Consider the following 97388-nt stretch of genomic DNA (forward strand, 5'->3'; position numbering starts at 1 on the left):
CGTCCACTTGGCGACCACCGCTGCCGTTGATCTTGCTGTTTCTCTGGGTCGACTGAAACTGGCCAATCCGGTGCTCGTCGCGTCTGGGACGTTTGGTTACGCGCGCGAAATGGCCGGCTTGGTGGACCTCTTACGGCTCGGGGCCATCATCCCCAAGACCATCACATTGGCGCCACGCGCAGGCAACAAGCCGGCGCGAACGGTCGAGACGCCGGCGGGGATGTTGAATTCGATTGGACTAGACAACGACGGCATCGAGGCGTTCATCGAGCACCATCTGCCGTACCTGGCGGGGCTAGGGACGCCGATTGTGGTGAGTATCGCTGGCCGCACGCGCGAGGAGTTCATCACACTGGCGGAGCGATTGGATCGGGCGGGGGGCGCGGCGGCAATTGAATTGAACGTTTCCTGCCCCAATGTGTCTGGCGGAGTCGATTTTGGCACCGATCCGGCGATGTGCGAAGCAGTGGTGCGCGGTGTGCGAGAGGCGTGCCAGTTGCCGGTCATCGCCAAATTGACGCCGAACGTGACTCGCATTGCGGAGATTGCTGTCGCCGCGGAGGCCGGGGGCGCCGACGCGATCTCGGTAATCAACACCTGCCTGGGGATGGCGGTCGATTGGCGCCGGCGCCGACCGATCCTAGGGAACATCATGGGGGGATTGAGCGGTCCGGCGATCAAGCCGATCGCGCTGCGGGCGGTATACCAGACCGCGCGCGCGGTGAGCGTGCCGGTGATCGGTGTGGGAGGAATCGCCACCATCGACGACGTGATGGAATTTCTTGTCACTGGCGCCAGCGCAGTTCAGGTGGGCACGGCCAACTTTTATCGTCCAGCGGCTACGATGGAAATCTTGGACCAACTGCCGGGCGCGATTCGCCAACTGGGGGCGACGTCGGCGCGTGAGGTCGTAGGCGTTTTAGCGATCGACGGGAACTAGCTCATGCGCGTGCTATCTGGAATTCAGCCCACGGGGCGCTTTCATTGGGGCAACTATTTTGGCGCCATCCGCCAATACATCGATCTGCAGCGCGAAGACGAAGCGTACTACTTCATCGCCAATCTGCACGCGCTGACCACGGTGCGTGATCCTCAATTGTTGTCGCAGTTGACGCTCAACGCGGCGACCGACTTGCTGGCCCTGGGGCTGAACCCCGAGCACGCGATCTTGTTTGTGCAGTCGGACGTGCCCGAGGTGTCGGAGTTGTGTTGGCTGCTGATGACGATCACGCCAATGGGGCTGTTGGAGCGGTGTCACGCGTACAAGGACAAGAAGGCGAAGGGCTTGGCGGCGGACGCAGGGTTGTTCACCTATCCCGTGCTGATGGCGGCGGACATTCTGGCCTACGACTCGAACGTGGTGCCGGTGGGGGAAGATCAAATTCAGCACATCGAGGTGTGCCGCGACCTGGCGCAGAGCTTCAACCACCGCTTTGGCGAGGTGTTTGTGCTGCCGAAAGCGAAGGTGCTGGACGGATCGGCCAAAGTGCCGGGCGTGGACGGCGAGAAGATGTCGAAGAGCTACAACAACACGATCGAGATCTTTGAGGATGTAAAGCCGCAGCGCAAGAAGATCATGCGGATCACGACCGATTCGCGCCCGATGGAGGAGCCCAAGGCGCCGGAAGGGGATCCTTTGTTTCAATTGCACTCGCTGTTCGCCACGCCGGCGCAGCGCGCCGAGATGGAGGCGTTGTATCGCCGCGGCGGATTCGGGTATGGGGAGGTGAAAAAGGCGCTGGCCGATGTCGCCGAAGCGTATTTTGCCGAGGCGCGGCAGCGCCGAGCGGAGTTGGCCGCGCATCCGGAACGGGTGCGCGAAATACTGGCCGATGGCGCGCGCCGCGCGCGACGGAAGGCGGGGGATGTGCTGCGGCGGGCGCAGGACGCCTGCGGCATTGGCTCCAGTCAATTGCCGGATACATTGGGCGCGAGACGGCCATGAGCGGAGCGCGACACGGCGACATCCTGGGAATTGGCACGGACATTATCGAGTGTCTGCGGATCGCGCAGATGATTGAGCGGCATGGCGAACTGTTTGTGAGCCGCGTGTACACGCCGCACGAAACTCAGTATTGCCAGAGCCGTAAGCAATCGACCCAGCATTTTGCCGGCCGCTGGGCGGCCAAGGAGGCGGTGCTCAAGGCGCTGGGCACCGGTTGGATCAAGGGGATTGGCTGGCGGGATGTCGAGGTGGTGAACGACGGCGGAGGGAAGCCGTCGATCGCGCTGCACGGCGGCGCGCGCCAGCGCGGCGTGGAGATTGGGCTTGGCGAAATGCTGATCAGCATTTCACATTGCCGCAACTATGCGACGGCCTATGCCTTGGCGCTGGCGAACGTCCAGCCAAATGGCGCTAGGCATTCGTAATGCATTCGCGGGCGACCTGGCGGGCCAGCCGGTAGGCATTGCCAATGATCTGAGCGCGGGCCTGCAGTTGGTCGTGGGTGTAGTTGCGATTGCCGTCTGGCGTGGGCAAGCCGGCGATGGCGATGGTGAGGGGGAGCAGGTGCAAGAACTCGCGATAGCGGCTGGACGCGGAATCTTCTTCGGACATTCGGGCAACTCCCGCGAAAGCTTTCTATGGGTTAGTACAGCCGCCGCGATGCAGGGCCGGTTCGAGAATAGCAAGCCGCGGCACGGCGCAGCAAGTGCCGCACAGGGGCAGAACCTACCCAAGGATTGGCAGCGAGCCACAGTTCGCGATCTTGCAGGCCGCTAACGCCGATTGAAGAACTTCTTGAGGGTGTCGGCGGCCGCGGCGCGACTGTCGGCGGTGCGCGGTTTGTGCGGCAATTTGCCGATTTTGCTGTCCGACGTCTTCTTTTCGGGTTCGGCGGGGGGCGGCGCCTGATGTTCTGGCACGTACCGCTCTACGTGGGATGTGGCGACCGGCGCGGTCTTGGGCTTTGCCTCAGGCTCGAAATCAATGTTCAGCATGGTGCTGGCGGTTTGCGCCGGCGTCGGTTCGTCGGCCACGATTGGCGGCGCGGCGGGAGGGGCCTGGGCCACAGGTGGCGCGGGAGCGACGGGCGGGGCCGCCATGGGCGCCGGCGCGCTGGCCACTATCGGGGTAGCCGGCGCTAGTGGAACATGAGGCGCCAAAGGCGCCGGCGTCAGGGTCGTGTGCGTTGGCATTGGGGGCGCCGGGATGTTGATCATCGTCGAGCCCATCTTGATCTCTTCGGTCTCGGCGGCCTCGGTGTCGTGGCCGCCCGAGAATTGGGTGGTCCCCCCGTTGGCGCCGCCGGTTGCCCCGAGCCACTGAGTGACATCGTTCTGCGCGCCGGGATGGCCCGCGGCGGTGCGTACGGCGGCCTCGAGCACGCTGGTGACTTTGGGCCGTTTTTGAGCCGGCGCGAGGGTGCGCGAGATGACAACTTCAAATTCGAGCGGCCCGACTTTGAGCCGATCGCCAGCGAGCAACTCGCGTTCGCCAGCCACCTGCTCGTCGTTGACGAGGGTGCCGTTGCGGCTACCGAGATCGCGCACAATCAGCGCGGAGTCGTCCACCATGAGCACGCAGTGATGACGACTGATGAGATCGCTCTTAGGGCGTAGCTGACAATCCTCCGCGCGGCCAATAAAGAACTTGGGCCCGGCAACCGTCAATTCCTTGCCGGCGCTAGCTCCAACACAAACCTTAAGCTTCACTTCCATGGTGTGTCGCCGTCCACACTTCGATATTCAGTAACGAACGAATGAGGGCGGACATTGTGTCGACGGCGTCCATCGGAACGATCGGGAGCCAAACGCAACCCCGGCGGGAAGGAACCTTCCCAATATTTGGATGATCGGATAGGCGGAGCAGCGTCTGCTTTCAAAGCCTGAAGATAAACGAATGTACCGACAAACGCACGAAGATTCTTGGCAGTATTTCTGTCATTGCCGAAAGGCGGCGCGTTTGACCCCTATAAAGTGGGGGCTCGACTGCGCCCAACTCGTTGGCTGATGAATAGTAGCGGCGACGGGCAGCCAAAGACAAGCAATTCGCGCACCATACGAACTGGCCTCAGCGGCGAGTGATCCAACCGGCCGAGCTGAATTGCCCTATTTCTAGCTGGGCGATGGACTCTTGTTCGCTTGTTGGCGGCGCTTCGACGACCAAGGTGACCGCCAGCGCGGCCGCCAAATGGGGCAGGAAGACGCTCGCTAGCGATGCAGCGGACAGTTGGCCTCCAACCAGGTCGCAGATGCCCGGCAGTTCTGGCGCGAAGGGAGAGGCCGCCAGGAGCACGCTGCCGTGCTGCAGGATGGCGCCGCGATGGCGACGTTGGGCGCTACCGGCGATCTTGAAATCGCCTTGCAGCACGTCGCCAACGGCACGGCGCTGGAAGCATAAGAAGGGTTCTTGATCGCGTGGCAGCGGTGTTGCGACTTCGCAGAGGCGCGCTGGAATCCCCAGTTCGGCGAGCGCTGTGATGAGCGCCCCGTGTGCCAGGCGGTAGAGCGAAAGCGGATCAACGGCCAGTCGATGCCGAGTGGGAATGACCAGCGAATAGGTGAGCTCGCGATCGTGCAGGATGGCGCCGCCGCCGGTAGAGCGGCGGACCAAGGCACAGGCGCGGCTGGCCGAGTGATCTTGCCGTGCCGCCACTGGTTGAAAATATCCTAGCGACAGGGTTGCGGGGGACCACTCATAGAGCCTTAGAACACAGTGGCCGCGCTGTTCGGCGGAACGCAACAGCCACTCGTCGACCGCCATGTTCCAGGCGCCTGGCGCCGTATGGAGAGGCACTAGTCGACAAGGCTCTGTGTGACTCATGCGCTGGTGGGCGTCCACTTGAGCACGGGCTTGCGCGCGGCCTGCACCTCGTCGGGGCGAGCAATGGGGGTGGTGTGGGGCGCGTCGCGCACGAACTCCGGGTCTTCTTCGGTGATTTGCTTGAGCACTTTGGCAAAGGCGTCCAAAGTCTCTCGACTCTCCGTCTCGGTGGGTTCGATCATCATGGCCTCCCGGACGGTGAGCGGAAAATAGACGGTAGGCGCGTGATAGCCATAGTCCAATAGTCGCTTGGCGATATCCATCGCGCTGATGCCGCGCGCGTTCTTGATTTCGTTGGCGGTGGCGACGAACTCGTGCATGCAGCGATCGCCTTGCGGTACCGGCAAGAACGACTTGACTCGGCTGAGCAAATAGTTGGCATTGAGCACCGCGTTGTCGGCCACGCGCCGCAGACCGTCGGGTCCGTGAGTGCGAATATACGCGTAGGCGCGGATCAGCACTCCGGTGTTGCCAAAGAAACTACGTACGCGCCCGATCGACTGGGGCCGATCGTAGTCCAATCGATAGCGCTCGCCGTCGCGAATGACGACTGGAGCCGGCAGAAATGGCTCTAGCATTTTGCGGACGGCGATGGGGCCGGCGCCGGGACCGCCGCCGCCGTGCGGACCGCTAAAGGTCTTGTGCGGGTTGTAGTGCATCATGTCGGCGCCAAAGTCGCCCGGGCGAGCCACGCCGAGAATGGCGTTCATGTTGGCGCCGTCGAGATAGATCAGACCGCCAACAGCATGCACGCGCTGAGCGATTTCGGCGATTTGGCCATCGAACATGCCAAGCGTGTTGGGATTGGTGATCATGAAGACGCCGGTGCGCTGGTCGAGCTTGGAGGTGAGGTCTTCCAGATCGACATAGCCGGCGGGGGTGCTGCGGACCGTGACGGCCTCGAAGCCGGCCATCACGGCGCTGGCTGGGTTGGTGCCGTGAGCGCTATCGGGAATGAGCACGCGAGTGCGCGCCTCTCCGCGCGAGCGGAAGTAGGCGGCGGCCACGAACAACGCGGCCAGTTCGCCCTGGGCGCCCGCGGCGGGCTGAAGCGATACCGCGTCCAATCCGGCGATGTCGGCCAGATATTGCTGCAAGTCGTAGAGTAGTTGAAGCAGTCCTTGCAGGGACTCGTCGGGCTGATAGGGATGCAATTGCGCCAAGCCGGGCAACGAAGCCAAACGCTCGTTGCGTTTGGGATTGTACTTCATGGTGCAGGAGCCGAGCGGGTAGAAATGCGTGTCGACCGACATGTTCAAGGTCGACAGGTTGCTGTAGTGCCGCACAATTTCGGGTTCGGTAGTCTCCGGCAAACGGGGCGGCGCGGCGGCCAGCGCGCTGGCGGGCAGCATCGACTCCAGCGGTTGGTGCGGCACATCGGCCGCTGGCCAGAGAGTGGCGCGCCGGCCGGGCTTGGAGGCCTCGAACAACAGTTGGCTGGTACGGGCATTACGCATGGGCAATTGCCTCCTTCCGTGAGAGCCGGCGAACCACTTGGGCGAGGCGGTCCATTTCGGCGCGGGTACGCTTCTCTGTCACCGTGATCAGCACGCAGTCGGCCAGTTCGGGATACCAGCGGGCCAGCGGCACACCGGCGAAGAAGCCGGCTTCTTGAGCCTCGTCCAGCCAGCGATCGACCGCGCCATCTGGCACGCGCATCACGAACTCTTTGAAGAACGGCTGGTCGAACGCGGGGGCCAGCGCGGTGTCGCCGGCCAGCAGATCGCGCAAGTAATGCGCCTTGCGGAGCGACAACTCGGCCACCTCGCGTAGCCCTTGCGGACCCAGCGAAGCCAGATAGATGGTGGCGCGCAGCGCGAAGAGTCCTTGATTGGTGCAGATGTTGCTGGTCGCTTTTTCGCGGCGGATATGCTGCTCGCGAGTTTGGAGTGTGAGCACGAAGCAGCGCCGGCCGTTGCGATCGACCGTCTGACCACAAAGGCGACCGGGCATGCGGCGGACAAATTCCTCGCGGCAGGCCATGATGCCGAGGTAGGGTCCGCCGAACGACAGGGGACTGCCCAGCGATTGGCCCTCGGCGGTGACGATGTCGGCGCCGTAGTCGGCGGGGCGCTCGAGAAGTCCGAGGCTGATCGGATCGACAGAAACGCAGAAGAGGGCGCCGGCGCGGTGAGTGATGTCGGCCAACTCGCGCATCGATTCGAGATTGCCGAAGAAGTTGGGCTGTTGAATCAGCACGCCGGCGGTCTGATCGGAGAGGCACGCCTGCAGATCGGCTGGCCGGAGAACGCCTTCGGCGACCGGCGCAGTGACCAGTTGGATGCCAAGATCCTTGAGATACGTGGCCAGAATCTGGCGATACTCGGGATGGACGCTGGCCGGCACGACGACGTTGCCGTGGCGCTTGGTGACGGAGATAGCCATGAGCATGGCTTCGGTCGCCGCGCTACCGCCGTCGTAGAGACTGGCGTTGGACACATCCATGCCAGTCAACTGTGTGATCAGCGTTTGATACTCGAAGAAGGCTTGCAGGTTGCCCTGGCTGGCCTCTGGTTGGTAGGGCGTGTAGGAAGTGTAAAACTCGCCGCGGCCGGCCAGACTGTCGACGATCGCGGGAATGAAGTGGTCGTAGCTGCCGGCGCCGAGAAAGCAAACCTTGTCGGCCGCCGATTCGTTGCGAGCGGCCAGTTCGCTCATGTGCTGCGTCAACTCGACTTCGGTCAGCGCCGGCGGCAGTTGGAGCGCGCCGCGGAGCCGCAGGTCGGCGGGCACCAGCTCAAAAAGCTCTTCGATCGAAGCGACGCCGATCGCGGCCAGCATGTCGCGTTCGTCTTCGGGAGTGTTGGCGAAATATGGCATTCGGCCATCCTTGCAGGGACAGAAACACGCGCCAGATCAAGCGGCGCGGGGAATAGTGAAGCCAGCGAAAAGCATAAAGCGCGGCTAGTGCTGCTCCTCGGCGCATTGCCGCTGGTACGTTGCATGATCCATGAGATCGGCGAGGCCGGAGTCGTCGGCGACGCGCAGGCGGATCAGCCAACCGGCGCCGTAGGGATCTGCGCTCAGTTTTTCCAGGTGATCGCGCAAGTCTTCGTTCACTGCCACGATTTCGCCGGCCAACGGGCTGTAGAGATCGCTGACGGCCTTGACCGACTCGACCTCGCCAAACGGTTCGCCATGCGCTAGTTTGCGACCGACTTGCGGCAACTCGATGTAGACCAGATCAGTAAGGGCCGCCACGGCGAACGCCGAGACGCCGATGGTGGCGGTTTGCGCGCCGCTGGGGCCTTCTAAATGGACCCACTCATGCGTCTTGGCGAATCGCAGGTCTTGCGGCGCGTATTGCGATGAGCTGTTCTTCGTCACGCTAGTGATCCTCGGAATCGGTTAACGGGAGCGTCGATAGAAGGGGAGCGCGGCAATGCGGGCAGGTTCCGCGCGGCCGCGAATGTCGATCGCCAACTGGGCGCCGGGCGCGGCGAATTGCGGCGCCACGTAGCCCATGGCCAAGGGGCGATCGAAAGTCGGAGAAAAGGTGCCGCTGGTCACCTGGCCAATCGTGGCGCCTGCCGGATCGAGTATGGCGTATCCTTCGCGCGGGACGCGCTTGCCTACCAGTTCGAGCCCGACACGACGCGGCTGTGACGAGTCGGCCTTGAAGCGGGCAAGCTCGGCGGCGCCTGGAAACTGGGCGTTCGCCAGATCGACCGCGAAGCCGAGACCCGCCTGAAAGGGATTGACGTTTTCGGATAGCTCGTGGCCGTAAAGCGGCATGCCGGCTTCGAGGCGGAGGGTGTCGCGTGATCCCAGCCCGGCGGCGACGGCGCCAAGCTGCTCGGACTGGCTGCGATCGAACAACATTTGCCAAATGCGCGGCGCCATTGCGGCGCCGACGATCAGCTCCACGCCGTCTTCGCCGGTGTAGCCTGTACGACTCACAATGCCGCCATGTCCGGCGATCAGCGTCTCGGTTGCGGTGTAATACTTCATCGCGGCGAGGTCGAATTCGACGAGCGGCGCCACGAGTTGAAGCGCGTGCGGTCCCTGCACGGCGATCATGGCCCAGTCAGTGGTGAGGTCGGCGAATTGCAGGTCGTCGGCGGCGGGGCGCGAGCGAATCCAGGAAACGATTTTCTCGCGATTGCTCGCGTTCACGACCACCAGGAAGTAGTCGCGCTGCGCCGCATCGGCCAAGCGATAGATGAGAATGTCATCGAGAATGCCGCCCGATTCATTGGTGACCAGCGCATAGACCACCTGTCCGATGGCCAACTTCGACGCACGGCGCGTGGCCAATCGATCAAGAAACGGCGCGGCGCTGGGGCCATCGAAGCGGAGACGGCCCATATGTGAGATATCGAACAGTCCGGCAGCAGTGCGCGTGGCCCGATGTTCGGCGACAATTGAGGTGTATTGCACCGGCATCGACCAGCCGGCAAAGTCGACCATGCGACCGCCCTGGGCGACATGCCAATCGTGGAGCGGTGTATTTGCCAGGGTCGCGGTCATCACGGATTGCCAAAAGACAGTACGCGACCCCACCATCCAGGTCGAATTGACCTGGATGTAAAGACGTAGTCGCCGAGTTGCCAATTTGTCGCAGGAGACGGCTTTATTGTAACGCCGCGTTCGTAGGCTGCTAGGGTCTGTCGCAGCAGCTGCGTCGCGCGTGTACGACGCGAATTAGCGGCGTCCCTGCTTCTTGGGGCGCGGCGTTTTGGCGGCCCCCTTGCGCTTGACGGGTGCAGGCGATTTGTCGCCGTCTCGCCTGGGCTTGGCGTCGCGTCGCGGAGGCAGCGCCGCACGCGGCGTGGCGCCTCGCTTGCCACGTCCCACCACGCGCAAATCAAGCTCGCGACGATCGACGTCGACGCGAGCGACGGCAACGCGTATCTTGTCGCCCAGCCGATAGGCGTTGCCTTGCCGATAACCGACCAAGGCGTGACTGGCCCGCTCGAAGCGATAGTAATCATCGGCCAGCGACGTCACATGGATCAGGCCCTCGGCGGGAAGCTCAATTCCTTGCGCGAACATGCCGAATTGCGCGACGCCGGTGACCACGGCGTCCATTTCCATGCCGACGCGTTCTTCGAGGTAGTGCAGCAGCTTGATCTTGGTGAGTTCGCGTTCGGCGGCTTCGGCGCGGCGTTCTCGCTGAGAGCAGTGATCGCCGAGCGCGACAAGCTCCGCCAGGTCCTGGACGGGCTTTTTCTGATCCCAGAGCGCGTCGAGCAGGCGATGGACCAAAAGGTCAGGATAGCGACGAATGGGAGAGGTGAAGTGACAGTAGCAATCGCTGGCCAAGGCATAGTGCCCTTCGTCGGCGGGGGCATAAACGGCCTGCTGCATACTGCGCAAGATGGCGTAATTGACTGCGCGTTCTTCCGGTTTGCCGGCGACTTCCTTCAGTATTTTCTGAATCTCGAAGCGGCTTTCGAGGCTCTCGGTCTGGAAACCGAGTTCCTTGACGAAGTCGGTCAGTTCTTGCAGTTTGCGTGGATCGGGCGCTTCGTGAATGCGGCGAAGAAACAAGAGCGACTGATCGCGTAGATGCTCTGCCACGGCGTCGTTGGCGGCGAGCATGAACTCTTCGATGACCTGATGGCTTTCGGTGTTCACCACCTGATGCGCGCCGGCCACCTTGCCGTCGCGATCGAGGTCGATCTTGATTTCTCCCAAGGTCAGTTCGAGCGCACCGCGCTGGATGCGCCGGCGGCGGAGGGTCATCGCCAATTCGTGCATGCGACCGAGCAAGGTGTGAACCGCCGGTTCGAGCCGGGCCTTCCAGGCTTCTCGGTCGGCAAGGTATTCGTCGACCTCCTCGTAGGTGAAGCGACGGCAACTCTTGATGGCGGTGCGGCGCAAATCGACCGCTACCCGCACTCCTTCGTCGGTGAACTCGATGAACGCCGTTTTGGCGTAGCGAACTCGATCGGGCTGTAGACTGGCCAGGCTGTTGGAAATGATTTCTGGCAGCATCGGGATGACGCGATCGGGCAGATAGACGCTGGTGGCCCGATTGTGAGCTTCGCGATCGAGCGGCGTCTTAGCTGGAACAAAGTGCGCCACATCGGCGATATGCACCCCCAGCCGCCAGTGGCCATTTTCGAGTCGGGTCAATGAGATGGCGTCGTCAAAGTCCCGGGCATCGACCGGGTCGATGGTAATGATCGTGTCACCAGTCAAATCGAGTCGATCCGCGGGGATTGACTCGTCGAACTGGTCCGCCTGTTGCCGCGCCGCCGCCAGGGTGTCTTCGGCGAAATGTTCGGGTAATTCGAATTCGCGAATGATGGTGAGCGTGTCAACGCCGGGATCGCCGCGCGAGCCAAGCACCTCGGTGATGACCCCTTCGCCCGCGTGCCAGGGGGAGGGAAATCGGACCATCTCGAAGACGACTTTATCGTCTGGACGGGCATTCTTGGCGCCGGGATCGCCCACGCGGATCGGTTGGGCGAAGATGGAGCCGTCGACCTGCACCATGGCTTGTCCGGCGGCTTCGAAATAAGTGCCGACGAATTGATGCGTCTCGCGTTCGACGACCTCGACGATTTTGCCCTCGAAACCACCGCGTGGCGCGCGTTTGCGATAGTTGATTTCGACCGCGACCAGGTCTCCGGTCACCGCGTCGCCGGTGCGATTCTCTGGAATGAAGATGTCGTTATCATTGCCTTGAGATTTTGGCGTGCCGACGGGGCGGACGAAGCCGTATCCGGCCTGAGCGCGGCGAAAGCGGCCGGTGATTTGATTTTGCTCGGTCGTCTTGGGCGCTTTGCTGGTTTGCTTGCTGGCAGTTGGCGGGCTGGCCTGACGCGGCGCGCGGACCATGTGATTCGGCGAGAATTGCAACTTGCCCGCTTTAACGAGCCGCTTGACTGTCTTGCGAACGGCGTCCTTCTGATCCTCGGGGAGGCCAAGTTTCTTGGCGATCACACGCGGCTTGACGGGCTGATAGTTGGGGGCGAGGACGAACTCGAGCACTTGGGCTTCGAGCGAACTGGATTCCATGTGTGTTCCTGTGGAGATTGCCCGCGCCGGGTCGCTGTAATCAGCGAAAATCTTGCCGGAGGCGGGTATATGTTCGTTGAAACGACGCTAAGTCGCGTCGAGATTGAATTGCGATTTGCGCTTGCGAATTGGATCCAGCGCAAGAGGCCGATATGTTGTTCGCCGCAGCGAGAAACGGAGCCCGTGTCGAGCGATCGACCACGAGCGGCCGCCGAAAATTGGCGGCCTAGGCTGCAACTTCGGCGAAAGCCATTGGAACGGCGCCGATGCTCCCTGCACAAATTGTAGCAGATATGGCCGGTGGCGGGTCAATTTTGTCCGCTGGGCTGTCCTTTATAGAGTTTTCGGCCTAATTGCTGATTGTAGAGGGTCCAACTACTTTCGGAATTCGGGTCGTCCCGCATTTGCTGCTGAAAGTTGTGAATCTTGGCATCCAGGTTGTCTAGCTGTGCCAGGGCGACCGCTTCAAGGGTCATGGGGAGCTTGGGGCTGCCAAATTCGTAGGCGCCGTGGTGGCTGAGAATCATGTGTTTCAGTCGCATAACCAGTTCAGTGGGAAGCGGTTCGCCTGCCAAGCGTTCGGCCTCGGCCACTTTGGCGTCGAGCATTGAGATGGCGATGGTGAGATGGCCCAGCAATTGGCCGGCATCGGTATAGGCAAATCCCTTGTCGTAGCTGAGTTCTTCGATCTTGCCCATGTCGTGCACAAAGGCGCCCATGAGCAAGAGATCGGCGTCGAGGGCGGGGTAGCGATCGACGATGCGGGTGACGACTTCCATTAGGTTGACGACGTGTTCGAGCAAGCCGCCGCGATAGGCATGATGATTCTTTACGCCGGCAGGGGCGCGACTGAAGCGATCCATGAAGTCGGCGTCGACCAGAAAGCACTCGGCCAGATCGCGCAAATGGGGATTGCGAATCGCGCGGAGCAGCTCGGCCAGTCGGCGGGCCAGGGCGTCGATTTCTGCAGGGGCCAAAGGCATGAAATCGGCGTGGTCGATCTCGTCGCCGCGCACGCGCTCGATGCGGGTGGCAATCAACTGGATCGCGCCCTGGTAAAGCTGGGTCGAACCTTCCACCCGGACAAAGTCTCCATTGTCAAAGCTGCCATACATCGCCTCGGTGGCGTTCCAGACGCGCGCGCCGAGCGAGCCGGTCCGGTCGCGGAGTTCGAGTTGCAGATAAAGATTGCCGTTGCGGTTGGGACGAAGCTGCTTATCGACCGCCAGGAAGATCTCGTTGATCGTCTCTTGATGACCGAGTTGATTGATGAAGCGGCGCGACATGAGGCGTTGGTTTCGTGAAGATGATTTAAGTGAGGGAGAATTCAGGATTCTAGGTTTGTGGCGTGCCCGGCAGCAAGGAGCGCGAGCAGCGATTAGCCTGCGGCGCGCGGCTAGCAGCCGTGATCGCCAATGTTTTGGCGCGGTGGCCGAGTCCGGCGCGGCCTTTCTGCCGGAGTCACACTGGATAGTGAGGCCGCGGTGCGGTTGCCGATCTGGCGGCGGTTCACCTAGAATTCGACGTTCATTCAGGCCCCACTACCCCCTGCAGGACCACATCCGTGCGCTGGACCGAAACGCTGATTCCGACGATGAAGGAAACGCCCGAAGGGGCTGAGATTCCCAGTCATGTGTTGATGCTGCGGGCAGGACTTATCAGCCAGGTGATGGCGGGGGCTTATACCTACTTGCCGCTGGGCCTCAAGGCGCTGCGCAAGGCAGAGGCGATTGTCCGTGAGGAGATGAACCGGGCGGGAGCGGTCGAGGTGTTGATGCCGGCGTTGACGCCGATCAGCCTGTGGGAGCGCACCGGGCGCGTGGACGCGTTTGGCAACGTGCTGATTCAGTTCAAGGTGCGGCGCGCCAACCGGCAGGTGCATATGGCGCTGGGACCGACGCACGAAGAAGTAGTGACCGATCTGGCGGCGCGCTATGTCTCCAGCTATCGCCAACTGCCGATCACGCTGTACCAGATTCAGACGAAGTTTCGCAACGAAGAGCGTCCGCGGTTTGGAGTGCTGCGAACGAGCGAATTTTTGATGAAGGACGCCTACAGTTTTGACACGTCGCTCGAGTCGCTGAACCAAAGCTATCAGCGGATGTACGACGCGTATTGCCGGATCTTCGCGCGGTGCGGGTTGGATTATCTGGCAGTCGAGGCCGAGAGCGGCCCGATTGGGGGCGACGCAAGCCACGAGTTCATGGTGCTGGCGGACAACGGTGAAGACGTGGTGGTGCACTGCGCCGGGTGCGGCTACGCGGCGAATCTGGAACGGGCTGAGATTGGCGCGCGCGAACAGAAGGCTGTTGCCGCCGACGGTGGTGGCGCGCCGCAAAAGGTGGCCACGCCGAACGCGGGGAGCATTGAGCAGGTAAGCAAAATGCTGAAGTGCCAGCCGGCGCAAATGATCAAGACATTGATCTATGTGGCCGACGAGCGGCCCATTGCGGTGCTAGTGCGGGGCGACCATGAGGTGAATGAGAACAAGTTGCGCCGCGCCCTTGGCGCCAAGCAATTGGAATTGGCAGCGGCGGAAGTGATCGAGAAGGTGACGGGCGCCGCAGTGGGTTTCGCGGGCCCGGTGGGATTGACGATCGACCTGTGGGCCGATTGCGACGTGCTGGCGATGACCGAATCGATCACTGGCGCCAATGAGAAAGACCAGCACTTCACCGGCGTGCGATTGGGACGCGATTTTCAAATGTCGCCGGAGCGCACGGCCGATCTGCGCAATGCCGGCGCGAACGATCCTTGCCCTCGCTGTGGTGGGAGACTTGCGCTGCGGCACGCGATTGAGGTAGGGCACGTGTTCAAGCTGGGGACCAAGTACTCGGACGCGCTGCAGGCCCGATTTCTCGACGACCAAGAGAAGCAGCACTCGATCATCATGGGTTGTTACGGGATTGGCGTGAATCGGATATTGGCTTCATTGGTCGAGACCAAACACGACGCCAATGGCGTGGTGTGGCCGATGTCGCTGGCGCCGTATGAGGTAGTGCTGTCGCCGCTCAACGTGGCGGAGCAGGAAGTGATGGAGATCTCGAATCGACTGTACGCCGAACTGCAGACGGCGGGCATCGACGTGCTGCTGGACGATCGCGACCAACGGCCTGGTGTGAAGTTCAAGGACGCCGATTTGATTGGCATTCCGCTGCGCGTGGTGATCGGCGGGCGGAGCCTGAAAGACGGAAAGCTGGAGATCAAATGGCGGCACGAGTCGGAGCCGGCGGCGATTCCGCTGGATGGCGCCGGCGCCGCGCTGGCGCAGTTGGTGGAGACCGCGCGGCAGACGTCGCGGTCGTGATGTGACGCTGGTGGCGCACTGCGCGAGATTCCGGGTAAAGAACGGCGGTTGGCGTGGGAGCCATTCATTCGCATTCGACGGCGTTGATGTTGGTGGCGGCCTTTAGTCGCCACCCGGAGGCGCTCGCCTGGGCCGAAGCTCAAACGGCGTCGCGGTGGGGGAAGATTGCGCTGACAAGCCCGGCCTTCGCATTTGGCGAAACGGACTATTACACGTCCAGCATGGGCGCCGATCTGAAGAAGCAGTTTTGGCTGTTTGACTCGCCATTTGACCCTGGTCGGCTGGCCGAGGTGAAGTTGGCGACAAACGCGCTGGAGGCAGAGTATGCTGGCAGAGGCGATCACGCGGCGCCGCGTCCGCTGAATCTTGATCCTGGCTACATTACGCTCGCCAAGTTGGTGTTGGCTTCGACCAAGGATCACGCGCATCGCGTGTATCTGGATCGCGGGATCTATGCCGAGGTGACATTGCACTTTTCACACGGGGCGTGGCGACCCGCGGAGTGGACCTTTCCCGATTACCGGCGCGCCGACTACCACGAGTTTTTCAATTTGTGCCGGCATCGATTGAAGCGTTAGCGAGGCCGTGAGGAACATCGCTTGATTTGGCTTGTGCTGGGTTCGCTGCTTCCAAGTCTGGCGATTGCCTGGGCCATGGGGCACATGATACGACGCTGGGCTCCGCGAGCGGGGCTAGTGGATCGACCGAACCATCGTAAGGTGCACAGCGTGCCGACGCCGCTGGGAGGCGGGATCGCAATTTGGTTGGCGGTGATCGTCCCTTGCATCGCGTTGTCGCTGATGGTGACGGCGCTTGATCGAGGGCAGGATTCGCTGGGCGCCTTGCCGGCGCCGATCGCCGAATTCGCGGGGCCGCACCTGTCGGGACTAAGGGCCCAATTGCCGAAGCTGTGGACGATGCTGGCCGCCGGCACCCTATTGATGATGCTGGGCCTGGCCGATGATTTTCGCACACTGGATTGGCGACCACGCTTGGCGATGGAGTTCTTGGTCGCGGCGTTAATGGTTTGGCAAGGCTGGAGGTTAACGATCTTTTTGAACACTCCTTGGCTGACCGACGCGCTGTCGGTGTTGTGGATTGTGGGACTCGTGAACTCGTTTAATTTTCTCGACAACATGGATGGCTTGTCGGGAGGGGTGGCGGCGATCGCCTCCGCGGCGCTGGCGGCGGTGATGCTGCTTGCGCCCGACCCGCTGACGCATCAGCCGCAACTGTTCGTGGGGGGGATTTTGCTGGTGTTGGTGGGATCGCTGATTGGATTTTTGTGGCACAATCGGCCGCCGGCGCGATTGTTCATGGGAGACTCAGGGGCATACTTCATTGGCTTTATCATCGCCACGACGACAATGACGGCGACCTATGCCGGCGGCGATATGCCGCGGCACGCGATACTGGCGCCGCTATGCGTGTTGGCGGTGCCTCTTTACGACAGCTTGAGCGTGGTGCTGATTCGCTTGCGCGAGGGGCGCAGCCCTTTTTCGGCGGATAAGAAGCATTTTTCACATCGTCTGGTGGAGCTAGGGCTTTCCAAGACGCAGGCGGTGCTGACGATCTATCTGGCGACGGCGACCACCGCCTTGGGGGCGCTATTGCTCTACCAGGTGGATTGGGTGGGGGCGATCGTCGTGCTGCTCATGGTGGCTTGCGTGCTGTTGCTGGTGAGCATTTTGGAAACGACGGGACGCCGGCGATGAAACGCGAGTCATCGCGCGTCATGAGCGACCGTAGCCCGGCGCGTTTCGAGCGGGCGCGTGGCTGGCTGCTGGCGGTGATGACGGCGCTGCTGGTGGCGCGGCCGCTGTGGCCGAGCGAGTCGGCCGCGCGCTTGGGCGATGGGCTGCCGATCGTCATGCTGTGGCTCTTGCTGGCGCTGGCGTGGCTGGGCGCGGGGCTGTTCGCCGGCAGGTTGAAAGTGAAGCTGGCGCGGTTGGATGGACTTGTGGCTGTCTTGGTGGTGACCAACTGCGTAGCCGCGCTTGCGGCCGCTTGGCGCGACACACCCCGCCCCGCCGTGAACATGCTGTGGGAATGGGTGGCGCTTGGACTGGCGTATTTTTTGGCCCGGCAGTTGATTGCCAACTTAGCCGAAGCGCGCGCGGTGCTCGTGGTGATGATGGGGCTGGCGGCGGGCGTGGCGAGTCATGGACTGTATCAATACTTTGTGACGATGCCGGAGACGCGGGCGGAGTATGCGCAGAATCCGGATGAGACGCTGCGCCGCGAAGGGTTGTGGTATCCGCCGGGGTCGGTGGAACGGGCGTTGTTCGAGCAGCGCCTGGCGAGTCGCGAGCCACTGGCTAGTTTTGCGCTGACCAATTCGTTGGCAGGCTTGCTGACACCGTGGGTGGTGGTGGCCGCCGCCTTGGTGCTCACGTTGCGACCGAAGCAAGATCCCGTCACGAGAACGCTGGTTGCTGGAGCGTTGACGTTGGCGGTCACTGGTTTGTGCCTGGTGCTGACCAAAAGCCGCAGCGCCTATGCGGGCACGGTGCTAGGAGTGTTGGCGTCGGCGGCGATTGTGCTGCGCCACCGTGGGCGACTCGATCGGCGAATCGTTGTCGGCGCGACGGCGATCGTACTGATGGCCATTATCGCTGGGGTTGTCAGCGGCGGATTGGATAGAGAAGTGTTGACCGAGGCGCCAAAGTCGCTCGGCTATCGATGGCAGTACTGGCAGGCAACGCTACGGATGATCGCGGAATACCCCTGGTTGGGAGTGGGACCCGGCGAATTTGGAGATCACTACACGCGTTACAAGTTGGCGACAGCCAGCGAAGAGATCAGCGATCCGCATAATTTTGTACTGGAGATGTGGTCCACAGCGGGGCCGATCGCAGCGCTGGCGATGGTGGGGTTGGTCTGCGCGATTCTGGCGAGCGTGGTTCGCCGCCGGGAGGCCGCTGCGGATGAATTGCCAGAGCAATCCGTTGATGGAAGCCGTGCGCCACTAGTTGTGTTTGGGACTATTGGCGGCGTGCTGTTCGCGGTGGTGTTGCCGATTGTGACTGGCGCGCTGATGGAGGCGCCGTATTCCGCGTACAATCTGCCGGTCGACGGCATGATTGGCGCTTTGGTGATCTGGCTGTGGTGGCCGTGGGTGGGCCGAGGTGGCTTGTCGAATTGGATTCCGGCGGTCGGGGCGCTGGCGCTGTGGGTCAATTTGCTTGCCGCAGGGGGGATTGGTTATTCGGCAGTGGCAGGAAGTTTGTGGCTATTGGTCGCGCTAGCGGTTAGCTGCCGCGGGGGCGGTCAGACACGCGAATGGGGGCCGAAGTCGATTTTCGCGGGCTGGCTGATCGTTTTGGTGGCGACGGTCGCCTGCTATGCGTCTGCATATCGGCCCGTGCTGGTCGCCAGCGGATGGAGCGCGCGAGCGCTGGCGAACCCTGTTAGAGCCGAGGACGCGTTGCTCAGGGCGGCGGAGGCTGATCCACTAGCGTCGCTACCTTGGGCGCGATTGGCTGACCTGCGTTTTCAGCGCTGGCAAGCGCGACCGTCACTCGACGCGTGGCAAACTTATATGGAGGCACAAGAGGCCGCTCTTCACATGCGGCCGCACCAAGGCGCGCTATGGCTGGTGACGGGAGACCGACAAATGACGGGGCATCGCCAGCGGCCAGAGCTTTCGCGATTAGCGGATGCCGTGGCGAGTTACCGACAGGGAGTGGCGTTGTACCCCAATCATGCGGCGGGTCGAGCCAAGTTGGCGCTAGCGCTGGCGGCAACCGGCGACCTGGCAGAAGCGCAGCACGAAGCAAATGAGGCATGGCGCTTGGACCAAGCGACGCCGCACGTTGATCAAAAGTTGCGTCCCGATTTGCGTGCTGCGTTAGAAGCGAGCGGGCTGTTGAAATCGGCAGCGACCCGCGCGACGAGTCCATCGAGAATAGGCGATGTTGCCGAGCCACGTCCCTAGCGCCCACAGGCCGAGTTTGGCCGTAGTCGGTTCGGGGATGGATTGCAGATAGCGCGCGGCCTCAGCGGGAGGCAGGTGGTCGAACCAGATTTGCTTGTCCCAGCCATCGACCTTGCCATCGTGATTGAAGTCGCCATCGGCCCAGCCACGATTCTGCGGGCTGAAGTAGTTTGCCAGCAGCGGCTGCAGATCAAGCATGTTGTTCTCGCCGTCGAGATTCGTATCGCCGGCGTAGGTATCGAGGACGCCATAGAGCACTTCGCTGGCGAGCCATTGGTAGCCCATGCCACCGTTGGCCCATAGGTGGACATAGCCAGGATTCTGGCCGTCGTCGCTGTACCAATCTTGCCAGTTGGGCTGCGCCTGGATGCGTTGGTTCAGGTCGAGTAGATGGAAACCATAGTCCAGCGCGGTTTGGCGAATTGCCGGATTGAACACATCGTCGATGATTTGATTGGCCGCCAAGTAAGCTGGATTGGAGGGGTGTTCGAGAATGGGCAGCAAAGTGGCAATGAAAATTTTTGGTTCCTTGCCCGCGGGTGTTTTCGCGGACTGAAGATATGTGGCGATCGTGGCCAGATTGGACAAGTAGTTAGCCTCGAGCGGAGGATTGGTCGCGGCGCGCATTGCGTCGTTCGTGCCAATCATGACCACGACGGCGTCGGGTTCCGGAGTGAGTACTTGCGGAAGCGGATACGACCCAAAAGCATCGACGGGGCCATTGAGCGCTTCCCAGGCGAAATTGTGGAAGCGCGGGGGATTGCCGTTGGGATCGTTGGCGAGTCCGAGATAGGTGTCGCTGGTGGCGCCTCCGGAAGCAACCGAATAGGCCTGCGCGCTGGTCACCCGCGACAAACCTTGCGTTAGCATTGCCGACTGCAAGCGGTTGGGCGCCAACCCGGTGGTAATCGAATCGCCAGTTGCCACAATGTGGAACGAGCCGTGACTCAAAACGGTCCAACACGATTGACTGAGAATCGCGATGACTGCCACGCCAAACCAATGCGCGGCTCTTTGCGCATGAAGTGCCATGACTCCTGCCCTTTGGCGCCCAGTGGGGCGCGTACGATCATCGATCCGCGGTCATTGCCAGAACGGAATGGCGCGGTGGACGCACTCAGTCGGCATGCGCGCCGGTCGTGAGGAACGCATGGGTGTCTACTTATCTAGACGTAATCCGGCAGGAGAATCGGACAAACCGAGAAAAGAAATTAAATGCCCATTTGCCACTGTTTGATGGCTGGGGATGGCCAAACGAGCATGAGCACATTCAGCGTGAGGTTGTCGCGCACCAAATAGAGCATCAGCAGTTCGACGACGAGGATGACGACAAGCATCCACCGCCAGCCAAGTTGCCAAGCGAGACAGAAGCCGAGTTGGGCGGCGAGGACGTCGCAGGTTGAGTTGAGAATGCTGTCGCCAAAATAATCGAGCGCAGCAGTGGCGGTGCGATAGCGTTCGATGATCGTGGGCGAGTTCTCCAGCAGCTCCCAGCACATTTCGACACAGGTGGCGGCGACGAATCGCCAAGAAAGATTGAGCCAGCGCGCCAGTGGCAATAAGAACCAAAAGAAGAAGATGCCATGCAGCACGTGCGATGTGGTGTAGGGATCGGCAATCCACTGCGACGTGTTCTTGGTCCAGGCGCCCGCCCAGAGGCCGAAGCCCGAGTCGCTTAGCCATTGGCGCCCCATGAGCCACAGTGTTGTTAGGAAGCTGAACCAGATGACCGCCAGTGCGACCGTCGTGCGCCGAGTGAGCAGCGAATCGCTTGTAGCTGAAGAGATTGTCATCGATCAGCGGCGTCTCGTCGGCGCAAAGAATTGGCCGCGAGCAACGCGAACGCGCCAGCGGCCTGATAGTACCGGAGGTGGGACTTGAACCCACACCCTCTTGCGAGGACCGGATTTTGAATCCATTGGCAACCCTTCGCTCCACTATACTCCCCACCGGAAAGCACGCCAAACGCGAGGGCGGCGCAGCCGATATCCGTAGCCGCCGAGCTAGCTTCGACTGCGGAGCCTGCCGGATGAGTGTTATATGAGTGTCAGGGCGACAAGTCGACAAGGCGCCGATGGTCGCAACGTGCGGTGTATGCCGTCGCGGCTTGCACATCGAACGCGATTTGCTATAGGAGTCGCTAGGTAACGGTTCCGGTCCGAAAGGGCCGGGGGTCGATTGGGACGCCGATCGATTGCGAGCTAGGCAGGTGGTCGCTGACTTCTCCAGGCCAGTGACCCCTGCCAGGCTCACCATCTTAAGGCCTGGAGATTCCGCCATGAGTGGTCGTCGACGGCGCGGCACGCCGCTGAATGGTTGCTCGATTCAGCAAGCGTATGAGGCCGCGCTCGAGCTGGTACGCGCGGCCGATCAAGTATCGTGGTTGGCTCGCTGTGGGAGCACCAAATCACGCCTGTTGACGGCTGACGGGCAATCGCTGGGGCGGCGGCGACTGGGCGATGCGCTCTGCGAGACGGTTCCCGTCGTGCGTTCGCGATTCTATCATGCGCTGGACGTTGGCGAGGCGTGCTTCGTCGAATCCGTCTCGGCGGCATTTCGCGCGGCGCACGCAGAGCCGGTCAAGTTTGCCGATCGACTGGCGCCCAGCTATTGCGCCATTGTGCGTGCGATTGCCGCCGAGACCAAAGTCGCGATCTTCCTGGTCGATCAACTGGCGACCCAAAAGAAGCGCTCTTTCGCGGACGTTTTCGAGTGGCACAGTCCGAGCTTGCGTTGGCCGGTATTTGAGCTGGACCAGATCGAAACGCTGCTGGAATTTGAATACCTGGCCGCCGCAAAGACCGCGGCCGAAGCGGACAAGCCCGCCAAAGCGAAGAAGCCCGCCAAAGCAAAGAAGCCGCTCTTGAAGCGCGATGCCAAGATGGAAGCGCGCGACAAGTTGATCTACGAGATGAGATGCCATGGTGATCTGTGGAAGCTCATTCAACGCCAGGTGAACAGCGCTGCCGAATCGGAACAATGGGAACTGATTGGATCGCATACTGGGTTAAGACTTGCCGCGACAGCGTACGCCAAACGGCACAATCGCCCGCCACTCCCCCGCCGATCGTGAGCTGATGCCCCCAAGCAGTGGGCGCCACCATGCGCGCTCCTTGCGCCCGGTGTCGTTTGGTTGGCGCAATTTCGCCATGTCATGATTGAGTTTGCGCGGTTGGTCTATGCGCGCTCTTTCGCGCTCCCGGGTGGGTAGGCAGAGCAATTGGTGTATGGCCGCGGCTGCGTGCGCCTGGCGGCATAAACGCCCGCCAATCCCCTGCCGATTTCGAGCTGATGACCGGAAGCCGTGCGCGCCACCAAGCGCGCCTAGTGCGCTCCATCGCATTCATTGGCGTACTAACGCCATGCCGAGATTGATCTTGCGCGCCGGCGACCAAATCGAGTTCGCATTCGTTCGCTTTTGCTTCGTATGCGCATGAGCACGGCCTGATACTGTTTCTTCGCGAGTGCGCTGCCGCCTGTGGCGCACACCAAGGGAGGAGACCTGGATGAATGCGCTGCTGACGGTGTCTGACGTGGCGAGGCAGCTCTCGAACAAGCTGGGGCGCGTGATCCTGCCGCGCCATATATCGCAGCTCTATTATGATCGGCAACTGCGAGACGATATTTGCCCGATTGTCGGCGGGCGGCGGCTGATCCCGGCCGACTACGTGCCGCAGGTGGAGGCGGCGCTGCGGCGCCATGGCTATCTGCGCCGGGCGCGCAAAGAGGCGGCGAGATGAAGCTCGATCTTGAGGCTGAGGACCTGCGCCCGCTGATCGAGCAGGTGGTGGCGGCGGTGCTCGACCGGCTGCGCGCGGCCGAGACCCAGGCGGGCGGCCGACTCGGTTACCGCGAGGCGGAGGCGGCGGAGCTGCTCGGTCTGCGACCACACCAGTTGCGCGACGCGCGGCGCCGCGGAGAGATTCACGCCACCCGGGTAGGCAAGGTGAACGTTTATCCCAGAGGCGAGCTACTTCGCCTCTTGTCAACAGAGGAGAAGTGAGATGGTCCTCGCGCCGCTACTGGAAACCTGTCGTCGATATTTGGCCACGCACAAAAAGCTGAGCGTCAGTACGCCGGAGCTGTGGGCGGCGTGGCCGCATGCAGCAAAGCTGCTGCCGGCCGAGTTGGAGCTTTTGGCGATCGAGCTTTTTTTGGCGCTGCCCGGCCAGGAGCGCGCGCGCAACCGCGAGCTGTGTGTGCGGGTGAGCCGCGCATGCTGCCACGCTGTCGCCGGCACGGCCGGCCGCATGTGCGGCGCGTGACCCTGGCGACCGCCGCGCAATAGCCGCGGACGCAACAACCGCGAGAGAGAGTACCGCTACCATGGCACGACCTGGACTTGAGAAACACGTCAAATTCAAAAGATTGACGCAAATGCTTGGCATGCCGCGGCCGCATGTGCGAGGGCACCTGGAGACACTGTGGGACGTTGCATACGAGTGCGGCAACGCCGTGCTGGGAGACGCCGCCAGCGTGGAGGCGGCGGCCGAGTGGCATGGCGAAGCCGGGGTCCTGTTCGAGGCGCTGCTGCGCTGTGGCGGCCCTGGTCGAGCCGGATTCATCGCGGAATGCCCCGACCGGCCGGGTGAATATCAGGTGCATGACTTGTTTGACCACGCGCCCGAGTACGTCTTGAAGCGGCGAAAGCGCGAGGGGGAGCGGAAGGCCAGGGGGAGCGCAAGCGCCAGTGACCCGACCACGGACGACGGCGCCAAACGGCGGCGGACAGTGGCGGACAACGGCCGCCAACGGCGGACAGTGGCGGACGGCGGCGGACAACGGCGGACAACGGCAGACAACGGCGCGCCTCACGCACCCGCACCCTCAGCGCTCCCAGCACCCGCACCCACACCCAAAACTATAAAACCAGCACAATCAGCTACCCGAGTGGCTGACCAGGCTGACGAAGCTGGGAAGAAGGAATTCATTCGGAGCGAGCTGGAAGACCTCGTATCAAACATCCTCAAGAGCTGCGGCTTTGCCGGCGGAGGAAACATCTTTTGGCATGCGGCGGCGCTGCTCGAAGCGGGCGCCATCACTGGGAATGACCTGGCCGTGGCGTGCGAAGCCACGCGCCATGGGGCAAAGGAAAACGTCCCGGCCTACTTTCGCACCTGTCTCGACAAGCGATTGAAACAACGGGACGTCAGCTACGCGGAGTTGATGAAGCGGGTTCGCTGTCGAGGCGGCTGGCCGAAGGAGCGACCGAAGACGAACGGCATCGGTGTGTCGCTGGGTTCGATCGGCCGGCTGGATCGCTAGGAGCGCAACGATGAACATCGGTAGTGGTCGATGGGTGGTGTTCACGCCGCATTGGGTGGTTCGATGCGCCACGCTGGTCGCCGCGCTGTCGATGGTCGAGGTGGAATTTGGCGAAGTGCATTGGTTCGGCGGGGAGCGCATTGTCGCCTATCGCGACACGGAAGCCGATTGGTGGCATCCCGCGGCATTTGTTTTCGCGGCGATGGACGATTCGTCGAACGATTCGCCGGACTGCTGAGGGCCGATTTTCCGCGCCGCGGTGGCGTGGGCAGAAGGCAACGGAGCTTTTTGAAGGAGAACCATCATGGTGACGGAAAAGGAATTCCAGCGCGAGAAGTTGCGGCGCGAGTATGCCGAGCTGCGCGAAGCGTACCAAGCGCGAGGCATTAGCGAGGCGGAATACCTGCGGAGCCGCATGGTCGATCTGGGGCTGGAGCCGCTGATTGAAGCGGCGAACGCTGAGATTGGCGCGCTGCAATCGGCAAGAGACGTTACGACTCGGAAGTAGGCCAGGCGCGAAGGGAAGATTCTGGCCGGTCGGACATCGACCTAAGCCCGTCGCGACAGCACAGCAAATTCCAATCCACCCACAAGGGAGAACCAACATGCAGACAGTCCTTGATCGAAAGTCGCTTCAACAAGAACTGGGCGGAATCAGCGCGCTGCAATCGGAGCGCAGCGCGTTGATCCGGAAGAAGGCCAAGCTCGAAGGGGAGATTCTGGCCGGTCGGATGCCGACGAACGCGGTGTGGCCGATCGACAGTGAGCTAGCGGCGCTCAACAATCGCATCGGCCGGCATGATCAGATTGTGTTGGAGCTGGTCAACTCGGCCCCCGAGGCGCTGAAGATGGAGCGGCGCGAGTTGCTGGAAGATCGCGCGGAACACTCGCGCGAGATCGAGCGACTGCGCAAGGAGCTGCAACAGCGCGATGAGGTCATCGCGCGCGACTCCGCGGCGATTGAGAACAACGGCGGATGGCCGCCCGAGCGCATCCATACGGCGGAGAAGTCGCTTGGTCGCGAAAGAGCGGAGCGCGATCGACTGCGCGACAAGCTGCGTGAGAAGGAAGCGCTTGTCGAGCAGGTCAATCACGAATTGGAGGAACAGCGAGCGCGCATGATCAACGCCTAGGGGCGGCCGCCTGTTCGTCGCATGGAGGGTGATTCTCGCGGAGACGTAGCGGTGTGCGGTTGAGCGGCTTGCAAGGCGGCTGTATTTCTGGCCGGCTGCCTTGGGCCGCCAACCGCATTTGATCGCAGGGACGATGCGGATCGATTGCAAAGACTGGCAAGGCAACGCCTGGATATTCGCCGCGACCAATGAAGATCGAGTTCAACATGGATCAAGTAGTCAGCAACGATGTCGGCAGCACGCCGCTTGGCGGCCGAGCCAGGTGGTTGGCGCGAGGGAGGGGCAATGGCCTGCGATGCGATTCGATGCGGAGGCTGAGGGTGAAGACAGCGGCCGTAGTAACCGATTGGGCGCGCCTGCTTGCGAGCGGTTCTACTCTCGGCTGCCGGCTGGCCAACCTGGTCAGCATGGACGGGCGGCGGCGAATGGTCGAGCAACCGCGGCGGTGTGGCGACAGGCAAGGCAGTGCGGCGGCCGGCGCTAGCCGCAGGGGCGCGATTGTCGGCTTGGTGGAACCGGGCAGCGGCGAACCGGGCTCGGCCAACAGCCGCGAGCGCCAGGCGCTACGAGCGGCAGAGGTGAGCATTGCGCGGCAGGGCGAGCTATCCGCGCGACGGCGCCCGCGCGAGGCATTTGGCAACGGCCGGCTGGCCAACCTGGTCAGCCTGGACGGGCGGCGGCGAATGGTCGAGCAACCGCGGCGGTGTGGCGACAGGCAAGGCAGCGCGGCGGCGGGCAGGAGCCGCAGGTGCGCGATTGTCGGCTTGGTGGAACCGGGCAGCGGCGAACCGGGCTCGGCCAAGAGCCGCGAGCGGTTGGCGATTTGGGGGGATGGCAGCGTTTCGGGTTTGGCAGGGGGGGGTATAGGTACTTTGGGCCAGGGGGACCCCCTCGGGGGCGGGAGAATCGCGCATTTTGCACACCCCCCGACGTCGAATGCGCTTCTTCTTCTTCATGCTCGAAAAAAAACAAGTAGGGAGCAAAGGTCATGGCAGACGTAGCGCTCGTTTTCAGCGGCAAAACCGATGACGCCGAAAAGGCGTTCCGCAAGCTGGAACAAGAGAACAACAGACTCCGTGAATCGCTCAAGAAAACGGCAAGCCAGTCGAAGACAGCCGCCGCGGAATCGACGAAAGGGTTTCAGTCGCAGATTTCGATGATCGGTGGCTTGGTTGGCGGCCTTGCCACAGTCGGCACCGCGGTCGCGGTCGTCACAAAAGCGTATGGCGAGTGGAGACGCGAAATTGAGAGCATCGATCAAAAGCATCGTCAATTCGCAAGCGAACTCGGCCGAACGCTGGCGCAGACCGGTGACCTGCCCCACGCGAGCAAGATTCAAGCAGCGTTGGCATCGGTAAAGGGCGCAACTCGCGATGAATCGAAGGCGGCATTTACCAGCATCCGCGGCGCTCTGCCAACCGACGAAATTGGCCGCGTGCTTGGATTGACGGCTCATACCGCTCGCCTGGCTCCGATCTTGGACCCGGCCATGTTGGGCCAGGTGGTTGGCGAGTTTGCGGACCTCGCGCCAGCGAAGCGACCTCAAGACGTTGTTGATCTTGCCGTAACGGCGCTAGAACGCTCGGGCAACGACGCGGCGAGTCTCACGGAAGACGGATTTCTTCGCAGCGTGAAGATCCTAAAAGGCGCCGGCATGAATACAGAGCAAGCGCTCGGAATGGGTCTTGCCTCACTCGACTCCAAAGGAGGACCGAAGCTGCTTGAACAAATTGCCGCAATTGTTGAACATCCGCCCGAATTGGTCCAACCGAAGGCTGGCGAACGGATGTCGGCGGACACAGCGCTTGCAAACAAGCTAGCCAAAATGTCAAAGCCGGAAGCACTGAAAGCGCTCCTCACGGACTCTGCGATGCAGGACGCGTTTCTCGGCAAGGGAGCTGCCACCAAAGCTGGCATTTTCAGCATTGCCAAAGCGATGCAGGAGGAACAAGCGCTGGTGGCCGGCCAGAGGGGCGATCGGGCGAAAGACATGCTTCGGCAATGGGGAGCTACTCCAACTGGCGCTGTCGGCCTCGCAACTCATGAAACTTCGGTTCGCCGAGAACGGGCGCGAATGCGGCGCGAAGGCGCGATTTCCGAACGCGAAATGGCGCTCGACAATGTGGAAACCAGTCTGATCGAAGGGACTGGATCGGAAGCACTTGCTGGGCTAGCGCGCCGCGGTGTCGCCGCCTCTTTGACGGCCAATGACGTCATGCAGTCGCGTCCCGGTCGGATGGTGAGGCAATTAGGCGGGGCGCTCGCAACCGGAGGTTCCAGCATCGCCATTGAGGCCGCCACGCAGAAGATAACAAATCTGCTGATGGAACTGGTTGGCGTGGGTAGGGACCAAACGGCCGTGCTTCGGCACCGCAACAATCGGCCGCTGGGCGTTCACTCCGAATAGGGATTGCGATATACTCACAACGCTTAAACCTGGCAGTCAATTGAGTGCTGACAGGAATCGAAGGTCTATCTCTTATGCCGTCCAAAAGGGCCGCAACCCCGGTTAGCCGTGCGCGTCACCGTAAGGCCGCGCAAGTGCAGTCTTCGATCTGCCTAAGCAGCGACTGACCGGGGCTGCGGCTTTTTTGCTGCGCACATGCGCAGCGGAGGCACGCGCCATGTCGAACGATTCTCGTCCGACCAATCCCAATTCTCTCGATCATGCCATGCGCCAGCTCTTCGACGGTCGCATCGCGCTGGATGGACCTGGCGCCCACTACGCTTATCAAATCCGGCTTCAGGTGAGACGTCTTGAAGAATTCCTGGGACGTCCAGCGACTTGCTGCGATCTGAACGAGAAGGCAATCCATGCGTTTGCAGATTGGCTATCGAAGTTAGGTCGATCAAAACAGACCGTCTCGAATGCTCGGTCCCGTTTGCGCGCGCTGCGTCGGAACCTTGCGGGTCTTGGAATGGTCGACGATGAGCCGGTTGCGCGATTGCGTTTGGCACACATTGCGCAAACCCGCGAACCGTTGAACCATCATGGACTCTTGGCTTACTTCAGGAGCGTCTATTTGCAAGAGAAGCTCCGGGGAGTGGACGGCTTGATCGTTCGCCGGCATGAACTCGCGATCGAAGCGTATCAGCAATATTTGGCAGTTAAGCTAGCCAAGAAACGCGGCGGATATGCCCGCTTAGGGAGCGTTAACGACAGTCGGCTTCGCAGCTTTCGAAACTGGCTGGTGTGCGTCGGATTCTCTGACGACGTCGCCTTGCGCTATCGACAGAGGATTCGCGCAATTGCGAAGCACGCTTGCCCTGCGCGTTTCAAGAGCGAATGGGAGCCGCCGAACAAGTTGCCAGCGCATGTGCCGGTGTCCGGCAGCGTGCTCGACTTTTTGACCACAGTTTACGAGCCGCAAAAGCTACTTGGCGCATCGCAGGTTACGAGAGACGAATATCGCTGTTCTGTGCGTCGGCTCAATCACTTCGCCCAGCGAGATGTCTTAGTCAACGAGCTGACCGATGCCATTGTGGCTGGCTTGCTCGGACATCTCTTGGAGAAGGGCGCTTCTCCTGCGACCGTCAACAAGCACCGCAGAAATTTGTTCGCAGTCTGGAGATTTGCGCATCGTCGAGGGGCGGTCGATCGACTACCTACGCTTGACAAACTTCGAGAGCCAAAGCGCCTGGTCGACGCGTGGACGTTGGAGGAGTTTGCGCAAATCCTCGCCTCGTCGAAGTCGATGGGCGGATGGGTTGGCAATCTGCCCGCTCGCCATTTCTGGCCAGCGCTGTTGCTGACCGCATTCGATACCGGCGCGCGAATTGACGCGCTGATGAAGGCGACCCCGCTTCAGCTCCATTTGGGTCGCGGCATCTTGCGAATTCCCGCAGAGCATCAAAAGCATCGTACGGACCAAGTCTTCTTTTTGCACTCGGATACGACGGCGGCGCTGTCCGTGATTGTCGCACCTGAACAAGAGAAGATTTTTCCTTGGCCATACGAGCAGAATGTTCGGCAGTGGAAAGCTCTCAATCGCGCCTATCGAGGCATCTTGTTGCGAGCTGGTCTCCCGCACGGCCGGCGCGATTTGTTCCACAAGATCAGGCGGACCGTCGCGACGTTGATTGCCGCCCGGTCGAACGAGCACACAGCCAGTCGGTTCTTAGGTCATAGCTCGGTCAATATCACTCGGGCCTACATCGATGCAACGCAGGTCGAGCCGATCAATGCAATTGAGCTGTTGCCGCGGCCGAAGCTGACCAGTGCCACGAGTTCCATCCACAACTAGAAGAAAGGGAGAGTGCGTCAATGAAGGCATGGATATTTCAGGACCATCGACAGAAGCAAAAGCTCGGCGATAAAGCGCCTTGGTCTGTTGGCTGGACCGACCCCGATGGAAAGCGAAGGTCGAAGTCGATCGGTTCGCGATCTATGGCGCAGAAGTTCGCCCGACGAGTCGAAGGGAAAATCGCGGCAGGATGCTATGAAAACGAGAGTCGCAAGACATGGTCAGATTTCATGGTCGAATTCGAATCGCGCGTTTTGGCCATCATGGAACCGCGCACGCGAGAATCCACCCAAGACGGGCTCAATCACTTTGAGAGAGTCATCCGCCCGACAAGGCTGCGCAGTATCACGAGCACAACGATCGCGGATTACATTGCGGTTCGTCGGTTAGAGAAGCGCGGCCGAAAGGTGATCCACTCCGATGGGAAGTCCGAACGATTACCGGTCTCCCCCGCGACGATCAATAAGGAACTGCGAACAATTCGAGCGGCGCTGCGCAAGGCGGAACGGTGGGGGTACTTGCCAAAAATGCCGGTGTTCGAGTTTCTGCGAGTGCCAGCAAAGCTGCCTACCTATGTGACTCCTGAGCATTTTCAGGCGATCTACACGGCCTGTGAATCAGCACGTTGGCCGCAGGGGCCACCATACGCAGCCGCGGATTGGTGGCGGGGGTTGATTGTGGCCGCGTATATGACCGGCTGGCGCATTAGTTCGCTCTTGGCGCTGCGCAGGGAGGACGTTGACCTACAGACGGGCATCGCTCTTTCCAGGGCCCAGGACAACAAGGGACGGCGCGACCAGCAAACTCCCCTGCATCCGCTGGTAATCGAACATCTTCAGCGGCTTCAGTGCTTTTCGCCCCTGGTATTCCCCTGGGCACGCGACCGGCGTCGACTTTTTGAGGAGTTCAAACGAATCCAGTCGACGGCAGGTATCAAGCCACCTGGCGAAAAGTCGAGCTACGGGTTCCACGATCTGCGTCGAGCGTTCGCCACAATGAACGCGGATAGGATGACCGCGGATGCGCTTCAGGCGCTGATGCAACATCGGGACTACCAGACAACCCAACGCTACATCAACATGGCGAGGCAGCTCAATCCTGCGGTGGCGAACCTGTAAGTTCCCAAGCTAGCGAACGTTTCCGCTGGATGAGTGTTGTATGAGTGTTGCCTCAATTGATCGTCTGAAGCGACTGTTCGGCCTAATGACGGAACCCCTTGAGGCCCAACGAGTACCGGAGGTGGGACTTGAACCCACACCCTCTTGCGAGGACCGGATTTTGAATCCGGCGCGTCTGCCATTCCGCCACTCCGGCGAGTGAGAGAGCGTGTGATTCTAGCAAGCGGCATGGCCGTTGCACAGGACGGGTTATTGCCAGTTGAAGCGGCAATTTATGGTGGAATAGCACGGCATGGACGCGCATTCCATACATCCTATTGGACGTGCGCTCCGCCGAGAGTGGCCACGCGGGCAATAAGGTATGCAGCCGCTCACATGGAACTATGTGGGGGCCGGACCAGCGATCAGCGTCCGCAATTGATCGAGGCGCACGGGCTTAAGCAGCACGTCGTCGAAGTGCTCGCCCTCGACCGCAAGTCGATCTGAGCAGAAGCCCGTAAGCGCTACAATACGCAGGCACTTGTCGCCGACGATCTTGCGAATTTGTTTGGCCACTTCGAAGCCGTCCATGTCGGGCATCACGAGATCGAGCAGGATGAGATCGAAATCGAGCTTGGCGATAGCGTCGAGCGCCGCATGGCCGCTTTCCGCGACGCAGACCGAATGGTGGTCGAGCGTGAGCAAAGTGGCCAAGGTCTGATTGCAGTCGTGACTGTCGTCGACCAGCAGGATGCGCGCCATACCGAATACCCCAAGACCGCCGTGGTCTGTGGACGCTAGGGAAAGCGCGTCTCGGCCTTCCCATTGAAGCCATGTTTCAACGTACCGGATTTTTGGATTACGCCAAGCGGAATTCGGCAATACTTTCGCGGCGGCTAGCCTTTAATCACCCCGATGGGCCGCAATCGCGCAACTTTGCTAGCAAGCCCTGCACGATGAACCACTTCGACGACGAGATCGACATCTTTGTAAGCGGCCGGTTGCTCCTCGGCGAGACCCTTCCAACTTTGCGCGCGGGCAACAACGCCTTGGCGCTCGAGTTCTTCATCGATACGCCGTCCTTGAGCGAGTTTGCTGGCGGCGGTGCGGCTGAGCAAGCGGCCCGCGCCGTGACAACAGGTGCCAAAGGTGTGCTCCATACTGCCGGGTTGGCCGACGAGCACCCAGCTCGCGCGCCCCATATCGCCGGGGATGATGACCGGCTGGCCGACACCGCGATATTGCGCCGGCAGTTCAGGGTGACCTGCGGGAAAGCAGCGCGTGGCGCCCTTGCGGTGAACCCAGACTGGCTTGGCGCGGCCATCGACCTGGTGCTCTTCGAGTTTGGCGATGTTGTGCGCAACGTCGTAAACGAGAGTCATCTCCAGTTCCTGCCAGGTTCGACCGAAGACCTTGGCAAAGCATTCGCGTGCCTGCCACATGAGGAGCTGGCGATTGCACCAGGCAAAGTTGGCCGCCGCGCGCATGGCGCCGAGATAGCTTTGGCCTTCAGGCGAATCGATGGGCGCGCACACCAGTTGACGGTCTGGCAGTTCGATGTGGTATTTCTCCGGGGCCTGGCGCAGTTCGCGTAGCGCGTCGTCGCAAACCTGATACCCCAGCCCGCGCGAGCCGGAATGAATGAGCACGCACACCTGATCCTCGCGCAGCCCAAACGCGGCCGCCGCGTCGGGATAGTGGATGGAATCAACCAGTTCGACCTCGAGAAAATGGTTGCCCGCGCCGAGTGTTCCGCATTGGTCCTCGCCGCGCTGGAGCGCCCGCTCGCTGACGCGATCGGGCTCGGCGCCGGCCAGCAGGCCGCGGGCCTCCGTGCATTCGATGTCGGCTTCGTCGGCAAACCCCCATTCGCCAAGCAGACGTGGGCCGGCTGCCATGAGGCGTCGTAGATCGCTGGGGCTGAAGCGATGCTGTCCGCCGCGCCCCACGCCCGTTGGCACGTGACGAAAGAGTTCGTCGATCAAAGTCTTGATGCGCGGCCGCACATCGGCGGCCGTCAAATTAGTGCGCACCAAGCGCACGCCGCAATTAATATCGTAGCCCACGCCGCCGGGTGAGATGACGCCCCCTTCGGCCGGGTCGGTGGCAGCCACGCCGCCAATGGGGAAACCGTAGCCCCAGTGGATGTCGGGCATGGCGAGGCTCGCCTTTTGAATGCCCGGCAAAAAGGCGACGTTCGCCACTTGTTCGGCGGCCTGATCGGACTTGACTGATTCAATGAGCTGGTCGTCGGCGTAGATCAGTCCATCGACGCGCATGCCGGAGCGGTACGATTTGGGGATCTTCCAAAGGCAATCGCCGACGCGTTCGAGCGGACCTGTGTATGCGGCCTGCGGCATGAGGGGCATCCTGTAACGGCGGCAAGTATGCGAACTAGATGTCCAGGATCACTTCGGCAAGATAGCCATACGGTGAATGTTCGAGCTTGAGTCCGTGATAAGTGACGGCCTTGACCTCGTGTTCCAGAGCGTGGCGCGCAACGGCGACTGGCTCGCCGAGCGCAATTGCGTTCAATCCATGGCCGCCGACTTGTATCTCGAAGTCGGAGAATAGCAATCGGCGACACTCGAACAAATGGAGCAGTTCATTGAGCCAATCGAACAATAGATATTCCAATTGCTGGCCGGCAATCTCAATGACGACGCTCTCTCGCGTTCGAACGCTGTTCAGGTCAGCGACCAGCAGGCTAGTAAAACCGCGGCCAGCTTCAGCAAACAGCTTGTTGAGATCGGGTGCGCTAGCTCGCAGCCCTATGTCGGCGGTGTGCTCGAAGGTTTCAAACATGGCGCCGCCATGACGGAGGCTATTCGTCGCCCAATTGAACAAGCGCGCGGCCTTGCATTTGTCCGCCGCGGATGCGGTCGATCGCTGATGGCAATTCGTCGAGCGAGACGGTCGCGGCGACGATCGCTTCGAGATCGGCCGGTCGCCATGCGCCAGCCATGTGCGACCACAGGCTTGCGCGGCGCTCGATGGGGTATTCGGCGGAATCGACGCCGGCCAGGCAGACGCCGCGAAGGATGAATGGATGCACCGAGAGGGGGAGTTCGACGCCCCCCACCAAGCCGCAGGCAGTGACACAACCAGCGCGATGCGTGGAGCGAACGATGGTCGCCAGGGTGTTGCCACCCACTGAGTCGATGGCGCCGGCCCAGCGGGCGGGCAGCAGCGGCTTGCCGGAAGTGTTATCCACTTCGCTGCGACCGATCACTGTCGTCGCGCCGAGTTTGCGCAAATAGTCATGCGCCGTTGGCTTGCCGGTGACGGCGGCCACTGAATAGCCGAGACGGGCAAGCATCGACACCGCCAGGCTGCCCACCCCGCCCGTAGCGCCCGTGACGACAATTTCGCCGGACGTTGGCAGAATGTTTTGATGCCTAAGAATCTCGATTGCGATTGCGGCGGTGAAACCGGCGGTGCCGAAGATCATGCTCTCGCGGAGCGAAAGTCTCTCTGGCAGGGGGACCAGCCAATTGGCCGGAACGCGAATGAATTCGCTGAAGCCTCCCCAGGCCGGAGCGCCGAGTTCGAAACCGGTGACCAACACCGCGTCCCCTGGCTGAAAGCGAGCATCCCGGCTTTCTACGACCTTGCCCGAAGCGTCGATGCCGGGGATGTGCGGAAATGTTCTGGCCACGCCTGGCGCGCCGCTGGCGGCCAAGGCGTCTTTGAAGTTGAGCGAGGAATAGGCCACTCGGATCAGGACCTCGCCAGCCGGGAGGTCGCTTAACGGCAACACGGCAATGCGGTTTGAAATCTTCTTGTCGTCGCTGCGCTCGACCAGATAGCAACGAAAGTCGGGTGCAGGCATGAATTCATCCTTGCCGAAAATTAACCATGAAGGGCGCCGAAATGCTACGTAGGCGCTCACAGCGTAACGCAGCGCCAAGAAACTATGCAAACCGTGCTAGAGGACGCACTTGGCGGTTCGTTGACACTCCGGATGGGACTTCTAATAATTCCGGCGGTGAAGTTATTGGCCGTTCACGCACAGCCGAATCGTTCGCCTGGCCCGTGACGCCTCAAATCGAAGGAGATGACATCCATGGGCAACGGCGTATTGGAGATTTCGGATTCCACATTTCAGCGCGACGTGATCAACTCAACGCAGCCGGTGCTGGTTGATTTTTGGGCTCCGTGGTGCGGCCCTTGCCGCATGATCGCGCCGGTGGTTGAAGAGTTGGCCTCGGAATACGCGGGGAGCGTGAAGATCGCCAAGGTGAACATCGATGACAACCCGCATTCGGCCGAGGCGTATGGGGTGAGCAGCATCCCGACATTGCTGGTGTTCAAGGGTGGGCAGATCGTGAACAGTTTTGTCGGCGTGCAGTCGAAATCGAAGATTCAGCAAGCTTTGGACGCCGCCAAGGGTTAGAAATCTGGCGGCAATGTTGGCGCATTTGCTCCAAATTGCCGCGAGCCTCCGCGGCGCGTCTTTCTGAATGAACTACGACTTGCCTGGCATCCGATGATGAATGCCAGGCAAGTTTTTCTTTTGACGTTGGCATTGCGGCGCGGCAGCGCCGGCCAACGTAGCGTGGCGCCTGTGCCTGGCAGTGGGCCAGTTGCTTGATGAACTCGACACCCGACGCCCGAGCGGGCGCCTCAGCTAGCGATCCGCAGCGTCCGATTCGCGGCGCCTTAGGGAACGTGGCGGCTCGCATCGACGGCGCGCACGAGTTGCAAACCGTATCGGCGCGTAGCGCGGCGCAGCAGCCAGAGAGCGCTGAACCGGCGATCGTCCATGAGCGGGCCACGGATACCACCGAATGGCCGCGCTTGGTGGAGGAGTTGCAACGGCAGGCCCGGCAGTTGCAGGTCCATTTGAAGCAACGGCTGGCTGAGGTGGATCGTCGCGAGTCGCAAGTGAACGCGCATGCCGCCACGCTCGAAGAACAAGCCCGCGGCGCGCGCTTGTGGCTGCGCGAACAGCATGCGCTGCTCGATGTGCGCGGCGAGCGGGCCGAATTGCGCGAAGCGGATGTGGCGGAACGCCAATCACAGGTCGCCGCAGCCGAGGCGTACCTGGAAAGTCAGCGAAAGGAAACCGCGGAAAGGCAGAGCCGATTCCAGCAGGAGCTTGATCGTCGCGCCGCGGAGCTATCGGCGCAAAGAGAGCAATTGAAGCTTGCCGATCCGTCCGCCGAGCAGGCGTCGCGCGTAATGGCGCCTGGCAAAGATCAGAATCTGCTGGCCAAGCGACGTCAATTGGCGACCCGCGTGCGTCGAGCAAGGGCCCGTATTGTGGAGCAGGCTCGGGCCTGGGGAGCGAAGCTGCGGAAGCGAGAATCCCATTTGGAGGAGCGATCGCGAGAGCTGGCTAGTCGGCACGCCGATCTAGAGCAACTGCGATTATCGCTGTTGAGCAAGCATACAGAATTGTTGGAGCTGCGCCTGTCCATTGAGCAGCTCATGGCTGAGCAAGGCTTGTCCGAAGGCACGCCTCAGGCAACGAGCGCGCTATCGACAACCAGAACCATGATCGCGGAGCAGTACCAGCAAACTCGCTCCGACCTGGCGGCGCAACAAGAGGCGCTGGAGTCCTTGCGGGCAGAAATTGCGTCCCGCTATGAAGCGCTCGCCGACCGTCGCGACGCAGTGATCAATCTGGCGCGGCGGCGGCGCTTGCTCGAAGTGCGTCAAGCCGCTGAGGCGCTATTGCGTCGCGCGGGATAGAGCGCAACTTAGACGCTTGGAGTAGCAGCACCCAAGCAGCAAATCCAACTCGCGGCGAGCGCATCTGACTGCCGCAGATCGCAAATTCGCGATTGCTATCGCCAGTTGGGAAGCAATTCGCAGATTCCGGGCGTCACTTCCGCGGGTCTGTCAGCGACCCGCGACCGGTTCATCCAGCGGCTGGCTAGGATCGGTTTCGCCTGGGGTGGCTTCCTTGGGGTGATCGGCCGGCGATTCGTCGGCGACTTCCTCCGCCATGTGCGTGGCCACACTGACCATTTGCATCGCGGCTTGGATCTCGGCGGCGCTAAAGTAAGGCTCGTTCGGCGCGCCGATATGCTCGATCTGCTTGTTGGCCAGTTCGGCCCAGCTCATGTTGTCGGTGAGATGCCAGGTGGCAGCTTGGGCAACGCGCTGGCTCGACTTTCCGGCGGCAAGCAACCTGAGGACTTGCGCAACTCGCTTATCGCTGGAGAACTCATTGAACGGTTTGATCTCGTACGGGATCGCCGCGCGCGGCTCGGATTTGCCATGTTCCAGGCAGACACATTCGACCTTGATCTTGCCGACCTTTTCGGCAGGGACATTGAAGAATCCGCCGCCGCCCATGCCACCCATGCCGCCGCCGCCCATACCCATCCCGCCCATGCCCATGCCGCCCATGCCCATCCCGCCGCCGGCGGATTGGGCGCCGCCGCCGGTGGTAGCGCTGGTGCCGCCGCGTCCGACGCCGCCGCCAATTTGCGCGAGGACTGGAGTGGCGGCAAATGTTTCGGGCAGCTTCACGCTCAATGGCTTGTCGGTCTTGTTCTCGATGAGGACTTGCGCTTGGCGCGAGTCGCGCGGGATGAACTTGACATCGAGTTGCCCCGACTTCATGGCGGCGAACATCTCGACCTGCTCGCCGACGGGTTGGTTCTTGGCGCCGCGCTTTGCGCTTCGTTCTCGCGCAACGAGTCCCAGTGGAAGGATGGCGACGAGAGCCACAATGATCGATGTTTGTAGCGACTTGCGCATGACCGTTTCGTTCCGGCGGGAGTGGCGAATTAGGTGGGGCTGGCCCCTGGCCGCACATTGCGGCTGCGGGCCGTAAGTCTTGTGCAATTCAGCTTAATTGCCTGTCGCGTCAACTCCAACAAGAAAGCGCATTGGAGCAAGGGGGCGTGATCCACGGGACCCCAAAACGCGGTCGAAATTGCGGGGAATTCCGGTTGTCCCGGCTACTGGTACGCAGGGCGGACCACACGGGGAGTTCGCTGGTGACGCGGAGGGCCAGATCTCGCGGAACGGCCACCAAAAAGGCTCAATCGAGGCTGATCGGCACGATCTCCGGCTCCTCGGCCGCTGCGGACTGCTCTTGAGCAGCCATGGCGCGGATGTCCTCGGTGATCTTCATGGAGCAAAATTTTGGCCCGCACATGCTGCAGAAGTGGGCGCTTTTGAAGGTGTCTTGAGGCAGGGTTTCGTCGTGCATGCGGCGGGCGGTTTCAGGATCGAGGGACAAGCGGAACTGCTCGTTCCAATCGAATTGAAAACGGGCCTTCGACAGGGCATCGTCACGATCGCGCGCGCCGGGTCGGCCACGGGCAATGTCGGCGGCGTGGGCCGCGATCTTGTAGGCGATCACGCCTTGCTTCACGTCCTCGCGTTCCGGCAGACCGAGATGTTCCTTGGGCGTGACATAGCAGAGCATTGCCGCGCCACTCCAACCGGCCATCGCGGCGCCAATCGCGCTGGTGATGTGGTCGTAGCCCGGGGCAATGTCGGTGACCAGCGGCCCCAAGACATAGAACGGCGCCTCGTTGCACCATTCCATCTGCTTCTTCACGTTCATATCGATCTGATCCATCGGCACATGGCCGGGCCCCTCAACCATGACCTGGCATCCTTTGTCCCAAGCGCGACGGGTGAGTTCGCCGAGCACTTTGAGTTCGGCGAATTGCGCCTCATCGCTGGCGTCGGCAAGCGAACCAGGGCGCAGACCATCGCCCAGGCTCCAGGTAACGTCGTACTCGCGCATAATGTCGCAGAGATCTTCAAAGTGAGCGTAGAGCGGGTTCTCTTGACGGTGCGACATCATCCATTTGGCGATCAGCGACCCGCCGCGGCTGACGATGCCAGTCACCCGATTGGCGGTAAGCGGCAGATGCGCGCGCAGCACGCCGGCATGGATGGTCATATAGTCCACGCCCTGACGCGCTTGATGCTCGACCATGTCGAGAAAATGCTTGGGGCGCATGTCCTCGATGTCGCCGCCCAGTTCTTGCAGCATTTGATAGATGGGCACGGTGCCGATCGGCACGGGCGAGGCGTCGATGATCGCTTGGCGGATGGTGTCGATGTCGCGGCCGGTTGAAAGGTCCATCACCGTATCGGCGCCGAAATGGACCGAGGTGTGCAACTTTTCGAGTTCGCCCTCGATGTCGCTAGTGACCGCGGAATTGCCGATGTTGGCATTGATCTTGCAGCGGGCCGCCACGCCAATGCACATGGGCTCCAAGCGTTTGACGAGGTGGACGCGATTGGCCGGGATCACCATGCGACCGCGGGCCACTTCGTCGCGAACCAGTTCGGCGGCGAGCGATTCACGCTGCGCCACGAATTCCATTTCGGGGGTGATCTGGCCCGCACGGGCGTCTTGCAGTTGCGTCATGGATGGGCCTCGGCGATAGGGTGACAAGGCCGCGCCGTGGCGCGCCTCACACGCGATAAATTGAATTAGGTTAGGGACTTCCGTAATCGTACTGACGGCGGGAACGATGTCAACGAACGACGACGTCACCTGAACGGGCGGCAAGTGCGCAGTGCAGCGGACTATTCCAGCACGTCGCCTTCGACGGCCAGTCGCACATCGGCCAGTCCGGCGTCGCGACCGGCATCCAGCACCATGACGGCCGCGCCGTGGTGCGCATCGCCATTGGCGAGCACAAGCATGCGCGTTGGGGCGTCTTTGCCGTCCGCCGCCAGCCGGCGTCGCAGGCCTTGAACGAGGTCGGTGGGGGTAGGCGCTTGCTCGTCTTCGATCCACACCGAGTTGTCGGCCTCGATGCGCACGATGATGAAGCTATCGTCGGATTCGAAGTCTTCGACGGACCGGCGCGCGGAGGGTTGGCCGGCGCCGGGGCGCGCCGCGGCGGGAGGCATTTCGATCGAGGCCTGTTGCGAATTGAGCGACGTGACCATGAAGAAAATCAAGAGAAAGAACACAACGTCGACCATCGCCGTCATGTCGATCCATTCTTCGTGATCGCGCGAGGGGCGCGCCGGGACGAGCGCGGCAAGTGGCGAATCGACTGACTCTTGAGCTGAGTCCGCAGGTTGGCGAACCGGCTTGGGAATCGGAACCTCGGCGCCGCAACGTGGACACTTGGCCTTGCGTCCGGCCAGGGAATCGGGCGCTTTCAGCTTGCGGCCGCATTGTGCGCAGCGAGTGCGGATCATGCGTCTTTTTCCATCACCGCCAAATGGATCTTCACACCGTCGTCGCCCGCGGCGTCGCTGGCAATGCGGGCGATTTCGCGGAGCGGGACATCCTTTTCGGCCTTGATGACTACGGCCGTCTTACCTTCGCGGAACTGCGTTTCGACGACGGTGCGAATTGCGGAGTCTTGTTGGAGACCGGGCAATGGGTCGCCACCGGCGCCATCACCGACATACACCAGCGGACGCCCGCCATCGGGATTGTTCATCACCGTGAGCACCACGGAGGTTTCGAGATCGGCGGCGACCACATGCTTGGCGGCGGGCAGGTCGATCTCGGCCAAGGCGGCCACAAGGCTGGTGACCAAGAAAAAGATGTTCATCATGAACACCAGGTCGATCATGGCCGTCATGTCGACTCGAGCGTCGCCCTCGGCTCGTTTGGCGGAGATTGGGGCCAGCGTCATGCCGCCAGCAAGCAGCGAGTCGGCGTCTAACAACGACATGAGACGACCTGCGCTATGCGGCGACCAGTTTGAAGTGTTTTAGAAAACGGACGAGGGCGGGTGTGAGCGATTCTTGCAAATCGCGAATGCGATTGTTCAAGGACGATGCGACATAGCCAAGCGGTATCGCGGTACCGAGCCCCATGGCGGTGCAGATGAGCGCCACGCTGATTTCGTCGGCAATCTGGGCCGGCTGCACTTTTTCGCCCATGCCGATGCGGCCGAACGCGGCCATCATGCCGAGCACGGTGCCGAACAATCCGAGCAGCGGGCCGTTGCGAATGACCGTGATGATCCAACTGACGCGGTTTTCCATGGGGGCGAGCACGTCGCGCTGGAGGCGTTCGGCCACCAATTGGCGCAGCTCGGCATGATCGAGATCGCGGTTTTGCAGGGCCAGTAACACCAGTTGCGGCAGCGCTCGCTCGTCGACCGCGCAGCGATCGATGGCGCCTTCGTAGTCGGCATCGGCCAGGTCTTGGCGCAGTTCTTCGACGAAGTCGTCCTGAGCCTGCTCGGTGCGGAAGCGGAGTTGCGCCAGTCGCCGCCAGACGAGAATAGCGCAATACAGCCCCCAAAGCAGGTTTAGGGCCAAAAACACATAGCAGGCGTCGCCCATCGTCTGGGCCAGTTCATTGACATTCATAGTCGCATGTCGATCGCGGCTAGGGCTGGCGATTCCATTGGATAGCAGATCGTTCGTTTTTTTTACGCATTAGGCATTCCATCGATTGTCGTCTACGGAAGGTGGCTCGTCACCCTCGTCGACGTCGCCGGATGGCAGGTCCAGATCATCGATATCGGCGACCAGTGGTGGTTGTCGGCGCGCAGCGCGGCGCCGATAGACCCAGGCCCCGGCCATAGACGAAAGTATCACAGCGCCGACGACCAACGCCACATAGGACCAGTAGGGGTTTTCGCGTGGCACGACTAAACTCGGTTGAGAGACGACTCGACCGACCAAGAGCGGGGCAAAGAGGGCCCGCGATTGGGGCTTGGCGTCGGCGGGGTAATAGCCTTGCAGCTTGAAAAAGTAGCCATAGACAGTCACCTCGCCTTGGACAAAATCGCCCACTGTCAGGCTGGGCGGCAAATCCGGCGTGACGACCACGTAGAGCCAGCCGCTATTTGCCGTTGGCCAGCCCCAAAGCTCGTACAGTTGCGGGGCGTCAATCTTGAGAGACTTGGGGGTCGGGTAGCTGAGCACCCGCCGCACGTCGAGTTCCACGCGGAGCAGTTCGCCTCGGCATTCGGCCGGAGCATGGATCAGGTCGTGAAACGTGCGCTCGTGGCTTTGCGATCGCAGTTGTTCGGCTGTCCGCTCTTTAGTCCAGTGGAACAGCCGCGCGTAGGCGGGCATCTCAATGGGATGAATGGCAATCGACTTGTCGCTGACTAGCTTGGCCTCTTCCCGGAAAAGCTCCATTTCAGCCGGATCGATTGAGCTAGCGGTAGAGCCTGAATCCGGCTGAGCGGATTCGTCGGGGGCAGTGGCGGGATGCGCACTGGCTGGCGCCACGGCCGGTTGGACTCGACCCTGCGGACGCCAGCGATAGATGGTGAGCCCCATGATGGTGAGCATGACCAACATCGCGATCAGGCGCATGGCTTCGTTAGGGGCCGGAAGCCATCCGGGGCGTCGAGCGCGATGTTTCATCTTGCGTTCCTGGCGAGCGAGCTATTCGGCGGCCTTCGGCTGCTCGTTGATTTCGATAAAGCTGAGCCGATTGAGCGGTTCGCCGGACGGAAGCTTAATTCGGGTGCAGACGTCCATCAGGCTCATCATGTGCTCGTACTTGAGACCCGAGCCAATCTGTAACAGCACCTGTTCGAAGACGATGTTGGGATCGGAAAACAACTCGGTCAGCCGGAGTTCGAAATCGCGCAAGCTAGTCATCACGGCGCCCTGGGCGATCTGCAGCTTGCCAATGCCGCCTTGGCCGTCGGAGAGCACTGTCAGTTCCAAAGTGTCGAGCCCTTTAAGCAGATCGGCGTTGGGGTCGGGCGATCCGATCGCCTCGCCTTGCACGCGGGAGACCGGCTCGGGCGGCGGCATCCGCAGGGCGATTTGGCCTTCGAGCGGCGCGGGGTTGAAGGTGAGGATAAAAAAGGCCAATAGTTGAAACGCCATGTCGAGCATGGCGGCGAGATTCAACTCGACTTCTTCTTGCGATGTACGGCGTTTGCGCTTGCGCACCGTTAGGCTCCCTCGACCTTGCTCATCGCGCGGTATTGAAACTTGCGAAACCCGCTGGTTTGGCAGTTTCTGATGATGCGATTCAGCAAATGAAAAGGAATCTCTTTATCTGCTCGCACCACGACCGTGACGGGGAGTTCGTCGCCAAGCTTGAGATTCGGCTGCTTGACTTGCGCGAGTCGGAGGGCCGTCTGAGCTTCGCTCTTGATGAACGCCTCGGGCTCGACAATGTCGCCATAGGCGTGCAGTTGCCCTTCGGCGTCGATGTTTAGGACCAAGAGTTCGGTCCCTTCATCCTCGACCGGCGCAGCGGAGCCGAGCACGGGGAGATTGAGCGCAAGATTGACTGAAGCGGCCTTAAAATTGACCACCAACATAAAGAAGGTGATCAACTGAAACACCATGTCGAGAATCGGTGTGAGATTGGGTTCGCACCGATCGTTGCCGGACAGCGAGGCTGACATCGCGGTCTCCTTATTGATCAGGTGACGACGAGTGCGGCTTCGCCCGGCGCTGGCGGAGTCGATTTGCCGCGCACCGAACGATGGAGCTTGCGCAGCAATTGGTCGGCCAGCAGGGACGTGTTCGCTGAGATGGTGGCAACGCGGTTGCGAAACAGCGAGAAGAAGTAGATCGCCGGCACGGCGAGCGCGACGCCTTCGAAGGTGAGCAGCAGGGCCTCGGAGATTCCGCCCGCCACTTTGTCGGCTTCCAGTCGTACGCCCGACATGGCGATGACGCTGAAGCTGGCGATCATGCCTTTCAGCGTGCCGAGGAGGCCGATCATCGGTCCGAGGGTGCCCATCACGGCGAGGATGCTGATGCGTTTTTCGAGTTCGATGGTTTGCGCGTCGACCGATCGCTCCATCGCTTCGCGAGCTTCTGGCAGACCGTTTTGCAGTTCGGAGATGCCGACGGTGAGAATACGTCCGAGGAAGGAGCGACTTTCCGCGGTGATTTTGTAGGCCCCGCGAATGTCGCGTTGATGAATGAGCAATTTGAGTTGCTCAACTAAGGTAGGGGGGGCGGCAATCTGTTCGCGGAGCTCCATGAACATGCTGACGACAGTGGCGACGAAGTACATGGACAGCATCAAGATGACGACGCCGATGATGCCCGACGAGCGGGCCACCCACGAGAGATAGCTCTCTTGTTCCGCGGGCGCGGCCGTAGGGGGATCCGCGGCAAACGCCGGCGTTGCAATGACCGCCCCGATCACCAGCAAAAGGAGGAAGAACGCGAACGGGCGAATAGAACGAATCGGCGACACGGCGGCTCCTTGCAAAGCAAGTTGATCCAGCGAGATTCGGGCACGATCGGCGCTCGTTGTGGCCTCGTCGTCCTTGTGCGCCATGGAACAACGTTGGGTTGGCCGACGAGCGCCAAAAATGGCGTCAGGGGCACTTTTTCTACCTTATCACCGTAGCGCAGCGGCAGAAAGGGAAAAAGCGCTGACCATAGGGCGAGGCAAGTAGTTGAAATGGTCCGAGAGGCCGCACGATCATCTATCCGGCAAGCTGTGCGCGTGCTGTCGGCAGCGCCGAAGTTGCGGAATGCACCGACTTGGAGGGCTAGCCCGAGTGGCCGCCGCCGATGTGCCTTGGATCGGTGGCGCTGACCCATGGCGTGGTGGTGGGAGTTTGCTCCGAGGGCGACTCTGACCTAGCTTTCAGCATTGTCACATTGAGACGAGATTTCGCTCGTCTGGGCCCGGGTCGCTGATCCGGCCGGTTCAGTAAAGCATTGATCCCGACGGGGTTTCGCACATGGTCAGCACCGCGCCCGGCGCCAAAATCGACCTCAATCAGTTGCTTGCATCGAGTCAGTTGCCCGCTCTGCCGCAGAGCGCGATTCGCATTTTGGAGTTGTCGAAGGACCCGGACAATGGGCCGGTCGAGTTCGCGCCGTCGATCGAGGCCGATCCGGGTTTGGCAAGCCAAGTTTTGCGGTTTGTGAACTCGTCGTACTTTGGCTTTTCGCGCGAAATCTCCAGTGTCAAGTTGGCGCTGACTCTGGTGGGAGTACGGACGATCAAGAACTTCACGCTCTGGAGCGCCGTGTTCAGCTTGATGCCGAATCCACGGTGCGGGATCTTCGATATTCGCAGCCTTTGGCAGGATTCATTGCGGCGCGCGCTTTTTGCGCGTGAAGCGGGCAAATTGCTCGGTCTTAAGGAGTCTGACGAGGCGTTTGCGGCGGCGCTGTTGCAGGATATGGCCGTGCCGCTCTTGGCCAAGGAGTTTTCTGACACCTACGCCGAATTGTTGGTGGGGCGCCAGCACGGCGAATCGCGGCTGTCGGACCTGGAAGGCGCGCGCTTTGATTGGAATCATGCGCACGCCGCCGCGCAGATTGCACGGCATTGGAACCTGCCGGAGGAGTTGGCGGGGCCAATCGAAAGCCATGCGTCGCTCGATACTTTGCTAGAGTCCGATCGTCTGCAACCCGCGCATCTGGCGGTGGCGCTCTCGGCGCTATTGCCGGCAGTGGTCGACAACGCCTGGCCGGAGCAAGCTCAGTTCGAGAGCTATGCGGGGCGCGTGTTCGCCAATCGCGAGTATGACTTGTGCGACCTATTGGGTGTGGTGGACGCGGGATTTGTCGACTTCGCGCCGGTACTCCAGATCGCCTCGCCAACACGCACGTTGCGGCAGTTGCTTGAAAGCCCGGCAGGCTCGGACGCTTGATCCATCTACAGAGCTGAACCGGGATCGGTCAAGAACCGTAGCTAACGGTTTTTCTGGCCTGTTGCTGGTCGAGCCACATGCCGTCCACGCAGCCAGCCCTAACTTCCGCTGGCTGACGGTTTCAATCGCGGGTCGAATCAGCGGATGGTCGAAGCGGTCTAACTGCTGCTGTGCGAGTTGCCGGCCCCGCTATAATGACAATGTGAGGGCAGGACTTTTCTGATTTCTTGTCGCATCGAGGAGCAGAGCGGTGTCGGAGTTGAACCGCGCTCGGCTGGCACAGTTATTGCGCGAAGCTGAGGGCTATCTCGAGCTCGGGCTAGCCGAGCACGCGCTGGCGACCCTGCGCCGGGTGGAGCATGCAGGCACCTTTCGTGGGCAAGTTAATTATTTGCGCGGCGAGGCGCTGCGCAGCCTGGAGCGATACGAGGAGGCGGTGGAACCGCTGGAGACGGCCGCCGAGTTGTCTCCGAGCAACGTGCATGTTTCCCTCGCCCTGGGCTGGTGCCTGAAGCGCGTTGGTCGACTCGGGCGGGCGATCGAAATATTGGAACTGGCGCTACAAACTGAGGCAGGCGACGATGAACGGGCGCTGGTGACCTATAACCTGGCGTGCTACCTGAGCCTGGCGGGGCAGAAGGATCGCGCGCTGGCGCAATTGGCCAAGGCCTTTGCGCTGAACGACCGTTACAAGATGTTGGCGCACTCGGAAGCCGACTTTGATCCGATACGCTCCGATCCGGAGTTTCAGTCGCTGGCGTCGATCATTGTGTAGGCGGGTTTCGCTGTTCACCAGTCGACATGGCGACCCAAGCGCTGCGCGATTTCGCGGTCCAAGTCGTCGAAGTTCTTGCGACCGTGCAAGACGCGCGTGTTGTCGAGAATGGCGAAGTCGCCCACATTTTCCCAGCGGACCAAACGTGTGCAGCGATCGGCCACAGCGCGCATTTCAGCCACGACATCGGCCGGCAGCTTGCTGCCATCCTCCATGCGCACCTGGCTGACATCGCTGCCATTGTCCTCTTGCCAGAGCACCGGGAGCACGCTGTTGCTGAAGACATCGAGATCGCCCCAATGACTCTTGCGAATCGCGTACACGGGATACTCGGTCACCCAGGTGTCGCCATCTTCGATCAGGAAGTTCATTCCGTTATCGGTCGCGAACTGGCGGGCTTCACCCTCGTCCTCGGTCCAAAAGCGTACCTTGCGCGCATGTGGCCGCGTGCGGCGCACATACTTGATGCGATTTGAAAGGAGGAAATCGCGGGTCTTGGTATTCAGCTCGCGGACGATCGCGGCGCCATCGCAAAGCATGGTTTCGCCGGCGGACTTGGCGGGTTTCACCACGTAGAAGAACACGACCATGGGCCGGTTTTTTTGATATGACATTTCGGAATGCAGCGCCAGCTCAAACGCCAATTGCTGCTGATTGCCAAGATAGAAATTGGTCGACAGGATGGTGCCGTCGGTGTCGGGATTGAGGACTTTCTTTTCGTGCGCACCGCCTTGGTAATTCTGCCAATCGTCACAGAGGCGATTGGTGAATTGCTCGAACGCCGGGATATCGGGACGATAACCAATCAGAGCGACCGCGCCGTGCGACTTGACCAGTTCCTTGATCTGGTCGAGGGGCACATCAGCGAGCGATTCGCCGGCCGCTGGGCGAAGAATTGCGCAAAAATCTGAATCGATGGATTGGTGAATCATGGTAGTTGGAGAGCACGAGGGACTGGGCTAAATAAGGAATCAAAAATCGACGCTGCGAACCATGCGTGAAAAGATCTGCCGGACATTGTCGTTGAACTTGCGGCGGCCGTGGAGCGCGCGGGTATTGTCGACCACGGCGAAATCGCCAGAACGCCAAGGTATGCAACGCGTCAGTTCGTCGCAGCACGATTCGATTTCGGCGATGACTTCGTCGGGAATCCGCGAGTCGTCCTCGAACCGCACTAAGTTGTCTTTCTTGACGCCGAAGCGTTCTTGCCAAGCGACGGGCAGAATGTTGTTGATGAACACGGCATGGCCGCCCCATCGGCTGGTTATGTGCGCCGGATGCACGTACTCCGTGGACACGGTCTGCGCTGCGCGGTCGACATTGACCGTCATGCCGTTGCCGCCACAGAACCGCGCCACCTCGTCGATGTTGTCGGTCTGAAAGCGCACCCGCCACTCCGACTCGGGATAGTAGCGAATGTATTTGAGGCGCCGCGCATGGAAGAGGTCACGCGTCGCAGGTCGCAGGCGGCGATACAGTTCGGCGCCGTCGAGCACCGTGGTTTCGCCGTCTTGCAGGGCAGGTTGCACGCAATAGAACCAGATCAGCACCGGCCGCTGCTCGAGGTAGTACATTTCGCCGTGCATCGGCAACGAAAAGGTGTCTTGCTCCTCGCCTTTGAGGTAATAGTTCACCGAGGCGATGGTGCCATCGTCGTTGACAGGGCGGCGGGCGTAGCGTCCCCCTTTGTAGTTCATGAAATCGCTGGAGAAGCGATTCGTGAACGCTTCGAAGGCGGGGGGATCGATTTCGAAGCCGCGAAAAAACACCATGCCGTGACTCCGGATGGCGTCGATCACGGCGGCGTCTTCGAGTTCGGTGATGCGCTCGCCGGCGTCGGGCGAGAGAATGGCGCCAAATGTGTCGTCGAACGGGGCGGTTTTCACGAGAGCAACCCTATGGATGTGGAATGCGATTCAAGTCGCGCAGGCTGCCATGCCGTGGACACGGAAAGGTCTTTGTTCGAGGGGGCGGAGCGAAGCGTGCAGGCCAAGTCATGGGGAGGACTCCGGCGACGTGCGACCGCGCCCTTTTCGCAAGCGAAATGGGGCAATGACCAGCTTATCCAGGAACGTATCGTAGGGCAGGCTCAGGCACATCGCGATGATTTCGGCGATCCGCCCGGCAGGTAACGAACCGGGCGGCGGTGGCACGAGCGGTCCGTTTTGCTCCCACAGCGGCGTAGCGACCGCGTCTGGCAATAACACCTGAACCCGTACGCCAAAAGAACGCGCTTCCTCAGCGATCGACTCTGAAAGCCCAATGACCCCAGCCTTGGAGGCGCTATAGAGCGAATCCAACGGCCGCCCTTTCTGGCCGCTGGTAGATGAAATGTTGATAATCTGGCCCGCGCGTTGTGCGGTCAGGATCCGCAGTGCGGCCCTGTTCATGAAGAACGTGCCTTGCAGGTTTGTCCCGACGACTGCGTTGTATTCGGCATCGTCAAGCTCCCACAACGGCCGCGGGCGGCTGCCGGCGGGGCGCAAGATGCCCGCACAATGAACCAGCGCGTCGAGGCCACCGAGTTGCCGAACAGCGGCGTCGATCAAATGTTCGCAATCGGCCGCATCGCGGACATTGCAGCTTTGCGGAATGATGGCGTTACTTTGGCCGCGCGCAAGTTCTGCCGCTAGCTCGCTGACGGCCTGCTCTTTCACATCCGAGAGGACAAGGCAAACGCCGCGCGCCGCCAATAGCTCCGCGGTGGCTCGACCAATACCGCTGCCGGCGCCTGTGATGACAACGCGCATACCTTGGAGAACGTTCATGTTGCGGCTCCAGTCGTTGATTCGCGCGCGGCTGAATTGAAGCCCAGCGGCGCGAGGAGCGGCAACTGAAACGATGTGTCGGCTGGACTAGCGAGCAGTTCAACCACCAGCGCGGCAACAGCCTCTGGCGGCATGGCGCCTTGGGTGGCCAAACGGGTCGCTGAGATGAGGCCGGTATCGACGGCGTCTGGCAGCAACGAAGTGACGCGCACCCCCAGTGGCGACAGTTCTTCCGCCAAGGATTGGCACATGGCGACCACCGCCATTTTGGAGGCCGAATATGCCGCGGCGCACGGTTGACCATGTAGGGCGGCACGTGCCGAGGAAATGTTGAGAATGTGTCCCTTTTTCGCCTGCGCCATGCGCTGAGCGGCGCCGCGGCAGAGCAGAAACATGCCGCGTAGATTCGTTTCGACCACTTCGTTCCAGTCGTCGGTGGTCAGCGTGACCACCGGATCGGGGATGCGCCTTCCGGAGTCAGAGCTACGACCAATGCCAGCGCAGCCGATCGCGATGTCGAGGCGGTTGTATTCTTCGTCAACGAAGCGGAATAACCGATTCATGTCGCTAGTCGAACGGACATCGCAACCAGCAAATCCGATCGACCCTGATGCTGTTTCGACAGTGGCCGATACTCGACCAGGATCTCGGCCAACAACGACTACCCGACAGCCAGCCTCGGATAACACGCGGCATATGGCGCGACCAATGCCGCCTGAGCCGCCCGTGACAATCGCCACCTGATCAGTCAGGCAGGCTGAGTCGGTCCAGATGTTGGCTGTGCTGATTGTCATGCGCGGGTGGCCCAAATCTCTAAATAGTTGCGCGGGGCCGAGGCAAAGCCGGCAGCGGCCAGCGCCGGTTCGGCAGCTTGTTCGAGGGCCGCGGCGGCTTCTTCAATCGGAAAGCCGCTCATCAAGACTTCGGCCAAGCCGCCATACGCGCCGACCAATCCCAGCGCCCGACCGTTCAAATCGACCACGCGCTCATTCGTGGCATGCGTTTGCAGTCCGACGTCGCACAGCATCTGCGACCATTCGGCGGGGGTGTACCAGCGGTTCTTGAAGGCGCCGCGATTGGCGCCGCGCACCCGCTTGATGGGAGGCTTGCCCGCGGCGACGAGGCCGTCGCTCTTGGCTTGAATCAACTCGCTGGCGATGCGAATCCAATCCATGTAAATACGATCGGTGCCAGGGGGCATGGAGCCCGCGTAGAAGGCGGAGTTGAAGCCGAACAGCCCGCCGGGACGGAGCACACGCGCCACGCCGGCCAGAAACTGAGGCTTGTCGGGCAACAGATGGATTGCGTTGGCGATGGTGACGCAATCGAACGACTGATCGGGAAAGGGGAGTTGGTCGGCGCTTCCGACGGCCAAGGTGACTACGCTCTTGCCGTCGACGAGATCGTTGGTCAGTTCGAATCCATAGCGCACTTCGCGCCCCAGTCTTTGGAGCCGCGCCGTACTCAGATCGACCTGAACGGGATCGTAATCGACGCCGTTGAGATGGGCGTGCGGCGATTGTTCGAGTAACAGTTCGCTGACCACGCCGGCGCCGCAGGCCAAGTCCAGGAAGCGCCGGACATGCGTCAGTGGCTGGAGGCCGACAAAGCCGCGATTCGCTGCGACGTACTCCGGTTCGGCGCTGAACGGCTCGTAGGTGGTGTTGACGTGGCTGGTCACTCGGTTCCCCGCGGATTGACTTTTTGGGCGGAAATCAGCAGATGGGCGTCGACCGCCAGCGAACCGCCGGGAAGGGCTTCGACGATGAGGCGATGCAGATCGGCGTCGACCTGCTGCAATAGAAGCTTCGTAAGGAAATACTGGCGGCTGTGTTGATGAAACCGCCGCCAGCCAACGCGGGCAATGTCGCGAAGTTCGCAATTCTCAAATCCCGCCGCGCGCAAGGCTTCTGCAAACCTCGTGACCGTGGGAGAGGAGTCGGCATCTTTTGCGAACTGGTCGAGCCGGGTTCCCGCGATTTCGGCCGCGCTGAGCCACCCACCTGAGCGCAGGACGCGAGCGACATGCCGTAAGTTGCTTGATAGGCCGACTCCAGCGAATCCTTCGATCCAAATCACAGCGTCGTGACTCTCTGCAGGAAGCTGGTCGATGGTAGCTGGCGCTCGTCGTCGGGAGAACCACTTGTGGGGCGCCGCCACACTGGGATCGATACAGGTGACATACCGTGGTGAGAACTCGCTCGATTGCTTGGCGATCTCTTCGGCGCCGCGGGCAATGATCAAAACCTGCTTGTCGGCGATGGCATCCTGGCTAGAGAGAACGGCGAACACCTCTGCCGCGAGGGCGCGTGCAGCTTGCGCAGGAGTTGTCGAATCGGTCGACCAGTAGCCGACGTTACGGATCGGGGTGTGATGAAAGTATTCATCGATTTCCGTGCCGACCGAAGCGGTGAGTCCGACCAGGTCTTTTTCCTGGTCGGCCAGATGCAGCACCGGGTTGAGTTGGCACGCCTCCCACAGCGAATCGTGCAGTTGACCAACGGCATGCAGTTCTGTCTCCTCGGCCAAGAACATTGCGGCGCGCGATTCTTCGGTCTCGGCTTCGATGCCCATGTGGGCGAGACTGAGACCCTCGCTGGCGCGTGGCAGCGCATGTAGTTCCACGGTGTCGGAGGGGGGGGCATCGGCATGGTCGAGCGATCCGTGCCAGATTTCCAGCCCGCCGCGCGGATTGTCCTCGTAGCGCCAGCCCGACGGGGTGCGCACCGCGACCTTAGGTCCGAAGGGATTGGCGGCACCGACAAAGAGTCCGGCGGGGCTGGAAACAAGGGCGCGGATGCCGAAGTTATAGAAGTTGTTGAATCCATTGCGCGTGACAGGCAACCAATTATCGCCGTCGGTGGTGCGCCACAGTTCGGCGCCTCCACGATGCTTGAGAAAGCGATCCAAGGTTTCGTCGTCGAACAGGTTGGCGACGTGCGCGGGCCAGATGCTGCGATCCATGTATGGCACATACGATGAGACATCGAAGGTGCCGACATATAAAGCGCCGTCGTGGGCGCACATTCGCCAGATGTAGCCGGCCAAGGGATTGTCGAAACCGGGTCCCATGCCGCTGGTGGGGATCTTGAGTCCCTGATTGGTCAGCCGCGGAAAGCCGACCACGAGATCCCAACTGCCGTCAGGATAGACGCGGAGCACCTCGCCGGCGGCGGGTCCAATATTGTTAGAGCGATCGTGACCACCATTTTGAATGGCGGTGCCGATGTAGAGGTTCCCCTGAAACGCCGCCATGGAGAGGACGGCCTGATTGAAGGGGCCGCGTCCGGCGCCGTGATCGAGGATTTTTTGCCAGCGATGAGGCGCGGGGCCCTCTCCATTGGTACGCCAGACTTGGAAACCTTCGCGAATGTTGAGAGTGCCGACGTACAGATAGTCGCCGCAGACTTGCATTTCGATGATGCCGCGGTTCGCCGGATCGCCAAAGCCGGGGGGGCAGCTTACTTCCCAGCGACCGTTGACCGGATCGTCGGTGCAGCGGACATCGACATTCTCGGCGACATTGGGATCGGTCTTGAGAACCTTGGGATCTCCTTTGCTGTGCGAAGGGGCGACCCAAAGCCGGCCCTTGAACGGTTGCACCGCCCGGAAGCCACCAAAATTTTCGTGTTCGCCTTCGATACGAGGCGGTTCCAGCTTTTCAAAGTTCAGGCCATCGAGCGAACGCAAGGTGGCGCAGCCAGGCGCATTGCGGCCGACTACCGGCAGCGTATAGAGCGCGGGACGCTCGTCGCTCTTGCCTTGAAAGACGGTCATGCAGCGAAAGGCGACCGCCACGGGGGCCAATCGCCCCTCGTAGCCGACGACCATCGGCGATCGAAAGACGCGCTCCCAGGCGCCGGTCTTGGGGCTGTAGCGCCAAATTTGGCCACGAAGATCGAGCTTTTCGTAGGAATCTGGGACCGGCACCGGCGGATGCGCGAAGGGGGCCTCAAACGGCCAGCGCATGATGATGACTTGCAGGGCGTTGCGATTGGTGCCGATGTACAAATGGTCGTCGTACCAGGCGTAGCTGTACGGATAGTGGTTGAATCCGCTACCAAAGCCGCGCTCGGCAATGCGACGAAAGTGGCCGCCGCTCAAGGCCTGAACAGGTTTTCGATCGATCGCGGTCGCCATGCGGGGACAAGCACTTGTTAATTGAGAGCGACAGATTCGATTCGATGCGGTCCTTTGCTGCCTGCGACGAGCAGGTAGTATTCGAGATCGGGTACTTGCGAGTAGTTCACGGCCATAATCTCTTGCAAGCGCTCGAAGGTGATTTGCCGAGCCAGGTAGCGATCGTGATAGAGGCGCGTGACGTAGCGAAAGTAGTTGCGCCAGCACGGCTCGGTGGCGTCGATGATGTGAACGTCGGAAAAGCCGACGTCACGCATCATGCGGTGATATTGGTCTGGTCCGGCGAGAAAATTGGCCTCGTGGCGGAACGTGCGCGAGCGCTCGGCCTCGCGCGTGGCCAGAATGTCGGCCAACAGCAGGTAGCCGCCGGGCTTGAGGACGCGGATCGCCTCGCGGAGAAAGTCGCGACGCGTGTTGAAATGAAAGGCGGCCTCGACGCAAATGACGGCGTCGAATGAGTCGGCCGGGAAGTCGAGCGCCGTGGCGTCCATGAGGCGAAAGTCGGCGCCCGGCACTTTAGGACGGGCGGTGGCGAGCTGTTTTTCAGAAATATTGATCGCCGTGATCTGGCTGGGCACGTAGTGCTTGAGCAAGCAGCGGGTAGGCTCGCCTTTGCCGCAAGCGACGTCGAGGATGCGGCCCTGCGGCCGGGGGATGAACTCCAGCAGCTTTTCCACCAGATTCTGGCAAGCCTGGCTGGCGGTCTTGGTGTGCTCGTCCCAGTAGCCATGATTGGCGAAGTCGGTGTTGTCGTAGAAATCGACGAACGCCGGCTCGTACATCACATAGTCATAGCGCCGGTTGAGCGGGTTGGCGAGGATGTCATCGCGACTCATGGACATGGGTCGCCTCCGCACATGCGAGCTCGCCGCACGACGCGCTCCAGAAATCGAGGATCATCTGGCTGGTTTCGTGTGGATGCAAAAAGGGAAAGTTGTGTCCAGCGTCTTCGAGCATCCGCGTTTCCACGTTGGGTAGTTCTTTGATCAATTCTTCGCGCGTGGGCAGATAGGGGGAGAGCGTGCCGTAGGCCAGCAGCACCGATTGCGTCATGGCGCGCAACGATTGACGAGAGAGGCCAGATGCGTCGCGGAAGTCAGCGGGCGCGGTGGTCTCGGTAATCAAGCGGCGATACTTTTGCGCGGCGCGGCGACTCTTGCTGGGCAAGAAGAAGCCATCGGCGCGCAGCCTTGAACGCACCTCCGTTAGCTCAATTCCAATCTTGTGCAGATGCAACGGCAACGTGAAATCGAGATCAAGCGTTGGCGGAATCTCGATGCCGATGGCGCCAAAATGGCTTGTCCAGCGTTCGAACAGCACCCAATCGCCGAGCCTCAGTTCTGGCTGCAGCAAGTGGGACCTGCCATCCAAGATGGCGATGGAGCGAACTCGGGATGGATACAGACGAGCTAGTTGCAGCGCCACGCCCGATCCGAAGCTGTGCGCGACAATATCGACCGCATCGATTTGGTAAGCGTCCAAGATGTGGCGAGCGTCTTCGGCAAGCTGAGCCGTGGTGTAGCCCGAAGGCGCCAGGTCACTATAACCATGCCCTCGTTGGTCGTACATGATAAGCTGCCGCTCGTCGCCCAAGCGGCGCACCAGCATGGGATGCCAGAACGCCATGTTGGTGTTCAGCCCATGAATGAGCAGACAAGCAGGGCTGCCAGCCGGTTGACCGGTGGCTCTGGTGCTGAACTTGATGCCGTCGACTGTCACGCTAAGCATGGTTGTCACTCGATGTAGCCAAGGCTGCGCAGTCGATCGAGCAAGACGGCTTCGTCCGACTCGTCGAGTTCCAGTTCGGATTGGTTGCCGGAGGGGGGCGCACGATCGGCGCTCGCAGCGCTGCCGGCGATGCAAGGCGGATTGCCGCGCAAGTAGTCGCGCTCGTAGAACGATTCCGGAAATTCGCCTTCGTACTCGGCGGGAATCTCCAGGCCGAGACTGTGGGCCAACAGCGGCGCGACATCAAGAATGTTGCGACGCGCGACCCGTACTCCCTGTTTGATGCCGGGGCCGATGCCCATGAGCACACCGTCGGGATGATGAGTGCCGGCCGGGGAACGCCTGGGGACGACGGGCGCCGGAGAGTTCAAGACGGAGAGGAAGCCGTGATCGCGCACCGTGAGTGTCAGGTCGGGCGCGCGCGACATAAATTCGCCGGCAAACCATTCTTCACGTTTTTTGATTTCGGTGACGACCTGGCCGCCATCGGGACCGCGCAACTCATAGAGATCGGAGATCAATTGCTCGCGGAAGGCGGCATATTCCGCCGGGGGAACATTGATGATGAAAATGCCGTTGGAACTGGGGGTGAGGGCAAACGCCTTGGTGCGGCGCCAATCGTAGACATCGAGAAAGCGAGTCAAGCGGTCGACCACGATGGACTCGTCGCGGTCTTCGGGCACTTCGGTCTGCCAGTGGAGCAAGCCACGATCGGCCAGCCATTTGTTGATGTAAACGATTTCGGTGGTGGCGGTGAAGCCGTGATCGGAGGCGATGAAAACTCGGCCATCGTCATCGATCATCTCCAGCGCCTGGCCGAGGAAATCGTCGATCTGCCGGAAGTAGGCGCGGCAGCGATCGATGACCTGCTGCTCCCAGGCATTAGGCTCGGCGGGCAGATATTGGGGATCGAGAAAACGGTAGGCCAAGTGCTGTATCTTGTCGACGCCATCAAAGACGATGGCCGTCAGGTCGCTAGGATCGTGGGTCATCAACCGCTTGAGGATGGAAAACCAGGCTTGTTCGCGCTCGATGTGATGGTCGATATACGGCGCCCATTGATCGGGGGGGAGTTGCGCCAGCGACTGTTTTTCGGTGTCCAACTCCAAACCCAGAATGTTGACGTCCAGCGGGCCGTAAGCGCTGAGTTGCTCAAACAAATTGGGCGGATAGCTCGACCGGCGGAGGTGCCGGCCGGGAACGAAGCCGGGCATCGTATGGCCTTGGACCGGTTCGGGCGGAGCAAGCCCGATGTAGTTGAGAGCCGTGACGCGCTGACCCGCGCGCGAGACGTACTGCCAGATGTACTCGCACTGGCGGTCGGCCGAAGTGTTGAACCGCAGCAAGGGGCCTTGCGAGGCGAACTCGACTCGCACAAAGTCGTGGAAGCCGTGGGCGCCCATGCTGCGGCCGGTCGCCATGCTGGTCCAGGCCTGTGGTGTGATTGGCAGCGGCGTCGAGCGCAGCAGGCTGCGCGTTCCGCGTTCGCAAAAGTACGACAGATTCGGCATCTGGCCCGCGGCCATGAGGTGGTCGAGGACGGTATAAGTCGCGCCATCGAGGCCGAACAGAAGTGTGCGCATGTCGAACGTCCTGCCTTGTTTGCCGGTGAGTGATTAGGATCGCGGGGCCGCACCGATGTGTGCTTGCAGAAACTCGGCGATTTCGGCGACGGTGAGGTCGTCGACGTAACGACCATCGACCATCAGCAGTTTTTCAAAGGGGAGATCGCGGCGACCGTACTTTTGTTCGATCGCCGTGACGAGGTAGACGACGTCCAGGGACTCAAACCCCAAGTCTTGGACAATCGCCGTATTGGCGTGCATGGCGTCGGCCAGGCCAGTGTCCCAGTCGGCGGTTAGTTCGCGCAATAGTTCGATCGTGTCGGATTCGAAAGCGTTGGTGGTCGCCATGAGTGGATTATCCTTCTGGGGCGCTATTCAAGCTGAATAGCGATGTTAATTGCGCGAAAAGTCGCCAGATAGTGGGGCCAAATTTTATTCACGTGGAATGACGCACAGCGCTAGCGCATGGTCGCCGTGCAGTCGCCAATGCGCCACAAGCGGCGCGGATTGTGACGGATAACGCGATTGCAGCGGGCCGGCCAAGCGGGCGATGAACAAACCCTCGCTGGCTGCGGTGATCTGGATCGATCGAGGCCCCCCAATGAGTCCAGCGCCGAGGGCCTTGCCAATGGCTTCCTTGGCGGCCCAGGCCGCCCGACCGGCCTGGCTTTGCGTGAGACCTGCAATTGCCGCCACCTGCGCGAGGATAGTCCGCTCTTGCTCATCGAAGCTGTCGGCGACCAGAGCGGGATCGAGGGGCAAGAGCGTTTCGACGTCGATGCCGATGCCGCCGACGCGATTCGAATCGGCCGTGACGGCTACTCCGTATAGCCCCTTATGCGCGATGCTCAATTGCAGTGGCGAATCCAGTTGGTTCTGGATAATGGGGGCGCCAGATTCATTGCGGCCAATCAAGATATCGGCCATGGGGAGCTCGAGTTGTGCACGGCGGCGGATTGCGTCTTTGGCGGCCACGCGGCCAAACAACCATTCCGCGGTCGGCAGCGGCGGGAGTTTCGACGCCGCCATCTCCGCTCGTTCGGAGCGACTGAGAATCATGCGGGCCAGCACTTGGGCCCAGACCCGTTTGACGAACAACTTCTCTTGGCCAATGTGCGATTCGCAAATGGTGCAGGCGTCGATCAGGTCCGCGTCTGCGAACAATTGCGAGATGTCTCGCGAGCAGCGAATGGATTTTGGCGCGCTGGCGTACCGGTACAGCGAGAGGGGGAAGTCGACCACTTCTTCTGACTTGCCGAGATAGCGCAGCACGACACGGCCATCGCAATCGATGATCTCGACGTCGCTGCGCAATTGGCCGTCCTGCTGATCGAAGCTGGCGATCGCGGTCAGCTCGCGGCCCGCCTGGCGATCGGCGATAAATTCGAGCCGAGCGATGGAATTGGGGAATGCCAAGGGGACAATGGCGCCCGACTCCTGCCAGTTGCCGTTGCGGAGGCCGGGAATTTGCGATGCGGTGTCGGTGAGCGTCACCGGCAACAGGGGCAATTGACTCGTCGCTTGGCCGAAGAGGCGATCTTGCGTCGGCTCCACCACCAGCGTACGGATGCCGCGCTGGCCCCAGCGCTCGACCTGGCGGATGCCTTGAAACGTGGGGCCGTGATAGAGCACTTTCTGATAGAGTTCGTCAGGATTCCAAGGGACATCGACGTCGGAATCGTCGCGCAGGCGCGGCGCGCCAAGTGACGGCGCTGTGGTGGCCATTTCGACGGTCGCCGACGCGATTTCCGAGTCCATGCCATCGCGGTCGGCTTCGACCAACTTAACTTGCGCTTGATCGCTTGATGTCGCCTCGGCGATCATGCGCACACGACGAGTCGTGGATTCAAACGCCAGCCAGCGCGAAGCGCGGATATCGCTGACGGCGACGACTTGAAGGTCGGGAAGGAGCGCAGCGGCCGCCTGCGCCATGATCTCCAAGGTCATCGCCATCGGCATGATGGGCAGGGCGGATAACGTGGGATCTGCGACGGATAGTCCGCGGCCAAAGAAGGTGTGATCGGTCAGGAAGGGTTCGGTATCGAGCGATAGTTCACATTCCGCGACCAAGCGCTGGCCTGGGCGATGCTCGATTCGCTGTTGAACGAAATGAAGCGGTCGCGAGTTGGTTGGCGTTAGACCCGCAGGTGGGGCCGGCGCCGGAGTGGCGATCGATTGCGCATCGGGCAAAGGATACTCGGACGGCGTGGGCGCACTGACAATGGTTTGTGGTTGGCGCGGCCGGAGCAAGGCGCCGACGCACTCTTGCTGCGTGCGCAGAAAGGTTTGCATCGTGTGCTGGAACTCCGCCATCGCGCGTGAACGCGCGGTTGCGCCCGACCTTGCGTCAGATGGTGGTGGCGCCGTAGCGGGCGCAGCCGCGCGGCCGCGAATAGGTAAGACATGGCCGGCGCATGGGGGCGAGCTTGCACTGACACGGTGCTTGCCGTTGCCATTGCCGTTGGACAGTGAATTAGTCGCCGCTATCGGTGATTGAACTCCGGCGGCCGGCGCCGGCTCGGTCGGCAGACTCGATTTTGCATTGACGCTCAGGCGCTCAAGGAGCGAGTCGCTAAGCTCAAGCGTTGGCAATTCGAGCTTGAGGATAGGATCGGGCGCGGGGGTCGCAGGGGGGGGCTGCGTCAAATCGAGAATGTTGGGCGTTCGCCGATCGTAGAGTTTGGCAAGGTTCATCGGCACGCCATGCGATGCGAGCAAGCCGAGCGCATGGCAAAGCTGTTCGATGTCTCCCTTACGCTGTGAATCGAGTGCGACGACCGCGTGAGGATAGTCGCCCAGCGAATCGGCGATGAAGCTGGCGAGATTGCCGCGCGGCCCCACTTCGATAAAGAGGCGCGCGCCGGCAGCGTGCATGCACAATAGCGTTTCGCGGAACCGGACCGGCATGCGCCATTGACGGACGACCAGATCGCGAATGGCGGCGGGATCATTTGCCATGGGGGCCGTGGTGGCGCACGACCAGATTTCGACTGCCGGCGCTTGCAGTGGCAGTTTCGCCATGTACGCTTCGACAAACTGGCACACGGGCGCCACGGCTGGCGTGTGGTACGGCCGATTCCACGGAAGTCGCTGGCAGACGCCGCCTTTGCCTTGCAGCGTGGCAAGCGCCTTGGCGGTGGCCTCTTCGTCGCCGACGAGGATGACCTGATGTGGGCAATTGTCCATCGCCACGAGCAATCGGCCGTCGGAGTTGCTGACGACCTGTTCAACTGCCTCGGGCTCGGCGCCGCCGACCGAGGTCAAGACGGCATGCGGCGCTAGATCGGAAGCGGCGACTGCGGCCGTGGAGTTGGTCCCATCGATAATCGATTGGACCAGTTCTTCTTCGGTGGCTGGCCGATAGGCGCCGCTAGCCAGCACCGCGGCAAATTCACCGCTGCTATGGCCGACCACCGCATCGGCCTGAATATCGAGCCGGCCCAAAAGATCGAGCAGGCCGCGCGCGGAAGCGGTGACCGCCGCGAGCGCGGTTTCCATCTGAAAAAGTTCGGCCTCGGCCGCGCTGGCGCGTTCGGGACGAGGATATAACAGTTCGGCAAGCGGCGTGGTTCCGCGCTGGCGCAAGGCGAGATCGGTGTACTCGATCTGGCGGCGCACTTCGGGGAAGTGCCGGCAAAGCTCGGCGTGCATGCCGACATATTGCGAACCTTCGCCCGGGAAGACGAATGCTACCCGGCCCTGGCTTGCCAGGGGCGCTGACTGCCAGAAGACCCCTTTGCGATCCTGAATTCGCTGGCGGTCGGGCTCGGCCAGCAGCCGCGCGGCATGCCGCAGTTTTTTGACCAGATCGTCGCGCGAATTGGCGACGATCGCTAGGCGTGATGAGCCGGTGTCGGCCGCGCAGCTCGCGGCGATATCGAGTAGCGTGACCCCAATGCCGGCGGCGACCCAATCGGCAAGGCGTTCTGCTTTGACGCGCAATGCTTCGCGATCGTCTGCCTGTACGACGACTAGCTCAAATGGCCATTGTCGCTCGAGCCTTGACTGATCGACTTCGCAGGTTGGGCGATGCTCTTCCAGCACAGCGTGGCAGTTAATGCCGCCAAAGCCAAAGGCGTTGATGCCCGCGCGGCGGGGCGTTGCAGTGTCGCCGTGCAGCCAGGGCAATGGACTTCCGCAGACAAAGAATCGAGTGGACTCCAGTTCCAATCCTGGCGCGGAACGCTCAGCGTGAAGCGACGGGGGCAATGTGCGATGGTAGAGGGCCAAGGCGGTTTTGATCAGCGATGCGGCGCCAGCGGCCGGGATGAGATGCCCAATCATTGATTTGACGCTGCCAAACGCGATGCGCGGCGCGCGCGGATCGGAACTGGCGAAGCATTGGCGAATCGACTCCATTTCGGTGGCGTCGCCCATGGGTATGCCGGTGCCATGCGCTTCGAGCAGTTCGACGGTCGCCGGATCAATTCCGGACTGATCATAGGCGCGGCGAATCGCCAGTTGTTGGCCTTCGGTGCGTGGCGCCAACAGACCCGCGCCTTTGCCGTCGGACGAGGAACCGATGGACTGGATCAGCGCGTAAACGCGATTACCATCGCGCGTGGCGTCGGCGAGTCGCTTGAGGACGAGCATGCCGCAACCTTGACCGAGCATCGTGCCATCGGCCTCGGCGGAGAAAGGGGCGATCTTGCCGGCTTTGCTCAGCGCTTGCAGTTTGCAGAACAGGATTTGAATTTGCGGCGGAGTGGAGACTTGCGCGCCACCGACCAACACGGTGTCGCAGCGGCGCGAACGTAGCTCGTGTATTCCTTGATCGACCGCCAGGAGCGTGGCCGCACAGGCGGCGTCGATGGTGTACGCGGGGCCATTCAAGTCGAGCCGATTGGCGATCCTGCCGACGAGCGCGCTATGAACCAAGCCGGGAAAGGTTTCCGCGCTGGCGGGGGGCAGGTTTTGTTTGAGCTCGGCCTTGATCGCGGCTAGATCGCTCTCGGACAAGTGGGGTTGCACGCGCCGGAGCACGCCGAGCACCTGATCGACGGCAAAGAGTTGCTGAAAAACGGAGACCCAGCCGCGATTGGTGAACACGCCGCGGCCGATGATGATGCCGGTCTTCTCGCGAGGTAGCGGAATGCCTGGCCAACCGGCGTCGGCAAAGGCCTCGTAGGCGCAGCGCAAGGCGATGAAATGGTCGGGCTCGGCGCCTTCGATGCTGGAGGGGACGACGCCGTATTTGGTGGGATTGAATCGGCACAGTTCGCCCAGGAAGCCGCCGCGCTGCGTGTAGGCGCGATCGATGTTGGGGTCGTCGGGCCCGTAAAACAGCTCTGGCTGCCAGTTGGCAGGCGCGTCGGTGATGCAATCGACCTTGCCGACGATGTTTTGCCAAAACCGAGCGGGCGTATCGGCGCCGGGGAACAGGCACGACATGCCGACAATGGCGATGTCGTCGCCGCGTGGGTCGCGATGGTCACCGATCGATGGCGTCATCAGGCGTGCGCCTTCTCGGTGATGCGATTGAGTTGCCGATTGCCGACGCATTCGAGTCCGGTAATTGCCGTCAGCAATTGGTTGTTTTGGAGATACCACACGTCGGCGGTTACCGTGTCGCCGTCTTGGATGCGCGCGCGATAGCGACACTCGACCGGCCCGGCGCCGAGCGCCGCAAAGCGCTGGAATTTGGCGATGCTGCTGGGGAGCAGCATCACATCATTGACGGAGCGCGACCAAAGGGCCGCCAGTTGGGGGGCCACGTCGGTGACGAAGGGGTCCAAGAGCCAAGACGGTGCGCCGCAGTTTGCGAGGCATGTCTCGGGGGCGGTGACGCGGATCATGGCATCGAGGCCGGTGTCGTCTCCGCCGGTGAACTGGTCGATGGTTTGAAACAAAGGGCCGTGAAAGAGCCAGCGATGGTAAGCGTCGGTTGGCTCGGCAAGGAACGGCGATCGGATTGGCGGGGCGACTTCAGCCGGCCGCGCTGGCAAACAGGAGCGCATGGTGATCGTGGCTTGATAGAGCGGACGCGCGGGGCGTTCTGGATCGGCAAGACGCACCTTCCAGGTTGCCGAAGATTGGTCCGCCGCGACGCGCTCCGCATGTAGCGCGAGTGACAACGAAGCTTGCTGGAAAACGATGCCCTTGAGTTGACGCAGGTCCGATACTTCGGCGACGAGATATTGCGGCTCGGCAGTCGCCACCAATTCGGCCATCATTTCCAAGACAAACGCCAGCGGCAGCACCGGATGATCGTCGATGACGTGATCGCGCAGGTACAGGTGCCGGGACGCATCGATTTCGAGATGGGCCGCGAGTTCGCCGGGCTTGAGAAGCCGTACCTTTTGCCCCATGAGCAGTGGGGTATGCGCGGCGATGCGTGGCGCGGCCGTCGTGGTTGCCTCGGCATCGGCCAACCAACTGCCGGGGCCCAATAGCGCACGAATATCCCATTGGAGAGGGGCGACAATTTCGCGCCAGGCCGCCGCGCGACCCGCTGCCGGTGTGACCATGCCAACGCCGCGCTCCAAGAACTGATGGGCGACTTCTGGCGTGACCATCCCGGCGCCGCTCCAGGGACCCCAGTTCAGGGCGATGGTCTTGGTGGGCCATTGGTCGCGGCAGCGCCGAGCGATGCGGTTCAGAATCTCATTGGCGGCCGCGTAATCGACCTGGCCGGGGTTGCCAAAGAATCCGGACACCGATGAAAAGAGCACCAGCAACTTGAGTTCGCTGGGATCGACCGCGGCACTGAGGGTCAATAGCGGTTCGATCTTCGCGCTGGTCACGCGATCGAACGAATCGGGCGACTTTTCGGAGATGTGACGGTCTTCGATGATGCCGGCGCCATGAATCACGGCGTCGATGCGACCGTGTCGCGAACGGATATCGGCGACGGCGCGCGACAGCGCGGGCGCGTCGCTGGCATCGCACGACAAATATTCTGCGCGACCGCCCAAGGATTGAATCGCCGCCAATGTGGAGTTGATCTCTCGATCGCTAAGGATTTGTCGAAAGCGGGCATCAACTTGCTTGAGGCTTGGAGTGTCGCCGTGCGCGATCTGCAATGATGCCATGATCCGCCGGCGAAGCTCGATCGGATCGGTCACGCCGCGTGTGTCGTCACTTTCAACCGAGGGGACTGGCGAGCGGCCTAGAAGCACCAGTTGGCACTTCGAATGCGCTGCGATTTCGAGGCAGACTTGGGCCGTAATCCCTTTGCCGCCGGCAATCGCGAGCACCACGCTGTCGGAGTTGAGTTTGATGCTAGACCGCTGACATTCTTCCTCGGCGAAGTCGGCTTTGACAATCGACAAGGTGAGCCGTTGGCCATGTCGATAGCCGACTTCCAAGGGGCCCGGTGAGAGTAGTTCGTTGACGATCTGATCGGCCGTTGGCGCTTTGTCGAAGTCGATTGCGCGGAACCAGGCGTTTGGCCATTCGCGGGCGGCGGTTTTGAGCATGCCCACCAGACCGCCACGCCACGGTTGAGCGCAATCTTGCGCCAGGCCAAAATCGCCGCCGCCGCGCGTGGCGGTGAGCACACGAATGGGAGCCTCGGCAGTTGCATTTAGCTCTGGGGCGAAGGCTTGCAGTAAAAATAGGAGTGAATGAAGTTCCGACTTCGACCAGGCGCGCCAATCCGCGGCGGATATGCCCGGAAAAGCAGGCGCGTCGACCAGGGGGGCCAGGTGCAGGACGCCACACACTGGCAAACCAGCGGCGCGAGCGCGGGCAGCGACTTCGAGTGCGCCGGCGGGACTTTGGAGTTCGTGCGGCGCGACGATCAAGCACTGCGCGCCGATTGCTGCCAGCGTGCGTAGCAGGACGGGGGCTAATTGCCCGTCGTCGGTGATGATCCAGACTCCGGCGAGCGTGGCGCCGCTGTCGGTCGAATCCAGCGGAGCGGGGACCACGATCGGGAGGCAGCGCGGGCAACCGGTCTGGCTATTGGGCGACAGCGGTTGCTGTCGCCCGTTGATAGGGTCCGGTTCGCGGACCTCGGACCGCGTCGGTGGGGGAGAGGGGGAATCGGAAAAGTCGGCGACAACCGTCAGGATGGCCTGCATCGACTTGGCGGCAGTCATGCGTTCCATGAAGGTGGCCGGCGGCTCTTTCAATTCTGGTAGCGCCTCACGGCGGAAAGCAGAAATGATCTCGACTCGTTTGATGGAGTCGATTCCCAGATCGGCTTCTAGATTGGCTCCGAGCGTGAGCATTTCGAGCGGATAGCCGGTGCGCTGGCTGACAATGCCGAGCAGGCGTTCTTCCAGGTTAGCGGCCGGGGGCGCTGACAGAGTTGGGGCAGGTTGTTCGACGCGCGGCGAAGGCTCGAGCACTGGTTGCACAAGCGACGATGGTTGAGGAGGCGCCGGATCGGAGGCGACTGATGACGCTACGTGGCCATTGGATGCTACATGGCCATTGGCGACCACTCGGTCGCTTGAGGCGGGCACATACCGCGTGGCGACCGGCGGCGTTGGCTCCAGGTCGGCCCCTAGCGAAGGAAGTTCAGAGTCGCGTTGCCCTAGATAGGCCAACATGACGCTGCGCTGAACCTCAAGAAACTGGCGCATCGTTTGTTGAAACTGTGAATGGGCGTCGGCGCGTGCCAGCGCTTCTGCATCGGAAGGAGGCCATTGCACGAGATCATTCTCCTGTGTTGCAAACTCATGAACTGGCATCCCTTCGCCTGGTGATTGATCACTTGCCATCGAATCCGCCGAGACGATCGGCGCCGGCGCCGAATCTTGCGCCACCGGTTGGGTGTGAGCGGTGTTTGTTTGCGATCCCGCGGCCACGGTCGGTGCGCCCATGACAAACTGGCCACGCAGCGGCGCCGCCAGTGGAGGCGCGTCGACCGGGCGCACTGAGTTGCCGTTTAGCCGCCACGTGTGCTTGGGTGACCCGTCTTTGGCTTCGCTCGCCACGCGGCGCAGATCAAGTCGCGTGAGTTGCCGACCTACATAGAGGCGATCGGCGCGCAGGGCGACCCCTTCCGCATAGAGCGCGGCTAATGCGAACAGCCATTGTTGTAAACCGTTACCGCGCGGAGCGACGGGCACCGTGCGATGCGCGCGCTGACCGAGCGTTTCGGCAACGAGGCCGGAGAGGACTCGGCCGGGGCCGGCCTCGACAAAAATCCTTGCGCCAGCAGCGTACAGGTTCTCGATTTGTTCGCGGAAGCGAACCTGGCCCTCAATCTGTCCGAGCAGCGTATGTCGCATCGCCTGTGGGTCACTCGGGTACTCGGCGCCGGTCAGGTTGCTGAATACGGGGATTTGAGGCGCGCTGAATGGCGAGTTATCGAGCGCCTGTTGGAACCTGGTTGTGGCGCCCGCCATGAGCGGTGTGTGGAACGCGCAGGCCACCGGAATCGCCTGACAGGGCACGTTCATTTGTTCCAGTCGGACCCGTGCGCGCTCGATGGCGACGCTCGATCCACTCAACACGGTTTGTCGTGGGCTGTTCAGGTTGGCCAGCCAGACACGATCGTAGTCGAGCAGGATCGACTCAACATGTTCAGCAGGCGCGGCCACGGCCAGCATGGCGCCTTCTGCGGCCGGGTCGCCGGCATCCGCGGCTGTCATGGATTGACCGCGCGACGCGGCGAGGCGGAACAGTTCCGGCGCGTCGAAGCAGCCGGCCGCGTGTAGCGCGACCAGTTCGCCAAAGCTGTGGCCTGCGGTCATTTGGGGACGAATGTCAAATGCGGCCAGTAAGCGCAGCATCGCCAGGTTGGCGGCAGCGAGCGCGGGCTGGGCGACAGCGGTGTCTTTGAGACGCTGGACGTCGCTGGCGCGATCGGCGTCGCGGAAGCGCGAGGGAGGAATAATGTAGGCGCTCAGAGGAGCGGAGCGAGTCCATGGCGTGTCGCGGTCCGCCTGCTCCAGGCATTGGCGCACTTCCTGGAAGTCGACCGCCAGATCGCGCAACATGTCGGGAAATTGCGATCCCTGGCCGGGAAAGAGAAACGCGACCTGCCCCGCGGATGCAAGGGGCTGGTCGGTGAAGTAGACACCGCGCGGCAAAGCTTGTTCGCCGCCGTCGAGTCGATTGGCGACGGCTTCGAGTTGCTTGAGTAGTTCTTCTACTGAAGAAGCAACCATCGCAGCGCGACAATTACCGACGGCGCCTCGCGAATGAACAGTGAACGCCAGATCGGCCAGTGCGATCAAGGCGCCTGCGGTGCGGGCCTCCTGAATCTCGGCCCTAAGAGAGCGAATCGACTGCGCCAATCGCTCGGGTGATGCCGCAGCCAGGCAGAATAGCTCGGCGGCCAACTCGTGGCGCGGCATGCGAACATCGTCAGGCGTTGGGGAGTCTGTGTACTCTTCGAGCACGACATGGAAGTTGCTGCCGCCAAAACCGAATGCGGATACGCCGGCGCGCCGAGCCTGATCGTGACCGACCCAAGGTCGCGCGTCGGCGTTGACATAGAGCGGACCCGCCTCAAGTCCCGCTTTAGCGCTGGGTTCTTGCACATGGAGAGTCGGAGGCAGCACGCGATGCTTGAGCGCGAGCGCGGCCTTAATCAGACCAGCCACGCCAGCGGCGCACTTGGTATGGCCGATCATGCTCTTCACGCTGCCGAGCGCGGTGCTGGACGCTGCCGCTTCGCTCGCGGTAAGCAAGGCGCCGAGGGCTTGGCACTCCGCCAGATCGCCAACGGCGGTGCCCGTGCCATGCGCTTCAAATAATTCAACTGAGGCGGGCGAGACGCGCGCCTGGGCGTAGGCGCGCCGCAGCGTTTGCAACTGGCCTTCGAATCGGGGGGCCGTCAATCCCTTGTGACGACCATCCGAACCGCCAGCGGCGCCGCGGATGACGGCGTAGATTTGGTCGCCATCGCGTTCGGCGTCGACGCGGCGTTTGAGTACTACGGCGGCATGCCCTTCGCTAATGGCGATGCCATCGGCGGTGGCGTCGAACGGGCGCGAGCGTCCGCGCGGCGAGAGGGCGCCAGTCTTGGAAAAACAGAGATAACCCATGGGGCCCTGCATCGTGTCGCAGCCGCCGGTGACGACCATGTCGCACGCGCCGGAGGAAAGTTCTCGGCAGGCCAGATAGATGGCGGCGAGCGACGAGGCGCAGGCGGCATCGACCGTGAAATTGGCGCCGCCCAGATCAAAGCGATTTGCGACGCGGCCGGCGACGACGTTGAGCAGGATGCCGGCAAAGCTGTCTTCGGTCCACTCGGGCAACTCAGCGAGCACGGCCTCGCTGGGGTTTTCCAAGAACTTGGGGAGCATCGAGCGGAAGCCGTACGACACGCCCAACTCGGCAGCGCCGCCGCCGACGCCGAGGATAACGCTAGTGCGCGCGCGGAGCGGGTTGTCGCGTTCGTAACCGGCGTCGACGAGCGCTCGGCTGACCAGCTCGAGCGCCATGAGTTGCATCGGTTCGATGCTGGCCAGCGAGGCTGGCGGGATGCCGTACTTAAGCGGATCGAACAAGACTTCTGGAACGAAACCGCCCCAACGGCTGTAGATCTTGTCGCGAGCGCGCGGATCGGGATCGAACCAGCGTTCGACTTCGAATCGTTCTGCCGGAATTTCCTGAATCAAGTCTTGCTTGGCAAGGATGTTGTCCCAATAACGCTGCGGATCGGTCGCGCCCGGCAGCAAGCAGCCGATGCCGACGATGGCGATATCCAAGGGAGGCGGCGCTGGCTCCTCGGGCGCGAGCACCTCGACGCGGGGCGCCAGCCGATTCAGTCGCTCGACGGCGCCGGTAGCGACGTTTTGGTGCAAGGCTTCGATGGTGCAGCGATCATGTCGCAGCGCCGCGACTTGGCCCAGCATGAACATGCCTTGCCGGCGCTGTAGCTCGTCGTCGATGTGGCAATACGGGCTTTCGCCCGGCTCTGGGTTCGCCTTGCGCGCGATGCCTTTTGAAGCCATGCGCAGGCGCCCCAAGTTCATGCGTTCCAACTCGTCGCGCGTCTCTTCGTGCGAGTGGCCCGATTCTTTCAGTTCGCTTTTGCGATTGGTGAACGAGGTGATGTATTCGGTGTCGGCGCAGCGAATCGCATGGCCAGGACCTGTCTCAACCAGCACCGTATGATCGCTGGCCAAAGTGACATCTTGAAATCCGGAGACGACTGCGCCGGAATCGACGATCTCTTGGGTGCGCAGATAGGCGGTGCCGAGCAGCACGCCAAACTTGATGCCGCGCTCCACCAATGGCTGGGCCAGGCAAGCCACCATCGCGGCGCTGAGATCGTCGTGGATGCCCCCGGCGAACAGCACATGCGTTTTTTCCAACTCGGCGGCCGGCAGATCGCAATTCAGCAAGACCGAGATCATGCTTTCCCAGAGCACGAAGCTGGTGCGCGGCCCGACGTGGCCGCCGCACTCGCGCCCTTCGAACACGAATCGGCGGGCTCCTTCGTGAAGAAAGGTTTCGAGCATGCCAGGCGAGGGGACATGGAGATAGGTCTTGATGCCACGGGATTCGAGGCCGAGCGCCTGATCGGGACGTCCGCCCGCGATGATCGCGAAGTCGGGTTTGATGTCTTCGATCGCGGGCATTTGCTCGGCACGAATTTCTTGCGGCACAAAACCGAGAATTCCGACGCCCCACGGCAGATCGCCAAGTAGTTGGTCGGTCTGTTCGAGCATCTTGCGCACGTCGGGTCCACGCATGAGCGCGAGGGCCAAAAACGGCAACCCGCCGTGCTGGGCAACCTGATTGCAGAACTCGGGCACGTCGCTAACGTGCGTCATCGGGCCTTGCACAATGGGAAAGCGCGTACCGTGAGACTTGGCCAGGGGGCCGTCTTCACGTAGAGCAAGCGACTGGCGCGCGCCGGAAAGCGAGCGTTCGCACGATTGCGATAGGAGTTTGAGAGCGCGCGCCACAGTGCCGGCCTGGTCCCGAAATTGCGGCGCTAGGGCGATATCTTGACCGGTCAACCACAACTGGCGATCGGCCTCGCTGACGGAGAGCATTTCGCCAATCTTCCGATCGAAGGCGGAGTGTGCATCGCTCTCGTTGGTACTAGCGCTGGCGAGAGCGCGTTCCAGTTCGTGGCGAGGATCGAGGCGCGGCTGGACAAAGAAGCGAAGCGCGTGCCAGTTGTCGTGACGGTGGGTTGCGGTTTCGCTGCCATCAACATTCGCCAGTCGCTGCCGCATTGATGGCGACAGGCCGCTATCTCGCAACAGCGCGAACTGCCAGTCGAGCAACACGCCGGCGGCGCCGGCCACCGCGGCGGCGGCGACGGTATGAAGCCCAATGCCGCCCCAGGTGAGGACGGGGAGCTTTCCCCAGGCGATCAACCGTTGCAAAAGGACAAAGGTGGTCTCTTCGCCCACTCGCCCGCCAGCTTCGTGCCCTTTGGCGACAACTAGATCGACATGGCATTTTATTGCTAGTTCGGCTTCGGCAATCGAAGTGGCGACCAGACCGATGCGCTCGGCACGGGGACGGCACGCCGCAATCATTACTTCCAGGTCCGCGCCATCTTCGGGAACAAGCAGAATGGTGTTTGCGATCTCGATGGCGTCGAGGGCCGCCGCAGCAACTTCATCCAGTCGACCGGAAAGCACAAGACCGTGACGGCCGCGAGCGAGGCGATGCAGCCGATTGGCAGAAAACGCCGCGTTTTCCGGGCTTTTTTGGTAGGTCAGATTGAGCAGACCGAGTGCGCCGGCGCGCGATGCGGCAATAGGGAGAGCAGGCTCCCAAATGCCAGTTGGCGAGCAAACAACATGCTCAAAGACGGCCATCGCGCGAGCGCGCCCCCTCGACTGTGGAGATAAGTAAACCGACAGATTGAAGCTGTGCGCAGATGCTGTGGGCGGTGCTTCGGCTCGATTGGCTAATGTACTCAGCGGGGGGGGTAATTCAAGTTTGTGAACGCAGATTTACCAGTTCAGAAAGCTGTCGAACTGGACTCTACCAATTAGGTGGATAATACCGGCATTCTGTGACGCTGCACCAGTGATTGCAGCAGCCTTTGCTAGCCCCGGTTGCGATAGAGCTCGGGCTCAACGCACTCGCACATTGCCTGAGTGTCGAGACCGTCGCCGAGGAACTCATTGATGGCGCCGACTTGGCGGATCGGGTCGGCGAGCACCTGGTTGTAATCGACTTCCAGATAGTGGAAATGGGGGCGCTCAGCGAGCCAGCGGAGGCACTGCTCGATCTGACCGCGAAAGATTCGTGCCATGGCGGTATCCGACATGTCGTCGCTAGAGCGACCTAGACGCGACAGCATCTTGCGCTGCGAGGCCAGCACTTCGTCGATGGCACGCTGCATGAACAGTACGCGATACTCGTATCCCTCCGGCAAGTCGTACAACAGTTGGTAAACCATCTTGACGACCTTGCCCGAGGCGTTGTCGAGCCAGCTTGCGTCTTGTTTGGTCTTTTTGACGGGCTCAAATTCGTAGTATCCGCGCGGGTTGTCGATGTCTGCCGTGCGCAGGTGGTCTATTAATGGCGGCACTCCCCCCGCTTCGAGCATGCGCATCATCATCGAGGTGCCGCTGCGCGGCAAACCGGAGACGATGGTGATGAAACTGCGATCAGGGTTCATAGTCGGCGATGTTTACGGCTTGGGGTGACTTTCAAAGAACTTCCACATTTCCTCGGAGGCGCTGATGTCGGTGTTGATCTTGCCGACCCCGGCGCGGTCTTCGGTGCGCGTGGTGCGACCGCCGGGCCAGGTGTGGCCGCCGTCGTCGAGGATCCAGAGGACGACGTCGGCGTTCTGCTGGCAACCGGTGTATTGCACACAAAGGGCCGATCCGACGCGCGTTTCGGCGGGCGCTTGACCGCAGCCGTTGTGTTTGGCCCAGGTGGCGACAGCGGCAGCGGCGGGGGCGATTTCGTATTCTTCGAAGCCCGACTTATCGGAATTGGAATGGCCACCGTTGAATAGCGCCCACGTATCCTTCTTGCCGTGGAAATGAATGAGCGGCATGGGTCGGGGAGGAGGGGGCGCGTATTGGCCGACCTCGCGCTGACCGGCCACGGGGCCAATCGCCGCGATACGGTCCGACAATTTTGACGCGAGCAAGTAGCACATGTGCGCGCCATTGGAAAGACCCGTGGCGTAGACCCGTTTCGGATCGATGGAAAAGTATTGGGCGGCGTCATCAAGGACCGCGGCGATAAAGGCGGTGTCGTCGATTTTACGCTGCTTGGGACTCTTGGGCCGCGCGCCGGCATTCCAGAACAGCAGCCGATCGGTGAAGACGGGAGAGGTAGCGGCTGGATAGATCGCCAGAAACCCGTGCTGATCGGAGGTTTCGTCGATGCGTGAGTTGTAGCGCACGATATCGGGATTTCCGCCGCCGCCGTGCAGCACGAGCACCACCGGTGTGGGGCGGCCGGGCTGATAGCCGCGCGGCACGTGAACCTGGTAATAACGAGACCGGCCGCCATGCCGCAATTGGCGGCCATACTCGCCGGGCCCGTATTGCCCAGCCTCGCGAATCCAGGTGAGTTGGATGCGGTAGTCGCGCTCGCCAATCACCGCGCCACTGGGGCCGGGCGAACTGCCTTGCTCGTTGCCCTTTGGTGCGAAGGCCGCCGCAAGGCAACTGAAGAAGCTCATCAAACCGATCAACAGTGCGATAAAGAGGATGCGCCGATCCATAGCCAAACGAGTCCGTCGCCGTTCGCGTAGTCGAATGGAAGCCCCTCAACCAGAAATTACCCAGCAACAACCGTCAACCGGTCGCTCGCTTTTTGCAGACTGACATGGTGCTCGGCAAGTTTCTCGAAGACGCTCTTATAGATGTCGTCCACGAGGCGAATTCGCTTGACGTCGGGGACATCCTTGGCGGCCTTCATTTCCGCATCGGAGAGAGGCACGAAGTACACGGCGGGCACCTGGTTGTACTTGGCGCAATTGCGATCGCACAACTCGTCGAGCAGCGTGTAGTGATGATCGCCGAAGGACTCGAAGCTATCGCCCATGCGCAGCAAGAACTCGACGAACACCTCGGTCAGCGCGTCGGTGAGGTATGACCGATTCTCCAAGTTCAGATAGATGCGTCGATGCACGTGCGGCAGAACACGATTCAGTTCTTCGCGGAAGCCGACCGGCAGCGGCATGGCGCGATTGTCGATTTCCAGAATGATGTCGCCCGAGCGTTCGCGCTCGATGTTCACATCGAGTTCGACGATCGTTTGCTGAATCGTTTCATGGTACTTGGCATACTGGACGATCAAGTCCTTGACGCGCTTGAGCATTTGCGGAGCGACGGCGCGCGTGTGGTCGAGCATGCGCCGTGTGGCGGCAGCGGCCGCTTCGTTCAGTTGCAACTTGGCAATTAGCTCGTCCGCATCGACCGCGACGAGTCGATCGACGAGTTTCGCCTGTTGGGCGATGGTCGCGAAGCCGCAGATACGATCGGCGAACGCGGGCCAAGAATAGACGTTGGCGAGCAGCCGGCGGTAGCCCTCGTAAAGCTCCACGCGCGACATTTGCTTGGGGAGGATGTTGGTTCTGGCACGGGCGGGGCCGAGCTTTTTGTTTTTGACCAGACTGAGCACGCGGCGCTCGCGCATGAGTCGCATCCAAAGACGGGTGCCGATCGGCGCTTTGAGCATGTAAATGCCGATGCTCGGCAGGCAGGCCTTTTGCAGAAAATCGGTCGTCACGTCGAAAATCGACTGGTCGTCCTCATCGAAGCCGACAATCATGCCGGACCGAATGCCGATGCCGTAGGACAAGAGCGTGTGAATGTTGTCGACCAGATTGCCGCGCAGGTTTTGCAGCTTGTTGGCGCCTTTGAGCGAGGCGGTATTGGCCGACTCGATGCCGATAAACACCATGTGAAAATTGGCAGCGGCGAGCAGTTGGCAAAACTCGGGGTCGCTGCTGGCGGTGATGCACATCTGAGTCGAGTAGTACATGGGGCGGGGCAGCGTGGCGTTGAACTGGATGATTTCGCGCAATAGCTCCTTGGCGTATTTGCGGTCGCCGCCGAATTCGTCGTCGCAAAAGAAGACCCATTCGAAGCCGTACTTGGCGAGTTCGCGAAGTTCGTCGATGATGATCGGAATGGGGCGATGGCGCTGCCGCCGGCCGAACAGATAGATCACATCGCAAAACTCGCAATCGTAGGGACAGCCGCGCGTGGTCTGCACCGCGCCTGAGCCGTAGTGCTTCATTTCGTTGGCGATCGAGTCCCACACCGGTCGCGGCGTAGAGTCGAGATCGGGCTTGTCGATCTGGCAATACTCGGACTTGTAGCTGCCTTGCTCCCAGTCGCGCAGGAACTGCGGCCAAGTGTTTTCGACCTCGCCGACAAAGAGGATGTCAAAATGCGGACGGTAGGCGCCGGTGGAACTTGAAACCCCCGGGCCGCCGCCGGCCACTGGCACGCCGCGCGCGCGAAAGATGTTGGCGATCTCCACCTGCCGCGGGCGGTGCATGTCGTAGCCGGTCACACCGACCAGATGGTATTGACGGTCAAAAACGGTATCGGACGTGATGCGACCGTGGACGATCTCGTCCCAAAGCTGCACGTGGTACTTTTCGCCCGGCGTCAGTCCGGCCACCGTAGCCAGTCCCAGCGGCGGAAAGTTATTGCGGATCTGGCAAACTTCGGTTTCGTCGCCCGTGACCCACAGAGCTTCGTTCACCGCATCGGGGCTAATGAGCAGAATGTTCTTCATGGCCCGAAAACCCTTGAATGAGCACGGACGACCGCCGAGCCCAGAATAGGGGTCGCGATCGCGGGCCGGCGCAAGTGAAAAGATGGCTTCGAGTATAACTCCCGAGTGGGGGTTGGCAATTTTTCGTCAAGCGCCTGGAATTCAACTTCCGGTCGCAGCGATGATGTCGGCTGTCAGGGAAGCAATAACCGGTGCGGGATTGGTCAAATCTGCGTCCTTGGTAGTATTCAGCTCCTCATGTAATCGATCTGAAGCGGGGTAGCGGCCATCGATTTGACGAGCCTGGTCGATTGCCGCATCGGCGTCCGCTGGTCGGCCCAGCGCATGGGCAACGCGGGCAAGATCGAGGCAGGCGGCGTAGTCCTTGGGATTGAGCGACAAGGCAGTATTAAGAGCGACCTCTGCCTCGGCGAATTGACCGAGCCGAAAGAGGGTCGCGCCGCGGCGCGCATGGGGGAGCGATTGCGCAGGATCGACATCGGCGGCAGCGGTGAATTCTACGAGTGCGGCCTGAAGCGCGCCATTGGCCAGGAACAATTCGCCCGCGGCCATCCGCGAACGTGGATCAAAGCAGTTCATGCGCAGGGCAGTTGCCGCTTGGTTGAACGCATCACTGGCTTGTTGATCGTCCAGCAGGAGTCGCGCCAGCTTGAAACGGGGCGCGGCCAAGGTAGGGGCATGACGAATCGACTCGCGATAGGCGTCCATCGCTTCGCGCGGGGAGCCAAGCGCAGCCAGCAGATTGCCCTTGAGCAGATGTGCCCGGCCGTTTTGCGGTTCTTCGGCGAGCGCGTTTTCGACCGCAATCAAGGCCTCGAACGGTTCGGCCAGTTCTTGTTCGACAAAGGCCAGCGCAAGCCAAGCCAAGGGTTGGGCCGATTCGAGCGCCAGTGATTGGGAAAGGGCGTCGCGAGCGGATGAAAAGCGGGCCAAGGCAACGAGCACCAACCCTTTGAAGAACAGCGCGCCAGGCAGTGACGGGTTCCACTGGAGAGCGCTTTCCAACTCGCCGAGGGCCTCGCTGTAATGGCCCTGCTCGTAAAGCTGTTTGCCGAGCGCCAAGTGACCAAGCGCCACACCCGCCGCGCGCTCGCTGGGCGCTTGGGCGCGTGCGTGCGCCACCGTCTTAAGCGCTTCGACATAACTTAGCGGTCGGTGCATTCAGTCGGTCCGCAGTTTGCGCAAATCATCGTTACGGCAGCCACGACCAAATTTCGGTTCGGGCGAATCGCACAATCGGGCGCGCAACGGCATGCCATAACAAATCGTCGGATATCACTACGCGAGCATGTCCGGTCATATAGGGTACCAGATCATCAGGCGGGTGTTCCAAGTCGGCGTATATTCGGACATAGCGGTCGTCTTGTCGCGTCATGCGGGCTTTGCTCAAGAACTCGCGATCGGTGCGGTAGGGATCGACATCGATCTCATCGCGATGGATCGCCGAACGAGCCTTTGAGTCGACGCGCGCTGTGAGCAGTTCTCCCTCGTGGTAGCCGGGCATGCGTAGTTTGGCTAATTGCCCCTTTTTGATGTAAACGGCCGCGTCCTCGGTGGCGAAGATCTCTGCCCGCAGTTTGGTGTCGTCGTCGAGCACCGCGATCAGGTCGCCGGGGTGAACATATTGCCCAAGCTTGGCCGGAACGCGGACGACGGTCCATTGGCCGTCGCCAGGGGCCACGACTTCGGCCAAGCTCAATTCCGTTTCATAATGAGCGAGTTCGGCCGCCAGTCGTTCGGCTTTCGCCTTGGCGGCTCGGATTTCCTCTTCGCGACTGCCGCCGCTGAGCATGGCCAGTTTTTCCTCGGCCCCGGCCAATAGGCGAGTTGAGCTTTCTCTATTGAATTTGGCGCTGTCGAACTGAGCGTCGGTGGATTGCTTTTGCTCGTGCAGTTTGGAGATTCGATTGAACTCGCGCTCGTGCAGCGCGAGTTGCGCGCGATACATCTCCGCTTCTTGCAGCGCTTGCTCGACCTGCTCTTTGCGGAAGCCGTGCTGCGCCAGATCGTATTCGGCTTGCGCCTCGGCCAGCGCGTGGCGAGTGGTTTCCACATCGCGGCGCTGGTCACGGGCATGCAGCACCGCGATGACTGAACCGCCTGAAACGCGATCGCCCGCCTTGATGCGGACTTCCGCGACTTCCGACGAGATTTGCGCGCGGGCCGAATGTTCTTGCAATGGCGCCAGGCGAAACTCGCCGCCAATCTCGTGCGTGTAGGGAATGAAGCCGCAGGCAATGACGGCCGCAACGACGGCTATTCGCAACGGCCAGCGCACATACCACGCGCCACCGCCACGCATCAGCCATCGCAAACGATCGGGCACGAATCGAGCTCCCAAATTCCAGCCGCGCGTCACGCCGGCTATCGCGCCGAGCGCGAAGACGAAGACCGTGGGGTCGCGGTCGCCGCGCCCCGCGAGCAACAGGGCGCCGAGCGCGACGATCACTCCCAGGTCGATCAAACCGTGACCGCCATAGTAACCTAGGCCATAGAGGCGGAGCCAGAATCGCTCGCGGTGGGTGAGGGCTTCGGGCGAGCGTCGCAGGGCCAGCCAGGCGCGTGTTTCGGCCTTGGCGCGATCTTGCAAACGCCAGTCGCCGATACGGGCGCAGAGCGCCCAGTAGGCGGAGTGCATCACGAAGATATTGCACTGCAGCAACACGAAGCCGACGATGCAGGGAGCGATATTAAAGGTGAAGAAGATGCGGGCCGCTTCGTGCCTGTCGGCCAGGCGCCAGGCGATGCAGAACAAGGCGCCCATCACGAGCGGAAAGAGGAACTCCGCGACCAGAAAACGGCGGCGATCGCGATCGCTCGCCAGCCAGAGCGACAAACCGGTGTCGATTCTCACCAGCGGCAGAACGCCGCGCCAGCGCATGAAGCCGAGGCCATGCACCGAGCCCCCCAGGCGGCGAACGGCCATGCCGATGAAAAGCGCGTGCGGCAAATTGAGCAGAAGCACGGTTTGCAGAAACGACGCGAGGAACAGCGGCAAAAAGAGATGCCGCGACGACGCGGAACGCATATCTACCAGCATGTCTGGGTAGTAACGGAAGAAGACACCGCCGCCAGCGGCGATGATGATTAACGCCGGCGCCAGCGCGAGTGGATGCACGAGCCAGCCAAATAGCGAGGCCAATAGATCGAAAAAGAAGTTGAGGCCGGGGCGATAGGCGAGCGAGTCGGCGCCGCCTGTGGCGGGGGACTCGACCGGTGGCGGCGAACCTTCCAAAAGTTGATGTTGCCGCAACTGCTCAACAAAGTTGGCCACCGCCCGCCAACTGATCGTCTGGCCAAACTGCTGCTGAAAGCGGTTGGGCAGACCGTCGATTGGTTCCGAGCTGGTGAGTTGATGGAGGATGAAGCGTTCTTCGGGACCCAGTTCGAAGTGCGAGTCAAGAACCGGGTCGTAGAGCGCGAACTGTCGCGGCGACAAGCGGGTCAAAGTGACCCCGGATTTCAGGCGAATTCGCGGCTGTTCGCTCATACCGTTTCGTGCAGGAAATCGGCGTCGGCGCGCCGGGCGTGCGCCGCTTCGAGCAAATGGGTGATTTCAGCGCAACCCGGGTCGATTTGTCGCGCGGCGCACAAGAGCGTTTGCGCCTGCTCAAACTGGCCTTGGCGGAGATAGATTCGGGCCAGTTTGCGATGACACTCCAGATTCTGCGCATCAAGCGTCATTGCCGTGCGGTACATGTTGGCGGCTTCGAGGTGACGTCCCAGATCGTCGTACAGGTCGCCCATGCGCAAATAGGCGGCGGTTTGCAGAGGTTGAGTTTGAATGGCAGAGCGATACTCGGCCACCGCCTGTTGCGGGTGACCTGCTCGGCGCAGCAGGTCGCCCAACAACAGCGGGGCTTCGCGATCGGCGGGCGCGCACTGGCGAACCAAGCGCAACTGCGCGATCGCGGCCGGAAGGTCGTCTATCGCCGCCAGCAATTTTGCCAATCGCAGACGCGCGGCAATCAAGAGGGGATCGAGATCGAGCGCGCGTAAGTAAGCGACACAAGCGCGCGGGTGGTCGCCAAGGGAGGCGAGCGCGGCGCCGTGCAACAAATGGCCGATCGGCGACTGCGGATCGAGGCTGAGCGCTTTTTCGGCCGCGGTTCGGGCCTCTTCGTATTGAGCAAGTTCCTGGCGAACATGCGCTAGGGCCAGCCAAGCATCGTGTTGCGAACCGTCGAGGCGCAGTGATAGACGCAGGGCATCGGCCGCCTGAGTCCATTGCTTTTGCGCCATCAGGACGCGGCTCTTAAGGAAGTGGGCTGCCGCGTACTCTGGATTTTGGGCCAAGGCCAAGTCCGCTTCTGCCAGCGCAGCGGTCAATCGACCGGATTTCAGGTTGACTTGGGCTTGGGCAAGATGGGCGGTCCACAGTTTTCCGACGGCGCGCAATCGCGGAGCATAGTCGGACATGGTGGCCAACCGGACCATTTTGAAGAGACGAGAGAGAAGGGACGAGCGACATTATAGCCGCCCGTCGAAAGGCCCGGCAAACATCAGAATTGCGCTTCAATGGCCGAAGGGGATTGCCGACCAAGTCGCACCGATTTGAATTGCAACGAAATGCAAAAAACAGGGGGCAGAACTCCGAAAACCCTATCTCCGACAACCCGCTTCGGACGACTGTCTAGCGGCATAAGTGTTTACTACAAAGTCGGTTGCGATACGTTGCAACGGCGCCATTCGGTGACGCCGAAAGCGGAGTTTTCGGAATTCGAATTGCCGGTCAGTTCAGAGCGTGTGGGACTGAGCCGAGGAGGCATATCGATTGAAGGTAATGTGAAGTGGCCAATCGAAACGCGACTGATTTGGATATTGATATTGACCAAATCTCGATGGCCGGACTACAAGTTGGAATGAATCCTTCCGATCGCCAGTAACGGCGGTTGATACCCCCCCTTGAGTGGGACGATACAGGGATGTATCGGCGACATGGTGAAAAGCTCGGACTGGTCTTTCTCGCCTGCGATCTGACGATCACGGTCGCGGCGTGGTTGATCGCGTACGCCTTGAGGTTCACTTTCTGGCCGGCGCCTGACGGCGTGCCCAACCTGGATGCGGTGCTGCGGCCATTGCCGCTCTTGCTCATTCTTGCGGCGGTGGCGTATCGCGCAGCAGGACTCTACGACGTGCATCGCTTGCGGCAATTGCCGAGCGAGTGGGGAGTGGTGCTACGGGGGAGCGGGCTCTTGTTCCTGCTGGCGGTAGCGGCAGTTTTTTACCGGCGTGAGCTATACGAATCGCGATTGGCGCTAGGCACTTTCGCGGCATTGTTGCCATTGGGTCTGGTGGCCAGTCGCTATTTGTTGTGGGGGGCGCTACGACGGGCGCGCAGCCGGGGGCTGAATCATTCGCGCGCGCTGATTGTGGGATCGGGGCGTTTGGCGCGGCGGGTGTCGCAAATCATTCACAAAAATCGTTGGACAGGATTAGAGGCTATTGGTTTTGTCGAAGACGATCCCGCCACTCGGCTGCCTGGGCTTTCGCGGCTGGGATCCATTGACGAACTGGCCTCGATTATTGAACAGCAGGACGTGGATCATGTGTTCGTCGCCTTGCCACTGGCGCGGTACGGCGAGCTTTGTGGCGTGTATCAGGCGTTGAGCCAGTTGTTGGTTGAAGTGCAATTGGTGCCCGACATCCCGAGCCTGACGGGGATGCGGGTGCGGATGCTGGAGGTGCAGCAGACCTGTTTTTTGAGCCTGCGCGAGGATCCGCACGCGGGGTGGCGGCGGGTGACCAAGCGAGGATTGGACGTGGCTGGCGCGCTCGCGGCGCTGGCTTTGTTCTCTCCGCTGATGTTGCTGATTGCCGCGCTAGTGAAACTGACAAGCCGCGGGCCGGTCTTGTATCGGCAGCCTAGGACCAGTTTGGCCGGCGCGCAATTTTCGATGTTGAAGTTTCGGAGCATGCGGATCAACGCTGAGCAGGCGACAGGCCCGGTATGGACTCATCAGAACGACGCGCGATGCACGGCGATTGGCCATTGGCTCCGGCGGTACAGTCTGGACGAGCTGCCGCAGTTGTTCAATGTGCTGGTCGGGGATATGAGTCTGGTGGGGCCACGTCCCGAACGGCAGATTTTTGCGGAGCGGTTTTGCGGTTCGATTCCCGGCTACTTGCAACGTCAACAAGTGAAGTCGGGGATGACCGGCTGGGCGCAGATTAACGGTTGGCGGGGCAATACGTCAGTGCGGCGGCGAGTGGAATACGATCTTTACTACATTGCGAACTGGACGTTGTGGTTCGACGTAAAGATCTTATGGCTAACGCTCTGGCGCGGTTTTCGACAGGACAATGCGTATTGAACTGGCGGCGGCGCAATTTGATCGCAAACGCCTCCTGGGGCGGCGGCAGAGAAAAGGCCAAGACGACGCAACGGTTTGGAGCTTCGCCCCAACAACTTCTATTGCTTGAGGTTGTGACGAGCGAAGGCTTGGCGACTGGCTCGAGAGGCCGGCGCGCTGGCCGTGGCGAAGTCTTGATTGCCGCAACACTTGGCAGCGCGATGGCCACGACGGCCATCGGTTTTGTCCGAGAAGAACCACGCGCCTACTGAGTCAGGGATTGATTCAGGGAGGGGTTATGCAACCGCAACGTAGTTCGCTGGTGACAGAATATCGCTTGCAATCGCGATTTGAAGAATTGCGCGACCGGCTGCTCGGCAGCCCACGGCAGGAACGACTGCAGCAGCCGCTGGCGTATTGGACGTTGCCGCACGATCGGCGATTACCGTTGGCGTTCATGTCGCGCAATCTGCATGAGTTGTTGAACACACCATTTGACGCGCTGATCGCCACTCCGGGAGTTGGCCAGAAGAAGATGGTGGCGCTCGTGCATTTGTTGGAGCGGGCCGAATCGAATCTGGATGGCGAGTCGGGCACGTACCCGATCGACGAGGCGTTGGCGGCGCTGGATAGCGAGTTGTCGGCGGATTCGACGGTGGAAGCGGGCTTTGCCGCTGATCGAGTATCGGAGTCGGCGTGGTCGCTATGGCGCGACAGCGTGAAACGATATCACCTGGAGGAAGAAACGCTGGGCCGCTTCGCGCCGTCGTTGGAACGGCTGCCACGGGTGCTGTGGCACACCACGTTGAACGCGTATTGCGATCTGTCGCTGGGAGAGATTCGCGGGCTCAAGACGCATGGCGAAAAGCGGGTGGCGGCGGTGCTGGAGGTATTTCACGAGTTGTACGCCTTGCTGTCGGGACTGGGGACGATGAGCCATTTGGCGATTCGCTTGCAGCCGCGCCTGGCGGGGCAGGTCGAAAACTGGCTGTTGGCGGCGCTGGAGCGCAGCGAGCCACCGTGTCCGGCCGAGTTGGATCGGCAATTGTTGACTCCGCTGGCGGCGCAGGTGCGCGGCGACCTGGGCGAATTGGTGGGCGACCTGGTGGACGACCGATTGGGCCTTTCGGGGCACGAGGCCAGCGTGCGCGAGAAGGCCGCCGCGCTGGGATTGACGCGGGCTCGGCTCTATCAGCTTTTGGCGGACGCGGCCGAAGTGATCGCGGTGCGGTGGCCCGAAGGGCAATATCTTGCGCAGCATCTAGCGGGCAAGTTGCGGTCGCAAGGCGCCGATCTGGGAGAGTACGAGCGCTTCTTCGCGGCGGTTGATCTGTTCTTTCCAAGCCGCCACGTGAATGGGACAGCGCCCCCGTCGCAGGGTGATGCCACTCGGCCCGACGGACATCAGCGCCGCGCGGGGTAACGAGCAGATTCGTGGCGGCCGGCATGTCATCCACCGATGGCGCCGCGCGAGAATGTCGCAAATTCCTGCTGCCATGCGGCCGCGCGCTGTTGTACGATAGCGGCGCCGCAACATCGACCCCCTCAAGGAAGCGCGACGATGATTCTTTTGGCACAGCAGATTGGCGTGCAGCATATTGCCGGGCTCTTGGCGCTGTTCGCGCTATTGATTGTGGGCCTAGTGTTCGTGGCGGTGCTGACGCGATACTTTCGGCTTTACATTCAGTCAGTCACCAGCGGCGCCGGGATCGGCCTCATGGATCTGTGGGGGATGACCTTCCGCAAGATCAACCCGGCGGTGATCGTGCGCAGCAAGATCATGGCGGTGCAGGCGGGTTTGGGCGAGCAGACAGGCATCACCAGCAAGGCCTTGGAGGCGCACTATCTGGCGGGGGGCAACGTGCCGCAGGTAATCAAGGCAATCATCGCCGCCAACAAGGCCAAGACGATCGACCTCGATTTCAAGCTGGCCACCGCCATCGATCTGGCGGGACGCAGCGTGTTGGAAGCGGTGCAAACGAGCGTTTACCCCAAGGTGATTGATTGTCCTGGCGCGTCGAGCGCGCGCGACACCTTGGACGCGGTGGCGAAGAACGGCATTCAGCTCAAGGTGAAAGCCCGCGTGACGGTGCGGGCGAACCTGTTGCAATTGATCGGCGGCGCCACGGAGGAGACGATCATCGCGCGGGTAGGGGAGGGGATCGTGAGCGCGATTGGCTCGGCCGACACGCATACGCAGGTTTTGGAGAACCCGGACCGCATCTCGAAGGCGGTGTTGGCGCGGCGGCTTGATTCGCAGACGGCGTTCGAGATCGTGTCGATCGACATCGCCGACATCGACGTGGGGGACAATATCGGCGCGCGATTGCAGGCCGATCAGGCGGAGGCCGACACGCGCGTGGCGCAGGCCAAAGCCGAGAGCCGCCGCGCGATGGCGGTGGCGCGCGAGCAGGAGATGATCGCCGGCATTGAGGAGAGCCGCGCCAAGCTGGTCGAGGCCGAGGCGGAGGTGCCGCGGGCGATCGCCGAGGCGTTTCAGTCTGGTTCGCTTGGCATCTTGGACTATTACAAACTGCGCAATGTGCAGGCCGACACCGATATGCGAACTTCGCTGGCCACCAGCACCTCGCCCCGCGGCGGCAAGGCCGGGGAAAGGGGCTCGTGATGGCGAATCTCGGCGCGGTGTTATTAGCGCAAGCGAATGAGCTTGCGCTGGCGATGGCGTTTGTGTTCATGATCATTTCGTTCGTCGTCAAACTGGCGACGAACCGGATGCGGAACCAATTTCCTCCGGGGCAAGGGCAGCGCCCCCCGGAGATACCGGCGGTGCGGCGGGGACCGGCCGGCAACACGCCGCGCACGATGCAGGACCTGCGGGACGAGGTGGCCGAGTTTTTGCGCAAGGCGCAGTTAAAGGCGCAAGGACAACAACCGGCGCCAGCGCCGCCGCAATTGCCGAAGCGCAAGCAACAGCCCGCGGGAGGGCAGAAGGGGCAACGAACGGCGAAGCCACCCAAGCCGAAGCAGGCCGCCGCGCCCAAGGCGAGCGCCATGGGCGACGAGGTTTCGAAGCGGTCGCTGGACGCGAAGGTTCAGCAAGATTTGGATCACCAGGTCGGCACGCTGGGAAGATTGGCATCGGCACCAAGCACAGCGCAGGCGACGGCGGCAACCACCGCCCAGTCAGGCGAAGGGCTCGACCTTGTGGAACTGTTTCGCAATCGAGATCGACTGCGAGAGTTGATGCTGGTGAATGAGATCTTGCGCCGCCCGGCGGAACACTGGGATTGAATGAGATTAGGGAAGTCCCCTCATCCGGCCTGTGGCCACCCTCTCCCCGCGAGCGGGGCGAGGGGAAATGACGAACGCATTGCGTAGGGGCCGCCATGGCGGCCGGGCACATTCCGGCGTAGCCGCGGACCGGCGAAAGGAGCATGTCCACGCCAAAGCGTGGACATGGCACACTGAGGATGAACTGAGTCAGTAGCCAACAGGATAATCTGACGATGGCGAAGATCGAGATCGCGGCAGGCAAGACGCGGATTGGCTGGGTGGGCACCGGCGTGATGGGCGCGAGCATGTGCGGACACCTGCTCGACAAGGGGTTTGCCTGCACGGTGTTCAATCGCACCAAGGAGAAGGCGGCCGGGCTATTGGCCAAGGGCGCCCAATGGGCCGACAGTCCCAGGTCGGTGGCCGATGCGTCGGATGTGATTTTCACGATCGTTGGCTTTCCGCAGGACGTGCGCGAGACGGTGCTGGGCGCCAACGGCGCGCTGGCCGGTTCCAAGGCCGGGAACATCCTGGTCGATATGACGACCAGCGAGCCGTCGCTGGCAGTCGAGATCGCCGAGGCGGCGCGGGCCAAGGGCGTGCGCAGCATCGACGCGCCGGTGTCGGGGGGCGATGTCGGCGCGCGCGAGGCGCGGCTGTCGATCATGATTGGCGGGGACCAGGAGGCGGTCGACGCGCTCGCGCCGTGCTGGCAGGCGATGGGCAAGACGATCGTCTATCAAGGGCCGCACGGGGCAGGACAGCACACCAAGATGGTCAACCAGATCTTGATCGCCAGCTACATGGTGGGAGTGACCGAGGCGCTGCTCTACGGTTATCGCGCGGGGCTCAACCTGGAGACGGTGCTGGAGTCGGTGACTTCTGGCGCGGCGAATAGCTGGTCGCTGGCCAACCTGGGACCGCGGATGATGCGAGGCGACTACAAGCCGGGTTTCTTTGTGGAGCATTTCATCAAGGATATGGGGATCGCGCTGGCCGAGGCGCGGCGAATGAACCTGGCGCTGCCGGGGCTGGCGGTGGCGAATCAGCTTTACATCGCGCTGCAGGCGCAGGGGCATGGCCGCGACGGCACGCAGGCCTTGGTGCTGGCGCTGGCCAAGGTCTCGGGAGTCGACTGGCAGGCGAAGCCGACTGGTTGAGCGTCAATCGGCGGCGCGCCGCGCCGTGTAGAAGGGGCGGCAAGTGAGTCGGGCGCCGGCCTCCAACTGGGGGTCGAGCAGAAACTGGTCGAGCTCGGCATGGCCGGGAAACATCTCGGCGAAGAGATCGGCAACGGCGAGAAAGACGTCTAGCTCGTGCGCGGCATCCGAGGCGACGCACAACGCGACATGCTGCCGGGGGGATTGATCGTAGGCGACCCGCGCCAGATAGGCCCGGCGAATGGTCGCGGTTTCTTGCAACCTTTCAGCGGCGCGGCGTTTGAATTCTCTTTGGTGGGGGCCATCTTGCTCGCCGAGAAAGCGGATGACGTCGACGCTGAGCCAGCCCGCCGATTCGAGGGGGGGATCGCAATCGAGGCGCCAGGAGGAAGAGCCCATGCGAGGAACCTGCTGTGTTTAGAGGTCAAGCGCGAACGCGCGGTCGAGTAGCGCAAGCCTAGCTCAGATTGGCGCATGATAGAGGGTGGCGCGCCGCCGTGCGGCAGCAGAGCAATAACGCAGCGCTCGACTGTGACGCACGATGCCAAAAGGCAACAGCGCGCTCTAGAGGCTGGGGGCGACTTCGAGGCAGATTTCCAACAGTCGGCTGGGATTGACGAATCGCCGATTGGCCATTTTAAGCACGACGCTCTTCGATTACGGCAAGCAATCGCTCATACAGACCATTCAACCTGAGCGGCGGCAGCGTCGACCAGAGAAAGCCGCCATTTTTCAATAGCGTACACTCGCCGCCGGCTTCCTCGAACGATAGCTCATCGAAAGCTGCCCGAACGTCCAAGTCGTTGACCGTCAGCAGGTTACGAATTCTTGCATCGTCCAAAGTCGACAGTTCTCCATCCAGCTTTTCACCGCCCGCTTCGGCCAAGGCGCGAGCCCAACCGTCGTCGAGGTTGTCGGCGTTCTCATTTTGATCTACCGGCGCGATTTCCATGGCGCGCCAATCGGGACGAAAAGTGTAACTGAGCGATGTGCCATCACGCTCTCGTTGAAGGATGCGCGCGTAGTCGCGCACGAACTCGGTCAAGCGCGCGTGCATTACGAAGCTGCAGTCAAGCAACGAAACGGCGATACCGTCGAGATTGACATGCGCATGCTCGACTAAGGGCTCATCCGGAGCCAGGTTGTTGCCTGTTGCGATCAGAAAGAGATCCGTCAAGTCATCGTAGATGCCCATTGCCACTACTTCGGATGGATCGTGTTCCGACGCAACGTCGCGCCCATTCGCCTTCGCGGAGAAAACGGGTAGCAAGCCGCGTAGGGTAGCGAGCAGGGCGCGAAAGCGCGATTTGGCCGGCGCCTGGAATTCAAACATCGGCGCATAAACTTCTGGAAACAGGCACGTTGCGCGAATTGGTCCAAACCATCCGATGTCGCCAAACGGCTCGGTGTGCGCGCCGTGCAAACTGAGTTGCAAATCAATCGCGCGACGACTCCGCAAATTGAATCTAAAATCAACGGAAATCGAAGTCGCTGAGGTCACCGATTCACGAACGAGAGCCGCAAACTCGTCGCTGTCGATTGTCATTTTCAGCGTTGTCGGCCCGTTTTCCCAGTATTGTTCCATTTCTTCGTTTGTCGGTTCAAACGACGTCTCTTCAGAATCGACTCCTTTGTAGCTCTCACGGAAAATGCGCTTGACCGTCGCGCGAGCCGCAACTTGGCGCACGATGAGCAGAAAAGCTGATTCCAACTGACCCGGAAAGGGCCATGTGTCGATGCCGATCAGATAGTGACGCACTTGTGACCCCGCTGCAAAGGAAAAGCGACTACCTAATAGTCGGCATTGGCGCGAAAAAGGTTCGCCGCACCGCTCTACAGGCTGGGGGCGACTTCGAGGCAGATTTCCAACAGTCGGCTGGGATTGACGTTGGGATTGACCTTCTTGGCCTGGCCGATGAGCGCGCCGGCCGCCTTGGTGCGCCCTTCCTTGATGTCGGTGAGGATTTTTGGGTTCTTGGCCAATAGCTCGCGGCAGAGGGCGATCAGTTCCGACTCGTCGACCTGTGTGATGCCGCGCTCGCGAATGATCTCTTCGGCGGGCCTGCCGCTGGACACCATGTCGATAAACACCTCGCGGGCCCGGCTGGTGTCGAGATCGCCGCGTTTGACGCGCGACAATAGATCGGCGAACGCGGCGGGGCGCACCGGGAAGGTTTCGATCGTGAGTTGGCGATCGTTCAGTTCGCGGAGCACGTCCTGCTGAATCCAATTGCTGGCCAGGCGGCCATCGCCCGACAGTGTGGCTAGCTCGACGAAGTAATCGACCAGCGGCGGACCTTGGTTGACCAGCACATCGCTATCGTACGGCTTGATGCCGTAGGTCGCTTCGAGTCGGGTGCGCAGCGCGGCGGGGAGTTCGCCGAGGCCTGCGCGCACTTCGGCGAGTTGCGACTCACTGACGGTGACGGGGACCAGATCGGGCTCGGGAAAGTAGCGGTAGTCGCTCGATTCTTCTTTGTGTCGCTGGCCGCGGGTGACGTTGGCCTGATCGTCCCAGCCGCGGGTTTGCTTGGGGACTTCGCCCAGGCGGCGGCCCGTCTCCTGCCAGACCTGATATTGGCGGCCGGCTTCGTATTCCAACGCCCGCTCGACGGCGCGGAAGCTGTTCATGTTCTTGATTTCGACGATCGGCGTGGGGACTTTGCCGTCTGGCGTGTGGACGTGCAGGTTGATGTTGGCATCGACGCGCAGGCTGCCTTCCTGCATGTTGCAATCGGAGACGCCAAGGTAGGTGAGCAGCAGCTTGAGCTCGTTCAGAAAGGTTTTGGCCTCAAGCGCCGATCGCATATCGGGCTGGCTGACAATCTCCAACAGCGGTGTGCCGGTGCGGTTGAGGTCGATGCGGCTATCGGACTGGCCGGCGGCCTCGTCGTGCATGCTCTTGCCGGCGTCTTCTTCCAGATGAGCGCGGATGATGCCGACGCGCTTGGGTTGGAATTTGTCCTTGGGATCGCTGATGTCGAGCCAACCATCGTGGCTGAACGGCAGATCGTACTGGCTGATCTGGTAGCCCTTGGGCAGGTCGGGGTAGTAGTAGTTCTTGCGATCCCACTTGGTGTAGGTGGCGATCTGGCAATTGAGCGCCACCGCCGTGCGCAGCGACAGTTCGAACGCGCGGCGATTCATCACCGGCATCACGCCGGGCATGCCGATGCAGACGGGGCAGGTTTGCGTGTTGGGGGGGGAGCCGAAGCGGGTGCTGCAACCGCAGAACAGCTTGCTCTGGGTGAGTAGCTGTACGTGGATTTCGAGCCCGATGACGATATCGTAGGGAGCGCTCATGCGTGGGCCCCCGCGGTTTGAGCGAGATCGGGAAAGCGCTGGTGCCAGTTGGTGGCAGCCTGGAACATGTGCGCCGCGCGGAGCAGGCGTTCTTCTTCGAACGGGGGCGCTTGCAGTTGCAGGCCGACTGGGAGCCCAGCGGTGAAGCCGCAGGGAATCGAGATGCCGCCGACGCCGGCCAGATTGGCGCTGACGGTGTAGAGGTCGACCAGATACATCGAGAGGGGATCGTCGGACTTTTCGCCGATCTTGAATGCGGGGGCGGCGGTCACCGGGCCAGCGATTAGATCGCACTGCGCGAAGGCCTCGTCGTAGTCGCGGCGGATGAGGCGGCGGACCTTGAGGGCCTTGAGGTAATACGCGTCGTAGTAGCCGGCCGACAAGGCGTAGGTGCCGAGCATGATGCGGCGCTTGACCTCGGCGCCAAATCCTTCGGCGCGGCTTTGCCGATACATGCGGACCAGCGGCGTATCGAGATCGGCGACGGCGCCTTGCTTTTCGAGCGCGGCGCGTTCGGCGGCAAGCTCCTGATTCATGCGGGCCAGGTCGGTGCGATGGCCATAGTGGACGCCATCGTAGCGGGCCAGATTGCTGGAGGCCTCGCTGGGGGCGATGACGTAATACGTGGCCACGCCGTACTTGCCGTGCGGCAGGGAGACATCGACCACCTTGGCGCCGAGACTTTCGTAGACGCGAATCGCCTCGCGGACGGCGGATTCGACCTCGCTATCGAGTCCCTCGGCGAAGTGCTCGCGGACCAAGCCCAGCCGCAGACCGGCGAGCGGCTGGCGGACCGATTGGCTGTAAGCGGGCACCGGGCGATCGACCGAAGTGCTGTCGGCGGGATCATGCCCGGCGATGACTTCGAGCAGTAGCGCGCAGTCTTCGGCTGTCTTGGCGAGGGGACCGATCTGATCGAGACTGCTGGCGAAGGCGACCAGGCCAAAGCGGCTGACTCGGCCATAGGTGGGCTTGAGGCCAGTGACGCCACAAAGACCGGCGGGCTGGCGGATGGAGCCGCCGGTATCGGTACCGATCGACAGAGGCGCCATGCGGGCGGCAACGCAGGCAGCGGCGCCGCCGCTGGACCCGCCCGGGATGCGCGAGAGATCCCAGGGGTTGCCGGTTGTCTGGTAGGCGGAATTTTCGGTCGAGCCCCCCATGGCGAACTCGTCCATGTTGGTGCGGCCGACAAAAACGGCGTCGGCGTGGCGCAGCCGGCGGATAATCGCGGCGTCGTAGGGGGCGCGGAAGTCTTTGAGAATTTTGGAGCCGCAGGTGGTCAGCTCGCCTTGGGCGCAAATCACATCTTTGATGGCGATGGGCAGGCCGGCCAGTTTGCCGAGGGGCTGCCGGAGCTTGCGCCGCTCGTCGATGCGTTCCGCCTGCTCGAGCGCGCCAGCGCGATCGACGCGGAGATAGGATTTGACCGCGCCATCGTAGCGCTCGATCTGATCGAGATAGGCAGTGGTGATCTCGACCGACGTGGCCGCGCCTTGGGCCATGAGATCCAGCAGTTCGATGGCGGTTCGATCGACGAGCGACATAAGGAGTTGAGCGAGGTTGGCTTGTGGATCGAATTGCCAGCGGGCCGCATGCGCCGCGACCGGAGCGGTGGTTAATCTCCCAGAACGGCGGGCACCAGGTAGCACTCGTCGTCGTGCTGCGGGGCGTTGGCCAGGGCCTCTTTGCGGGGGAGGCTCTCGCGGACTTCGTCTTCGCGGAAGACGTTGGTCAACTCGATGGCGTGCGCCATCGGTTGGACATTGTCGGTGTTCAACTCGGCGAGTAGATGCATGTAGTCGACGATGTGGCCGAGCTGCGCGGTCATCGTGTCGAGTTCGTCGGGCGATAGCCGCAGGCGCGCCAGCAGCGAGACTTTTTCGACTTCCTGACGGGTGAGCGGCATGGGGAAACGGCGACTCCCAAAAGTTCGGGCGCGCGGCGGCGACTCGCCAATCCGCAGCGGCCGAGCTAGGCGTTGGTGGGGAGCTTGAACGGCTTGGCGCGGACGGTCTTGGTGATGGCGCCAGAGCGGATGCACTGGGTACAGACGCGCATCGACTTGCTCGTGCCTTTGACCGTGACGTGGACGTTCTGCAGATTCGGTTTGAACTGCCGGCGGGAGATGCCGGTGACCTTGGTGCCGACGCCGCCTAGATACTTGGCCTTACCTCGGGTGGTGACCGAGTTGCCCATCTGAGGCGCCTTGCCGCAGACTTCGCACATCTGAGCCATCGTAACGCTCCAATATTCTTTGTTAGGCACTGAACCTAACGGGTCGTAAGCTTCGCGATTGTTCGGGCCGTTGAAGTCGGCAATCACTCTTAGGCACTAAACCTAATGTGACTGTCAGCTTCGTGATTTCTCGGGCCGATGAAGCCCGCGAACGCTTTTTGACGCGAGTTGAAACCTCGCATTATACGAATCGGGGGCGAGTCCGCAACGGCGCGCGGTGGGCCAAACGCCTGCTAAACTCGCGACTTACGCCATTTGGGTTTGGGGCTGTTCCAGGGAAATCGCTCGATGTATATCGTGATTGCGGCACTGGTCATGGCGATGGGCTGGAGCATTCGCGGACGCTACGGCCACGGCACCGGCGCGATGATGCCGGGGGCGATGCTGGCCATGTTTCTGGCGGTGACGTCGTGCCGGCCCGACTGGCAGCGGCGCGCCGCGATAGCCGGGCTGGCCGGCGCGCTGGGCTGGGCCTTTGGCGGGCAGACGAGCTACGGCCTGTTGGTGGGCTACACGGCATCGGGGGAGTTTGGAACGATCCTTTATGGCTATTGGACCTTTGTGCTGGCGGGCGGCATGTGGGGGGCGATTGGTGGCGGCATCTTGGGACTGGCGCTGACCGAGAAGCGATCGGACCTGAGCCAGTACATCCTGCCGCTGACGTTGATCGGCGCGATTTGGATTGTGGCCAATGTGAGCGGCGCGCGCGAGGGGCTGCCCGACCTGTACGACACGAGTTGGTTTGAGACGACCAGCGCGCTGGCGGTGGCTTTGGTGGTGGGGCTGGTCGCGCCGAGCGCTCGACGAGCGTGCAGGTTGATCGCGCTATTGTGCATTGGCTGGTGGCTGGGGCTGGGAATCTTGACGCTCGCGCTGGGGCTGCGGCTGAACCCGCCGCGGAGCGATAGCTGGGCCGGTTGCCTGGGGGTGACCATCGCGCTACTGGCGTATCTGTGGACGACACGGAATCGCGCTGCGCTAATGCTCGCGCAATATGGACTGTTGGCCGGGGCGCTGGGCTTTTTTATTGGGGACTTTGTGCAGATCGTGCAGCGCTGGCACTGGGGGCCGTTTCAATACGCGGCACTGCAGGAGCATCGGGGCTGGTCGAAGATGGAGATGCTGTTTGGCCTCGTGATGGGGGGCGGCGTGGCGTATGGGGCGCGGCGACTGGCGCGCGAGGGGCTGGCGGTGCCGATCGAAGACGCGCCGCGCAGCGTGCTGAACGAGTTCGCGGTGTTGTACCTGTTCGTGCCGATGATGTGGTGGAACTTTTCGCGCAACATCACACTGTGGCAGGATGCGGAGTTGTTTCCTCCTAAGGTGCTAGGCATGGCCGGCGATTGGTGGGCGCTGGCGGCGGGAATGCTGCTGACCGCGCTGGTGGTGGGGACGGTGTGGCGCTATCGAACGGCGGGCCTGGCGTTTGTGCCGCGGACGGCGCTGGGGAAGGGACAGCTTCTCTTGCTCGTGTTGATGTGGCTGATCGTCGGGGCGTCATTCGCCGGCATGATGGGGCAGCACGACGAGCCGGGGGTGATCCAGTCGGAGATGTTTTATCTGGTGTGCGCTAGCGCGGCGAGTTGGTGGCTGGTGGCGGATTGCCGAAATTCGACGCCGGCGATGGCGCCCGTGCGGGCGGCGAGCGACGAACATTGGCGGCCGGGTAGAGTGTATCTGGCGCTGTGGGGCGCGTTGCCACTGTTGGTGCTGCTGGCGGCGTGGATGAGCTATGCGATTGCGGAAGGCAGATAAGTCGGAGGGGTGATGCTATGAATGAATCGCAAGAATTTGAGAATTGCAGATTTTGCAGACTGGGAACGCCGTACGCAGCCCAAGAGGACGACTCACCTTTGAGTCAGCTGAATGAGAAGCTCAGCAGAGAATTCCAAAAGGCCTACTCGATTCCGGGCTTCTATCTTGACCGACAGAGCACAGGGAACTATTTGGCGTCGGTGCAGTTCAGGAGGGACCGGGACATCGGGAGGTTTGAAAGCAAGGGGAGACGCCAGAAGCTGGAGGACGCTGTTTACGCTGCGTTGGAAAACGCCGGGCTCGGCGCCCGAGAGCAGATATCAGTGCGGTTCGATTACGATTCCAGAGAGAGCCAGAAGTCCCTGAAACGTCCGATGCGCATTCCCACCCCCGAAGATTTTGCTCGTGCTGAGCGAAAGGAGCGTGAGCGATGGCACAACCTGAGCTTGGCGTCTGAAGCGATCAAAGAACGCCTTTCCAAAATGCCCCCATTTCACGATTTCTGGATTTTGCCATTTCGCGCCGCCAAGTTCTCTGCCTATGTGTTCTTGAAAAACGATAAAGACATCGACGCTTGCAAAAACAGCGGCATGGTTCGGGACATGATCGACATCGTCTACGACGAACTAGAACGCGTCGGTCGGGGAAGTCGAAGCGAGATCACGGTGCATTTTGAGTTCGATTCCGACGAGAACGTACAGGCCCAGTTTCATGGAAACTACTGGAATCGACTGCGTTAATGGGTCAGGCAGAGCTGGCTGTGAGTGATCGTGATACGCCTCGTTCGAATTCCCGCTCTGCTTGCCGCTGGCAATTCGCAGAAATACAATCGCCGTTTCGCACTTATCGGGTCACTACTTTTGAAGCGGGAAATTGAGATGCGCCGACCGCTTGGGTCGATCTTGGGATCTGCGTCGCTGGCATGGCTGCTCGCGCTGGGCGCCTGCTTGACGGGTTGCTCGAACTCGGCCGGCACGCCGGGCGCCGCCGCCGCGGCGGGGGGCTCGCGGTACATCATTTTGATGAACAACGAGTCGCCGTTCTGGGACGCCGTGCGGGTGGGCATGAACGAAGAGGCCAAGCGGCTTGGCGTCGACGCGGTGCTGGAGCCGAATTCGACCGGGCCGGCCGGGCAGATCGAGAAGCTACGGCAGTACGGCACGCAGTCGGACATTGCCGGCGTGGCGGTGTGCGCCGCAGACGCAGCGAACGCCAGCCTGGTTGACGAGATGCGCAAGCTGGCCGAGCGCGGCATACCGATCATCACGCTCGATTCCGACGTTGATCGCGGCAAGTTCCGCGACGCGCGGTTCGCGTTCATCGGCACCGACAACTTGAAGGGGGGCAAGACGCTCGGCGTGGCGGCCAAGAATCTTGTGCCCGACGGCGGGGCGTATGTGCAGTTTGTGGGACGGATCGGGGCGCAGAACGCGATTGAGCGGATGGACGGCTTCAAGGAAGGCGCCGGCGAGAAACTGGTCGAGCGCGACCGCATGGGGGACGAGACCGATCGCACACGTGCCCGCGAGAATGTGCGCAACGCGATTCGCAATCATCCCGACGCCAATGTGCTGGTAGGCATCTGGTCGTACAACGCGCCAGCCATTGCCGAGATCGTGAAAGCGGAAGACAAGCAAGACAAGATCACGGTGGTGGCCTTCGACGCCGAGCAGCAGGCGATCAATTACCTGGAGCAGGGATTGATTCAGGTGCTGGTGGTGCAGAATCCGTACGAGATGGGGGCGCAAAGCGTGCGGCTCTTGAAGTCGCTGAAGGAAAAGGACGACGCGACCGTCAAGGAGATGTTTCCGAACCACGGTCAGCCGGAGGGCGACTTGTACGACACCGGGTTAAAGGTGGTTGTGCCCGACGGCTCTCCGCTGAAGGCGGAGATGTTCGACTCGAACGTGCAATTCATGCCGGTGGCGGAGTTTCGGGCGTGGTTGGCCAAGTACAACCTGAACGCCTCATGAGCGGCGAGACGGGCCTGGCGCGGCGGATGCTGGGGGGCGCGCGGACCGAGATCGGTCTGGCGATCTCGATTGTGGTGGTGGTGCTGCTGACGGCCTGGATCGACAGCCAGCACAACTATTGGCATCAGCCGGCGGCCAGCGCGCGCGACATTGTGCGGCAGGCGTCGCTGTTGGGCATCTTCACGCTCGGCAGCGCGGTGGTGATCATCGCGGGGGGGATCGATCTTTCGCCCGGCTCGGTGATCGCGTTCAGCGGCACGGTATGCGCGTCGTTGCTGCTGCTACTAGCGCCTGAGCAGATGGAGTCGGCGCAGCCGCTGGGGGCGTGGGTGATTGGCGCGGCGATCGCCGGCACGATCGTGGTCGGTTTTTTGATTGGCACATTGCACGCGTGGCTCATCACCGTGGTGGGTCTGCCGCCGTTCATCGCCACGTTGGCCACGCTGGTTGGTCTGCGGAGCCTGGGGCGGAGCGTGGTGTCTGAGGTGACGCTGTTGACGTTGGGGAACAAGCGAACGCAGATCGATCTGTTCGATCCGTCGTTTCGGTACCTGGCGACGAGCGTCTGGATACCGGCGGTGATGTTTTTGGCGCTGGCGGTGTTCACGTCGATCCTCTTGTCGCGCACCGTGATCGGTCGCCATCTGTACGCCTTGGGCGGCAACGAAGAAGCGGCGCGGCTGTCGGGCATTCGCACTGATCGCTTGAAGTGGTTTGCCTACTGCGTGGGGAGCATCACGTCTTCGATCGCGGGCATTCTGTACATCGCCGATCAAAGTGTGGCGGCGCCGGAGACGCTGGGTCGGGGTTATGAGTTGAACGCGATTGCGGCGGCCGTGGTGGGCGGGTGCAGCCTGCAAGGGGGAATCGGCAACGTGCCGGGGACAGTGTTGGGAGTGATCTTTCTGCGGGTGGTGATCGACGGCGTGGCCAAGATCATCAAGACGGGCGCTGACGTTTATGAAGGGATGATCGTGGGGGTGCTGGTGGTGATCGCCGTGGCCATCAGCCAACTGCGCGAGGCGGGGGCAGCGCGCAAGGAGTTTTTTCCGGGCGCGCTGGGCGCCGTGTCGGCGGTGACGCTCGCGCTGTTGGCGGCGCTGGTCGCGGCGCTATTGGGTAGCCGCGGTTACGGCGTGGCCGCTGGCGTGATGGCGATCACGGCGATTGGCGGCGTCAAGCTGTGGCAGCAGCGGCGCGCCGCGCGTTTGTAGCGGCGGGGAAATTCTTCACCTACACTGTGGACCAGTTGCTCTTTCAACCGGTCCTTCGTGGTGAACTTGCGATGCGTGCGTGTGCTCGAAATATGTCGGCGGCGGTGTGTGTTTTGTGGGCGCTCGCGGGCGGAAGTTCGCTGGCGGCGGGGCCGCGTTCGCTGCCCGAGGGAGAGTTGCCCAACGACGCGCGGCTGGGGCCGCTAAAGACGCTGAACGATTATTTTCCGTTGGACGTTCCGGCCAGTCGCGAGGCCTGGGAAAAGCGCGCGGCCGAAGTGCGGCGGCAGATGCTGGTGGCCTTGGGTTTGTGGCCCATGCCCGAGAAGACTCCGTTGGAACCGGTGATTCATGGCCGTGTGGAGCGCGACGGCTACACCGTGGACAAGGTGTATTTGCAAAGCTGGCCGGGGCATTTTGTGACGGGCAATCTGTATCGGCCGACCGGCCGGGCCGGCAAGTTGCCGGCGGTGCTTTGCCCGCATGGGCATTGGACGAACGGGCGGTTTCAGGATCACGGCGAGAAGGAAGTGGAGAAGGAGATCACGGCGGGGGCGGAGCAGTTCAGCAAGGGGGGCCGGCATGTGATTCAGGCCCGCTGCGTGCAACTGGCGCGGATGGGGTGCGTGGTGTTCCACTACGACATGGTGGGCTATGCCGACAGCATGCAGCTTGAGCACCGGCCGGGCGTGCGCGAGGCGATGAACACGCCAGAGAACTGGGGGTACTTCAGTCCGCAGGCCGAGCTGCGCTTGCAGCACATGATGGGATTGCAGGCGTACAACACGATACGGGCGCTCGATTTTTTGCTGGGCCTACCGGAGGTCGACGCGGCTCGCGTGGGGGTGACGGGCGCCAGCGGGGGCGGCACGCAGACGTTCATCTTGTGCGCGATCGATCCACGGCCGAAGGTGGCCTTTCCGGCGGTGATGGTGTCAACGGCGATGCAGGGGGGCTGCACCTGCGAGAACTGCGACTTTCTACGCGTGGGGACGGGCAACGTGGAATTCGCCGGGCTGTTCTGCCCCAAGCCGCTGGGGATGACGGCGGCGAACGACTGGACCGTGGAGATGGAAACCAAGGGCCTGCCAGAACTGAAACGGCTGTACGCACTATACGGCGCGGAAGACAACGTGGACCTGGCGGCGTTTTTGCAGTTTGGCCACAACTACAACTATGTGAGCCGGGGCGTGATGTATGGCTGGATGAATCGGCATTTGCCGCTGGGGTTGGAACCGCTGCCGGCGGAAGAAGATTTTGAGCCGCTGTCGATCGCCGAGATGAGCGTGTGGGACAAGGATCATCCACGGCCGCCGAGCGGCGAGGCGTATGAGCGGTCGCTGTTGGCGACGATCAACGCCGACAGCGAAAAGCAGATCGCGGCGCTGGCGCCGCGCGACAAGGAGTCGCTAGCGCAATTTCGCGAGGTGGTGGGAGGAGCGTGGCATGCAATGATCGGGCGCGGCATGCCCGAGCCGGGGAGCGTGACGATGCAGATCACCAGCAGCGATGTCGACGAGTACGAAGAGCACTCGGTGCTGCTGCGCGACGAGGCACGCGGCGCCGAGATTCCGGCGCTGGGGTTGTTGCCGGCGGGGAAGTGGAATCGGACGGTGGTGCTGTGGATTTCGCCGCGCGGCAAACAGTCGCTGTACGGCACGGATGATGAGGTAATCGGGCCGGTGCGACAGTTGCTCAAGGCGGGGAACGCGGTGTTCGGCATCGACCTGTTGTATCAGGGAGAGTATCTGAAAGACGGTAAGCCGCTGGAAAAGCAACCGATGGTGGCCGACGCGCTGGTGGGGTACGACGCCTATACCTACGGATACAACCATCCGCTGTTTGCCCAACGAGTACACGACATTTTGACGCTGGTGAGCTTTGCGCGCAACTATGAGGACAAGCCCGAGCGAGTGCATGTGGTGGCGCTCGAAGGAGCAGGGCACTGGGCCGCCGCGGCGAAGGCGGTGGCGGGAGACCAGATCGACCGCTTGGCGATCGACACGGCGGGCTTTCGGTTTGGCAAAGTCACGGACTTCGCCGATCCCGATTTTCTGCCGGGGAGCGTGAAGTATGGCGACCTGCCGGGGCTATTGGCATTGTGCGCGGGGAGCGAGCTTTGGATCGCGGGAGAGGGGGGCGAGACGCCGGAACTGCTGAAGGGCGCGGCGGAGGCGGCGGGCGCCACGGAGAAGATTTCGATGCAAGGGAGCGAGGGCGAGGGGATTGAGGCCGCGCTGGAATGGGTGGCGCGGTGAGCGCCTCAGCCGCGTAATAGCGGCCCATCATGATAGACGGCCCATACGACCCAAGCGCCTTGCGGGGCCCAGGCCAGCGCGAGGATGATGCCGAGGCGGTCGCTCCAGATTGGTGCGTGAAAGAGTAGTCGAAAATAGCCGAGAACTATAGAAAGCGCCGCCAAC

At 61.7% G+C, this 97388-nt stretch carries 80 protein-coding genes and 1 tRNA gene; 32 read left to right on the plus strand and 49 right to left on the minus strand.

Going from position 1 to position 97388, the window contains the following annotated elements; genetic code table 11:
- Window positions 1–7 precede the first annotated feature (7 nt).
- The 3 genes from K1X71_08020 to acpS are packed head-to-tail and all read left to right on the plus strand — an operon-like array spanning window position 8 to window position 2370.
- Window positions 8–940 (plus strand): dihydroorotate dehydrogenase, encoded by a 933-nt coding sequence (locus K1X71_08020; GenBank protein ID MBX7073081.1) that lies wholly within the window; start codon window positions 8–10, stop codon window positions 938–940.
- A 3-nt stretch (window positions 941–943) separates the two neighbouring features.
- Window positions 944–1945: a tryptophan--tRNA ligase gene (gene trpS, locus K1X71_08025; GenBank protein ID MBX7073082.1), complete on the plus strand. Its 1002-nt coding sequence runs from the start codon at window positions 944–946 to the stop codon at window positions 1943–1945.
- Window positions 1942–2370, plus strand: coding sequence for a holo-ACP synthase (gene acpS, locus K1X71_08030; GenBank protein MBX7073083.1), 429 nt, complete (start codon window positions 1942–1944; stop codon window positions 2368–2370). Before trpS ends, acpS begins: the two co-directional genes overlap by 4 nt.
- Here acpS and K1X71_08035 read toward each other — a convergent pair.
- From K1X71_08035 to K1X71_08075, 9 genes are all read right to left on the minus strand, one after another.
- Complete coding sequence (locus tag K1X71_08035; protein MBX7073084.1) at window positions 2357–2557, minus strand: hypothetical protein; 201 nt, start codon at window positions 2555–2557, stop codon at window positions 2357–2359. The genes acpS and K1X71_08035 overlap by 14 nt on opposite strands.
- A 161-nt stretch (window positions 2558–2718) precedes the next feature.
- Complete coding sequence (locus K1X71_08040; GenBank protein ID MBX7073085.1) at window positions 2719–3660, minus strand: FHA domain-containing protein; 942 nt, start codon at window positions 3658–3660, stop codon at window positions 2719–2721.
- Between the two features lie 352 nt (window positions 3661–4012).
- Window positions 4013–4765 carry a hypothetical protein gene (locus tag K1X71_08045; GenBank protein MBX7073086.1) on the minus strand — a complete coding sequence of 251 codons (753 nt, stop codon included), beginning with the start codon at window positions 4763–4765 and terminating at the stop codon, window positions 4013–4015.
- Entirely contained in the window at window positions 4762–6222 is a 1461-nt protein-coding gene (gene gcvPB, locus K1X71_08050) for an aminomethyl-transferring glycine dehydrogenase subunit GcvPB (protein ID MBX7073087.1), read from the minus strand. The genes K1X71_08045 and gcvPB overlap by 4 nt, the downstream gene beginning before the upstream one ends.
- Window positions 6215–7585: an aminomethyl-transferring glycine dehydrogenase subunit GcvPA gene (gcvPA, locus tag K1X71_08055; protein ID MBX7073088.1), complete on the minus strand. Its 1371-nt coding sequence runs from the start codon at window positions 7583–7585 to the stop codon at window positions 6215–6217. Before gcvPA ends, gcvPB begins: the two co-directional genes overlap by 8 nt.
- Before the next feature lie 84 nt (window positions 7586–7669).
- Window positions 7670–8053 carry a glycine cleavage system protein GcvH gene (gcvH, locus tag K1X71_08060; GenBank protein ID MBX7073089.1) on the minus strand — a complete coding sequence of 128 codons (384 nt, stop codon included), beginning with the start codon at window positions 8051–8053 and terminating at the stop codon, window positions 7670–7672.
- Window positions 8054–8113: 60 nt separating this feature from the next.
- A complete protein-coding gene (gcvT, locus tag K1X71_08065) occupies window positions 8114–9235 on the minus strand; it encodes a glycine cleavage system aminomethyltransferase GcvT (GenBank protein MBX7073090.1) in 1122 nt (373 codons plus the stop codon).
- Window positions 9236–9409: 174 nt separating this feature from the next.
- The gene (gene rnr, locus K1X71_08070; protein ID MBX7073091.1) at window positions 9410–11734 is read right to left on the minus strand and encodes a ribonuclease R; all 2325 of its coding nucleotides are present in this window, start codon (window positions 11732–11734) and stop codon (window positions 9410–9412) included.
- Window positions 11735–12042: 308 nt separating this feature from the next.
- Window positions 12043–13020, minus strand: coding sequence for an HD domain-containing protein (locus K1X71_08075; protein ID MBX7073092.1), 978 nt, complete (start codon window positions 13018–13020; stop codon window positions 12043–12045).
- Between the two features lie 278 nt (window positions 13021–13298).
- On the opposite strand from K1X71_08075, the gene K1X71_08080 reads away from it, so the two are divergent.
- The 4 genes from K1X71_08080 (at window position 13299) to K1X71_08095 (ending at window position 18978) form a co-directional block, all read left to right on the plus strand.
- Window positions 13299–15041, plus strand: coding sequence for a proline--tRNA ligase (locus K1X71_08080; protein ID MBX7073093.1), 1743 nt, complete (start codon window positions 13299–13301; stop codon window positions 15039–15041).
- 86 nt (window positions 15042–15127) lie between these two features.
- On the plus strand, window positions 15128–15619 hold the full coding sequence (locus tag K1X71_08085; protein ID MBX7073094.1) for a DUF4416 family protein: 492 nt from the start codon (window positions 15128–15130) through the stop codon (window positions 15617–15619).
- A 75-nt stretch (window positions 15620–15694) separates the two neighbouring features.
- Window positions 15695–16756 (plus strand): undecaprenyl/decaprenyl-phosphate alpha-N-acetylglucosaminyl 1-phosphate transferase, encoded by a 1062-nt coding sequence (locus tag K1X71_08090; protein ID MBX7073095.1) that lies wholly within the window; start codon window positions 15695–15697, stop codon window positions 16754–16756.
- A complete protein-coding gene (locus K1X71_08095) occupies window positions 16753–18978 on the plus strand; it encodes an O-antigen ligase family protein (protein MBX7073096.1) in 2226 nt (741 codons plus the stop codon). Before K1X71_08090 ends, K1X71_08095 begins: the two co-directional genes overlap by 4 nt.
- Here K1X71_08095 and K1X71_08100 read toward each other — a convergent pair.
- A complete protein-coding gene (locus tag K1X71_08100; GenBank protein ID MBX7073097.1) occupies window positions 18892–20010 on the minus strand; it encodes a hypothetical protein in 1119 nt (372 codons plus the stop codon). The genes K1X71_08095 and K1X71_08100 overlap by 87 nt on opposite strands.
- Window positions 20011–20189: 179 nt before the next feature.
- Entirely contained in the window at window positions 20190–20771 is a 582-nt protein-coding gene (locus K1X71_08105; protein ID MBX7073098.1) for a DUF2585 family protein, read from the minus strand.
- A 485-nt stretch (window positions 20772–21256) separates the two neighbouring features.
- Between K1X71_08105 and K1X71_08110 the strand changes: the two genes are divergently transcribed.
- The 11 genes from K1X71_08110 (at window position 21257) to K1X71_08160 (ending at window position 30738) form a co-directional block, all read left to right on the plus strand.
- Window positions 21257–22051, plus strand: a complete 795-nt coding sequence (locus K1X71_08110) for a hypothetical protein (protein MBX7073099.1) — start codon at window positions 21257–21259, stop codon at window positions 22049–22051.
- A gap of 433 nt (window positions 22052–22484) precedes the next feature.
- The gene (locus tag K1X71_08115; GenBank protein MBX7073100.1) at window positions 22485–22718 is read left to right on the plus strand and encodes a hypothetical protein; all 234 of its coding nucleotides are present in this window, start codon (window positions 22485–22487) and stop codon (window positions 22716–22718) included.
- On the plus strand, window positions 22715–22981 hold the full coding sequence (locus K1X71_08120; protein MBX7073101.1) for a helix-turn-helix domain-containing protein: 267 nt from the start codon (window positions 22715–22717) through the stop codon (window positions 22979–22981). Before K1X71_08115 ends, K1X71_08120 begins: the two co-directional genes overlap by 4 nt.
- 1 nt (window position 22982) lies before the next feature.
- Window positions 22983–23243: a hypothetical protein gene (locus K1X71_08125; GenBank protein MBX7073102.1), complete on the plus strand. Its 261-nt coding sequence runs from the start codon at window positions 22983–22985 to the stop codon at window positions 23241–23243.
- A gap of 190 nt (window positions 23244–23433) precedes the next feature.
- Window positions 23434–24243, plus strand: coding sequence for a hypothetical protein (locus K1X71_08130; protein MBX7073103.1), 810 nt, complete (start codon window positions 23434–23436; stop codon window positions 24241–24243).
- 10 nt (window positions 24244–24253) lie between these two features.
- Window positions 24254–24481, plus strand: a complete 228-nt coding sequence (locus tag K1X71_08135) for a hypothetical protein (GenBank protein ID MBX7073104.1) — start codon at window positions 24254–24256, stop codon at window positions 24479–24481.
- Window positions 24482–24547: 66 nt separating this feature from the next.
- On the plus strand, window positions 24548–24751 hold the full coding sequence (locus K1X71_08140) for a hypothetical protein (GenBank protein MBX7073105.1): 204 nt from the start codon (window positions 24548–24550) through the stop codon (window positions 24749–24751).
- A 97-nt stretch (window positions 24752–24848) separates the two neighbouring features.
- The gene (locus tag K1X71_08145) at window positions 24849–25376 is read left to right on the plus strand and encodes a hypothetical protein (GenBank protein MBX7073106.1); all 528 of its coding nucleotides are present in this window, start codon (window positions 24849–24851) and stop codon (window positions 25374–25376) included.
- Window positions 25377–26364: 988 nt separating this feature from the next.
- Window positions 26365–27783 carry a hypothetical protein gene (locus K1X71_08150; protein MBX7073107.1) on the plus strand — a complete coding sequence of 473 codons (1419 nt, stop codon included), beginning with the start codon at window positions 26365–26367 and terminating at the stop codon, window positions 27781–27783.
- Window positions 27784–28000: 217 nt separating this feature from the next.
- Window positions 28001–29620 carry a site-specific integrase gene (locus K1X71_08155; GenBank protein MBX7073108.1) on the plus strand — a complete coding sequence of 540 codons (1620 nt, stop codon included), beginning with the start codon at window positions 28001–28003 and terminating at the stop codon, window positions 29618–29620.
- Between the two features lie 20 nt (window positions 29621–29640).
- On the plus strand, window positions 29641–30738 hold the full coding sequence (locus tag K1X71_08160) for a tyrosine-type recombinase/integrase (GenBank protein ID MBX7073109.1): 1098 nt from the start codon (window positions 29641–29643) through the stop codon (window positions 30736–30738).
- A 113-nt stretch (window positions 30739–30851) separates the two neighbouring features.
- Here the strand turns inward: K1X71_08160 and K1X71_08165 are convergent.
- The 5 genes from K1X71_08165 to K1X71_08185 form a co-directional block, all read right to left on the minus strand.
- Window positions 30852–30934, minus strand: a tRNA-Leu gene (locus K1X71_08165).
- A gap of 185 nt (window positions 30935–31119) precedes the next feature.
- The gene (locus K1X71_08170) at window positions 31120–31479 is read right to left on the minus strand and encodes a response regulator (protein ID MBX7073110.1); all 360 of its coding nucleotides are present in this window, start codon (window positions 31477–31479) and stop codon (window positions 31120–31122) included.
- Between the two features lie 134 nt (window positions 31480–31613).
- Complete coding sequence (locus K1X71_08175) at window positions 31614–33077, minus strand: RtcB family protein (GenBank protein MBX7073111.1); 1464 nt, start codon at window positions 33075–33077, stop codon at window positions 31614–31616.
- A gap of 34 nt (window positions 33078–33111) precedes the next feature.
- Entirely contained in the window at window positions 33112–33522 is a 411-nt protein-coding gene (locus K1X71_08180) for an archease (protein ID MBX7073112.1), read from the minus strand.
- A 19-nt stretch (window positions 33523–33541) separates the two neighbouring features.
- Complete coding sequence (locus K1X71_08185; GenBank protein MBX7073113.1) at window positions 33542–34549, minus strand: YhdH/YhfP family quinone oxidoreductase; 1008 nt, start codon at window positions 34547–34549, stop codon at window positions 33542–33544.
- Window positions 34550–34783: 234 nt separating this feature from the next.
- Between K1X71_08185 and trxA the strand changes: the two genes are divergently transcribed.
- Both trxA and K1X71_08195 read left to right on the plus strand, forming a co-directional pair.
- Window positions 34784–35113 (plus strand): thioredoxin, encoded by a 330-nt coding sequence (gene trxA, locus K1X71_08190; protein MBX7073114.1) that lies wholly within the window; start codon window positions 34784–34786, stop codon window positions 35111–35113.
- Between the two features lie 197 nt (window positions 35114–35310).
- Complete coding sequence (locus tag K1X71_08195; GenBank protein ID MBX7073115.1) at window positions 35311–36414, plus strand: hypothetical protein; 1104 nt, start codon at window positions 35311–35313, stop codon at window positions 36412–36414.
- A gap of 150 nt (window positions 36415–36564) precedes the next feature.
- Here the strand turns inward: K1X71_08195 and K1X71_08200 are convergent, their stop codons facing one another.
- The 9 genes from K1X71_08200 to K1X71_08240 form a co-directional block, all read right to left on the minus strand.
- Window positions 36565–37431, minus strand: coding sequence for a hypothetical protein (locus tag K1X71_08200; GenBank protein MBX7073116.1), 867 nt, complete (start codon window positions 37429–37431; stop codon window positions 36565–36567).
- A gap of 286 nt (window positions 37432–37717) precedes the next feature.
- On the minus strand, window positions 37718–39067 hold the full coding sequence (gene thiC, locus K1X71_08205) for a phosphomethylpyrimidine synthase ThiC (GenBank protein MBX7073117.1): 1350 nt from the start codon (window positions 39065–39067) through the stop codon (window positions 37718–37720).
- Between the two features lie 161 nt (window positions 39068–39228).
- Window positions 39229–39855: a biopolymer transporter ExbD gene (locus K1X71_08210; protein ID MBX7073118.1), complete on the minus strand. Its 627-nt coding sequence runs from the start codon at window positions 39853–39855 to the stop codon at window positions 39229–39231.
- Window positions 39852–40340, minus strand: a complete 489-nt coding sequence (locus tag K1X71_08215) for a biopolymer transporter ExbD (GenBank protein ID MBX7073119.1) — start codon at window positions 40338–40340, stop codon at window positions 39852–39854. The genes K1X71_08210 and K1X71_08215 overlap by 4 nt, the downstream gene beginning before the upstream one ends.
- 13 nt (window positions 40341–40353) lie before the next feature.
- Window positions 40354–40986: a MotA/TolQ/ExbB proton channel family protein gene (locus K1X71_08220; GenBank protein ID MBX7073120.1), complete on the minus strand. Its 633-nt coding sequence runs from the start codon at window positions 40984–40986 to the stop codon at window positions 40354–40356.
- A 69-nt stretch (window positions 40987–41055) separates the two neighbouring features.
- Window positions 41056–41997, minus strand: a complete 942-nt coding sequence (locus tag K1X71_08225; GenBank protein MBX7073121.1) for a hypothetical protein — start codon at window positions 41995–41997, stop codon at window positions 41056–41058.
- A gap of 21 nt (window positions 41998–42018) precedes the next feature.
- Window positions 42019–42537, minus strand: coding sequence for a biopolymer transporter ExbD (locus tag K1X71_08230; protein MBX7073122.1), 519 nt, complete (start codon window positions 42535–42537; stop codon window positions 42019–42021).
- Window positions 42538–42539: 2 nt separating this feature from the next.
- Window positions 42540–43001 carry a biopolymer transporter ExbD gene (locus K1X71_08235; protein ID MBX7073123.1) on the minus strand — a complete coding sequence of 154 codons (462 nt, stop codon included), beginning with the start codon at window positions 42999–43001 and terminating at the stop codon, window positions 42540–42542.
- A gap of 17 nt (window positions 43002–43018) precedes the next feature.
- Window positions 43019–43891, minus strand: a complete 873-nt coding sequence (locus tag K1X71_08240) for a MotA/TolQ/ExbB proton channel family protein (GenBank protein MBX7073124.1) — start codon at window positions 43889–43891, stop codon at window positions 43019–43021.
- Between the two features lie 412 nt (window positions 43892–44303).
- Here K1X71_08240 and K1X71_08245 point away from each other — a divergent pair, with 412 nt between their 5' ends.
- Entirely contained in the window at window positions 44304–45224 is a 921-nt protein-coding gene (locus tag K1X71_08245; GenBank protein MBX7073125.1) for an HDOD domain-containing protein, read from the plus strand.
- A gap of 250 nt (window positions 45225–45474) precedes the next feature.
- Window positions 45475–45999 (plus strand): tetratricopeptide repeat protein, encoded by a 525-nt coding sequence (locus K1X71_08250; protein ID MBX7073126.1) that lies wholly within the window; start codon window positions 45475–45477, stop codon window positions 45997–45999.
- Between the two features lie 14 nt (window positions 46000–46013).
- Here K1X71_08250 and K1X71_08255 read toward each other — a convergent pair whose 3' ends face one another.
- From K1X71_08255 to K1X71_08340, 18 genes are all read right to left on the minus strand, one after another.
- Window positions 46014–46931: a TauD/TfdA family dioxygenase gene (locus tag K1X71_08255; GenBank protein ID MBX7073127.1), complete on the minus strand. Its 918-nt coding sequence runs from the start codon at window positions 46929–46931 to the stop codon at window positions 46014–46016.
- A gap of 39 nt (window positions 46932–46970) precedes the next feature.
- Complete coding sequence (locus K1X71_08260; GenBank protein MBX7073128.1) at window positions 46971–47885, minus strand: TauD/TfdA family dioxygenase; 915 nt, start codon at window positions 47883–47885, stop codon at window positions 46971–46973.
- Between the two features lie 108 nt (window positions 47886–47993).
- Window positions 47994–48767 (minus strand): SDR family oxidoreductase, encoded by a 774-nt coding sequence (locus K1X71_08265; GenBank protein ID MBX7073129.1) that lies wholly within the window; start codon window positions 48765–48767, stop codon window positions 47994–47996.
- On the minus strand, window positions 48764–49561 hold the full coding sequence (locus K1X71_08270) for an SDR family oxidoreductase (protein MBX7073130.1): 798 nt from the start codon (window positions 49559–49561) through the stop codon (window positions 48764–48766). Before K1X71_08270 ends, K1X71_08265 begins: the two co-directional genes overlap by 4 nt.
- The gene (locus K1X71_08275; GenBank protein MBX7073131.1) at window positions 49558–50448 is read right to left on the minus strand and encodes a class I SAM-dependent methyltransferase; all 891 of its coding nucleotides are present in this window, start codon (window positions 50446–50448) and stop codon (window positions 49558–49560) included. Before K1X71_08275 ends, K1X71_08270 begins: the two co-directional genes overlap by 4 nt.
- Window positions 50445–52907 carry a hypothetical protein gene (locus K1X71_08280; protein ID MBX7073132.1) on the minus strand — a complete coding sequence of 821 codons (2463 nt, stop codon included), beginning with the start codon at window positions 52905–52907 and terminating at the stop codon, window positions 50445–50447. The genes K1X71_08275 and K1X71_08280 overlap by 4 nt, the downstream gene beginning before the upstream one ends.
- Before the next feature lie 17 nt (window positions 52908–52924).
- Complete coding sequence (locus tag K1X71_08285) at window positions 52925–53749, minus strand: class I SAM-dependent methyltransferase (protein ID MBX7073133.1); 825 nt, start codon at window positions 53747–53749, stop codon at window positions 52925–52927.
- Window positions 53730–54635, minus strand: a complete 906-nt coding sequence (locus K1X71_08290) for an alpha/beta hydrolase (GenBank protein ID MBX7073134.1) — start codon at window positions 54633–54635, stop codon at window positions 53730–53732. The genes K1X71_08285 and K1X71_08290 overlap by 20 nt, the downstream gene beginning before the upstream one ends.
- A gap of 5 nt (window positions 54636–54640) precedes the next feature.
- Window positions 54641–56218 (minus strand): alkaline phosphatase family protein, encoded by a 1578-nt coding sequence (locus tag K1X71_08295; GenBank protein ID MBX7073135.1) that lies wholly within the window; start codon window positions 56216–56218, stop codon window positions 54641–54643.
- A gap of 33 nt (window positions 56219–56251) precedes the next feature.
- The gene (locus K1X71_08300; protein MBX7073136.1) at window positions 56252–56548 is read right to left on the minus strand and encodes an acyl carrier protein; all 297 of its coding nucleotides are present in this window, start codon (window positions 56546–56548) and stop codon (window positions 56252–56254) included.
- 84 nt (window positions 56549–56632) lie between these two features.
- Entirely contained in the window at window positions 56633–61651 is a 5019-nt protein-coding gene (locus K1X71_08305) for a polyketide synthase dehydratase domain-containing protein (GenBank protein ID MBX7073137.1), read from the minus strand.
- The gene (locus K1X71_08310) at window positions 61651–69888 is read right to left on the minus strand and encodes an SDR family NAD(P)-dependent oxidoreductase (GenBank protein ID MBX7073138.1); all 8238 of its coding nucleotides are present in this window, start codon (window positions 69886–69888) and stop codon (window positions 61651–61653) included. The genes K1X71_08305 and K1X71_08310 overlap by 1 nt, the downstream gene beginning before the upstream one ends.
- A gap of 233 nt (window positions 69889–70121) precedes the next feature.
- On the minus strand, window positions 70122–70700 hold the full coding sequence (locus tag K1X71_08315) for a sulfotransferase (protein ID MBX7073139.1): 579 nt from the start codon (window positions 70698–70700) through the stop codon (window positions 70122–70124).
- A gap of 12 nt (window positions 70701–70712) precedes the next feature.
- Window positions 70713–71765 carry a hypothetical protein gene (locus tag K1X71_08320; GenBank protein MBX7073140.1) on the minus strand — a complete coding sequence of 351 codons (1053 nt, stop codon included), beginning with the start codon at window positions 71763–71765 and terminating at the stop codon, window positions 70713–70715.
- 56 nt (window positions 71766–71821) lie between these two features.
- Window positions 71822–73795 (minus strand): radical SAM protein, encoded by a 1974-nt coding sequence (locus tag K1X71_08325; protein ID MBX7073141.1) that lies wholly within the window; start codon window positions 73793–73795, stop codon window positions 71822–71824.
- 141 nt (window positions 73796–73936) lie between these two features.
- Window positions 73937–74956 carry a tetratricopeptide repeat protein gene (locus K1X71_08330; GenBank protein MBX7073142.1) on the minus strand — a complete coding sequence of 340 codons (1020 nt, stop codon included), beginning with the start codon at window positions 74954–74956 and terminating at the stop codon, window positions 73937–73939.
- 31 nt (window positions 74957–74987) lie between these two features.
- The gene (locus tag K1X71_08335; protein ID MBX7073143.1) at window positions 74988–77285 is read right to left on the minus strand and encodes an HlyD family efflux transporter periplasmic adaptor subunit; all 2298 of its coding nucleotides are present in this window, start codon (window positions 77283–77285) and stop codon (window positions 74988–74990) included.
- Window positions 77282–78214, minus strand: coding sequence for a tetratricopeptide repeat protein (locus K1X71_08340; GenBank protein ID MBX7073144.1), 933 nt, complete (start codon window positions 78212–78214; stop codon window positions 77282–77284). Before K1X71_08340 ends, K1X71_08335 begins: the two co-directional genes overlap by 4 nt.
- A 506-nt stretch (window positions 78215–78720) precedes the next feature.
- Between K1X71_08340 and K1X71_08345 the strand changes: the two genes are divergently transcribed.
- From K1X71_08345 to K1X71_08365, 5 genes are all read left to right on the plus strand, one after another.
- Complete coding sequence (locus tag K1X71_08345; GenBank protein ID MBX7073145.1) at window positions 78721–80109, plus strand: undecaprenyl-phosphate glucose phosphotransferase; 1389 nt, start codon at window positions 78721–78723, stop codon at window positions 80107–80109.
- Between the two features lie 277 nt (window positions 80110–80386).
- On the plus strand, window positions 80387–81511 hold the full coding sequence (locus tag K1X71_08350; protein MBX7073146.1) for a hypothetical protein: 1125 nt from the start codon (window positions 80387–80389) through the stop codon (window positions 81509–81511).
- A gap of 138 nt (window positions 81512–81649) precedes the next feature.
- Window positions 81650–82714 (plus strand): flotillin-like protein FloA, encoded by a 1065-nt coding sequence (gene floA / locus K1X71_08355; GenBank protein MBX7073147.1) that lies wholly within the window; start codon window positions 81650–81652, stop codon window positions 82712–82714.
- The gene (locus K1X71_08360) at window positions 82714–83340 is read left to right on the plus strand and encodes a hypothetical protein (GenBank protein MBX7073148.1); all 627 of its coding nucleotides are present in this window, start codon (window positions 82714–82716) and stop codon (window positions 83338–83340) included. The genes floA and K1X71_08360 overlap by 1 nt, the downstream gene beginning before the upstream one ends.
- Window positions 83341–83570: 230 nt before the next feature.
- Window positions 83571–84482, plus strand: coding sequence for an NAD(P)-dependent oxidoreductase (locus K1X71_08365; protein ID MBX7073149.1), 912 nt, complete (start codon window positions 83571–83573; stop codon window positions 84480–84482).
- 3 nt (window positions 84483–84485) lie between these two features.
- Here the strand turns inward: K1X71_08365 and K1X71_08370 are convergent, their stop codons facing one another.
- The 6 genes from K1X71_08370 to rpmB form a co-directional block, all read right to left on the minus strand.
- Window positions 84486–84881 carry an enhanced serine sensitivity protein SseB C-terminal domain-containing protein gene (locus K1X71_08370; protein ID MBX7073150.1) on the minus strand — a complete coding sequence of 132 codons (396 nt, stop codon included), beginning with the start codon at window positions 84879–84881 and terminating at the stop codon, window positions 84486–84488.
- Window positions 84882–85119: 238 nt separating this feature from the next.
- A complete protein-coding gene (locus K1X71_08375; GenBank protein ID MBX7073151.1) occupies window positions 85120–86241 on the minus strand; it encodes a hypothetical protein in 1122 nt (373 codons plus the stop codon).
- Between the two features lie 74 nt (window positions 86242–86315).
- Window positions 86316–87785, minus strand: a complete 1470-nt coding sequence (gatB, locus tag K1X71_08380; GenBank protein ID MBX7073152.1) for an Asp-tRNA(Asn)/Glu-tRNA(Gln) amidotransferase subunit GatB — start codon at window positions 87783–87785, stop codon at window positions 86316–86318.
- Window positions 87782–89332 (minus strand): Asp-tRNA(Asn)/Glu-tRNA(Gln) amidotransferase subunit GatA, encoded by a 1551-nt coding sequence (gatA, locus tag K1X71_08385; protein MBX7073153.1) that lies wholly within the window; start codon window positions 89330–89332, stop codon window positions 87782–87784. The genes gatB and gatA overlap by 4 nt, the downstream gene beginning before the upstream one ends.
- Before the next feature lie 71 nt (window positions 89333–89403).
- Window positions 89404–89694, minus strand: a complete 291-nt coding sequence (gatC, locus tag K1X71_08390; protein ID MBX7073154.1) for an Asp-tRNA(Asn)/Glu-tRNA(Gln) amidotransferase subunit GatC — start codon at window positions 89692–89694, stop codon at window positions 89404–89406.
- A 65-nt stretch (window positions 89695–89759) separates the two neighbouring features.
- Complete coding sequence (rpmB, locus tag K1X71_08395; GenBank protein ID MBX7073155.1) at window positions 89760–90023, minus strand: 50S ribosomal protein L28; 264 nt, start codon at window positions 90021–90023, stop codon at window positions 89760–89762.
- Between the two features lie 288 nt (window positions 90024–90311).
- Here rpmB and K1X71_08400 point away from each other — a divergent pair, with 288 nt between their 5' ends.
- From K1X71_08400 to K1X71_08420, 5 genes are all read left to right on the plus strand, one after another.
- Window positions 90312–91778, plus strand: coding sequence for a hypothetical protein (locus K1X71_08400; GenBank protein ID MBX7073156.1), 1467 nt, complete (start codon window positions 90312–90314; stop codon window positions 91776–91778).
- Window positions 91779–91795: 17 nt separating this feature from the next.
- Window positions 91796–92518, plus strand: coding sequence for a hypothetical protein (locus K1X71_08405; protein MBX7073157.1), 723 nt, complete (start codon window positions 91796–91798; stop codon window positions 92516–92518).
- A 138-nt stretch (window positions 92519–92656) separates the two neighbouring features.
- Complete coding sequence (locus K1X71_08410) at window positions 92657–93751, plus strand: substrate-binding domain-containing protein (protein ID MBX7073158.1); 1095 nt, start codon at window positions 92657–92659, stop codon at window positions 93749–93751.
- Complete coding sequence (locus K1X71_08415) at window positions 93748–94965, plus strand: ABC transporter permease (protein ID MBX7073159.1); 1218 nt, start codon at window positions 93748–93750, stop codon at window positions 94963–94965. The genes K1X71_08410 and K1X71_08415 overlap by 4 nt, the downstream gene beginning before the upstream one ends.
- Before the next feature lie 71 nt (window positions 94966–95036).
- Window positions 95037–97223, plus strand: a complete 2187-nt coding sequence (locus K1X71_08420) for an acetylxylan esterase (protein ID MBX7073160.1) — start codon at window positions 95037–95039, stop codon at window positions 97221–97223.
- The last annotated feature ends 165 nt before the right edge of the window (window positions 97224–97388 follow it).

This window comes from Pirellulales bacterium, from assembly GCA_019694455.1.
In the GTDB taxonomy this organism is placed as follows: domain Bacteria; phylum Planctomycetota; class Planctomycetia; order Pirellulales; family JAEUIK01; genus JAIBBY01.

What these genes read in the sequence shown, in the direction of transcription:
- K1X71_08215 (MBX7073119.1), bottom strand. Translation starts at nt 40,340, where the DNA reads ATGTCGTTGTTAGACGCCGACTCGCTGCTTGCTGGCGGCATGACGCTG.
- K1X71_08245 (MBX7073125.1), top strand. Translation starts at nt 44,304, where the DNA reads ATGGTCAGCACCGCGCCCGGCGCCAAAATCGACCTCAATCAGTTGCTT.
- K1X71_08095 (MBX7073096.1), top strand. Translation starts at nt 16,753, where the DNA reads ATGAAACGCGAGTCATCGCGCGTCATGAGCGACCGTAGCCCGGCGCGT.
- rpmB (MBX7073155.1), bottom strand. Translation starts at nt 90,023, where the DNA reads ATGGCTCAGATGTGCGAAGTCTGCGGCAAGGCGCCTCAGATGGGCAAC.
- K1X71_08410 (MBX7073158.1), top strand. Translation starts at nt 92,657, where the DNA reads ATGCGCCGACCGCTTGGGTCGATCTTGGGATCTGCGTCGCTGGCATGG.
- K1X71_08330 (MBX7073142.1), bottom strand. Translation starts at nt 74,956, where the DNA reads ATGCACCGACCGCTAAGTTATGTCGAAGCGCTTAAGACGGTGGCGCAC.
- gcvPA (MBX7073088.1), bottom strand. Translation starts at nt 7,585, where the DNA reads ATGCCATATTTCGCCAACACTCCCGAAGACGAACGCGACATGCTGGCC.
- K1X71_08240 (MBX7073124.1), bottom strand. Translation starts at nt 43,891, where the DNA reads ATGGCGCACAAGGACGACGAGGCCACAACGAGCGCCGATCGTGCCCGA.
- K1X71_08335 (MBX7073143.1), bottom strand. Translation starts at nt 77,285, where the DNA reads ATGAGCGAACAGCCGCGAATTCGCCTGAAATCCGGGGTCACTTTGACC.
- K1X71_08235 (MBX7073123.1), bottom strand. Translation starts at nt 43,001, where the DNA reads ATGTCAGCCTCGCTGTCCGGCAACGATCGGTGCGAACCCAATCTCACA.
- K1X71_08300 (MBX7073136.1), bottom strand. Translation starts at nt 56,548, where the DNA reads ATGGCGACCACCAACGCTTTCGAATCCGACACGATCGAACTATTGCGC.
- floA (MBX7073147.1), top strand. Translation starts at nt 81,650, where the DNA reads ATGATTCTTTTGGCACAGCAGATTGGCGTGCAGCATATTGCCGGGCTC.
- K1X71_08090 (MBX7073095.1), top strand. Translation starts at nt 15,695, where the DNA reads ATGGGGCACATGATACGACGCTGGGCTCCGCGAGCGGGGCTAGTGGAT.
- K1X71_08265 (MBX7073129.1), bottom strand. Translation starts at nt 48,767, where the DNA reads ATGAACGTTCTCCAAGGTATGCGCGTTGTCATCACAGGCGCCGGCAGC.
- K1X71_08345 (MBX7073145.1), top strand. Translation starts at nt 78,721, where the DNA reads ATGTATCGGCGACATGGTGAAAAGCTCGGACTGGTCTTTCTCGCCTGC.
- K1X71_08110 (MBX7073099.1), top strand. Translation starts at nt 21,257, where the DNA reads ATGAGTGGTCGTCGACGGCGCGGCACGCCGCTGAATGGTTGCTCGATT.
- K1X71_08140 (MBX7073105.1), top strand. Translation starts at nt 24,548, where the DNA reads ATGGTGACGGAAAAGGAATTCCAGCGCGAGAAGTTGCGGCGCGAGTAT.
- K1X71_08270 (MBX7073130.1), bottom strand. Translation starts at nt 49,561, where the DNA reads ATGACAATCAGCACAGCCAACATCTGGACCGACTCAGCCTGCCTGACT.
- K1X71_08150 (MBX7073107.1), top strand. Translation starts at nt 26,365, where the DNA reads ATGGCAGACGTAGCGCTCGTTTTCAGCGGCAAAACCGATGACGCCGAA.
- K1X71_08045 (MBX7073086.1), bottom strand. Translation starts at nt 4,765, where the DNA reads ATGAGTCACACAGAGCCTTGTCGACTAGTGCCTCTCCATACGGCGCCA.
- K1X71_08340 (MBX7073144.1), bottom strand. Translation starts at nt 78,214, where the DNA reads ATGTCCGACTATGCTCCGCGATTGCGCGCCGTCGGAAAACTGTGGACC.
- acpS (MBX7073083.1), top strand. Translation starts at nt 1,942, where the DNA reads ATGAGCGGAGCGCGACACGGCGACATCCTGGGAATTGGCACGGACATT.
- K1X71_08145 (MBX7073106.1), top strand. Translation starts at nt 24,849, where the DNA reads ATGCAGACAGTCCTTGATCGAAAGTCGCTTCAACAAGAACTGGGCGGA.
- K1X71_08310 (MBX7073138.1), bottom strand. Translation starts at nt 69,888, where the DNA reads ATGGCCGTCTTTGAGCATGTTGTTTGCTCGCCAACTGGCATTTGGGAG.
- K1X71_08285 (MBX7073133.1), bottom strand. Translation starts at nt 53,749, where the DNA reads ATGTCCATGAGTCGCGATGACATCCTCGCCAACCCGCTCAACCGGCGC.
- K1X71_08035 (MBX7073084.1), bottom strand. Translation starts at nt 2,557, where the DNA reads ATGTCCGAAGAAGATTCCGCGTCCAGCCGCTATCGCGAGTTCTTGCAC.
- K1X71_08135 (MBX7073104.1), top strand. Translation starts at nt 24,254, where the DNA reads ATGAACATCGGTAGTGGTCGATGGGTGGTGTTCACGCCGCATTGGGTG.
- K1X71_08305 (MBX7073137.1), bottom strand. Translation starts at nt 61,651, where the DNA reads ATGACGCCATCGATCGGTGACCATCGCGACCCACGCGGCGACGACATC.
- K1X71_08420 (MBX7073160.1), top strand. Translation starts at nt 95,037, where the DNA reads ATGCGTGCGTGTGCTCGAAATATGTCGGCGGCGGTGTGTGTTTTGTGG.
- K1X71_08100 (MBX7073097.1), bottom strand. Translation starts at nt 20,010, where the DNA reads ATGGCACTTCATGCGCAAAGAGCCGCGCATTGGTTTGGCGTGGCAGTC.
- K1X71_08180 (MBX7073112.1), bottom strand. Translation starts at nt 33,522, where the DNA reads ATGTTTGAAACCTTCGAGCACACCGCCGACATAGGGCTGCGAGCTAGC.
- thiC (MBX7073117.1), bottom strand. Translation starts at nt 39,067, where the DNA reads ATGACGCAACTGCAAGACGCCCGTGCGGGCCAGATCACCCCCGAAATG.
- K1X71_08290 (MBX7073134.1), bottom strand. Translation starts at nt 54,635, where the DNA reads ATGCTTAGCGTGACAGTCGACGGCATCAAGTTCAGCACCAGAGCCACC.
- K1X71_08105 (MBX7073098.1), bottom strand. Translation starts at nt 20,771, where the DNA reads ATGACAATCTCTTCAGCTACAAGCGATTCGCTGCTCACTCGGCGCACG.
- K1X71_08220 (MBX7073120.1), bottom strand. Translation starts at nt 40,986, where the DNA reads ATGAATGTCAATGAACTGGCCCAGACGATGGGCGACGCCTGCTATGTG.
- gcvPB (MBX7073087.1), bottom strand. Translation starts at nt 6,222, where the DNA reads ATGCGTAATGCCCGTACCAGCCAACTGTTGTTCGAGGCCTCCAAGCCC.
- K1X71_08185 (MBX7073113.1), bottom strand. Translation starts at nt 34,549, where the DNA reads ATGCCTGCACCCGACTTTCGTTGCTATCTGGTCGAGCGCAGCGACGAC.
- K1X71_08280 (MBX7073132.1), bottom strand. Translation starts at nt 52,907, where the DNA reads ATGGCGACCGCGATCGATCGAAAACCTGTTCAGGCCTTGAGCGGCGGC.
- K1X71_08125 (MBX7073102.1), top strand. Translation starts at nt 22,983, where the DNA reads ATGGTCCTCGCGCCGCTACTGGAAACCTGTCGTCGATATTTGGCCACG.
- rnr (MBX7073091.1), bottom strand. Translation starts at nt 11,734, where the DNA reads ATGGAATCCAGTTCGCTCGAAGCCCAAGTGCTCGAGTTCGTCCTCGCC.
- K1X71_08175 (MBX7073111.1), bottom strand. Translation starts at nt 33,077, where the DNA reads ATGCCGCAGGCCGCATACACAGGTCCGCTCGAACGCGTCGGCGATTGC.
- K1X71_08200 (MBX7073116.1), bottom strand. Translation starts at nt 37,431, where the DNA reads ATGCGCAAGTCGCTACAAACATCGATCATTGTGGCTCTCGTCGCCATC.
- K1X71_08075 (MBX7073092.1), bottom strand. Translation starts at nt 13,020, where the DNA reads ATGTCGCGCCGCTTCATCAATCAACTCGGTCATCAAGAGACGATCAAC.
- K1X71_08225 (MBX7073121.1), bottom strand. Translation starts at nt 41,997, where the DNA reads ATGAAACATCGCGCTCGACGCCCCGGATGGCTTCCGGCCCCTAACGAA.
- K1X71_08320 (MBX7073140.1), bottom strand. Translation starts at nt 71,765, where the DNA reads ATGGATCGGCGCATCCTCTTTATCGCACTGTTGATCGGTTTGATGAGC.
- K1X71_08315 (MBX7073139.1), bottom strand. Translation starts at nt 70,700, where the DNA reads ATGAACCCTGATCGCAGTTTCATCACCATCGTCTCCGGTTTGCCGCGC.
- K1X71_08120 (MBX7073101.1), top strand. Translation starts at nt 22,715, where the DNA reads ATGAAGCTCGATCTTGAGGCTGAGGACCTGCGCCCGCTGATCGAGCAG.
- K1X71_08085 (MBX7073094.1), top strand. Translation starts at nt 15,128, where the DNA reads ATGTTGGTGGCGGCCTTTAGTCGCCACCCGGAGGCGCTCGCCTGGGCC.
- K1X71_08255 (MBX7073127.1), bottom strand. Translation starts at nt 46,931, where the DNA reads ATGATTCACCAATCCATCGATTCAGATTTTTGCGCAATTCTTCGCCCA.
- K1X71_08350 (MBX7073146.1), top strand. Translation starts at nt 80,387, where the DNA reads ATGCAACCGCAACGTAGTTCGCTGGTGACAGAATATCGCTTGCAATCG.
- K1X71_08040 (MBX7073085.1), bottom strand. Translation starts at nt 3,660, where the DNA reads ATGGAAGTGAAGCTTAAGGTTTGTGTTGGAGCTAGCGCCGGCAAGGAA.
- K1X71_08295 (MBX7073135.1), bottom strand. Translation starts at nt 56,218, where the DNA reads ATGCGCACACTTCTGTTCGGCCTCGATGGCGCGACTTATACCGTCCTC.
- K1X71_08160 (MBX7073109.1), top strand. Translation starts at nt 29,641, where the DNA reads ATGAAGGCATGGATATTTCAGGACCATCGACAGAAGCAAAAGCTCGGC.
- gatB (MBX7073152.1), bottom strand. Translation starts at nt 87,785, where the DNA reads ATGAGCGCTCCCTACGATATCGTCATCGGGCTCGAAATCCACGTACAG.
- K1X71_08155 (MBX7073108.1), top strand. Translation starts at nt 28,001, where the DNA reads ATGTCGAACGATTCTCGTCCGACCAATCCCAATTCTCTCGATCATGCC.
- K1X71_08370 (MBX7073150.1), bottom strand. Translation starts at nt 84,881, where the DNA reads ATGGGCTCTTCCTCCTGGCGCCTCGATTGCGATCCCCCCCTCGAATCG.
- K1X71_08170 (MBX7073110.1), bottom strand. Translation starts at nt 31,479, where the DNA reads ATGGCGCGCATCCTGCTGGTCGACGACAGTCACGACTGCAATCAGACC.
- gcvT (MBX7073090.1), bottom strand. Translation starts at nt 9,235, where the DNA reads ATGACCGCGACCCTGGCAAATACACCGCTCCACGATTGGCATGTCGCC.
- K1X71_08400 (MBX7073156.1), top strand. Translation starts at nt 90,312, where the DNA reads ATGTATATCGTGATTGCGGCACTGGTCATGGCGATGGGCTGGAGCATT.
- trpS (MBX7073082.1), top strand. Translation starts at nt 944, where the DNA reads ATGCGCGTGCTATCTGGAATTCAGCCCACGGGGCGCTTTCATTGGGGC.
- gatC (MBX7073154.1), bottom strand. Translation starts at nt 89,694, where the DNA reads ATGCCGCTCACCCGTCAGGAAGTCGAAAAAGTCTCGCTGCTGGCGCGC.
- K1X71_08195 (MBX7073115.1), top strand. Translation starts at nt 35,311, where the DNA reads ATGAACTCGACACCCGACGCCCGAGCGGGCGCCTCAGCTAGCGATCCG.
- K1X71_08210 (MBX7073118.1), bottom strand. Translation starts at nt 39,855, where the DNA reads ATGATCCGCACTCGCTGCGCACAATGCGGCCGCAAGCTGAAAGCGCCC.
- K1X71_08360 (MBX7073148.1), top strand. Translation starts at nt 82,714, where the DNA reads ATGGCGAATCTCGGCGCGGTGTTATTAGCGCAAGCGAATGAGCTTGCG.
- K1X71_08415 (MBX7073159.1), top strand. Translation starts at nt 93,748, where the DNA reads ATGAGCGGCGAGACGGGCCTGGCGCGGCGGATGCTGGGGGGCGCGCGG.
- K1X71_08405 (MBX7073157.1), top strand. Translation starts at nt 91,796, where the DNA reads ATGAATGAATCGCAAGAATTTGAGAATTGCAGATTTTGCAGACTGGGA.
- K1X71_08325 (MBX7073141.1), bottom strand. Translation starts at nt 73,795, where the DNA reads ATGAAGAACATTCTGCTCATTAGCCCCGATGCGGTGAACGAAGCTCTG.
- gatA (MBX7073153.1), bottom strand. Translation starts at nt 89,332, where the DNA reads ATGTCGCTCGTCGATCGAACCGCCATCGAACTGCTGGATCTCATGGCC.
- K1X71_08115 (MBX7073100.1), top strand. Translation starts at nt 22,485, where the DNA reads ATGAATGCGCTGCTGACGGTGTCTGACGTGGCGAGGCAGCTCTCGAAC.
- trxA (MBX7073114.1), top strand. Translation starts at nt 34,784, where the DNA reads ATGGGCAACGGCGTATTGGAGATTTCGGATTCCACATTTCAGCGCGAC.